Here is a 115,343-nt window from a genome sequence, read left to right on the forward strand (position 1 = left end):
TTTTTTTGTTTCTGTAGTTTTCATACTATTATTTTTTGATGATTAACAATTCCAAATTTAGAATTCAAACTCTCTTTCTTTTTACAGAATTTTACTCTTCGATTACAAAATATGCATTTGTAATTAATTGTTAATCACATAGATGTTTTTCTTTTAAAATTACAAATGGTTTTGTTGGCTGATCAATGTAACGATTTAGAACAAACTATGAACAATTCAGAACATTTATAGCCTGGAGATTAGTGAAACTCCTATATTTGAATATAAAACAATAGTTCATTTTTCTAAATTTGTTAATCGGTGAGATTTTATTACAGCATTTTTCTGAATTGTTTATGCTTTTTTTGTTTTGGACAAAATTCTTTTCAATCACTGAAAAAGGATCTTGAACACAAAATAGAGTATTCTGATTTCAAAAATGCATTAGCCATCATAAACAAGAATAGAGAATATTTTGGTGATTTAGAAAAAAATGAGCTCGATGTCATAAAAACAAAAATCCTGACAGAATTTGGCCTTTATGATGAGGCATTTAAACTTTCTCAAAATCTTTTAACTAATTCTGAAATTACAGAAGAGCAAAAACTAAAAATTCATGTCGAAAGGGCGCTCATTTATGAAATTAATGATGCTGGCAAATCCTGTTTGTCAGAATTAAAAAAAGCAGAAGAAATACTTTTAAAACACCCTGAATTTAAACTTAAAAACTACACCAATTTCCTTATCCGAAAATCTTCTTATTACAGGGTCAATGGTTTTTCGAAAAAAGCATACATACTTGCACTTCAGGCAAAAAAATATGCTGAATCTATCAACGACAAAGTAAACATGCCTGTTGTAGAACTCATCTTAGGACTTGGTAACCGAAAAAAAAATCCTGAAGCAGAATTAATGCATTACAATCGGGCACTTTATCTCTATAAAAAGCTTAATCATTATGAGGCGGTTATTTCAATGTATTCGAATTTGGGTCGTTTTTATTTTCTACGAAATGATTATAAAATAGCTACTATCTATATAGATTCTGCTATTGCAATTTCATCAAAATCAAATGTTTTAGATTATAAAGCCAATGTTTTTAAAACCAAGAGCGAAATTCTCGAAAAGCAAAACAATGCTGATTCAGCTTTGTATTATTACAAAATTGCTGCAGAATTATACAAAAAATATAATGGTGAACAACGGGACGTTAAAGTCAAAGAACTTGAAACAGCATATAATTTTGCTAAAGAGAAGTCTGAAAAGCAATTGCTTCAAAAAGACATCAGAAGTACAAGAATACTAAATACAACGCTTTTTATTTCGATTCTTTTTTTAGCTTTTTTTACCTGGAAGATCAAGAAAAATGAAAGAAAAATTGAAATCCAGAAACAAAAAATATCTGAAAACAATGTTACTTTAAAAGCTAATGTTGAAGAGAAACAATTTCTTGTCCAGGAATTGAATCACCGCGTAAAAAATAACCTTGCAGTGATTTTAAGTCTGATTGATTTCCAGAAAGATCAGTCAAAAAATAAAAATTACAAAACAATATTTGACGATCTGTACCAGCGTATTAAAACAATAACTATTGCTCACGAATTTTATTCGTATAGTGTGAATCATAAAGATAACGATCTGATTGAAGCATCAGATTACATCAATAAAATCATTGAATCCCATCAAAACAGTGCGTTAAGAGCGTTCAGTTATAGTAATGATATCCAACTGGTTTATTTTAATGTTGATAAAATTCTCTCTCTTGGATTGCTCATAAACGAATTAGTTACAAATTCTATAAAACATGCTCAATCAGGACATGAACATCTTGTTATACATCTTGAGCTTGTAAAAACAAACAATGAAATTGAATTAAACTATTCAGATAACGGAGCAGTTTTCTGTTTTGAGAACAACCACAACTCTTTAGGGCTTTTAATTATTGAAGGAATGGTGAAACAGTTAAAAGGAAATTATACAAGAGAAAATGCAAACTATAAAATAGTATTTCCCCATGTCAGAGCATAAAAACAGGATATTAATTGTAGAAGACGAAGTTTTAATAGCATTCTCATTGAAGAAAATGCTGGATAAAGATTTCATTTCTGAAATTGCCCATGACTTTGAAGAAGCCAAAATACTCCTCTCGCATAAACCTTTTGATCTTGTGCTGATTGATATTTCGCTTTCCGGAGACAAAACAGGTCTTGATTTAGCAAATTTTATTAATAACAATATTTCTCTTCCTTTCATTTTCACCACAGCACTGACTGATCCGGAGACTTTAGGAAAAATTACAAATCTGAGGCCTTCGGCTTATCTTTCTAAACCAGTAGATAGTGTGAACCTGATTACTGCGATAAAGCTTGCTTTGGCAAATGAGGATATAATTTTTAAAATTGAGATAGGAAAACAAATCTATTATTTTCAGTCTAAAGAGTTCCTTTTTGCCGAAGCAGATCATGTGTATGTTGAAATACATTTAAAATCAGGTAAAAATCAGATTTTAAGAACAACAATGACCTATCTGGAAGAGATTTTTCCGTCCAAACATTTCAAAAGAATTAACCGCAGTGTTGCTGTTAATCCATACCATATCTCAAAAATTGTGAATGATAAATTATTCATTGAAGACAGGATTTTTAAAATTTCTAAAAAATTTTGATTGTGTTTTAGAACAAAAAAAAGGTGTTTCAGAACATTTTTCTGTTATCTGGATTAAAAGTTATTAGTTTTAAACTTACAAATAAAACTAAAAATATATAACCATGAATTATTTTTCAGAAAATTGGATGAGTTATCTTGATGATAATAAAAAACTTACGGAACTTACCATTCCTGGAACACATGATACTTGTGCTTACCGCGTTAATGGTTTTGCTCAATGTCAAACGATGAATCTTGAAACTCAGTTTAAAAGCGGAGTGCGATTCTGGGATATTAGATTAAAAATAAAAAAAGGGAAAATTTATGCATATCATGGTATTAAAGGTTTGGACATTACTTTTCAAAATATACTGGAATCAAGTACAATATTGATACAACAATTTCCATCTGAATGTATTGTCATGTCTATTTCACACGAGCAAAATGAAAATAATAAGGAATTATATAACAAACTTTGGCCAATTATTAAAGACTTAGACCATTGGTACAAAGAAGACCGGATTCCAAAAATTTCTGAAGTACGTGGAAAAATTGTTCTTTTTCGTCGCTTTAGAGCAGAAGCCAAATTATCATTTCCTGTAGGAATTAATGCTTATGGTTATGATGGTGATGATGTTAGTAAATGGCCTAAAGACAGAATAAGTAATTTTGAAATTGATGGAATAAATTTTTATGTTCAGGATAGATTTGATGATTGGAAAGGAAGAGAGGATATTGAAAATAAATTTAAAGAGGCCGTAAAACCAACATTAGAAAAGGCATCTTCATCATTACCAAATACTCTTTTTATAAACTTCACAAGTGGAACTAGCGGTAACTTATTATGGGAGAATCCAAAAGATATTGCAGAAATTGTAAATCCGCTGTTTTTTGAATATTTATTCTGCAAACAAAAAACACGTTATGGAATCATTCCAATGGATTTTCCTGAAACTACATTAATTAAACGCCTTTTTTCCTGCAATCCTTTTAATTTTCCTTCCATTAAACCAGGTAATATTTATGAAATCAGATCAAGATTAGATTTAGATAAATGTCTGGATGTAAGTGGGAATATTAAAACAGATGGTACACAGGTTATTGTTCATACAGCAAATAATCAGTCTAATCAGCTTTGGAAATTAGCAGATGCAGGTGATGGATATTTCTACATTCATACGCTTACCCAAAATGCAACTGATTCTGTTCTGGATGTAGCAGGAAATACAGATGCTAACGGAACAAATATTATTATACAAAAGCAAAACAATGGTAATAATCAAAAATGGAAAATAGCTAAACTCAATAATGGCTATTTTACTTTAGAACCTAAAAACGCCCCTAATTCTTTGCTTGATTTATTTGAAGCAAAAACTGAAGATGGCTCCCCGGTGAAAATTTTCGCAAAATCCAATGATGATTGGGCAGAACAATGGGCATTAATACCAATTAAATAAATGCATTTCATGAAAAAAAATACTTATTTACTAGTCGTATTTTTCACTTTTTGTTTTATGAAAATATACGCACAACCAGTCGTTAATGCTATAAGCAATCAAACAATTTGTAATGGATCTTCAGTAAGTGCAATTAATTTTAGTAGTGCTGCTAATGTTGGCTTGCTTTGCGGAGAGGCAAATGAAGGCAGTAATCTAACCCTAACTGCTCCATTTGGTGCTATATTTACTAATTTATATTTTGCCAGTTATGGAAATCCTACAGGTAACTGTGGTAATTTTTTTCGAGGTTTCTGCCATTCAGCAAATAGTGAAAGCGTAGTAGAAGCGGCTGCCATAGGAAAAAATTCATTTAGTCTTGCTGCTTCGAATGACAATTTTGGAGACTCTTGTAATGGTGTAGCAAAAAAACTAATGGTACAGTTGCTTTATACCCCCCCTCCTGTTACCTATAACTGGACTAACGACAATACATCTATTGGTCTTGCTGCATCTGGTACAGGTAACATCCCTTCTTTTACAGGCACTAATAATAGTAATGTACCAGTTACGGCTACCATAACAGTTACACCAACTTATGGAGGCCCTTCTGGTGAAGGTACTCCTAAAACATTTACCATTACTGTAAATCCTTCACCTAAGATTGTGAATCAACCTGTCTCGAGTATAGTTTGTGGTGGCGAAAGCATCTCTTTTACTGCTAATGTAAGTAATGCAACAAATTATCAGTGGCAGGTATACATGGGTGGATCAGCTTACATTAATATATCGAACGTCGCACCATATTCAGGAGCAAATACACCAAACTTGACTATTAGCGATACTTCAACATTAAGTACTGATTATATATATAGATTAGTAGCTTCAGGAAATTGTGGCTCACAAGTGATTACTAATCTTGTATCATTTGCCAGAAGAATTAGTTTTATTATGTCTTATAGAAATGTTAGTTGCAATGGAGAATCTGACTCAGCCATAAATTTAACTCCAATGGGAGGAACCGCTCCATATACAACCATCTGGAATGACGGTATAACTACTGAAGACAGGGTGAATCTTGGCGCAGGTACTTATGAGGTAAAAATAATGGATGCTAATGGCTGCACCAGATTTGCTTCAGCCACTATTACACAACCAAATGTAGTTAACTCTCCAACAGGCGTTCCTCAACAAAGTTTTAACGTCGGAGATAATTTAGGGGCATTAGCTGTAAATGGACAAAATATTAAATGGTATGCCACAGCTCAGGATGCAGCCAATTATGCTAATCAGTTACCTTTAAATACTTTAATCATAAATAATACAACGTACTATGCAACCCAATCTATTGGTGGTTGTGAATCTCCTGCTTCTTTGGCTGTTAAAGCCTATAATCCTCTTTTGTCTGTTGATGATAATGTAAAAGCTGATATCACATTAATGCTGTATCCAAATCCTGTAAAAGATGTTTTGCATCTTAATACTGAAACTGAAGTTGATAAAATAGTTGTTTTTGCCTTAAATGGAAAGAAGCTACTTGAAAAAACATTAAACGGAGGTCGTGAAATAAATGTTCAGTCTTTGGTCAAAGGAGTTTACCTAATCCAGGTCTTTACTGAAGATGAAAAAATAAAAACACTTAAATTTATTAAAGATTAAAAGTAGATTTATTTATATACAAAAAGGCTCTGTCAATTTCTGACAGGGCTTATTTTGTTAATATCATGATCTGACAGAAGACAATTTTCAATAGTGCTAACACTTATAAATACTGTTTTTTATATCAAAAATAAATAAGTTTCTGAAAATCAATATTTTATTTAGTAATTTTGATTTGCTCCACTACTGTATAAGCCAACCTGCTTATTTTAAAAAAATAGTATCAATTTAATTCAGCTACAATGGCAACAGTACCTCCGGACAAAAAGAATAACTACGAAAAATTATTTGCTTCCTGTATCATAAGAGAAAGTAAATACCCTGAAATTGACAAAATGATAGCTAAAATGGTTTTGAACAAAGCCAGATATGAATCTGTGGGTGACCGATTAAATATCCCGTGGTTTGTCATTGCAATTATACATGGTATGGAGGCTAGTTTAAAATTTGATATCCATTTGCATAATGGTGACCCTCTTAAAGAGCGTACAGTGCAAGTTCCTATAGGGCGTCCAAAAATAGGAAACCCGCCATTTACATGGGAAGAAAGCGCTAAAGATGCTTTAATCTATGACAAACTTAATATATGGACAGACTGGAGCATTGCCGGAATTCTTTATAAACTTGAATTGTATAATGGATTAGGTTATTACCGACAAGGTATTAATTCGCCTTATTTGTGGAGCTATTCTAATCATTATACAAAAGGAAAATATGTTCAGGATGGACGATATGATCCTACTGCTATTTCTAAGCAGTGCGGTGCTGCGGTATTGTTACGTCGTATGAGCGAACAAAAGCTCATAATGTTGCCAAATGGGAACTTACTCGAACAAATCATTGCATTGGGAAATAAAACACTATACTACTCCGGTACAGTTACCAATGAAGCTAAAGAATTACAAACCCTGCTGAATAAGGCTGGCAGTATACTTAGGGTTGATGGTAAGGCAGGTGAAAGAACTTCTACAGAATATTTTAAGTTCAGTAACAATTATCTAAAAGGAGATCCAAGAGAAGTCTAAATATGAAACAGAATTAAAAGCTATCCTCTGGATAAAGTTTATTCATTATAATATTCAGGCAAAAAAAGTTACAAATCATTCTGATTTAATGAAACTATTTCAATCTGTTGTAGTTCCTGTCAATCAGTCAATTTTTTGAAAACAGATATTTAGAAATTATTTAGGAACTAAAAAATCGTACCTATCTGATTATTAATCATAAGGGGATTTTATAACTTTTCAAAATGATTATATAAGTAAACCTGTCATATTTCAGATAATTTTATGAAAATTTAAAACTTACGAGATATGAACACAAATAACCAAAATCCGAAAAAAACTAAAAACGGTAGTTCCGATCACCGTGTAGACACAAGAAAACATCAGTATAAAGATCATGATGAAGTCTTAACAAACGATAAAAATTATGATCCCGAAACTCAAAAGTTTAAAGGTGAAGAACCTGAGTTTGACGATAAACTGAATAATGAAGAAAAAAAATAAAAATTAAAACGTCTCAATAACAATATTTTGAGGCGTTTTTTAATTTCTGTGAAATCCAGTTGTAAATTATATGCGCATTATTTGCTAAATTAGATGTATGAAAACAAAACCAGATGTAATTATCATTGGCGGCGGTCTTGCCGGTTTGACAGCAGCTATACATCTTTCAAAAAAAGGATTAAAGGTAATCTTAATCGAAAAATCAGAGTATCCGCGGCATAAGGTATGCGGAGAGTATATTTCTAATGAAGTCGTCCCCTATTTTCTTTGGCTTGATATAGATATTTTACAATCGAATCCCCAACAAATTTCGTCTTTTGAATTTACAACTCAAAATGGCAAAATTGCCCAAACAAAACTTCCTCTTGGCGGATTTGGTATTAGCCGATACAGGCTGGATACTATTTTATATGAAAAAGCAGTATCAAATGGATGCATTATTGTAAAAGAAACAGTTACAGGTATTTCTTTTGAAAATGATGAATTTTCAGTTACAACTTCCAGTAAAATCTTCCATTGCAAATTAGTATTAGGTGCGTTTGGAAAACGTTCTAATGTTGATCAGTTCTTAGGGCGGGATTTTATAAGTAAAAAATCCCCTTGGCTTGCAGTGAAGGCTCATTATTCAGGCATCAGTCCTAACAATCAGGTAGCACTTCATAATTTTAATGGAGGTTACTGTGGTGTTTCAAAGGTGGAAAATGACATTATAAATATCTGCTATCTTGCAGATTATACTTCTTTTAAAAAATATAAAAACATAGAAGAGTATCAAAAAAACGTCCTTTATAAAAACAAACAGCTTAAATCTGTTTTTGAAAACAGTACACTCTTGTTTGATAAGCCTCTCACTATCAGCCAGATTTCTTTTGATAAAAAACGGCCAGTAGAAGACCATGTTTTGATGATTGGCGATGCTGCCGGGCTTATCCATCCAATGTGCGGTAATGGTATGGCGATGGCGATACACAGTGCAAAAATAGCATCAGAATTAATATTTGAATATCATACAGGAACAATAACTTCAAGAGCTATTTTAGAAAAAAAATATGCAGTACAATGGCAGAAAAATTTTGGAAGAAGATTAGCAATGGGAAGGATTTTGGCAAGTGTCTTAACCAATAAAACAATAACAAACATATTTGTGTCGGTCGTTGCCTCAATGCCAGCATTATTATCCCAAATAATCAAACAGACACATGGTAAACCAATAGCAGTTAAATGGCAATAAACACAAAGTACAGAACACAGGAAGCCGAAATAATGGACGATTTTTCACTTCAGGGAAGAGAACTCCGTGCTGCTCTTGATCAGATTGCCCGTATTAATCAATTGCTTGGAGGCAATCAGGTTACACTTCACGGAATAAAAAAAATAATAAAAAAAGTTAATGTTTCCCAGACAATCGTAATTGCTGATGTAGGCTGCGGTAACGGTGATATGCTGAGAATGCTGGCCGATTATGGATTAAAAAACAATCTTAAATTTAAGCTCATCGGGATTGATGCCAATGCTTTTACTGTAAATTATGCCCAAACATTATCTAATGATTACTCCAATATTGAGTATTTGTGTCTGGACATTTTTAGCGATGAATTTTCTACAATTAACTATGATATTGTGTTATGCACCCTCACGCTGCACCATTTTACGAATGAACAAATATTAAATATAATTACTACCTTTAATAATAACGCAGGCATTGGTATTGTTATCAATGATTTGCATCGCAGTAAACTGGCTTACAGGCTTTTTAAATTGATTTGTATCGTTTTTAGTCTGGGTAAAATGTCGCGTGAAGATGGTCTGATATCTATTTTAAGAGGATTTCGAAAAAATGAACTGGAAGAGTTTTCAAAAAAACTGAATTTAAAAAACTATACTATAAATTGGAAATGGGCTTTCCGCTACCAATGGATAATTACAAAAATATGAGTGTCAAAATAATAACTGTTGTTAAACAACTCCCGCAATATTCAAGAACAACAGAAGAAATACTTCCGCTTTTGGATGGCTGGCTGACGGGTCAGGAAGAACGTTTTATAAAAAAAGTAAAAAAAATATTTGAAGGTGCTGCGGTAAGCAAACGGTATTCAATAATGGATCCGCTGGAGGTTTTTACAGCTACCTCTTTTGAGGATAAAAATGATATTTACAGTCGGGAAATGATTGTTTTGGGCGAAAAAGTTTTAGAAAAAGCGCTCGCTAAGGCAAGCTGGGATCCGAAAAGTGTTGACTATATTATAACTGTAAGCTGCACTGGTATCATGATTCCTTCTTTAGATGCGTATCTGATCAATAAGATGAATCTCAGGCAGGACATCGTGCGTTTACCTGTTACAGAAATGGGTTGTGCTGCAGGAATTTCTGGTATTATATATGCCAAAAACTTTCTGAAGGCTAATCCGGGAAAACGTGCTGTAGTGATAGCGGCTGAGTCGCCTACTGCAACATTTCAGCTTAATGATTTTTCGATGCCCAATATTGTAAGTGCTGCTATTTTTGGGGATGGCGTGGCTTGCTGTCTTTTATCATCGTGCGAAGAAGATAATGGTCCTGAAATACTGGATGAGCAAATGTATCATTTTTATGATGCGGAACATATGATGGGGTTTAAACTTACCAATACAGGTTTGCAAATGGTATTGGATATTGAAGTCCCGGATACGATTGCGGCTCACTTTGGTGATATTATTCATCCGTTTCTGAGGAAAAATGATTTAGAAATAAAAGATATTGACCATATGATATTTCATCCCGGAGGAAAAAAAATTGTCAATACAGTTGAATCTCTTTTTGCAGACCTGGATAAAAATATTGATGACACAAAAGAAGTATTAAAACAATACGGAAACATGTCGAGCGCTACTGTTCTTTATGTTTTGGAAAGAATTATGAATAGTAATCCAAAACCCGGAGAAAAAGGACTAATGCTTAGCTTTGGTCCTGGATTTTCTGCTCAAAGAGTATTGTTGCAATGGTAAAATTATCAGATAAAATAAAATGATGAACCTGAACGAAATTATAGAAAAATTACCTTACACAGAACCTTTTCTGTTTGTAGATGAACTGCTTCATGTCGATGAAAACAGCATTTCAGGAAATTATACTTTTAAAGAAGACCTGGATTTTTATAAAGGTCATTTTAAAGGAAATCCTGTAACGCCTGGTGTAATCCTGACAGAAACCATGGCTCAGATAGGCATGGTTTGCCTTGGAATCTATCTGTTAGGTGATGCCTTTAACAAGGAAACAGTCATTGCTTTCACTTCTGCCGATATGCAGTTTTTAAAAGCTGTATATCCTAATGAAAAAATTACGGTAACGGCTCAAAAAACATTTTTCAGGTTTGGAAAATTAAAATGTGAGGCAGTAATGAAAAACGAAGCCGGACTGGAAGTCTGCAAAGGAATCTTGGCCGGAATGATAACGACAAAATTATGAGTAAACGGGTTGTAATAACAGGTCTTGGTGTAGCAGCTCCAAATGGTGTTGGAATTCCTGCGTTTACCTCTGCCATTAAAAATGGATTATCGGGTATAAGACATGATGCGCAATTGCAAGAACTACAATTTTCCTGTCAGATTGCAGGTAAGCCTGAAATAACCGAAAAACTCAAATCACAATATTTTACCGATCTGGAAATGCGTGGGTTTAATAGTACAGGTATTTTGTACGGTGTTATTGCAGGTATGGAAGCGTGGAAAAATGCAGGATTACCAATGGAAATTAATAACGAACCGGATTGGGACAGCGGAACTATTTTTGGATCCGGAACTTCGGGGATTGATAAATTTCGCGAAAGCATTTATAAAATAGACGAATTGCAGACCCGAAAATTAGGAAGTACCGTCGTCGCTCAGACTATGAACAGTGGCATAAGTGCTTATCTTGGAGGCAAACTCGGTTTAGGGAATCAGGTTACCACAAATTCATCAGCCTGCTCAACCGGAACCGAAGCGATAATTATGGCGTATGACCGAATAAAATCAGGACAGGCAAAACGCATATTAGCAGGAAGTACAGGAGACAGCGGCCCGTATATTTGGGCTGGTTTTGATGCGCTTCGGGTATGCAGCTCAAAATATAATGAGAATCCTGAACTTGGCTCCCGCCCTATGAGCGCATCCGCGGCAGGATTTGTCCCAGGAAGCGGTGCCGGAGCGTTGCTTATTGAAGATTTAGATACAGCTTTAGAACGTGGTGCTACTATTTATGCAGAAATTTTAGGTGGGAATGTAAATTCAGGTGGCCAGCGTGGAAACGGAAGTATGACGGCTCCAAACAGCACTGCAGTACAGCGATGCATTACAGATGCGATTCATAATTCTGGTATTTCACCTGCAGATGTTGATGCTATAAATGGTCATCTTACGGCCACTACAAAAGACAGTCTTGAAATAGAAAACTGGACCAAAGCACTAAACCGAAAAGGAGATAATTTTCCGTATATAAACTCCCTAAAAAGCATGACCGGCCATTGTCTAAGTGCTGCCGGGAGTATTGAAAGTGTAGCTTCAGTTATACAGCTTTATGAAGGTTTTTTATTTGGAAATACCAATTGTGAAGATCTTCATTCAGAAATAGCAGCACTTATTGATCCTTCTAAAGTACCATTTAAAACTTTTAATATCGATCTGAATATTATTGCCAAAGCCAGTTTTGGTTTTGGAGATGTAAATGCCTGTGTATTATTAAAAAAATATAAAAACTAATATGAATAAAGAAGAACTTATTGCCAAATTAAAAGTTATTATCAAGCCTTATACAGCTAATAATGAAGCTTATGATAATCTTACTGAGAATACAGATTTTATAAAAGATCTCGAAATCAATTCGGCTAATCTGGTCGATATTGTACTTGATATTGAAGAAAATTTCGACGTTGTCATTGATAATACAGACATGGAAAGAATGTTGGATGTGAAAACGGCAGTCGAAATAATTGAAACTAAATTAGCGGCAAAATGATTGGCAATGACGTGATAGACATACAACAGTCACGTCAGGAAAGCAACTGGCAGCGGAAAGGATTTTTGGAAAAACTGTTCACCGCAGAAGAACAGTTTTTTATACAACAGGATTCTAATCCGGAAATTATGGTATGGCTGTTTTGGAGTATGAAAGAAGCGGCATATAAAATCTATAACCGTAAGACAAAACTAAGAGAATATATTCCTAAAAAACTAATTTGTGAAATTGTATCCCTCGACAACAATTGTATCAGAGGTCAGGTAAGCTGTGGCGAAAATATTTATCATACAAAAACCGCAATTTCAGATGATAGTATACATACGATTGCGGTCAGCTGTTTTAGTAACTTAAATAAAGTATTTGAAATTGATAAAACTCAAATATTTAAAGATCAATATGGAATTCCTTATTTAAGTAATGGTGGTAAATCAACTAAAGATGTGTCAGTTAGCAATCATGGCAGATTTGAAAAAATAGTTACTATTATTTAAAGTTGCTGTAATTTAATTATTACTTTTAAATAAAAATGCTTTTTGTAATTGTATAGAAACTAAAAAAATGCTTGAGAATTTTCCTTTTTATCTAGGCCTGCTAATCGTCATTTTATTACTGATTATGCTGGCTAATAAAATAAAAGTAGCATATCCAATTTTATTGGTATTAGCCGGATTGGCGATCAGTTTTATTCCGGGTGTGCCTCTTATAAAGATAGATCCCGAACTCATTTTTTTTATTTTTTTGCCCCCTTTATTATATGAAGCGGCATGGACGGTTTCGTGGAAAGAAATGTGGCGCTGGAGGAGAATTATTACAAGTTTTGCTTTTGTAGTGGTGTTTCTGTCAGCACTTTCAGTAGCGTTAGTTGCCAATTATTTTATTCCTGGATTTTCAATGGCATTGGGTTTTGTTTTGGGTGGAATCGTATCTCCTCCTGACGCCGTAAGTGCAGGTGCTATATTGAAATTTGTCAAAGTACCAAAAACCTTATCCTCTATTTTAGAAGGTGAAAGTTTATTGAATGACGCTTCTTCTTTGATAATTTTCAGATTCGCAATGATTGCTGTGGCAACAGAACAATTTATATTTTCTAAAGCAGCGACAACTTTTAGCTGGATGATTATTGGCGGTGTGTCAATTGGTCTGTTTATTGGATGGCTTTTTATGAAGGCGCATAAATATTTGCCTACAGATGCTAATTCTGATATCGTTTTATCTTTACTGACACCTTACATTATATATCTGGCTGCTGAAGAAGTACACTGTTCAGGTGTTTTGGCTGTAGTAAGCGGAGGTTTGCTTTTATCTAACAACAGACACCGTTTTCTTAACAGTAAATCCCGCCTTCGTGGTGTGAATGTTTGGGAAAGTTTCTGTTTTATTCTGAACGGATTCGTTTTCATGCTTATCGGATTAGATTTGCCCCAGATTACAAATGGCCTTGAAGAAGTCAGCCTGCCTTCAGCAATTGGTTATGGTGTATTAATAACACTGGTTTTGATCGTGAGTCGTATACTTTCTTCATATGGTGCTGTTGTCGTGACTTTAATTGCCCGCAACTTTATTACCGTAGCTGACACAAGAAATCCGGGCTTAAAAGCACCTTTTATACTTGGATGGAGCGGAATGAGAGGTGTTGTTTCATTAGCAGCGGCGTTATCGATACCTGTTTATCTGAATAATGGTAATGGTTTTCCACAGCGAAACCTGATCTTGTTTATCACCTTCATTGTAATTCTTTTGACTTTATTAATTCAGGGATTGACATTGCCTTATTTTATTAAAAAAATAAAGCTTACAGATATTTACGATCCGACACCCCGCGATGAAGCTTACAATCAATTGCAACAAGAATTAGCCCAATATGCGCTGCATTATTTAAAAACGAATTACAACGATCAGTTAGACTCTAATACTCCTTTGAATTATCTTATAAAGAGATGGGAACAGCACAGTAATGGAATTGATGATGAATCTATTGGCACTGATCTCAAGGTTATTTACCTCGATTTGCTGCACAAACAGAGAGAATGGCTAGTGAATAAAAACAAAGAGGATCAGACTTTAGACGAATCAATAATTAGGCGGCAAATGCATTATCTGGATATTGAAGAAGAAAAATTAAGATACATTTGAGTTTGAATTAACTTTGTAAAGTTCAGTGTAAGATTCAAATGTATCTATATCAGCTATATTATCTTGCGTAATAACTTCCCTAACCTCACTTTTATTTCTGTTGATAATTTGCTTAGCTCCTTCATCATTCGACAATGTGAGAAGTTCTGAGAAAAATTTTGCAGGAAAAAGAACGGGAACTCCTCGGTAATCTTCTTTTCTGCTTATGATAATAGCTTCTTTTTCTTTTTTATGAAGTGCTATTATTGTATTTAAATGATGACTGCTAATAAATGGCTGATCTGCCAAAACAAATAAAACGGCATTAATATCCGGATATTTTTTATTTATTTCAGCTGTTGCCAATGCTATAGAACTCCCCAATCCTTGTTGCCAGTTTTCATTGATTAGAATATTGGCTCGCGATAAATCTATTTTTTCTCTAATTTCATTTGTATAAGCGCCCAGAACGACAAACACTTCAACTGCCTCAACTAAACATGCATTTTCGATAACACTGCCTAATAAAGTTGAATTTTTCCATGGTAGCAACTGCTTCGATTGTCCCATTCTTTTCGAATTACCCGCAGCTAATATTACGATGGCGATTTGGTCCATATTTGCACTTGGTTTAAGAATGAATAGCACTGATTTTATATTTTAAGGATATAGGTTCCTCTTTTCGTACTACAGAAAGTATTTCAGCAATAATACTAATGGCGATTTCCTGAGGTGTTTCTGCACCAATACTGATACCTGATGGGCCATACGTTACATCAAGCAGACCTTCATTATAAGAATCAGTAAATTCAAAAAAATCATTTAAGATTTGATTTCTTCTTTTAACAGGACCCAAAAGTCCTAAATAAGCCGGTTGCGCATTTTTTAATCCGATAAGGAATTTTAAATCGGTTGAATAACTGTGCGTCATTAAAATAACTGCTGTTTCACTATCAATAGAAAGGGAGCCAATTTCTTCAGGAAGCAAATGTAAAACCTGATTTGCACCCGGAAAATTAGCAATGGTTTTAGGATCTTTTACAGATGCCACAATTGTAACTTCCCAACCAGTCAATGAGGCAAAATGACATAATTGTACGGCATCGTGTTCTGATCCAATGATAATTAAATGAAAGCGCGGCTGAAGAATTTGTTTGTAAGAAGTCAATGCTTTATCTAATTGATTATTCGAAAAAGTCAGGTTCTTTCCTTCGAAATGAAACTCGGAACCTAGTCCCGGCTGAACCCCTTCCGTTTTGGTATAAAAAGATTCAATTTCCAGAGTTTGTCTTTTCTTCACAACACTCTCTAAAGCATCTAAAACAGCTGTATCAGGAGAAAAAGGTTCCAAAAGAATATATAAAATACCTTCGCATCCCAGTCGGTACCTTCCATCATAAACCAACATTTTTGCTTTGTGATCCAAAAATACTGACTGGGATTGTTTGAGGATTTCATTTTCAACACAGCCTCCGCTTACAGCTCCAGTCATTGAATTGTTTTCAAAAATCAGCATACGCACACCTGGTCTTCTGTATGAGGAACCTTCGATAGCCACTACGGTAGCCATAACGCTTTTAAGTCCGATTGCCTGTGCTAAAATGTATGATTCTTTTAATTTTAATAATTCGTGCATCATACTTTAATCCTTTTTTGAAATAATTTTTCCCTCAGCATTTGAATATTTACTAATTGATTAAACTGTTCCAAGGCTGAAAGGCAAGGTTCTGATTCGTTTTCCTGTCAAATCAAATATGGCATTAGTTAATGCCGGCGCAAAAGGCGGTAGCGCCGGTTCTCCTACTCCGCCTGCATCTTCTTCATTGTCTATGATATGCACTTCTATCAAAGGGATTTCATTAATGCGGGGCATCGGATAATCATAAAAATTATGTTGTTCTACGATATTTTCTTTAAATGTAATCTGATGTGTTGTTGCGGCACCCAGTCCCATGACAATGGAACCTTCAATCTGTGCGTGAATAATATCCGGATTTACATACCACCCGCAATCCATAACAGCCCAGACTTTGTCTATTTTTACACCGCCGGCAGGATTTTTGGAAACTTTTACAACCTGTCCAACAGTAGAATTGAAACATTCTGTAATAGCAACACCATATCCTTCATTTTTTTTACGGTTTTTCCAGCCTGAAACTTCCTCCATTTTATCAATTAATTTTTGACAGCGCTCTTCCTGTAAATGCTCCCGGCGAAAACTTAACGGATCTTTTCCCGCTTCGTGCGCCATTTCATCAATGAAACTTTCATAGGCAAATCCGTTTGTAGAAGCGTATACGGATCTCCAGAAACTTGTTGGAATACTGGTTTCAAAAAGAACATCTGAAAAGCTTATGTTTTTTACGCTTTCATAATAAGGTTTTAAAAATCCTTCACTGGTACTTCCATTAGGCTTGTTCTTTGGGGCTCCACTCCAGTGTCCATTATTCTGACCCGCCATTCGGAACTTTAAAGCTTCCATTTTTCCATTCGAAACAGTTCCTTCACAGCGGTAGGAAATTCCGGGACGAAAAGGCCCTAAAGTAGCATCGTCCTCACGTGTCCAGACAACCTGAACCGGGCCGCCAATTTCCTTTGAAACTGCAACGGCCTCATACGGATAGTCGTTCATAGCTTTACGGCCAAAACCACCGCCCAGAAAAGTCATATTTACAATTACTTTCTCTTTATCTATTGCAAACTTTTTACTTATATAATCCTGAACCCAGCCAGGAGCTTGCACTGGCCCCCAAATTTCAATTGAATCCCCTTTGTGATGTGCAATGCAATTTACTGGCTCCATCGCAACGTGTGACTGATAGGGAGTTTGATAAACAACGTCTAATTTCTTATCTGTTTTAGATAATACTTCGGTTGGATTTCCCTGACCTTTAAAAAGCATTCCTTCTTCTGTTTTGAGAAGATTATTCTGTGTTTCGAATATTTCAGGCGTACTCCAGTGTTTGAAACCGCTACTGTCCCACTCTACTTTCAATTGTTTTCTGCCTTCAAGAGCAGCCCAGGTTGAAGTAGCAACTACGGCAACACCTTCACGGATATGCTCGTAATATCCCATGTTAACTTTAAAAACGCGTTTCACACCCGGAATTTTTAATGCAGCGGTTGCATCAAAACTTTTGACTTTCCCAAGATAGCGGGGATCACGTTCTACGGAGGCAAATAACATTCCCGGAATTCTTTTGTCAAGTCCAAAAATTAATTCACCATTAGTTTTAAGAGGAGTGTCAATTCTTCGGAGAGGTTTTCTAATCAGTTTATATTCAGAAATTTTCTTCAGTTTTGGTTCTTTTGGAACTTCAAGTTTTGAAGCTGCCTCTGCAAGTTCTCCATAATGCAATTTTTTTCCTGATGGTTTGTGAATTACCTGTCCTGATTCTGCATAGCAGTCAGAACTAGGAACATTCCATTTTGTGGCTGCTGCGGTAATAAGCATTTCACGTGCACCAGCGCTTAATTTTAGCAGTTTTTTATATGCAGAACGAATGGTTGAACTTCCTCCGGTAATTTGTCCGCCATATTTTTTTTCGTTACCAATAGCAAAGATGACGTTGATATCTTTCATGTCAACTTCAAGTTCCTCAGCCACAATTTGCGGTACCGACTGATAAGAGCCCTGCCCCATTTCTGCCCTGTGATTTACAATGGTTACCTTTCCGGATGGATTGATAATAATCCAGGGGCATAATTCGATTTCTGAATCACTTAATTCAGAAGGTCTTACCAGTACCGGTGCACCATTTGCCGGGAAGTAAAACCCAAGACACAATGCAGTACCTCCTAATCCGGTAAGTTTCAGGAAATTTCGTCTTTTAGTATCTATGTTGTTATTTTGAGTCATCGGATAATCATTAAAATTAAGATAATGTTATTTTGCAGGAGCATAAGCACCCGTTTTCAGCCACGTAATCCATGCTTTTTTAAATTCGGCATGCGTTAAGGGCGGAGCGGTTCTTCCTTTTCCCATGTTCCAGCCTGCTTTTACCAAACCATCGTCGGCATGCTCAATAAGTTTCTGTAAATCCTTATTTCCATTAAGTTTTGGGTTCACAAGTTGTTTAGCTAGTTCGTGGGCTGTTTTTCCTTCAAATACCATTTTCATATCAGCTGGAGGTAAATGCCAATCGGGGTTTCCCGGCGGTGTATGCAGTCCGGGGCTGTTTGATGGCTGATGGCAGTTGGCACACTTCATCGCATACATACCTTTTCCGTCTTTGCCTCGTTTGGGCTGCATGCTATGTATAACACTATTGTCGCCCTGAAGCGGAATATCACCTTTTGGATGACAATTGACACAACGCGGGCTCATTAATACTTTATATACCTGTTTAAAAGCTGTAACGGATGCAATACTGTCTTTTTTTATCGGTACGATGGAAACATATTCTTTTTCTGCTTTCTGATTTTTTGAAACAGTAAATGCCAGTCCAATACCTGAAGCTAATAATATGGCTATTACTATAAATTTAGTTTTTGTTGACATAGTTTTTTATCTATCAGATTTTGTTTTTTTCTGCATTTCTGAAGCCAGATGAATGGCTTTACGAATTCGCGGATAAGTACCGCATCTGCAGATGTTACCTGCCATGGCATCGTCTATATCCTGATCTGTCGGGTTTGGGTTTTCCCGAAGAAGTACTGCTGCGGACATAATTTGTCCCGAATGACAATAACCACATTGAGGGACATCTATTTCCTGCCAGGCTTTTTGCGCCGGATGATCGTTGTTTTCAGATAGTCCTTCTATAGTGACTACATTTTTGCCTTTTGCACGGCTCATTTTGGTCACACAGGAACGGACTGCTTCCCCATCCAGGTGGACAACACAGGCCCCACATTGTGCGACACCACAGCCAAATTTTGTTCCGGTAAGTCCCAAAGTATCGCGGATTGCCCAAAGAAGCGGCATTTCCGGGCTAACGTCGAGATTTTCAGTTTTGCCGTTTACAGTTAGTTGTATCATAATGTAGTCAGATTTTTTAAGTGGTCTTTTTTCGTTTCCTAATTTACAAAAAAAACACAAACTATGAATGCCTTCTGCTATTTGATGTTTTTGCTAGAAACTGCTGATATATGTTGGCATAAATGATTAATTTTTCTTTTTTTATTTACATAATGATCTGATAATAATATAATTAAAAATATAAATAGTGTAACCTTTTGCTTTTTTATCGGTATAGATTTGTGTCTAAACTTAAATAGCAACTCATGAATATTTCATATCATAAAGCCAATGTAGAAGAAAGTGCCAGAACATCTTCGAAAAAAAATGACACTAAATACAATTCATCAAGAACTAATGAAAAATCAAACATTGAAACCAGAAAATCAGTATGGATTAAAAAGTAATTTTTTCAGGCTTCAGTTTTTGATTTTGTCATGATATTAAAACATTCTTATATTTGCACTTTTAAAAAAACATCCACAAATGTGAATAAATAATTTCTTTCAAATATAAAAGAAGGCAAGCCAGACTTTTGGTATTTGCCATTTTATTAATGCTTAAGAAAGAGATTATGCTTATTCTACAAAATATTTCATATACACATTCTAATAAAGAGTTGCTGTTCAGCAATATCAGTTTGACAGTAAACAACGGAAACAAAACAGCCTTAGTTGGGCATAACGGTTCCGGAAAATCCACATTGCTAAAAATTATCGCAAAGGAATTGTTTCCTTCTGGCGGAATACAGGAAATCGATACAGAACCCTATTATATTCCACAGATTTTTGGTCAGTACAATCATTTAACAATCGCAGCAGCTTTACGGATAGATGCAAAACTTACTGCCCTGCATGAAATTCTGCAAGGCAATGTAAATGAATCAAACTTAAACATACTTAACGACGACTGGGCAATTGAAGATCGCTGCAATGAAGCCTTGAAGTACTGGGGTCTAAATGATTTAGAGTTATCTCAAAAGCTGAAATTTTTAAGCGGTGGTGAAAAAACAAAAGTGTTTCTGGCCGGCATTATGATTCATCAGCCGAAGATTATACTGCTCGATGAACCAAGCAATCATTTGGATACTGAAGGGAGAACATTATTATATCAGTTTATAAAAGATTCTTCAGCCGCAATGCTTATTGTAAGCCACGACCGGAAACTATTGAATCTGCTTGATGTTACCTATGAATTAAAAGCAAGCGGAATCAAAACCTACGGAGGCAATTACGATTTTTACCAAAAACAGAAGAATATCGAAAAAGACGCATTAGCTCAGGATATACATTCGAAAGAAAAAGCACTTCAGAAAGCAAAAGAAAAGCAACGGAAAACTTTGGAAAAAGAGCTAAAGTCTGATTCAAATGGGAAAAAGAAACAGGAAAAAGCTGGTGTTGCCCGCATTATGCTGAATACTTTAAAGAATAAAGCCGAAAACAGCATTTCAAAAACCAAAAGTGTTCATGCAGAAAAAATTGGTGGCATTTCGCAGGAATTACGTGAATTGCGGGACGAAGTTTTAAGTCTCAATAAAATGAAATTCGGTCTGAACCATTCACAATTACACAAAGGAAAGATTCTTGTGACAGCCGAATCAGTTAACTACAGTTATAATGAACAGTGGATTTGGACAACAGATTTAAATTTTCAAATTATCAGTGGAGAACGGATTGCTATAAAAGGAAGTAATGGTTCAGGAAAAACAACACTGATAAAGCTGATTTTAAAAGAACTTCAGTCTAAAAAAGGGATTCTAAAAATAGCTGACTCCGAAATGATTTATATCGATCAGGATTATTCTTTAATCAATACAGATTTAACTGTTTACGAACAGGCACAGCAAAGCAATAATTCTGGTTTAGAAGAGCACGACATTAAAATGAGGCTGAATCGGTTTTTGTTTACCAAATCAGACTGGGACAAGCCCTGTTGCTATTTAAGCGGTGGCGAAAGAATGCGTTTGATGCTGTGCGGATTAACAATAAAAAATGAAGCACCCGATGTAATTATTCTGGATGAACCCACTAATAATCTGGATATACAGAATATTGAAATATTAACTGCGGCTCTGAACGAATACTAGGGAACATTAATTGTCGTTTCTCATGATAAAACTTTTTTTAACCAGATTAGTGTCAATCGCAGTATGTGTATGGGTTAAGCGATATTCTCAAGAAAGAAAAAAAATATTTTTTAAAATAAATCATAAAAAATGTAAATACATGACCGATTGGTCATATATTTGCATTGTAATTCTTCTGAAGACAGAAATAACAGATAATTATCATGGCAACAAAAGGCGAAGAAACCAGACAATTTATCATAGAGAAAGCAGCTCCGATCTTTAACACAAAAGGGATTGCAGCAACTGCTATGAGTGATATTATGGAAGCTACTAAGTTGTCTAAAGGAAGTCTGTATGTTCATTTTGAAAATAAAGAAGTTCTTGCCTGTGCAGCTGTCGACTATAATATGAAGGTGTTAGGTGATAAATTGTTGGTTAAAATCAGTAAATTTAAAACAGCAAAAGATCAATTGTTTGCGTATATAGATTTCTTTAGTAATGCTGTGAATCCACCTCTTAAAGGCGGGTGTCCATTATTGAATTTCGGAACCGAAGCTGATGACACCAATCCTGTTGTGAAAGAAAAAATAAATAAAGGAATCCAGCTTAATCAGCAATTATTAGAAAATACCATTAAAAAAGGAATTGACAAAGGTGAGTTCAAACCACAATGGAATGCAGCAGAATTTGCAATAATGGTTTTCGCCATGATGGAGGGTGCTCATTTGATGTCGAGGATGTCTGGAAATAATGATAATATGAATATCATTACCAATGTGCTAAAAAAAATGATTGAGGAAAACAGCCTCTAATTTTTTTTATCAAAAAAATGACCGAAAGGTCATTTTAAAACATAAGAAGGAATTAAATAGCAATTAAAAATAAAAAGTAAACAAATTAATAACTCATAATCAATAATTAACAATTTAAAATCATGTCAAAAACAATTTTAATTTCAGGAGCGTCAAAAGGATTCGGAAGAGCCTGGACAGAAGCATTTTTAGCAAAAGGATATAACGTAGCGGCAACAGCCAGAAATATTGAAGCGTTATCCGACTTAAAAACACAATACGGAGACGCAATTTTACCTCTTAAACTGGATGTCAATAATCGCGAAGATTCGTTTGCTGTTGTGCAGCAAGTACACCAGCATTTCGGGAAAATAGACATTTTGATCAATAATGCGGGCTATGCTTTAAACGGAGCTGTGGAAGAAGCCTCTGAAAGTGAAGCCAGAGCGCAATTCGAAACCAATTTCTTTGGAACCTTATGGCTGACTCAGGCGGTTTTGCCAATTATGAGAAATCAAAAAAGTGGTCATATTATTCAGGTTTCGTCTATTTTAGGAATTGCTGCCCTACCCAATTTAGGAATTTATAATGCATCTAAATTTGCAGTTGAAGGTCTTACTGAAACGCTGGCATCTGAAGTAAAACAATTCGGAATCAACGTTACTTTGGTTGAACCAAACGGTTATGCTACTGATATCTGGGGGCAAGGATTCAATAGTAAAAGTATTGAAGCGTATGACGGACTGAAAAAAGCTATTGTAGACGGGCATAATCCTGACTCTTTCGGAAAAACAAGTGCTACGGTTCCGGCTATCCTTAAACTGGTTGAAGCTGAAAACCCTCCCCTACGCCTGTTTTTAGGAAAAGTAGCTTTACCATTCGCTAAACAAACCTATGAACAAAAACTGGCCACGTGGGAAGAATGGGCTGATGTTTCTGTAGCGGCACACGGATAATTATATTCTGATTTTAAGTTTACTAAACGGGATTATTCTTTGTAGAATAATCCCGTTTTTATGTGGATGTATAATTTAGAGTTTACATAAAAAAAGCAATCTCTAAGATCGCTTTAAATGATATTATTAGTAAAAATCAAATTGGTAAATGTTTTAAATCTTCTAAGGTTTTCTTAGCAATTTCAATTTTTTCTGTGAATAAATTTCTGCCATTTATTTCTTCGGCAACTTTAGCAATTTTTTTCTTTGTTGCATTCGACATTGAAATAATTTTTGCTGATTTCTCCATCTTCTCTTTTCCCATAATCCTTGTATTTAATTGATTATTAGCACAAAATTATCTATTTATTTTTTATAAACCAATACAGCTATGTATTTATTTTTTGGTAGATATGGAACGAAACTTTTTTGATCTTCGTCAAATCCGAAAAAAATATATTCTGTTGAAAGTTTTTTCAGGTTCTTATTGATGAAGTATATGTATGTTCTTATTCTTCTGTTTTTATTTTTACAAAAGTCATCACATTTCTTAGAACATGATCTTCTACATTCTTCTTCAAAGGAACCTGAACTGTCACTACCCTGAACGTAAATTGGATACCCTGGATTATCCTTAAAAAATTTAGGAACTGTGTTTAGTACAGTATTAAAAACAGTTCTCATATCTCCATTATTCGTATTTTCACTATCAGAGATGCTTTTAGTTTCAAAATCATAATCACCAAAACCCAGATTGTATATGGTTTGACCGTTCTTAGTCTCAAAACCTATATACTGAACAGCTTTAATAACATTTCTTTCTCCTGTACTCTCAAAAAGATATTGAACAATAGAATTTTCTATAGACACTTTCGTTTCGTAAATATCAATGTTCCTCAAATGTTTTTTCTGCAATAATATAAATATTTTCTTATATATTAATATAATGTAATTCAAATTTGCATGCATAAATGTAAGAAACAAAGCTTGTCCTCATTTTGCGCATTCCCTACACTATTATTTTTCTATAAACAGAATGCTAAATAACCTTCAGTTATCAGCTGTTTATTAATCAATTTGTCGTTTTATATGTTAAATTTAATAAAAATGTTTATGTTTTTGTCCCACAGCTGTTAAATCTTTAATAATAATTAATTGATAATTCTGTAAGAAAACGTATATTTGAGTAAATACAAAATGAGTATGGCATACAAAAAAGCAAAATCACAGCAATTTATATTTCCTAAAACCCCTACCGGGATTGACGGATTAGACGATATTACAAACGGTGGTTTTCCAAAAGGCCGCCCAACCTTGATTTGTGGCGGTGCTGGTTGTGGAAAAACCTTATTCTCAATGCAATTCCTGATTAAAGGAATTACCGAATATAATGAACCTGGTGTCTTCATGTCTTTTGAAGAACCTTCTGACGACCTTACTTTAAATGTGAAGTCGTTAGGATTTGACATTGAGAAACTTAAAGCAGATAAAAAACTGATAGTAGATCATGTTCGGGTTGAAAGATCTGAAATTGAAGAAGCAGGCGAATACGATCTGGATGGTCTATTCATCAGACTGGGTTATGCAATTGATTCTATTAAAGCGACAAGAGTGGTTCTTGATACCATTGAATCTTTATTTGGAGGACTGGACAATCAGGCGATTCTTCGTGCCGAATTGAGACGCTTATTTCATTGGCTTAAAGCCAAAGGCGTAACCGCCATAGTTACCGGAGAACGCGGAGAAGCAACACTGACACGCCAGGGACTGGAAGAATACGTTTCAGACTGCGTAATCGTTCTGGACCATCGGGTTATTGATCAGGTTTCTACCAGAAGACTCCGAATTGTAAAATACAGAGGCTCTACGCACGGCACCAACGAATATCCGTTTTTGATAGACAGTGATGGTATTTCGGTACTTCCTATCACTTCCCTGAAACTGGATAATGATGTTAGTTCTGATATTGTTTCGACCGGTGTCCCGGGCTTAGACGAAATGTTTCATAGCGGCGGATTTTATCGTGGCAGTAATACTTTGGTATCCGGAACTGCCGGAACAGCTAAAACCACTATAGCTTCCTACTTTGCAAATGAACAATGTGAAAAGAACGAAAAAACCATTTATTTTGCATTTGAAGAATCTCCGCAACAGCTCATTCGGAACATGAAATCGATAGGCGTCGATCTTCAAAAGCATATCAAAAAAGGCACTTTGCAAATTCATTCATCGCGTCCTTCGCTTAACGGACTGGAACTCCATTTGCTTACCCTTAGAAAACTGATTAAGGAATTTAAGCCTACCACCATCATTATTGACCCTATCAGTAATCTGATTACCGTTGGAAGTCCGGATGAAGTGCGTTCGATGTTAGTAAGGCTTATCGATATGCTGAAGGCACACAATATTACGGTACTTTTTACGTCTTTAAATAAACGAACTGATAAGTTTAGACCTGATCTTGCCGAAGAATCTGTATCTTCGTTAGTGGATATCTGGATTACAGTCCGCGATATGGAAGGAATTGGGGAAAGAAACCGCGGTATTTTTATCGTTAAAGCCAGAGGAATGGGACATTCTAATAAGGTAAGGGAATTTGTAATTACAAATGAAGGAATCGAATTGCTGGATGTAGAATTAGGCCCAAAAGGAATTCTTACCGGCAGTGAAAGGCAATCGCATAAAATGAAAAAGTCACTGTCTGATCTGAAGCACCAGAATGAACTTAGCAGGAAAGACAGGGAAATTGAACGTAAACGCAAAGTACTCGAAGCCAATATTGAAGCACTTAGAAACGAATTTGAATCGGCTCAGGAGGAATTAGGTATTCTGAGAGCAACGGAAGAGTTATATGAAAAACTAACTTCGAAGAAAAAAAAGGAATAAGTATGAAAAAAGAAGTAGCCGAATGGCAGTTATTGCTTTATGTTGCGGGTCAGACGCCAAAATCGATCAAGGCATTAGAGAATATAAAAAAGTATGCCGAACAACATCTGGCAGGGAAATACAGCATCGAAATTATCGATTTGCTAAAGAATCCCCAATTGGCAGAAGGCGATCAGATTTTGGCTGTACCCACTCTGGTAAGAAAATTTCCGGAACCTATTCGCAAGATTATTGGCGATCTTTCTAATGAAGAAAGAGTACTTGTAGGGCTGAATATCAAACCCCTAAAAGTTTAAAAATGGACAATTCAACTGATGAAACCGCTTCATCCAGACATAAGTTCCTACTTTTTGTTTCGGGTATGTCTGTGAAATCAGGACATGCAATTGAAAATTTGCGCCGGATATGTGACCAATATCTTCAGGATGATTATGAACTGGAGATTGTAGATATCAGCCGGGATACAGAAAAGGCCATCGTACATCAGATTGTAGCGATACCAACTTTAATAAAAACGCATCCTGCCCCAAGACGAATTATTCTCGGTGATTTGTCAGACGAGGAAAAGGTTTTGCAAATACTTAATTTAAGGGAATAGAATTGATAACAGACGATAAAAATATAAATTCCTTATTAGCAGAAATTGAGTCATTAAAGGAAAAACTTGATGAATCAAATAGCATTATTGAAGCAATAAGAGAAGGTGGCGTTGATGCGCTCGTGGTCAACAATAATGGGGTTCCGCAGCTTTATTCGCTTGAAACAGCCGATTACACCTACAGGCTCCTGGTCGAAAAATTCAGACAAGGCGCGCTTAGTATTACCAAAAACGGACTGATCTTATATTGCAACGATTTTTTTGCCCAACTGGTCAATATTCCTTCGGAGCAGATCATCGGAAATTATATTCAGGAATATTTTGAGAACAGCGGGCTGTTTGCCACGCTTATTGAAGCTTTAAAATATGGGGTCAGTACACATGAAATTCTTTTCAAAACCAACAGCTACCCTGCTACATTTCCGTCTTACATTTCCATGACAGATCTGGAACCCTCTGTTGAAGCCATTGGTATCGTGGTAATCGATCTGACCGAAAAGAAAAATCACGAAGAAACGCTCATCAAAAATCAGGAGACGCTCGAAGGAAAAATCAAAGAACTCAACCGGATCAATAGTAATCTCGAAGAATTCATTCACGTGATATCGCACGATCTAAAAGAGCCGCTGCGCAAAATCCTCATGCACAACAGTAAAATAGACGGAAGTTACTTAACTGAAATTGATGCGAAATCAATGGATGTGATCAAATTATCCGTTTTGCGTCTTAATTCTCTGGTTGATGATTTGGTTAAATATTCGTCGCAAACCAAACACGAAGAGCATTCAAAAGTTGATTTAAAGAGCATCATTTCTGAGGTTTTAGAGGATCTGGAGGTAAGTATCACCGACAAAAATGCCCATATCGAAATCGGAAAACTGCCAGTATTAAAAGCTTCTGCAGTTCAGATGCGACAGCTTTTTGCGAATCTGATTTCGAATGCCATTAAATATTCCAAAGCCAATATACCACCTGAGATACAAATTTATCAGGTTGATGATTTAGATGACGAAATATCAAATCAAAATCCTAAATTTGTAAGGATTCAGATTAAAGACAACGGAATCGGAATGGATTCGGGTCATTTGCTTAAGATTTTTACGATTTTCCAGCGGCTGCATGCCCGAAACGAATATTCAGGAAACGGTATAGGCCTGGCGATTTGTAAAAAGATTATGGAAAACCATTCCGGGACAATCACAGTCGAAAGCAAACTGAATGAAGGGACAACATTTACCATTTATTTTCCAATTTAATATAATGCCTCAAAAAAACTTACATATCATAATTGCAGAAGATGATAATGATGATGCAGATGTAATCTTCGAAACTTTTAACAACAATCCGGACTTCGGAAAAGTAAGCCTCGTAGCCAATGGCGAAGAATTGCTGAATTTCCTGAAAGACACTACCAACGAAACACCAGATGTTATCCTGACCGATATCAACATGCCCATACGCAACGGCATCGAAGCCCTGCAGGAAATTTTAAACCATCACGAACTCAAAAACATTCCCTGCTTTGTGTATTCTACGAGTATAAACCCATCTTACAAACAAAAATGCGACGTACTTGGCGTTAAAGCGTATCTCATAAAGCCCTACTCTTTCGAGGCTTTTGAAGAAATCCCAAAGACGATTCTGAGTATTATTTCAGCTTAAAAATAATATGAAAACGAGATTTCTTCTTTAGGGAAAGTCTCGTTTTTTTAGGACCAGTTTTTATACTTTCGTTTATATGGCGAAAAATACTATGCCTATATTCAGATCAATTAATCGGTTTCATTACAACAATTTTGTTTTCTTTTTTTATTTATAATCACTCTTGTCATAAATATTTTAGGATTATTATTTTTCCGTCCTTAATTTTAAAGCTTTTCAGTATGTTTGTGCGTTCCTGAATTATTATATTTGAAAGAATACTTTACTGGAATTCCAAACAGAAAAACAGATGACATCAAAATTCTCATTTTTACAAAGTAATTACGCAGAACTATTCACTATTAGTGAATTAGCAGAAAAATTGTACTTTGTTGATCCTAGTTCGTCTTTAGGAAAATCCCGTCTTTTCTCTGAAAAGATGGCCATTTTAATCTGGCAGTTTGAAGGCTTGGGTCAGTTTGAAGGAAATCAGGTAGAACGGATCAACCAATTATTTTACAGCAATTGCATACCCGAAGTTGTAAAAGATATATTTCATTCTATTAGAAAATCAGGAAACAAGGCCACTCACGACGGAAACAGTTCCAACCCCGAAGCTTTGTTTGTTTTAAAAAAATGCTACCAGTTGGCACGTTGGTTTTACGAGACTTATGAAAATACTTTTTTAGAAAGAGACATCTATGTACTTCCTGAAAATCATCACGAAAAAACACTTGAAACACTTAATACTGAATTAAATAAACTTTCAAAAGAAGTCATTGATTATCAGACTAAAATTGAATCTTTAAATGCTTCAACAAATATAATATCGAAGCGAAAAGAAAAATCAAATCAAAATGCAGGTAACATCAATCTTGATGAAGCTGATACCCGACTGTTGTTGATCGACAAACAACTTGTGAGTGCCGGCTGGGAATGTGATTCTGTTTCGATTAACTATAAAACTAATAAAACACTTCCTGAAAAAGGCAAAAACAAAGCCATTGCTGAATGGCCTTGTAATGGAAAATGGGCGGATTATGCGCTATTTGTAGGAACAGAACTATACGGAATTGTTGAAGCTAAAAAATATGCAACTGATATTTCCACAGATTTGCGCCAATCCAAAATTTATGCGGAATGCCTCGAAATTTCTTCGCACTTTAAAACATTAGGAGAATGGAATTCTTTTAAAGTTCCCTTTTTATTTTCTACTAATGGAAGAACATATATTGAACAATTAAAAACCAAAAGCGGTATTTGGTTTCTGGATATTCGAAAAGAACGCAACAGGGCTTATCCCTTGAAAGGCTGGTTTTCTCCTCAGGGACTTACAGAACAGTTTTCCCGCGATGTTGAAAAAGCAAATACCCGGTTAGAAGAAAGTGATTATGACTATCTGCAAAATCCTAATGGTCTGGGATTGCGTTATTATCAGATTGATGCGATAAAAGCCGTTGAAGATAAAATTATAAATAATCCGGATGACAAACGTTCTCTTTTGGTTATGGCAACCGGAACCGGTAAAACGAGAACCACGATTGGTTTTGTGTACCGAATGATAAAATCCGACCGTTTTAAACGGATCTTATTTTTAACTGATCGAAGATTACTCGCCAGTCAGGCTTTGGGCAGTTTTAAAGATAATAAAGTAGAAGATATCAATACATTTGCCAACATTTACAAAATGGAGGAAATGAAAAATGTCATACCGGAAGCTGATACAAGACTTCATTTTGCAACGGTACAAAGTATGGTCAAAAGATTATTCTATTCTGAAAATGAAACTCTTCCCATTGACACTTATGATTGTATTATAATTGACGAAGCGCACAGAGGGTATAATCTGGATAAGGAAATTAACGAAGAAGATTTAAGTTTTAAGGACGAAAATGATTATGTCGGCCAATACAAAAAAGTAATCGAATATTTTAATGCCTACATTGTTGGTTTAACCGCAACCCCAGCCCTGCATACGACTGAAATTTTCGGAAAACCAGTACACAATTATTCGTATCGCGAAGCGGTTATTGACGGTTTCTTAACCGATCATGAACCGCCTTATATCATCAAAACAAGGCTTAGTGAAGAAGGAATCTTATGGGAAAAGGGAGAAAAACCCAAAATATTAAATTCTGAAACCAATGAAATTGAAGAGCTGGCCGAATTAGAAGATGAACTGCATATCGAAATTGAACAATTCAACAAACTGGTCATTACTGAATCCTTTAACCGGGCGGTTATTAAGGAACTGGTACAAAATCTGGATCCGGAAAGCGATGAAAAAACACTGATCTTTGCTGTTCGGGACAGTCATGCTGATTTGATTGTACAATTGCTTTTTGAAGAATTTGAAGCCATTGGTGTAGAAGTACCGCAAGATTCCATACAAAAACTGACCGGAAAAGTCTATGATGTAGAAAATCTGACCAAACGTTTTAAAAACGAAAAGTTTCCCAACATTGTCGTAACTGTAGATTTACTGACCACAGGAATCGATGTTCCGCAAATTTGCAATTTAGTTTTTATACGAAGAGTACGCTCCCGTATTCTTTTTGAACAAATGCTGGGTAGGGCAACACGATTATGCAAAGAAATCGACAAACAGTTTTTCAAAATTTACGATGCCGTCCGTGTGTATGAAGCTTTAGAAGATTATACACAGATGAAAACCGTTTCTAACCCTTCCATTTCTTTTCAGCAGCTGATTGAAGAATTGGAATATATTGATACACCGGAACGTGCCAAAAAACAACTGGAACAAATTGTTGCCAAATTACAGCGCAAAAAGAAACAAATAAACGAAGGCCAAATCGAACAATTCATGTATCTGGCCAAAGGAGAAACCCCTGAAGAATTTATTGAAAACCTTTTAGAAATTGAAAACGAAAACATCAAAAAAGTATTGGTTAATTATGCCAGCCTTTGGGATTTTCTGGACAAAAAAATATACCAGCCCAAGATGCAGTTAGTATCAGAACATCTGGATGAAGTTATTGGACTAGAGCGCGGTTACGGAAAAGCAGAAAAACCGGAAGATTATATCGAAGGTTTCAAAAAGTTTATCGAAGAAAACCGCAATCAGATCGTAGCTTTAAAAACCATCTGCACCAAACCGTCAGAACTGGACCGTAAATCACTAAAAGAACTCAAATTATTGTTAGATCAAAAAGGCTATAACGAAATCACGCTTGCTACAGCCTGGAAAAATGCCAAAAATCAGGATCTGGCGGCCGATATTATTTCTTTTATCAGGACATTAGCTTTGGATACGGATTTAGTAAGCCACGAAGAGCGTATTAAAAATGCCGTCAAAAAAATAAAAACAAGCCGTTCCTGGAATACCGTCCAGCTAAAATGGCTCGACCGTTTTGAAAACCAATTATTAGTGGAAACAGTACTCACAAAAGCCGATTTAGATTCCAGTCCTTTTCAGCAAGAAGGCGGATTTACACGATTGAATAAGATTTTTGAAAACGACTTAGAAAATATTCTGGCAACACTGAATGAAAATTTATATACGGCTTAAAAGAAGTTACCAATAAAAAAAAACAAAGTGAACAATCAAATTGAAATATATAAATCATTGGGTAATACAACTGAAGTAAAAGTAGTATTCCAGGATGATACTGTTTGGCTCTCTCAAGCCCAGTTAGCCGATTTATTTCAAAAAGACAGAACTGTAATTTCAAAACATATTCGTAACATATTTAACGAAAGTGAACTGGAAGAAGAAGTGGTATGTGCAAATTTTGCACATACCACTCAACACGGAGCAATTACTGGGAAAACTCAAGAAAAAATAACCAAATATTACAACCTAGATGTAATTATTTCTGTGGGTTATCGTGTAAAATCAAAACAAGGAACCCAGTTTCGTCAATGGGCAACCCAGCGATTAAAGGATTATCTGGTAAACGGCTATGCCTTAAACGAAAAACGATTAAAAGAACTCAACTACAAATATGCCGATTTAAAAAAGGCCATAAAACTGGCTGCAAATACTGCCAATATAGAAACCCTAACTTCAACCGAAGCCAAAGGAATTCTGGGCGTGATTCAGCAATATGCTTATGCGCTCGAAACCCTAGACAAGTACGATCATCAGAATTTAACCATTGATGAAGGTACATCTGAACAAAAAGAAGTGCAGCAGCTGCATTATGATTATGCCATCGAACAAATTAAAATCTGGCGTAACTATCAGAACGCGGGGGACTTATTCGGAAACGAGAAAGACCAGTCTTTTAAAAGTTCACTCGAAACTATTTATCAAACTTTTGATAGCGTAGATTTGTACCCGACAATCGAAGAAAAAGCGGCCAACCTGCTTTATTTTATTGTTAAAAACCATTCTTTTTCAGATGGAAATAAACGAATTGCGGCAGGCTTGTTTGTTTATTTTTTAGATATAAATAACATTTTGCTAAACGAGTCAGGAAACAAAAGAATTGGAGACAACGCCCTGGTAGCAATTACCATCATGATTGCCGAAAGCAAATCAGAAGAAAAAGACATTATGGTCAAACTGGTCGTCAATTTGATCAACAGCAAAAATTAAACGGTTTCAAAACTTTAACTTTTAAACCTTAAACAATAAAAACTAAGAATTAATGAGCGCACAAGAAATAGCCAATAAACTCTGGAATCTTTGTAATGTATTGCGTGATGATGGTGTAACCTATCACGAATACCTGAACGAGCTGACCTATATTCTTTTCTTAAAACTGAGCGAAGTAAAAGGTTTTGATGACAAAATTCCGGCAGAATACCAATGGCAGTATTTTGTAAATGAACACGACAATAACGAAGCTTTTGCCCGTTACCGTGAATTTCTGGCAACTGTAAGCACCAAAACCGAAAGCAACAGCATCAAAGAAATATACAGCAATGCCTCTACCAGTTTACGCAAACCGGTAAACTTTCGCTCTCTGATTACCGCTATCGACAAACTGGACTGGTACGAAGAAGACGATCGTGATGTTATGGGAGACATTTATGAAAGTTTATTAGAAAAAAATGCTGGCGAAAAGAAAAGCGGTGCCGGACAGTACTTTACCCCTCGCCCACTGATTAATATCATGGTCGATCTGATGGCGCCAAAAGTTGGCGAACGCTGGACAGATCCTGCAGCGGGTACCTTTGGTTTTATGATTTCGGCAGACCATTATTTACGCAGTAAAACAGACAGTTATTTTCATTTGTCTGAAAAAGAAAGAGAGTTTCAAACCACGCAGGCATTCTCGGGTGTTGAATTAGTTCCAGATGCGCACAGACTGGCTTTGATGAATGCCCGTTTACACGGCATGGAAAGCACCATCCATCTAAACGATACTTTGACCGAATTTGGTAAAAACCTCAAAGATTTTGACGGCGTACTGGCCAATCCTCCATTTGGAACGAAACAAGGTGGCGAACGCCCAACCCGTGACGATTTTACATTCCCGACGAGTAATAAACAATTGAACTTTTTACAGCACATTTACCGCAGCTTAAAAAAAGACGGAAAAGCCAGAGCGGCAGTAGTTTTGCCTGATAACGTACTTTTTGAAGACGGCGACGGACAAAAAATTCGCCATGACCTGATGGACAAATGCAATCTGCATACTATTTTGCGTTTGCCAACCGGAATTTTTTATGCTGCGGGAGTAAAAACCAATGTGTTATTTTTTACCAGAGAAAAAACAGAAACCAACAATACCCAAAATGTCTGGTTTTATGATATGCGTACCAATGCGCCAAGCTACGGAAAACGAACGCCTTTTACCGAAAAAGCGTTTGAAGATTTCGTTCTGGCCTATACCGGCGGCATTCCTTTTGACAGGGTAGAAAAAGAATACGACGGAAGTATTGACGAAACCAGACGAAAAACCATCAAAGACGAACGCTGGAACTGCATCTCGCGCGCCGAAATCGAAAAAAAGAACTACAGTTTAGATTTAGGTTTAATTGCAGACAGCTCTTTGACCAACTCTGACGATTTAGGCGAACCTATTGATATTGCCAAAGAAGCCCTTTTAGAATTGCAAAGTATTACGGAGCAATTGAACGCTATGATTAAAGAATTGAGTTAATGGAAATGCAATTGCCAAAGAATTGGGTTGAAACTTATTTGTATAATGCAACTGAGCCTGTGAAAACAGGGGTAAAACCTTATGGTATAGAAAAAGAATATTTCTCTACAGGTAGTATAAAAGATAATAGTTTCAAAATTGAAGGATTGTATCTCTTTAAACAAAAACCATCAAGAGCGAACCGTGAAGTTTTAGTTGGAGACGTTTTACAAGCAAGGATGTTTGAAACTGATAAGGCGATTATAATAAATGAAAAATGTAAAGATGCATTATTTTCAACAGGTTTCATTCAGTTGAGAGTTTATAGTAATACAATTAATCAAAAGTATTTATTTTACTATGTTAAATCAGATATCTTTCATAATCAAAAAAATGAATTAGCATCAGGAACAACACAAGTAGCAATAAATGATTTAAATGCTAAAAAGATTACATTTCCTCTCCCTCCACTTCCTGAACAAAACCGAATTGTAGCCAAACTAGATACGCTGTTTGCTCAGCTGGAAATAATAAAAACCAGTATGGCAACTGTTCCTGTATTGCTTAAAAATTTCAGACAGCAGGTTTTGACGCAGGCTGTTTCTGGAAAGTTGACGGAGAGCTGGAGAGTTGGGAAGGAATTGGAAGAGTGGAAAAAAATGAAACTTTCAGATTTTTCTATTTCAAAATTAGGGAAGATGCTTGATGGTGCTAAAAACACAGGTGAATTAATTAATTATTTAGGCAATATAAATATAAGATGGTTTGAAATTGACTTTACTAATTTAAAGCAATTGAAAATTGAACCTAATGAAATTCATAAATATATTTTACTAAAAGGTGATGTTTTAGTTTGTGAAGGAGGTGAACCTGGTAGATCTGCAATATGGAAATATGAAAGAAATGATGTCATTTTTCAAAAAGCTCTTCACAGAATCAGGTTAAATGAAAATGTATTACCTGATTTTTTTCTTTATAATTTAAGAGTTGACACAATCAATAATAAATTAACTCAGTTATTTACAGGAACAACAATTAAACACTTAACCGGGCGCAGTTTTTCTACCTATACTATTTCAATACCTCCGTTAAAAGAACAGCGAGAAATCGTTTCCCGAGTAGAAAGTTTATTTACCAAAGCCGATGCCATCGAAAAACAATACCAGACGCTAAAAGAAAAAATAGATAATTTGCCACAAGCCATATTGCACAAAGCATTTAAAGGAGAGCTTACGGAGCAGTTGGATAGTGATGGTGATGCGAGGGAGTTGTTGAAAGAGATTGAAGCCTTAAAAGCTACAGTGGGGAAAGTAAAAAATATAGGGAAAGTTGAAAAACGTACTAAAAAAAAGAAGGCTATTTAAAACAAACTTGCAGAGATTATAATTACAAAAAATGGAATATTTTAAAATAAACGAAAAACAAAATTTTATTGATAATATTGATACTAGATATAATTCAAATAATCCCGGTACAATTTGGTTTTTTGACACCCGACATAAATTACAATATCTTTTTAATGAAATCTCTAAAAGATTAAATATTCCATTAGTAAATAATTACAATGAAAAACCCAATGGAATGGCTGGTTATGGCAAAGGGTTTAAATTGAAATTTTATGTGCTAACAGGATTCATTGAAAAAAAGTTTCAATCAAAAATTAAAAAGAAATGTTTTTTAAAGCTTCAGTTTTATGTACATGAAGAGGAACTATATTTTAGTTCTGATATTGATGTTAATTTTTCAGATAGTAAAAATAATTTTTCTGCTGATCGAAACATATTACAACAAAATACTTCGAAATCATGGAAAGTTGATGAAACATTCCCTAAAGACTGGAATTCTTTAATCGATTTAATACTTCCATTTGTATCGGAAAACATTGAATTTTTAGGAAACTACATAACAAAACAATTATTACCAATGATTGAATCCCCATCTGAAGAAAGCGTAGAAAATACTTTAAGTAAAATCCCTTTAAATCAAATATTGTATGGTCCTCCTGGAACAGGTAAAACCTATCATACAATTAATGAGGCAATTTATATTATTGATCCAAGCTTTGATTTTAGTCAAGAGAGAAATTTTATAAAGGATGAATATGATAGATTGGTAGCTGAGAAACAAATTTTCTTTACCACTTTCCATCAAAACATGAGTTATGAAGATTTCATTGAGGGAATCAAACCTAATATTAATGAGAAACAAGATGTTATTTATAATATTAATAATGGAATATTTAAAAACATTAGCTCATTAGCAAATGATAATTGGTTAAATGCTAAAAAGAATTCAGGATTATTAGCATTCGACGAAGCTCTTGACAATTTGATAGAAGAATGGGAAGAAAATAATGACTTATTATTTCCAATGAAAACGCAGGGAAAAGATTTTACAATTCTTGGATTTACTGATTCTTCAATACAATTTAAAAAATCTAGCGGAGGTACTGGGCATACGTTGAGTAAATCAACATTACGAGATTATTATTATGAAGTTAGAGAAATAGGACAAACTGGAGTAGGTATTTACTATCCACCAATATTAGAAAAATTAAAACAATATAAGCCTGTTGAATCTTCTACAATAGTAAATAAAAAGGAAAAACCATTTGTATTGATTATTGACGAAATTAACCGTGGCAATGTATCTCAAATTTTTGGAGAATTAATTACACTACTAGAAGAGGACAAACGTCTAGGTAATGACGAAGCCTTAGAAGTTATATTACCTTATAGTAAAGAAAAATTTGGGGTACCACCTAACCTTTATATCGTTGGTACAATGAATACTGCTGATAGAAGTGTGGAAGCATTGGACACCGCTTTAAGAAGACGTTTTTCATTTACTGAAATGATGCCAGAGTATGATGATCTTGTAAAAATTCAGTTTAGAGATTTTAATTTAGGAGAATTATTAAACATCATTAATGACAGAATAGAAGTATTATTGGATAGAGACCATACAATTGGTCATTCCTATTTTATCAAACTAAAAAATAATGATATTGAAGGGCTAAAGCAAGTTTTTAAAAATTGCATTATACCATTACTTCAAGAATATTTTTATGGAGATTACGAAAAAATTGGACTAATCATAGGTAAAGATTTTTTTGAAAAATATACAAAATATAATAAAGATATATTTGCTTCATTTCCTACTCAGCAATATCCTGACAATGGAACAATATTAAGACTAAAAGAAATAGATGAAGATTTTGATATAATCAAAGCAGTTCGATCTCTTCTTAGTATTAAAATATCTGAAATTTCAGAAACAGAAAATGAATAAAATTCAGGTTTTTGAACACAGCTTTTTGCCAATTGATAGCAAATTTACACAAACTCATTTTGTTGCTTTGTCAAAATTGAACGAGCTGCATAATGACAAATATTTTGACTTACGCCATAACGGAATCAAATTCAAACAATACGTAGGCGTTATTCAGGTTGCCGGATTAACAATTGAGATTTTACCAAAAATTGATAATGATGGTAAAAGTATTAATACCTGGCAAAAGGCTTTAATAGAAATGCTTCGGGTAACTAAAAAACTTAAAGTTCAAAAAGTAGGAGAAGCCAATGTAAGCCGACAAAAAATACATCTTTTGGATCTTTATTTTGAGTGGTTTCTTGGAGAAGTTCAAACCTTGATTCATCAGGGTTTAATCAAACAATATTACAAAGAGACCAGTAATGTAAAAGCTTTAAAAGGGAAATTAGAATTCGCAGGGCACATTAGTAAAAATCTGGTTCACAAAGAACGTTTTTATACGACACACCAAATTTATGACAAAGACCATTTGGTACATCAAATCCTTTTTAAAGCTTTAGAAATTGTCGAGAAATGCTCAAAAGGAAGTTACCTGTATTCGAAATGCAAAACAGTTCAGCTTGACTTTCCTGACGTAAAAACAATCTCAGTAACTGAAGCTACTTTTTCTAAAATTCCTAAAAACAGGAAAACGGCACCCTACGAAACTGCTTTGGCAATTTCAAAATTCATTATATTAAACTTTGCCCCCAATATTTCAAGTGGTTCTGAAAACATGCTGGCTTTATTATTTGATATGAATTCTTTATGGGAAGAATATATTTTAGCCAGACTCAAACAAAACACTAAAAACATTATTGTTGAAGGACAGCGATCAACACTTTTTTGGAATGGTATTTCTATCCGGCCAGATATTGTAATGAAAAATGGGGATATAACCTATATCATTGACACCAAATGGAAAAATATCGACTGCAGTAACCCTTCAACAAATGATTTACGTCAAATGTATGTTTATAATGAGTATTGGAAATCTACAAAAGCAATGCTTTTGTATCCATCAAATACAACAGATTTTAGTCCATTTATACCATTTCAAAATCATCATGTTCATGAGTACAGAGTTGATAATAAGCAAAAATTCAAACAGCATGAATGTTGTTTAGGCAAAATTTCTATTTTCAAATCAAATAAAGAATGTTTAAATGATGAAATTGGTGATGAAATTATAGCGAAGTTTATATAAAAAGAAAACTAACTATACTTAACACTTCGTACTTTTGCCCCATGAATGATAATTTTACAAATGAATATTTTGGCATCGGCATTCACAATGGTAAAACGCCTGAAAATTTGGGTGTTTTGTGGAGGTCGGCTCAAAACCTGGGGGCAACTTTTATATTTACGATTGGCAATCGGTATGCCAAACAAGCCTGTGATACACATGATGCGGTAAAAGCGATTCCGTATTTTCACTATGAGAATTTCGAAGCTTTTTTTGAAAATTTACCCAAAGGAGCGCGATTGGTTGGTGTGGAATTACATGAAAGTGCTTCAGACTTAGAAACCTTTGAACATCCCAGACGCTGTGTGTACCTGTTAGGCGCAGAAGATCACGGTTTGCCTAAAAAAACAATGGAAAAATGCCATCATCTGGTGAAATTCAAATCTGAAAAAAGTTTAAACGTTGCTGTGGCAGGAACTATTGTGATGTATGACCGGAATTTGCCTAAGCCTCGTTCTTAATTCCGAGAAAAAAAATATCATTAAAGACGGTTCTCGATACATTTTTTGTTCCGTTTCTCTGCACAAAAAATACTCGAACTGACGAATCCCTAAAAAGTTACTAGTGCTAATTTAGTAATAAATCCATCATTTGATATAAAATAGAAACGTTTCATTGCCCTACTTTTAAGAGTATTAATAACTTAAAATTTTAAATCATGGAAAATTCGAATCGCTACACCAGCGAAGCATTAGCAAAATGCCCTTATCATGCACAGCTTGCGCAGGCACAAAACAATGATGAGCGTGAAGAAGCGAACAACGGAGACTGGGATGACCAGCGCGATGAGGATGGAACAGATCCGAACCGTTATGAGGAAGAAGGCGGCAATAATAATTCAGGTGGCGCAGGAAGTTCCGGAAGTGCTGCTACCAATAGCTAGTAAAACTAAATTTATATTGCATAGGAATTTAGAGTTACTAAAAATATAAGAAAGCGATAAGCTTATACCAATAGAAAAAACAATAAAATCTTCTTAGGGAGATTTTATTGTTTATACCAGATATTTTAGGGTTTAATCTGCCCCTTTTTTCTCTTTCGCGATAGCTATATCCTCGCTATCCGGCTGCATTTCGTCCTGTTCTAATTCGGCTGCCGCTTCATATTGCAGGCTGATGAAAATAGGAAAATGATCCGAGCCAAAATTGTGAAGCCTTTTCATTTCCCTAATTTTTAAATGCGTCGAAATAAAAGCATGATCTAAAGGAAACCTCAGGAAAGGATAATGGGCATGAAAAGAATTGTAGAACCCTCTCCCCTTTCTTGGATCGAGAAGTCCGCTCATTTTCAGGAAAAGTTCGGTGGTGTAACTCCACGCCACATCATTCAGATCACCAATCACAATTACCGGCAAGTCTGAATCTTTGGCCAGATCGGCAACTAATAAAAGTTCCTTATCCCGCTCTTTCGAGGTTGGATTTTCCATAGGAACAGGCGGCTCAGGATGCACTGCAAACATTTGAACGGCTTGTCCGCCCGGCAAAATAATTTGGGTATGGATAGAAGGAATGTCGTTTTCGACCAGATATTTTACTTCGGTATTTCGAAGTTCCAGTTTAGAATACAACAACATGCCATACGTATTTTCTAAAGGCACTTTTTTATAAAACGGAAAATGTTCTTCGAGTGAGTTCGTTTCTTTTTCCCAGACAGTGTGCGTTTCCAGCAAAAGCACCACATCCGGATTTGCTTTGTGGATTTCTTCCAGACAGCCTTTGTAATTGGTATTAAACTGATACACATTGCTAATCATGACACTGAATCTGTTTTCGGGTATTTCAGTAGTAATGCGCTGCACATGTTTTTTTCCCAGCACTGTAAAAGGCAGTATTTGTTTTAAAAGGTAGCATGCATTTACCACCATGATAAGCAAAAGCAGATCATTAAAATCATACTCCTTTCCGCTACTGTAAAATGCAAGAAATACAATGCAGATAGTAGTAAGAACCAGTTTCTGAAGTCTTGGATAATCGCAAACCCGGAAGATCCAGTATTCATTTTTAATGAGTGGAATAAAAGTAATAATTGCCAATATAATAGAAAGGACAAAGAAAAAGTACTGCATAAACCGGGATACAAGAATTTAATATTATATAACTGTAAGATAACGTATTTTTTACTAATTGGCAATAAATACGGAATAAAGCACAGCTACAATATAAATGATAATTAAGTAAGCAATTCCAAGAATCGTATAAAGAAATACGGGACGCTTGTTGTTAATTTTAGAAAGATACTAAGCCTGAAAAGCAATCATTTAAAGAATTAACCCATAAAAGATATTATTATGACAACAGATAACGAAAGAAATTACAATCAGGACGATTATACTTTCAACCCCGACAATCAAAGCTACATTGATCAATACGAACAGGAAAACAGCGACGAAGAAACTGCTGAACCTACCGAAAATGAAAATCTGGATACCGAATTCTCGAACGCACTTGATCTTGATGATTTTGAAAATGATTTTGATGAAAATGATGAACAAGAGGAAGATCCAAAAGAAAATGAAGAAGAAAATTACGATCAGGAAGAAATTACCGAACCCGATACATTTGCTGACGACGGTTATAAAATAGATTAGTTTTTATAAGTATCAAATTGAAATTTACGCCATCTTAAGTTGAAATTATGATTTAATAAAGCCTTTCAAAATACTACATTTTGAGAGGCTTACTAAAAAAAATGTTATGAAAGTTTCACTACTCACTATATTAGCTGCTTTCTTCTTTTCATGCCAGCAAAAGGAAAATAAAAAAGATACTGTTTATCCTTCGGATCCTGTTTCTACAAAGGAAATCACAGCAGAAAAAAAAGTTCAGGAGAATAAGCAAAATGGTGATACAATTTACATGCAACACAGAAATGAAAAGGGTTTCTTTGCAGCTGAAGGCGTTTTAGATTCCATTCATCAGAAAATATATGTTGTGTTTAAAAATGAAAATCCGGGTGAACTGAACGCAAAAATAATTACACCATCAGGTAAAGGAAACATTCGTTTCAACCAGATTATTTTTCCAGATCAAACTTCAGACGGCCCGTTTGGAATGGATTTAAAAATTCCGCTGACGCAAAAAGGAAACCACGTTTTAGTAATTGGGCATTCGCAAATGGCTGAAAATCCTTATTTTGGAAAATTCAGGGTGGAAGTTAATTATTAAAAAGCAGTATCAAAAAATAGAAATATCCTGATTATAAGGGAGTATAGAGATAATAAGGATTAACTTACTGCCTGGTGTGATTTACTCAGAATGCCATTTTGGATATAATTTTATAATCAGCCCTTTCAGTCGGTTTTGGTAATCCTCCATCAGCCACTCCTTATAATTTTTACTGGCGTTATCCAGACATTTTACATATTGTTTTACGCGCCATTCGATTTCAGGTGCTAATGCTTCAGCAAGCGAAATTGCCTGAGTCAGTGTTTCGGCATTCTCCAGACACATCTTAGCCTGCTGACGAACAGATTGCTGAATGACCGTTTTCGGTTTTTTATCGGTATCAATAGCTTCCTGATAATAGCTTTCGATATCAAACGTCATTTCAAGTGTTTTAGGAAACATCGCTCTTAATTCGGCCGAAAGTGCATGAGATTGTACCGAAGATCCGGAACCCGGCTGGTACCGCATTTGTTTTGCAAAAGCTTCAGGATGCTCGAAGGCAAATTTCCAGTCCACAGGATCCTGCCATTCACCAAATCGCTGGATATTATTACCCAGATCAATAATGGTAAACGCTTTTTTTGAAGCAAGCTTTCGGGATCCGCGTCCTATCATTTGATGGTAAAGGGTTATGATGTTGTTGCCCTGTTAAGAATGACATTCCGAATCCCAGGCTCATCAAAACCGGTGGTAAGTATCGAAACCGAAGTCAGTACAGCATTTTTTGTTCTTTTGAACCATTGCAAAATTTCTTTCCGCTCCTGATTCGGCGTTTTATTGTCCAGATGTTTGATGGCAATACCCGCAGCCGTAAAAGCTTCGCATACTTTTAGAGAAGTTTCAATACCATTATTAAAAATAAGTGTTTTTTTTCCTTTAGCCTTTTCTGTATAAGCCTGAAGCAATAAATCAAGCATGGCAGGCGAACTGTATAATTCGTTTGAAGAACTTACTGTATAATCGCCATGAATTCCGGTTTTTAAGGTATTCAGTTCTACCTCATAAGCAACGGATTGTGGCTTTGCCAGAAAACCATTCGCAATCAGGGATGCAATATCTTCTCCTGTTATCAGTGATTTGTACTGTTTTTTCATTGGTTTTGAAACATCAGAACTAAAAGGAGTTGCCGTTACTCCAATTATAAAGGCCTTTTTAAAACTACCCATTAATTTCCGGAAAGAATTATGATGCGCTTCGTCAATAATCACGAGACCCACATCCTGAACCTTTACTTTTTTGGATTTAATTCTGTTTCGCAATGTTTCTACCATCGCCACATAACAATTGCAGTCTGTTTTGAAATTATTGCTTGTACTGCTGATGATCCGGTTTTCGACACCTGTCTTTTTAAGCGTAGCCGAAGTTTGGGTGCATAATTCTTTTCGGTGTGTCAGGATTACAACCGTCTTATTAAACTGTTCTATAAATCTTCTGGCTATTTCTGAAAATACAACGGTTTTTCCGCCGCCAGTTGGTAATTGGTATAAAAGCCTGCTTTTTGATGTAGTGGCTATTTCCTCAAAAATAGCATCAATATCCCTTTCCTGATACCCGTAAAATGATGTTTTGGATTGTAGTGTTTTTTCCATGTCAGGTGCTGTCTTAAATCTTGTATCTGCTGTATTAAGTGAAAAAAACCTGTATCATTACATAATACAGGTTTTAAATGATTTTAATGTCAGAGATTATTATTTCTCGTCCTCTTCGGCAGCATCAAAGTTGATTGTATTGTAGGCAGCCTCAGTCAATAGTGTATCGGCTTCTTTTTCTTCTGCCAGTGTTTTTTCCAGTAAAAGTACTGCGTCGTCTTCACCTAAAGTAACACCAAAAGCAGCTAATGTTCCGTAAGTAGCAATTTCATAATGCTCTATTTTCTGGGATGCGGCAATAATTCCGGCGTCACGAACAGGGCCTTTTTCGGTTTCTTCCATGATGCTTTCGCCTTCTTTAATAAGACCTTCCATCGCATCGCATTTTTTAGCAACCGGTTTTTCCCCAACTAAAGAAAACACTTTTTCCAGTCTTTCCTTTTGTTCCTCGGTTACGGCTAAATGCTCGTTAATCGCTTTAATCAGATTTTCAGAAGTAGCATTTTTTGCCATTTTAGGCAATGCTTTGATCAACGCTTTTTCTGCCCAGTAAATATCTTTAAGCGAATCTATAAACAATTCTCTTAATCCATCTGCTGCAGATGATTTTGCTTTTACAACTCCTGCTGCATTTGTTTTAGATGCTGTTGCTGATTTACTTTTTGGAGCAGCTGTTTTGGCTTTTGTAGCCGTTGTTTTTTTTGCTGCTGTAGTTTTAGCTTTTGTAGCTGTGGTATTTTTTTCTGCGGTTTTCATAATAATTAATTTTTAAGTATATCCAAATTTACCTGTACCTACTGAATTTACTTTACAGAAATTTTTTAAATACTTACACTATTCAAATCTTTGCCTTTTTATTGTGACTAAATGAAATGTACGCTGTAGCAGAAAAGACTTCTATGCTTTCTGCTTCCCTATTTACATTATAAGTAAAATGACTTTTGTTACAATTTAGAACTACAACTGCATCAAAATTAGTCTCTTCTGACTTAATTTTGCATTCCCCGGACAGATCAGGCTTCCGGTTGTGACAGAAGATGAAAGAGACAGAATATGCCATCGTAGATATTGAAACCACAGGCGGGAATGCCAGTGGCAGCCGAATTACAGAAATTGCTATTATTATCCATAATGGCAAAAGTATTATTGATCGTTTTGAGACACTGGTCAATCCTCAAAAGGAAATCCCCGCTCCTATTTTTGCACTGACCGGAATTAATAACGAAATGGTACGGAATGCTCCCATTTTTGATGATATTTCAGAGAAAGTCTTTGAGCTCCTTACAGACCGCATTTTTGTTGCACATAATGTGAATTTTGATTATACTTTTGTTCGTCATGAACTGGAAAAATCGGGATTTAAATGGAAAGCAAGAAAATTATGTACCGTTCGTGCAGCCAGAAAAATTCGCCCGGGATATAAATCGTACAGTCTTGGAAATCTTTGCAAGTCATTGGATATTCCGTTACAAAACCAGCATCGCGCCGGCGGGGATGCAGATGCTACAGTTATACTATTCTCCCGATTATTAGAATGGGATGCCGATGGTCATCTGCAAAAAATGATTAAAAATACGGCACTGGACCAGCGTTTACCTCCTAACCTTCCTCCTGAAGATTTTGACGCTTTACCCGAAAAACCAGGTGTTTACTATTTTTATAATCAGGTAAACAAGGTAATCTATGTTGGAAAAGCAATCAATTTAAAAAAGCGTGTTGCGTCACATTTCAGCGGTCATAAAATCACGCCCCAGCGGCAGCATTTTCTTCGGGATATTCATGCGATATCTTTTGAAGTCTGTGCTACAGAACTTATGGCTTTACTGCTGGAATGTACTGAAATAAAAAAGCTCTGGCCGGTTTATAACAGGGCACTAAAGCGTTTCGAACCCAAATACGGATTGTATGAGTATGAAGCCCGAAGCGGGTATAAATATTTAGTTACTGGAAAACTCAGCAAGTTTCAAACCTGCATTGAACATTTCAATACCGTTCATGAAGGCATAAATATGCTTATGAGCCTGAAACAGGAGTTTGAAATTGATAATCGGTTTTGCAAATACGGCATCACTACTGCAGGAGAAATTTTTCCGGACAATACTACGCCTTTGCCCGAAGTGCAGACACATAATGAAAAAATAGAAAATGCAATTGATTATGTGCTAAGCAGCAGATCTAGCTTTGCTATTCTTGATAAAGGCCGTTCTGCAACCGAACGCAGCTGTATCTGGGTTGAAAACGGACATTTTTACGGCATGGGCTATGTTGCATCCGATATTGGATTTGCGGATCCGTCTGAGGTAAAGGATTATGTAACACCTTATATAAGCAATCAGTATATTATGCATCTTATTAATAGTTACGCCCAGAAATATCCTGGAAAAGTTTTTAAGGGAAGAGTTCCAAAAAAGAATCTTAAAAACATCTCCATATCGTTAGATGAAGCTGATTTTATTCACGGCTTATAACATAATCACGTTATTGTGTTGTAAATATGTGAATTACATAACACTTCATGATTTTTATATAAGTTAAAAAAGCGATTGCTGCTGTATTTTTGTACTTATCTAAAACACTCAAATCATGGAAAACTCAAACACATACAACAGCACAGCCTACAGTACAGAATCTCTACACAGCCAGATTTGTTTAGCCGATAATATCGATTTTATTTATAGAAAAGCCTACAGAGGAGACTGGGGACATTGGGATGACTTACCTGATACTACTACTACAACTGTGGATTGCCCTGGAAAAAACAGCGAAATGAATTCAATTGGACTAAGAAAGGTTCAAAATGAAAATAGCTACTTATAATGTAAATGGTGTTAACGGCCGTTTACATGTCCTCATTCGCTGGCTTGAAGAAGCTCAACCCGATATTGTTTGCCTTCAGGAGTTAAAAGCACCTCAGGATAAATTTCCGATCAAAGCAATACAGGATGCGGGTTATAATGCGATATGGCATGGACAAAAGCAATGGAACGGAGTTGCTATTCTGACCCGCAATCTTGAAATTGAAGAAATTACCCGGACACTTCCCGGAGATGAAGAAGATGTTCAAAGTCGTTACATCGAAGCACTTATTGGTGGTATCGTTATTGCGTGCCTCTATCTTCCGAATGGCAATCCGGCACCGGGACCTAAATTCGAATACAAGTTAAAATGGTTCCAAAGACTTTCTCATCGTGCTGAAATCTTGCTTGGCCTTAAAACTCCTGTAATTCTGATAGGTGATTTCAATGTTATGCCTACTGAATTAGATGTTTATAAACCCGAAAAATGGCTAAAAGATGCCCTCTTCAGACCGGAAGTCAGGAAAGCTTTTAACAATATTGTGACACAGGGATGGACAGATGCTATCCGTACTTTATATCCGAATGAAAAAATCTATACTTTTTGGGATTATTTCAGAAAAGCTTACGAAAGAGATGCCGGTCTACGAATTGATCACTTTTTATTAAGTCCGCAACTAGCTAAAAAATTAATTGCCGGTGGTGTTGACCGTCATGTCAGGGGCTGGGAAAAAACCAGTGATCATGCACCGGTTTGGATTGAACTCCATGATGTAAAGTAAAAACCTAGCCATTTAAAAAATCACATAATAGAAAAAAAACCTGCAATAATCAATACTGCAGGCTTCTGAATCAATAACTAGTGTTATAAAGTAATGAATCATAATAGATAGAATCCCTACCTATTCTTTTTAATCTCATTGCACTACTGTTTTGGAACAGCTGTGGTGTCTGTAATTACCGTAGTAGTATCCTGAGGAACATTTGTAGTATCTATAGCTGTAGAATCAACAGTTACTGCGGTTGAGTCGTAAGTTGCATCTGCAGGAACAGTATCTGCTTTTTTACAGGAAAAAGAAAGTCCGGCTACAAGAACTAACAAGGCAATTTTGGTTTTGATACGTGTTTTCATAATAACATCTTTTTTATTAATATTGAATAATTTCAAATTTAGGTGTTGAATACCTTAAATTCTTACATAATTATTATTAATTTTTATAGAATACCAGTATTAATACATTAAATATTAAGATGTTATGAATTTCTTGTTTTTTAAAAATTATCAGCCTTAACTTTATCTCATAAAAATTGGTCAGCTATAAATATTTAAAATGGTTATAGTTCCTAAAACATCAAATTACAAAACAACAGCAATATTGTTTCTCTTAGAACTGCTCCTGATAATAAGGTCTGATTCAATTATTTTGGTTATCACTTCGTCACTTTCCTTATTCTTCAAAATATGATCAAAGTAAACCATGGCTGCCTGATACCCCAGTCTTTCACTATTTTGATCTACGGAAGATATAGAAGGTGTAATGATTTCCGTAAAAGGTTCATTAGCATATCCAAAAATACCAATATCCTCAGGTATCTTAAGTCCGGATTGCGTAATGGCCAGCATAATTCCCAAAGCCTGAATATCTGATATAGCCAGGAATGCGTCAGGAGGTTCTGGTAATGCAAGAAGCTTAAGGGCAGTCTGAAAAGCATTTTCTTTACTGATATTATCCTCTACAATAAAATGATCCGGAACGTACATTCCGGCTTCATTAATCGCTCTGATGAAACCTTCTTTCCTGTTCATATATAAATCCATATGCAGCGGTCCACCAATAAATGCAAGCCGCTGGTAACCTTCATCAATCATGCTTTTTGCAGCTTTATAAGTTGCATCCTTATTGTCGTTTATAACTCTGTGACCCGGAAAATTTTCATCACAGCGGTCAAATTGAATAACATTGATTTTATGTTCTAAAACCTGCCCGAGAACATTAGCAGACTGTGTTTCTTTAGAAAGAGAGATCAAAATGCAGTCGACATTCTGGTGAATAAGAGTTTCGATAGCTGTTTTTTCAACATCTGATTTTTCATGAGACTGGCAAATAATCAGATTATGTTTGTTTTCAGTACATGCTTTCTCAATTCCGGAAATAGCATCCGAAAAGAAATTCTGATTGATATGAGGTACAATTACACCAAGGGTCATGGATGAACCACGTCTTAAGTTTGCTGCCTGTGTATTGTGTTTGAAATTAATTTCGGCGGCTTTTTTTAAAACAACCTGCCTTACTTCTTCCTTTACACCCGGCTTACCATTCAGGGCTTTGGAAACATAAGATACCGAAAGTCCAAGTTCTTTTGCTAAGTCGTATATCGTGATTCTTTTTGTGTTCATTGTTGTAAATATATTTTAATGAATCTACTTGTAACCATTGGGTAAAAATTATTAAAGTCGTTAGTTCAGGTGTTTTTGTGCGGTAAACAGCTCTATTTTACACTTACAACCAGAGGGTTATTTATTTCATGATAAAAATTTTCCAGATAGTCAAACCATTTCTTTGCATCCGTAAATTTTCCTGCTTTATCCCATGCCGCACCTGAATAGTAAATGATGGGTTCATTATTTTGAACTGTAGTTTTTGCTAAGAGCTGTATTTTGTCTGCCCACATATTGCTGACCGGCGTCGTCAATATGACTCCTGTAGCTGTTGTGCCATTTTTATCAGAAGCTGGCTCCCAATATGCCATAATTCCCTGCTGTTCATTGAGTAAAATCTTTCCGGGATTAGCTCTTTTGCTGATTCCTGCGACAACCGGCAATGTTTGTGTTTCATCAAAAGTGTAGCTATTCTCGATGCGACTGAGCTGTGAACCGGCATCGAGTGATATGGTTTTTATTACACTGGCTTTTATTCCGCCAGCATTCCATGTATCATAAATCAATTGAAAAGTGGATCGTAACGGACCATTGTCGAGCATTTTCCACCGATGATAATTAGCTGAATAGCGAATAGTATCTTTTACATATGGTGCCATATTTCCTGCACCTAATGTATGCCCAACCTGATAATAATCCAACCCATCTCCGTGATCGGTATGGTAATCTGCCAGTTTATAACGTTCATTAATGACCATTTTATTAGTTCGTTTGACCCATACATCAAAACCATAAGCATCTTCGTTTGACCCTTCAATTGCTTTGCCATACGTACGAAAAGCAATCTGATCGTTCTCCCATGCAAAATCATCTTTGCGTTCCGGAACATACCTGGCATAGGTCTTTACTGTAAATACTTCGGGCTTTCCTTTCTGAACAAAAAGAGTCAGTGTTGATTTTGCTTTTATATCTACCTGAACCAGCAAATTCTGAATAACAGAAGACATTCGGTGCTCTAACTGAAAAATCACCTGTTTCTTCGTTTTTGGATTAATTACAACAAAATTTGAAGTATCGATTTCAGGATAACGTTCTAAAATGTTTTTCCAGCTTATGGCTACAACAGCCTCTTTGCGATCTAAATCCGAATGGTTTTCGATACTAATAGCTGCCTTATTTTGTGCCCAAAAACACATCGGAATACTAAAAGCGAAATAAAAAAAGAGTTTAATTGACTTCATGAACATTGATTTTAATTATCGTGACACACCATTACAGATATTAATCATTTTTGTTTTGCATAAAATCCGGGAAACCGCTTTTTGTCCATTCTACAACTCTTGCACGTGTTGCACGATTTTTATCAGATAATTCATGACCGTGAATTTCTTTGTAATCCCTTGCATGATAAATCATTATAGTAGATTTTCCGTCTTCGCTTGTAGTAAATGAATTATGTCCGGGCCCAAATCTTTTTAGTTCTTCATTTGTATAGAATACGGGTGCCGGAGCTTTATGCCAATTCGCAGTATTCAGTAAATCAGTATTTTCATCAATCCATAACAAACCCATGCAATAGTTATGATTTGTGGCGCTGGCTGAATAGGTTACAAATATTTTTCCGTTCTTTTTAATTACGGCCGGACCTTCGTTTACATTGTATTTTTCCCTTTCCCAGCTGAATTCAGGTTCTGTTAAAATAATTTCAGGTCCTGTAAGAGTGGTTGCGTTTTTCATTTCAGACAGGACCAAAGCAGTTCCATTATCCCCACCCCTTACATTTTGTGCCCATATAAGATATCTTTTGCCTTTATGCTCAAAAGTAGTTGCATCCAAAGAGAACGATTCTTTTTGTGTTTTCAACTGACCTTCTTCTGTCCATTTACCTTCCATCGGATTTGCGGAAGGATTTGACAAGACCCACATCCTTATATTCCAGATATTTTCAGACTCCCCTGCAGCAAAATAAATATACCATTTACCGTTTATTCTATGCAGTTCAGGCGCCCAGATATGGCTGCCCATTACTCCTTTTTCATGTTTGTGCCAGATTTCTTTTTCTTTCGCTTCTTTTAATCCGTTAATACTATTGGCTTTTCGTAATACAATACGATCATATTCAGGCACTGTTGCAATTAAATAATAGTCACCATTATCTGCTTTATATACCCATGGATCAGCTCGCTGCTCTGCAATTGGATTATTGAATGCAATGGTTTGTGAATTGCCCAGATATGGATTGATTCCGGCGATTATTGCCAAAATTAAAATTCGAACTAATTTCATGTTTATTTATATATTTATTTATTTATGCTTGTAAAAATAATTTGTAAAAACTGGTCACTAAGCAGCTTTTTGACGTCTCTTGTGTAAATGCAATTGGGTTTATCATACTCACCATTTGAACACTAATTAGTATGTCTAAAAACGTAAAGTAAACTTCACTAATAATTATATATTTATAATAATTGTATAATCAACACTTACAAAAAAAGGCATTTTTTTTATAAATGCACTTAATATTTAAAAATAATTTAAGTAAAAAAATCTAAATGCATTACTATTGTAGCATAACTCATTTAAATTTCATTCTAATAATAAAAAAAACTTCTGATGGAGAAGTGCAAAATCATTATAAATAATGAAAACTTCTTATTTTAATTAGAATAATTTTGTTTTTTTGAATAATATATTAAATGATTAATATTATTAATGAATTAATGAATCAAAGAATTAAAAAAAGAAACAGGACAGGCTTGATTTCTTGATAACATTTTCTTTCAAAGATTTTCCTTTCAAAATTCAGTTACTTTAAATTAAAACAAATGGATCAAGAGTATTCGATAGCCCTGTTAACCTGCTGGTATGGAGATTACCCATGGTATTTCCCTTATTTCATCAAATCTTGTGCCCACAATCCAACAATTGACTTTATAATTGTAACAGGCAATACTCAGGAAATCCCGGATAAACCTTTAAATGTTATTATAATTAATAAATCATTAAAAGACTTCAAGGCTGTAACAGCTACAAAATTTGGTTTTGAAGTGAATTTCGACAATCCTTATAAAATATGTGACTTCAAGCCTGCTTATGGTTTACTGTTTCAGGATATTCTTGAGAAATATGATTATTGGGGACATGGTGATATTGATATGATGTATGGGGACATCAGGAGTTTTATCACACCCAATATCTGCAATCAATATGATCTTATAAGTGCACACAAGGATTTTATAACGGGAACATTTTGTTTGTTTCGCAATAATGATTTAATGCGGACTTTGTTTATGGAAAGCCCTGATTATCAAAAAGCTTTCTCTTCTAATGAATATTCAGGATTTGATGAATGTGATTTTCTATTTGATGAATTACAGACACCCGGTATAACAGTTTTCGACTTTCCAGATCATATAAGCATGACTCATGTAGTTTGTAAAGCACACAAAGAAAAAAGAATAAAGGTTCTTTTTGAGTCCTACATGCATAAAAGAATGAGTAATAAAATGAGGTGGGATAATGGACGGATTATATATTCAAATAAAAAAGAATGCTTGTTCTATGATATGATACAATACAAAAACGAATGTGAAGATAAAACCGTAATATACCCTATACCCAATATTTTTTATTTCAATAAAAAAGGCATTAATAAAAATAGTTTCTGGAGGTTAGCCGGACTAAAGATGTTACCCAAAAGGAAAATCTTTAAAAAAGTACGAATTTTTCAGCTTTAATAAACAGTTTGTGATTTTTCTTTGTAAATTTTTCTAAAGAGTTTGGTAATCAGGGTTTTTTATGAAAATGTTAAAGCTTAATTTGTATCTTTGTCTACCCTATTTCTTAAAAAACCAAAACCAATAATGCCCGAAGTTATACTGATAGATCCAAAAACCATTTTTTTGCTATATTTTTGGGGAAATTTTTTTACCTGTATTCTTATTTTTAGTTATTCATTTTCCTATGCTACAATTGAAAGCAGAAAAATACTAAAATGGTTTGGTCTAGGAAAATTATTATTGACCATCGCATGGGTACTGATTATTTTAAGAAATATTATAGACAATTTTCTATCGATCAATCTGGCTAATTCTATGGTTTTTTGTGCCTGTTGTTATGAAACAGTAGCAATGTTATCGCTTCTTAAAACTAATACCAAAAAACGTTTCAGATTACAGATTGCAATTACGTTAGCTGCGATAATAATTTTTAATGTCGGAACCTTTTTAGGATGTACAATAAATACCCGTGTTTTAATAGGGGCAATTGGGATATTTGCCATTTATTTACCACCAACGATTCATTATTTTACTGAAAAAAGGAAGAAAAATTTTTTCAGAACATTTTATGTACTCTGTTATGTTGTATTTGAGATTCTGATCATGGTACGCGCTATTTACAGGTACATCTATCCGCAAAATATTTTTTTTTCCCACAATACACTGGACAGCCTTTATAGTATTAGCTTATTTCTGGTAGCCCTTGTTGGAATTATAGGTTTTTTGCTTCTGGTTAAAGAAAAACAAGATCATAAAATACAGAAACTTTTGGATGACAAAAACCAATTCTTTTCCATTATATCGCATGATTTGAGGGGACCGGTAGGCGCAGCAGCATCCCTTTCTGAATTATTGGCTGAAGACATAGAAAAATACAGCCGTGAAGAAATCAGAGAGATTTCGGAAATTTTATGTCAATCAAATAAAAACAGTTACAAATTACTGGAAAACCTTTTAGAATGGTCGAGAGTACAAACCGGAATGATTACATTCAGCCCTAAAAAGATAATCTTAAATACACTGATTGAAGAAAATATTGAACTACATAAAAATGCCGCATTAAATAAAAATATACATCTTTTATTTGAACCAGGTGATGTTATTGAAGTTCAAGCAGATAAAAATATGATTGATACTGTTTTACGGAATTTACTGAACAATGCAATTAAATTTACAGACAAAAATGGTAAAGTTGAAATAAAACTCATAAAAAAAGATCGAAAGATTGAAGTAGCTGTCATTGATAACGGGATTGGAATTCCTGATGAAATTAAAGACAAATTATTTAAAATTAACCGAAAAGTAATTCAAAAGGGAACAGAAAATGAAACAGGCAGCGGACTTGGTTTATTGCTCTGCAGCGAATTTATAAATATACATAAAGGAAAAATCTGGGTAGAAAACAATGATAGTAAAGGTACTACTTTTAAGTTTACCTTACCATTAGTAAGTCCAAGAGTTGTTCATGTGTAGAAATATAAACTTCAATGTTTTCTTTAATTCATATCACATAATTCCCTTAAAGTAATAAGATGAGTTATTGTACAACCTGAAATTACCTAAACAAGTTATACTACTCCCTTGTTATATATTAAATCGTAACAAGGAAGTTTGATTTTATTATATGCCTTTACATGATGAATGAAACAGTTGGCTTCGTAGGATATAAAAAATTATTTTTTAAAATTAGAATTTAATTCTTTCATACCTTCAAAAACGAGCCTGGCAACTTCTACAGCACCTTTGGTTTGAAAATGAGTGTTGTCTTTTTCGCCTTCTGGATATGCTTCGTATTTTCCTGCAGGTAAATTCATGAAATAATTGTCAGAAACAAAATCTTTTCCCTTTTTTGTAAAAAAATCTCTTGAAGCTTTATTTAAATCTATTAAAGGCACCTGCATTTCAGCAGCAACATCTTTAGGAGCTTTATCGTATTCGCCATGTACATCGTTTAAAACGTTATCTTTCCATGGATAATTTCTGGCTACAGGAGTCAGGATAATTGGATAGGCCCCTTTTTCTCTTGTCTGTGATACAAACAGTCTTAAAAATTCTTTATAACCTTTTATATCTACATATCTTTCTGTTTTCTCAACTGATGCGTCATTATGACCAAACTGCATCATCACAACGTCTCCTTTTTTGAGATTTTCATATACTGCCCTCCAGCGTCCTTCCTGAAAAAATGTCCTTGTACTTCTTCCCCCCTTTGCCCTGTCATCGATACGGACACTATCTGATTGTATTAAATTTTTTATTTGTTTCAGACTGTCTTTTGCAAAAAACTGCTGAAAGACCTGACCCCAACCTGTAATTGGATATCTCGTTTTCATATAATCTTTTCCAGGTTCATAATTATTGGTATAATCAGCCATTGTAGAATCTCCGATTAAGTAGACTGTTGTCGAATTTGATTTTTTTGGTATAAAAGACATTATTACAAGGCAGGCTGCAAAGCAAAATAAGAAGGTTTTAAATTTTAATTTCATTTTATTTATATACTATATTTATTTTTAAATTAATCAAAAAGCTTAAATGAATTAATATTTATTTTTAGAGTTGAATAAATTCATTTTTGCCTTAATGACCATACAAAACTACAAATAATAAGAAAAACAATATTTTAAAAAATGTTATGTTTATCAATAGATCTATTTATTTTTTTTGTTCTTTTCTAATTTATTTGCTTACCGTTAAATTCATTTTTAAAACACATTAAAGAATAATTTTTAACAAAAAATAAAGTTATTTTATTAACATATTTCCTAACTTCAATAAACCAAAAAATATTTTCCTATTTAAAAAAAAACAAATTATGCGTGTATCAGTCATACGAAAAAATATAAAATTTACACCGGATTCAAAAAGAGTCGTAGCACGATATTTTGTCAATGGTGATGAGCGGACTAAACAAATGGTACTTCGCATAATGACATTAAACGACAAACAAGTATTAGAAACCCTGGAGCAAACACTTCGTGAATTTGCCAGACGTCACCGAAATATTTCTGCTATATTTTTAAGACACTGCGAAAAAGTGCGTGATGTTATTGAAAGCATGCAGATTGATTATGAAGCTTTGTCTCTTGACCGAAAAATGCTAATTGGTTCTTTTTGTACAATGGAGTATGCAATAGAATCTGCCGCTATTTTCAATCCGTCTATTATAGAAGATTTTGACCAGAGTGGTCTCGAAGCAGGAGAAAAAAGGGTTATTATTTCTTTTCGGGCAACAGGTGAAGGCCACATCTCATCAATTGTTTTCAGAAGAGGAATTCTGGACAGGGATAATAACCTGCAGGTTATGAAAATTGGGCATAATATTGATAAAGCTGAGATTATACACAAAAGTTTTTTCAATAAGGAGCGATTTTTATTGAAATTATCTGAAATGCATACACAAGACAAGTACATAACCCAAATTATGCAGGATTTGCCTGATGAGTTTGAATATGCAGTACTAAAAGACGTTATAAATACTGCTTTGAGTGACCCATCAATTCGTGAAGAAAGAAGAACTGCATTAAACGAAATATTCTGGCTCGCAAAATCATTTTATGATGTTGAGTTCAAGCATGATTCTGATCTTACAGAGCGGGTTATATTTCCCATATCCGATTCTGAAAGTCGCGGCATAGAAGATGCCCGCTTTGTCCGTTTTACAGATGATGACGGCTCTTCGCGTGTAATGGCTACCTATACAGCTTATAACGGCCATACCATATTACCAAAACTAATTTCTACTGAAGATTTTTATACTTTTAGGGTAATGCCTTTGCATGGTGCCGGGGCACAAAATAAAAATCTGGCCTTGTTTCCAAGAAAAATAAAAGGCAAATATGCGATGCTTGCCAGAATAGACGGTGTTAATAATTATATCATGTATTCTGACAGAGTTACCCAATGGAATACCCCTATTCTTCTTCAGGAACCTCGTTATACCTGGGAGTTTACACAAATTGGAAACTGCGGATCTCCGTTGTGGACAGAAGAAGGCTGGCTTGTTATTACACACGGCGTAGGTACTATGAGACGTTATTGCATTGGCGCTTCCCTGTTTGATCTTGATGATCCTTCTAAAGAAATTGGAAGACTTACAGAACCATTGTTATCACCACTTGAAGACGAACGCGAAGGGTATGTACCTAATGTTGTTTATTCTTGTGGAGCCATTATTCATAACAATAGTCTGATATTGCCTTATGCGGTATCAGATTATTCATCAACTTATGCTGTAGTTGATATGGTAGAATTATTAGATGCTTTGAAGAAGAGTAAATAGTAATAAGATTTAAATGTAGAATCATAAATCCCATCTTAATCAATGGGATTTTTTACTTTAACTTAGGCTTAAAAATAGCTAAAATCCAAATAAGCTGTTTTAAGGTGTTTTTTTTATAAAAATGATCAAATATATACCTTTTATAAAATAATGATTTTAATAGGAGATATTAAGGTTATTTTTAATCGATAATATTTATTAAAAAAAATATTTAATAGTTAAAATTAATAATTCGTAATTTTGTAAAAATCAATTCCCATTTGGAATTTTTTCAATTAAATGTTTCCAATAGCGTTTTGGCATATGCTGAATATGGAGTTTCATATTTTTCCGTGATTCAATCGTAACGCTGCTAAAATAACGCCGCCAAAGATTTTGAAAAAACTCTTCCTGCTCATCACAGATTTCGTTTAAATATTTAGATGATGTAACTTTCATATTAAACTGCAATTCTATAGTTGCAACATTTTCAAGATCATAATAAATACCATATTTACGTTTTGCATCATAAATTAACCAGCGCTGATCTGCATAACGATTTTTAAAATGACTTTCTATTAGAGGTAAAACATCACAGTCTGGTTCAATGATTGCATAATACAATTGCTCTTTCGTTAGTTTAAAACGAACAAATGCTTCCATTCGATGCGCCTCTTTTCTCGTCAGCCGTATTGCTTTTCTAAGATCCCACACGGCATTATTACTAAAATCTTCTTCTACATTTTTTGTATTAGCAAATACATGCTGTACAAACTGAAACATTGTTTCTTCTATGTCTGGAAGTTCAGACAAAAATGCCTTATACATATCTGAAAAACCTTCTGCCGAAAGTCGTAGCTTTAATCCGTCTAAAACACGTTTTGCTTTTGAGATATCCGTTACCACTAAATGAGAAGTTGCAAAAAGCAATGTTCCAGAAGTTTCATTTTTTGCAAATACAATATCAGAAAGTTTAAACTCATAAACTTCAAATATAGCCGTAAGCCATCCTTCATAAGTTCCGTCGTAAATTACTTCTGTCATTTTGATTAAAATAAAGCAAGTTGATTAGAAAAATCGTTTTTATATTTACTTTTTTGGAAATTTAAGATATGATCCTTGATTTGAATCGATGTTAAATCTTTCTGAAGTTGAAATGGCGTAGCAAAAGCCAGGAAATATTTGGAACGCGAATATGCAATTCCCATTTTTTGTAAATCGTGCGGAAGCAGTTTTTTAAACTTCCTTGCTGCTACAATTTTTTGCGCACTTAAATATCCAATTCCGGGAATTCGTTTTATTATTTCCAAATCGGCCGTATTAATATCAACAGGAAATTGATTCAGGTTGCGCAAAGCCCATCCAAGCTTTGGATCGATATCAAGATCAAGATTAGGCTGATTGAACCCGACAATTTCATTTACATCAAATCCGTAATAGCGAATGAGCCAGTCCGCCTGATACAAACGGTTTTCACGTATTATAGGAACAGGCGTTCCAATGGCAGGCAGGCGATTGTCATAACTAATGGGAACATAACCCGAATAATACACCCGTTTCATATTCATTTGCTGATAAAAATAATCTGCCATTCCAAGAATCTCAAGGTCATTTTCTTGTGTTGCCCCAATTACCATTTGGGTGCTTTGCCCGGCGGGAGCAAAAAGAGGTGTTTTATAATTTGATTTTTTTTCTTCTTTATACCCAATAATTTCATTTTTAAGATATTTCATAGGACTAATCACGTCAATATGATTTTTATCTGGTGCTAATAATTTAAGACTCTTTTCTGTTGGCATTTCGACATTTACACTCAAACGGTCAGCGTATAGACCTGCTTCCTTCAGCAATTCATCACTGGCTCCCGGAATCGCCTTCAAATGAATGTAGCCATTAAAGTTATGTTCATTACGCAATTTTTTAGCAATTCTCACCAAACGCTCCATAGTGAAATCAGCATTATCAAAAATACCCGAACTTAAAAAAAGTCCCTCAATATAGTTTCTCCTGTAAAAGCCAATTGTAAGGTCAACAACCTCTTGTACAGTAAAGGCTGCTCGTTTAATATCATTGCTTTTTCTGCTTACACAATAGGCACAATCAAAAATACAATGGTTTGTGAGCAAGATTTTTAGCAGCGACACACAGCGCCCATCTTCGGTGAAGGCGTGACAAATACCATAACCTTTAGCATTTCCCAAACCTTTATTTTTATTTTCACGTTTACTTAAGGCCGACGAACAGGAAACATCATATTTTGCAGCATCTGCCAATATTCCCAGCTTCTCCATCACTCTATCATTTACCATCGGAATTTCTTTTTATTGTTCGAAATATTTTACACAATAAAATTAGTTATTATACATAACAATATATTTATTTTTATTGTTCCAAATTATATCAAACTATAATAAAAATATCACAATGGTTTAAAAAAGAAAACCTCCAAAATCAAATGACTTTGGAGGTTGGTAATTTAATAGAAATTCACGGTTCTGCTACTTTAGGCTATTTATCAGAGCTCAGACAGTTTTGGAAGATTAGTTTAAACTTTCATTATCAGTGTGTTATTTAAATTTTTACAATTTATTGATTTTGGAAGACAAATTAAAATATTTGATAACCTTATATAAAAAAGAGATTTATTACAAAAGATGATTAAAATGAAAATACATCAGAATTTTCAAAATGAGGCAACACTTTTATTTTTAATTTCTAAATTCAAGTCTATTAACCCTCCCATCTAATCTGAAAAAAATTAGACACTATAAGCTATTCACAAAAAAAGATAGAACGTACAGGCTTTGCCTATTTACTAACTTCTAAAAGCATTTAAATTATTGGTAAGCTTAATTATGAGAAAATACGACTATAAGATAAATTTCTAAAATGATTTTCTAATGGATGACGAACACATTATAAGAGTGTATCTAATGGATCACACGGGAAATAAACTTTTATATTGGTACCTTCTCCTAATCTTCCTGTAGCATAAATTGTTCCACCTACTGTCTGCATAATCTTTTTGCATAAGGCGAGGCCAACACCTGAACCATCATATTCTTTCTGATTGTGTAATCTGCCAAAAACTTTAAAAATTGTTTCCGCATATTGTTGTTCAAAACCAATCCCATTATCCGAAAAACAAACCCAATGGCAATAAATATTATCAGAATGAGCAAACAATTCTACCTCCTGAGAAGCTGTTATTTTGATATGTGGAACCCTTTCAGCTGAAGCAAACTTTAAAGAATTTTGGATGATGTTAGAAAACAGCTGCTGCATCAAAAAATATATTGCGTGAACCTCAGGCAAATTTTCATATTCAATTATAGCGTTGTTTTCAGAAATAGTTTCTTCCATTTCCATAAGTGTCGATTTAAGAATATGGTTTAAATCGATTTTTTCTAAATTATCCCTTGTATATTTTATTCGGGAAAATTTGAGAATATCATCAAGCAGTGTCCTCATTCTATTGGCTGATTTCGATACCCTTTGCAAAGAACTCGAAACAGAATCTATCTGAACAACGTCAGGCTCTGCAAGCATTTTAGAAACAAACAACTGAATTTTACGCAGTGGTTCCTGAAGATCATGCGTACTAATCCAGTTCAGATTTTCCAACTCTGAATTTGTTTCCTTTAATATTTCACTTTGTTTGCGATATTTTTCTTCTTCTTCACTTAGCGTGATCATCATTAACTGGTTGTGCAATGTATGAGCAAATTGTACAGCACCGTTAATTTCATATTGCTTCCAAAGAGTGCTTTGATTTTTTATTATCTGTTTCCAAATTTCAAAAGAATTTCGCGGATGTAACCCTTTACTGTCTTTTATAATTGTTTTTTCAGGATCACCAGCCCAATTGATTTCGGATATTGTTTCAGGTCTGTACCATATAATATGATCGGAATTGCCGAGCGGGTGATAAATAATACCTGCAAAACTGGATTTTTTTTCAATATTTCTAAAGTGATCGTTTAATTTATTGGTAACAAATAATTTTTCGGATTCTTTATTGTTAATCTGTACTATTAAATCTTTAATCTGTGCATCAGTTGGTACTAAACCATTTTTGTAAATTTTACCTTTTGAAACAATAGAAACCCCTGCTGCATTACAAATTTTTAGTAATTGTGGTGCATCAGCGATCATCTGGATAGAGTCCTGTACAAACGGGAACTGCAAACTTGTGAGTTGCTCAAGGGCCAAAGCTGTTTCATTAGCATTAACATTTTCATCATTTGACTGCCTTATGTCAATCTGTGAAGTTATAAACTGTCCCTGAAGCTTAGCTGCAAGCCTGATTTCCGGTGAAATGTTTTTACTTGAATAATGGTGACATGCTATAAGACCCCATAAACGATCATTATGAATAAGAGAAATTGTAAGTGTTGCCCCAACACCTATATTTTGTAAATACTCGACATGAATTGGTGATGTGCTTCTTAAGATCGAAAGACTTAAATCAAGGTTTTTATTTTCTTTGTCATCAACAGTAAAAATTGGAACTGGTACATAATCAACATCAACAATAAGCCTCAACTGGTTTTTCATGTACAATTCCCTGGCCTGAGCCGGAATATCTGTATGCGGATAATGCAATCCCAAAAAGGGTTCTAAATCTCCTCTACAATCTTCTGCATATACTTCGCCGTTATACTGTTCATCAAAACGATAAATCATTACACGGTCGTATCCTGTTATTTTGCGTGTACCTTCAGCAACCAGCGCACAGAGATCCTTTAAAGAAGTCGTATTGTTCATTTGGGTCACAAACTGAATCGTCTGTGTATAAACATCAGCCAGTTTTTCTTTACCTGCAAATTGAAATTCGGCTTCTAAAACATAAATATCAAAACTTTTGTGTATGCTAATCTGAAAAAACTTTCCAAGCAAATCAATTTCAAGTGGAAAAACATCCCTAATTTTATCGTTATTGATGTACTCAAAAATTTGTTTTTCTGCTTTAGTCCCAAAAACATCACCAAACTTTTTTCCGAGTGCTTCTGTGTGGGCAATGCTAACATACCAGGAAATATTTGCAGTACAAAAATCTATTTTCCCTTTTGAAGTTAAACCAATCAGAAATCCATGTGGCTGGATTTTACCTGGTATATGTATAGGCTCATGCTCACAGTTAGTTAATGTGATAAGATCACGATTAACAATATCTTTAATCTTCATCATTTTTATATACTCGTAAAATGATTGTAAATACTGTCAAAACCATAAATTGCTCCTTCTATGATTGTATTTCCGCACTTATAATTCTCTTCATATTCTGATAAAAAACCAAGGAAGTTTTTCCAAAAAGTTCCTGTTTTATCTCCATAACCCTGAAAATAGTGAGTTCCTTGATTATTTTCAAGACCTGGTATTTTTGAAATATTTTTTAATATAAATCTACCTCCAAGACTGGAGCCTTCTATCACATATAAAATTCCAAGTGCAAAAGGTATCGTAATTTTACTAGTATTAAAAATATCGTTTGAACCTGTTTTATTGTATTGAAGAAAGGCTAAATCTTCCTCTATTAGATGACTTTTTCTTCTTTGATCTAAATCGGTTATAATTTCAGGCAATAATGGAAAAATAACATTTTCAGTGCTTTTGTGGACATCATACATCAGGCTCAAATAATCGATGTAGTCTGATTTTTTCATCTCTGGAGACAGGATTGATGCTGATATTGGCAGGCTTTCTAATTTTCTGTGGGAATCTGAGGTTTGATTTTTTAAATCGCTAAGAAACACTGAAGATACTAAAGGAATTGAATTTCCACTCATTAAATTGTAACTATTATTTGTTTTGGAGAGTTGGATTATTACTACCTCTCCTTACAAATGTAAAAAAAATGTTTTACTTGTAACATAATATCTAATATGTAAAAGCTTCAAAATATGTTAATTAATATACTATTTAAATGTTTTTCTTGTTTAATCAATAAATAAGTTTATTAGACAGATAAACATTAACATTTTTGTGTATTTATACTTTAAATGCTTTATTACAGTATTTTAAACAGTTAATAATTTTAACAAATGTTTAATTGTTATAATGCAAAAATAAACTTATCATTATAAGAATTATGAAACACTTTATCGTCTTAATATAACAGAATCATTTTTTTAAAGAATAACTTCGTAGAAAATTAACATATCATCATGTATTCAAACATCAGAATCTTAAAAGATATAATAGATAATACACCATTACCAATTGCTGTATATTCAGGCAGCAGCTTAAAAATAGAATTAGCCAATACTGCTATGATCAAAACTTTGGGAAAAGGCGAAGATATAGTGGGGAAAAATTATCTTGATGTTCTGCCTGAAATTCAGAAGGAAGATTTCTTTGATCAGGCAATTACTGTACTTTCAACAGGTATTGCTTTTTATGCTGAAAACAAAAAAGTAGATTTACTCATTAACGGGATCATGAAGTCCCATTATTTTAATTACAGCTTCATTCCTTTGTTTGATGCAAATGGAAAAGTTTATGGCGTGATGAACACAGGTGTTGATGTTACCGATTTACACCTTGCCAAACAAAAAATTCAAAGTGTCGAGGAAAGATTGCGAATCGCTGTTGAATCATCCGGAATAGGAACTTATGAAGTTAATTTACTGACTAAGGAGATTAAAACATCTGATAATTTCAACACTATTATGTGCAGTGAAAACACTCCAAATATGGATGAATTACTATCAAAACTTCATCCTGATGATTTGTTTGCCCATGAAAAAGCGATAAAAGAATCAAAGGATACAGGACTTATAACTTATGAAACCCGCATAATTAATGAAAACTGTTCTAAATGGATTAAAGTAACCGGAAAAATAATTTGTGACGAAAATGATATACCAATAAAGGTTATAGGAAGTATAATTGACATCCATGAACATAAACAGTTTCAGGAAGAATTAAAGAAACAAGTTGAAAAAAATACTGTTGAACTTCGTCGATCCAACGATGATCTGTTACATTTTGCTAATGTGGTCAGCCATGATCTGAGAGAACCTGTGCGTAAAATTAAAATTTTTAACGGCCTGATAAGAAATGATAAAGAAGCAAATTTTAGTGATGGTATTGTTAGGTATCAAAATAAAATAGATCAGTCTGCTGAGAGAATGCAAAACATAATTGAAGGAATTCTCACCTATTCAACCATGGATAAAAACAAACAGCCATTTGAAAAAATATATCTTAACGAGGTAATAGAAAACATAAAAACAGATCTGGAACTGATTATAAATGAAAAAGATGCTATTTTAATCATCAGTGAACTACCTGTAATAGAAGGAGCGCCAATCTTAATCAACCAGCTTTTTTATAATCTTATCCATAATTCATTAAAATTTTCAAAAGTAGAAGAACCCCCTAAGATAATAATATCCGGACAAGTAATAAAAATTGATGATACGGACTCAGTTGAAATTACTATTAAAGACAACGGGATAGGACTTGATGATGCTTATACTGAAAAAATATTCAATGCTTTTGAAAGATTACATTCAAAAGATCAGTATGAAGGAAACGGCCTTGGATTATCTCTTTGCAGAAAGATAGTAAAAAGACATCATGGCTCTATTACAGCAAAGGGTGAAATAAATAAAGGAAGTGAGTTTACGGTAATTCTTCCTCTAAGACAAGAAGAAGTTAAAAATAAAAAAACAGGGATTAGCTGATATATAATCATACAAATCCCTGTTTTTAATTTTAGTATTGTTTGCTTATTTACTTTTTAACTTCAATACGGTTACTGAATAAGCGGGTAAATTTAAAGTTGCTTTTACACCTTTTAAATTATAACTACTTTCTTTTGGGCTAATTTTTTTAGGTTCTCCAAAAGTATTTTCATCTTCTAAATTCGGACTTGAAAGCGTTATCAATGTGCCTTTAGAAGCAAATTTACCTCCTTTTAAATCAACTGTAACTTCTTGGGAAGCCGCTGCAGTATTTACCAGTTTTACAATTACTTCTTTTGCATTCACATCTTTAACGGCAGATGCATAAAGATCGTTTTGCCCGTTTAAAGGTTTTGCATCTTTAGTTATGTTTAGCAAATCGGTTCCTTTATTGGTTGAGAATAATTTTTGAACATAATAATTAGCAGAACCGTAAGATTCTAAATTATTGAACCAGATCATATCCGGTGTCCATTGCCATGCATCTTCGTGTGCCATCAGTGGCGCATAAGAAGTCATATTGACTACTTCAGCATTTCTTTCTAACCCGGTCATGAAAGCGGCTTCAGAAAAAGCACATTCCCAGTTATTTCTGTTATTTGGGTTTGCTCCTGAAACACTTTGCGCAGCATATTCACCTGCAAATATTTTTGGGCCTTTGCGGTCATAATTATCATAGCGTGAAGCATTTTCCCTAAACCACTTCGGGCTTTGGTAATAATGTTCATCTATAAGCTCAGCATTGAGTTTTTTAAGTTCGGCCATTGCAAAATCAAAATGTTCACCATCCGGTGATGGACCGCTTCCTGAAACGATAATAATATCTGGATATTTGGCTTTTATTGCTTTTTCAAAAATTTTGAAACGCTCAATATAATCCGGTCCCCATTGTTCATTTCCAACACCAATATATTTTAGATTGAACGGTTTTGGATGTCCCATATCTGAACGAAGAATTCCCCATCTGGTTTCTTCTGAACCATTGGCAAATTCAATTAAATCTAAAGCATCCTGTATGTATGGATCTAATTCTTCGATTGGAGCTAATTCTCCTGTATTATACTGACAGGCCATTCCACAACTCAAAATAGGCAATGGAGTCGCACCAATATCTTCAGAAAGCTGAAAATACTCATAAAATCCAAGTCCAAAACTTTGAAAATAATCAGGGGTCTGTTTGTGACTGAATTCTACATTCCATCGATTCATCATCGTTTTTCTGTCTTCAACATCGCCAACAGATTTCTTCCATTGATAACGGTCAGATAAAGTTCTTCCTTCGACTATGCACCCGCCAGGAAATCTTAAAAATCCAGGTTTCATATCATACAAAAGCTGAACAAGATCTTTTCTTAAACCATTTTTTCTGTTTTTCCACGTATCCTCAGGAAATAATGAAATCATATCAAGATCAATTGTCCCTGTTCCTTCAAAAGTTATTTTTAATTTGGCTTTAGCTTCAGTCTGAGTAGCTTTAAATTGTGCCGAATAGGTCTCCCATTCTTTTGATGTTGGAATGATACTGGTTTCTCCAATTACTTTTTTATCCTTATCAATAAGCTGAACAATTATTTTTTTGATCGCTCCATTGTGATTGGCTGCCTTTAAAGAAAGATTGTATTTTGCATCCTTTTTCACTCCCATCCCTCTAAAACCTTCATTAATCAAGGCATATCCCTTATCATCATTAATTAGTACACGGCAGAAATTAGGATTGGTTTCGTTTTCTACGACTTTTATAGGTGTGGCAGCACCCGAATTCATATTCATAGAAGACCTTTTGGTATTAGGCTGATCCCAACCCATCAAAGGTTTTTCAAATTCAAAAGACCGGTTTTTAATCATTTCGGCATATAATCCGCCGTCTGCTGCGAAATTAATATCCTCAAAAAACAAACCGAACATAGTAGGCTGAATCTTGGTAACAGTTTTAGCAACGTCAACTTCTAAAATTGTTTTTTGGGCATGTAAACAAATACCATTGAACAGCAAACCGCCAATGATTATTTTGGTTATGATATTATTTTTCATTTTCTATGATAGTTGATAATTTAGTCTTGCTAATTTATTTAAAGTTTCTTTTAAAACCCCGGTTTTGAAGCAATAATTTGAATTATTATTTTTTCACGGCCTCATATTTCTGAGGAAAAGCAGCTTCACCGTCTAAATTATTGACCTTTAAAATATCAACATTTTTGCTTTCGATGGCATGTTTAAAATAATCGGGTTTGTTTTTGCCCCAGTTGACAGCACAATTTTGAACTTTTATGTTTTCAGCCGTATCAAAATAAAATCCTGATGTACTGCCTTTTACGAAACCATCCATTTTTGACGGACGACGATCGTAAATTCCTCCGGGAAAATTTGACGTTTTATCAATAAAAACATTCACTCCTTCAAAAACAATGTTTTTAATTTTATCCTTTGTTTCTCCGCTTACATACACCCCGTTTTCTCCAAAACACTGGATATTGGTGAAATAAATATTGCTGATTGCCCCTACCTTTCCTTCCGTCGCACCTTTTGGAAAACGCCAATTGGCATCTTTATGGTTTCCGTTTGCGCGACTGTACGCTGTTACATAAATAGGTTCAGCTTTTCCCCACCAGGTATCAGTAGTGAGCTGGCCTTCGATAATCATATTTGAAAAAATAACATCACTCACCGTTCCTTCATCGCGATTCTGAATCCCGACTCCACGATTACTTTTTTTGATAATGCAATTATTGAAAACTACCTGCCTGATGGCATCCATGTTTTCTGAACCGATTTTAATCGCACAGCTGCTGCTGGTCATGGTACAATTGGTAACCGTTATGTTTTCGCAAGCTCCAAATTCTTCAAACTCCCTTCTGTTTTTCAAACAAATACAATCATCGCCGCTTTCGATGTAACAATCACTAATACGGACATTTTTGCAATGGTCTAAATCAATACCATCGCTATTTCTTACTTTTAAACTGTTTAACAACGTAATACCGCTAATCACCACATCATTACAGCCTACCAAATGAATGGTCCAGTAAGCAGAATTACCGATGTGAGCATCTTTAATTCTGATATTTTTTCCACCAATAATTGTCAGAACATGAGGCCTTGGATCTAAAACATTAAAAGGTTTCAGGATATAAGCATCATCTTCCTCCGCTCCCATAAAAGAGATTCCGTTTCCGTCAATTTTACCGCTTCCACTAATGCTGAAATTCTCAATATTTTTCCCGCCAATCCAGATAGTTCCCTCGCCTTTGTTTTCGCGGAAGGCACTTTCTGTATATAATTTTTCATCCGGACTTGCCAAAATTTTAGCCCCTCCTTCAATATGCAGATCCACATTTGATTTTACATTAAAAGGTCCGGCCAGGAATGTATAGGGAGCCGGAATCAAAACCTGTCCTCCGGTTTTACTGCAGGCATCAATAGCTTTTTGAATGGCAGCAGCATCATTGGTTTTGCCATCTCCTTTCGCCCCATATTTTTTAACATCATAGACCTTTTGCGCTATAGCCGTCAGGGAAATACAAAAAATGAATGCCGTGATTATAGATTTTCTTATCATATTTACTTTATTTAAAACTTTATATAAAATAATTCAACTGTTTATTTTTTAATACTTTAAATTAAAAATATTATTACATTGAACGAATAATTCCTTCTTCCAGTCCACGTAATTCAGCCAATCCTCTTAGCCTTCCAATTGCAGAATAACCCGGATTTGTTTTTTTATGTAAATCATCCAGCATCTGATGTCCGTGGTCCGGTCTCATCGGAATTGCTGTATCTTTTCTTCCTTCTGCCAGTCTTCTTTTTTGCTCAGTCAATATTTCTTTAACCACGGCAAACATATCTACATTACCTTCCAGATGATTGGCTTCATAAAAATTACCTTCATCATCTCTTTGTGTACTTCTTAAATGTATAAAGTGTACTCTGTCAGCAAATTTCCTGAACATTTGTTCCAGATTGTTTTCCGGAATGACACCAAGTGAACCGGTACAAAATGTGATTCCGTTATTTCTGCTTGGAACTTCTTTTGATAAACAATCAAAATCAGCTTCAGTACTTACCACTCTTGGCAAACCTAATATCTGATAAGGCGGATCATCCGGATGAATGCACATTAAAACCTTATTTTCTTCCGCTACAGGTATGATTTCCTTTAAGAAAGAAACCAAATGTTCTTTTAACTTTAGAGCATCAATGCCTTTGTAAGTGTCTAACGTTTCTTGAAACTGCTCCAGTGTATAACCTTCTTCTGCTCCAGGCAGACCAGCAATGATATTTTTTATGAGCTTTGTTTTGTCTTCATCAGCCAATTTGTCCAAATAGTCTTTGGCTTTATTTTTTTGTATTTCAGAATAGTCATTTTCTGCATTTGGTCTTTTCAGTAAATAAAGATCGAAAGCAGCAAAAGCAGCTGTATCAAAAAGTAATGCTTTAGAACCATCTTCTACTTCAAAAGCCAAATCAGTCCTTGTCCAGTCTAAAACCGGCATGAAATTATAACACACCACCGAAATGCCACAGCTTGCCAGATTCCGGATGCTTTGTTTGTAATTTTCGATGTAAACTTTATAATTGCCTGTCTTGGTTTTGATATTTTCATGAACCGGCACAGATTCTACAACAGACCAGATTAATCCGCTGTTTTCAATTTCACTTTTTCGTTTACTGATTTCGTCAACAGTCCAGACTTCTCCATTCGGAATATGATGAAGCGCCGTAACAATTCCAACAGCTCCTGTCTGTTTTATATCTTGCAATGTAACCGGATCATTCGGTCCGAACCATCTCCAGGTTTGTGTCATTTTCATAAATAAATCTTTTTTTTTAAACTCCGCTAAAAGCAGAAAATCCTCCATCTAAAGTTACTTTTGATCCTGTAACAAATTTTGAAGCATCACTTAACAGCCAAATCAAAGCTCCAATCAATTCGTCAGGATTTCCAAAACGGCTGAAAGGTGTATTCTGAATAATCAAATTTCCTCTTTCGGTAAGGCTTCCATCTTCATTGGTCAAAAGTCTTCTGTTTTGTTCCGTTAAGAAAAAGCCCGGAACAATAGAATTCATACGTATTTTATCTCCAAATCTATTGGCTAGTTCAACAGAAAACCATCTGGTATAAGAATCAATAGCCGATTTAGCCAGACTATAGCCCAGAACTCTTGTCAAAGCATGATCTGATGAAACAGATGAAATGTTTACTACGCTTCCGTTCCCCGTATTTTTTATTGCCTCACCAAAAACCTGAGTCGGCAAAATTGTTCCAAACAAATTCAGATTCATTACCTGCTGCAGTGCCTCAATATTCAACTGAAAAACATCTTGTCCTGGCTGCACAACTGCATCAGGCATATTTCCGCCAGCTGCATTTACCAGTCCGTCTATTTTTCCGTATTTGGCAAGCATCATTTCACGTGCCTTTATAAGATCCTGCTCATTGGTAACATCTGCGATCAGGGCGATGGCTTCACCTCCATTTTTTATAATGTCACCAACCCTTGCATGGGCCACTTTTTCATTTCGGCCTAACACACCTACAATTCCGCCTGCATCGGCTATTCCTTTAATAAAAGCTTCACCTAATATTCCGGTGGCGCCTGTTACTATAATTACTTTTCCCTGTAATGAAAAAACTGTACTCACACTTTTGTATTTTAAATTATGATAAATTTTTGGTTGCAAATTATTACCAAAATACGGTATACAATGCTACCAGAATTCCGCTAATAATAAATGACCCGATGATAAATTCAGAAGATACTTTGAACATTGCTGTATCTACTTCTATATTATGAGATTTCAGCTGCTCTTCTGATGACGGTTTCATAAGACTGATCGTTACCATTAATAGTACTATGGCAAAGAAAGAAATCGTCATTCTGTCTAAAAATGGATAAGCCGGAAAAGCACCGTTTGTCCACATTGGCAGAAATTTTAATACTGCGGCAATAGGCACTGTAAATAATGCCCCGGCAAGTCCTGCTGCTGGTGTGGTTTTCTTCCAGAACATTCCCAATAAAAAGATAGCCAAAACACCAGGCGAGAAGAAACCAACATATTCCTGTATAAACTGATATGCCTGATCTAATGATTTTAACTGAGGTGCTACAACAGCTGCAATTATCATACAAATAACTACACAGCCTCTTCCTGTAAGCACCAATTTTTTTTCTGATGCTTCACGGTTAAAATATTTTTTATAAATATCTAAAGAAAAAATGGTCGAAATACTATTGGCTTTACCAGCCAAAGATGCTACAATTGCTGCTGTTAAGGCGGCCAGTGCTACTCCTTTTAATCCGGCAGGCAATAAATTCATTAAGGTTGGGTATGCGTGATCCGGTTTTAAAACTCCGGCAGCGTCTACCATTTCGTGCTGAAACATTCCGTTTTGATGCATTACATACATGGCAATACCAGGCAAAACGGCAATAATAGGTACTAATAATTTTAAAAAAGCGGCAAATAAAATTCCTTTTCGTGCTGTTTTCAAATCAGCACCCAAAGCCCTCTGAACGATGTACTGGTTACAGCCCCAATATGCCAGATTATTGATCAGCATTCCTCCAACCAACACAGACATTCCGGGTAATTCAGTATAGTGTGGGTTTGATTTGTCCAGAATCATGTGTAAATGTCCCGGAGCTTCGTCAGCTATAATCGAAAGTCCTTTAAGTATGTCTTTGCCAAAACCAAACTGCTCTGATAATAAGGTTAATGCTAAATAAGTTGTTACCAAACCACCCAGAATCAATACTATGACCTGAAACATATCTGTATATCCAATTACTTTCATTCCGCCTAAAGTTACGATGATTGAGAATAAACTTAATGCAATCACACAAAACTGAAAACTTACAGGTGCTATAGATGAAATGGCTAAAGCGCCTAAGTAAATTATAGAAGTCAGGTTTACGAATACATATATCAACAGCCAGATTATAGCCATAATGGTACTCACTGTCCCGTTGTATCTTTTTGCCAAAAACTGCGGCATCGTAAATATTTTGTTTTTAAGATAAACCGGTAAAATAAACATGGCAACCACAATCAACGTTGCAGCCGACATCCATTCGTAAGAAGCAATCGCCAGTCCGATGGCAAAACCAGAACCACTCATTCCTATAAAATGTTCAGCCGAAATATTAGAGGCAATTAATGAAGCTCCAATAGCCCACCAGGTAAGTGAGCCTTCAGCCAGAAAATAATCATTGGAACTGGTCGTCGCATTTTTCTTGCTCCTGTAAATGTACATCCCGTAAGAAGTGACAATTACAAAATAGATAAGAAAAACAATATAGTCTGCACTTTGTAAAGTATTCATAATGAAGTTTTTTTGGTTGATAGCTAGTGGTTGTTAGTTTTTGGTAATGATTTGGTTTAAATTTTTAAAAACCATTTTTTCTTATATAAAAAGTAAAGTAAAATGAGCTGTACAAATGTTACTGACATGGTTGCAAATACGGGCTGCCATACAAGTGATCCAAATTTAATAAGTCCTCCAAATACATAATCTGCAGTATGCTTAAAATTAACCATACCTTCAGAAGCCATATAAATTAAAATAGAATTTGAACCAATTAAAAGGAGTGGAAATGCCCATTTTTTAAAACCTAATACATCTATTAGTATATAAAAAAACAGGAAAAACAAAATACTGAAGCCACCAACAAAACAAACAAACGAGCTTGTCCATAAGTGCTTGTTAATTGGGAAATCAAAATCCCAAAGAAGACCTATTATAATCAGCACAATAGCTGAACCGGTCATGATTACTATTTTGTTTTTTATGGTATAATAAGCGTGTTCTGATTTTAAAAACGTTCCTAAAAACACTCCCAACAAAGCCGTTGAAACAGCCGGTATTGTCGAGAATATCCCTTCAGGGTCATATACCTTACTATGCAGCCTTCCCGGAAGAAAAAGTCGGTCAATATATCCTTCCAGTGAACCCTCTGCTGTTAAATTGCCTGCACCGAATCCCGGAACTGGTATTAATTTCATGGCTAAATAATAACCAATCAGAATTGCTGCAAACCAGATGATTTGTTTCTTCAAATCAAAGTTTAAATAAATCAGTCCTGCAAAAAACCAGGCGATCCCGATGCGCCCTAATACACTGGCAAAACGCGTTTGCTCATATCCATCAAAACGCAATAATCCGTTGACTACAAATCCAAGGAATACCAGAATGCAAGTCCTTTTCAGCATGGACAGGTATATTTTTTTCTTTTCTTTTGATGGAAGTTCACTTGCCTCCGTCACTCCTGCCAGCTTGATTTTTTTATCGAAGGAATACGGCATTGAAACCCCTGCAACGAATAAAAAAACAGGGAAGATCATATCATAAAATGTAATACCATCCCAGTCTGTATGATGCATTTGTGAGGACATCCATACAAAAACCGGAATTGGGGCAGCTTTGGCCAAAGCGTGAATAATATGTTCGCCGCTCATAATCCAAAACATAACAAATCCTCTTAGAACGTCTAAAGAAATTAATCTGTTATTTGTAGTAATTTTGTTCATACCGGATTTATTTTTAAAGCATATTTTAACTGCCGATTCCTTCACTGAGAATCAACTTATTTTTCTGATTTATATGTAATTATTGGTTTATAACATTCTTTACAAAAGCATAGAAGTCATTTTTTTACAACAACCACGTTCATATAAAAGGAACGTGATTGAATGTAAAGTGAAATACTTAAGCATTAAACGGGGCAAAAATTTAATGGCTTAAATTATTTCGCTTATTATTTTATTGGCTTAATAACAAAACCGTAACTATATTCATCTTGTGTCAGCTGGTATTGTGGATGCGGTGGCAATCCCCAACTGTTATCACCTCCTAACCCTCTCTGTGTTAAGTCAACACAAACCACAACTTCTTCTCTTGGCGTAATATCGCTGGAGTGAATATTCTTTTTAGAAATTCCGCCATCAAAATCAGCAGGATAATTATTCAGTGTACTGATTGCCAAAGGCTGAAGCCCTTTTATTTCGAGGCCTTTTCCATTATTACCTGAAAGTGTAAACCAGCGAACATCAGTTTTATATCCGTTTTCCTGTGGTCGTGTGTAAGGCACGTATTGATCTGCAACTTTACTCGTATAAATTCCTTTTAGCGATGCCGTTTTTCTGTCAGGATAATTTTCTAAAGGTCCCCTTCCGTAATAATCCAGGTTTTCTAAAGTATTTTTCAAAGTGAAAATCATCCCGAAACGCGGCAACTCCGGAACCGGATTATTTCCTTTTTTATAAGATGCCTGAATCTCTAAAGCCCCATCAATCCCTAATGCATATCTGATCGTGTAATGCGATGCAACGTCGTTCAGTTTTAATTTCGCAACGATATAGTTTTTTCCGGCTTCTTCAATTTGCTGAATGCTTTCTAACGACATATTTTTTCCGGCAGTTCTCCAGACATTCGTTCGAATCTGCATTTTATTTCCGATATCATTATCGGTTGGTGCCCTCCAGAAATTTGGTTCAGGAAATTCTTTAAAATATTCTTCGCCTTTTAAACTGTAATATGAAATCAATCCGGTTTTCTTGCTGATTTTAACTGTAGTATCATCTGAAGTCAAAACAAACTCCTCTTTTTCATCCTGAACTTTTGCCGTATTTACTTTTTCAGATTTTGTAAAGTAGTTCCCGTCTTCGATAACAAATTGCTCTTTGGCAACTTCAAAATTCTCTGGCAATAATTCTGAACCTGTTTTAGTTGTAGCAAAAACATTCAATAAATATTCAGTTCCTTCTTTTGATTCTAATTTTGGTAAATCAATTTTAAATTGTTTTTTCGTTTTAGGATCTAAAGCTATATTGAAAGTTCCTTCTTTAATTACTTTTCCGTTTTCTAAAACTTCATATCTAAAATTGTATTTGTTCAGATTTGTGAATCCGAAGTCGTTATTAATTTCAATGATTCCGTTTTTGATATCAACGGCTTTAAATAAAATATCCTGATAGACTTTTTTCACTTCAAAAGCTCCCGGATGCGGCGTTCTGTCTGGAAATACCAATCCATTATGGCAGAAATTTTCGTCATTGAGATAATTCTGGCTGCCCATGTCTCCTCCATAAGTCCAGTATTCGCGGCCTGCTTCATCTTTCATTTTGAAACCCTGATCTACCCAGTCCCAGATAAAACCGCCCTGCATGTTTTTGCTTCCGCGGATAATATCCCAGTATTCCTGAAAATTTCCGCTGCTGTTACCCATCGCATGCGAATACTCACACATGATATACGGGCGTGTAACTTCTTTACGTGCCGCATATTCCTTCATGTATTCTATTGTTGGATACATTGGACAGACAATATCGGTATTTTCATTTTCTTTAGCCTGTTCAAACTGAACCAAACGGGTATTGTCTCTCTTTTTTATCCATTTGTATGCTTCGTGAAATACAGGTCCGTTGGCACTTTCGTTTCCTAATGACCAGATAATTACCGATGGAGCATTTTTATCTCTTTCTACAAGACTATAAATTCTGTCCAGATGAGCTTCTCTCCATTCCGGAAGATAGCCCAGATTCGTTTTTGGGTTCATCCACTTTAGAGGCTGTCCTTCAACTCCCATTCCGTGACTTTCTATATTGGCTTCATCCACCAGAAATAAGCCGTATTTGTTACAAAGTTTTACCCACAAAATATTATTTGGATAATGGCTACAGCGAACCGAATTGATATTAAGCTGCTTCATCATCTTAATATCTTTCATCATAGTCGCTTCATCCTGATAATGTCCGGTTTCAGGATTGTGTTCATGAATGTTAACTCCATGAACCATTAATCTGACTCCGTTAACCAATAATTGTCCTCCTTTTAATTCTACTTTTCTAAAGCCAATCTGGGTAGAAGTTGTCTCTACAATATTGCCTTTTGCATTTTTAAGCGTCAAAACTAAAGTGTACAAGTTAGGATTTTCGCTGCTCCATAATTTTGGAGCTGAAACTTTTTGAGAAAAATTTACTGTCTGGGTTTTATTTGCAGCAAAATTTACTGGCAATTCTTTAACGAAAACAGTTGCGCCAGATGCATCAACCAGTCTGGCAGTTAGTTTTTGATTGTTTATAGCCGAAGAAGTCAGATTTTTTAAACTTACTTCAACATTCAGGCTTCCATTTTTGTAATTGGAATCTAAATCAGGTTTTGCAAAAAAATCGGCAATTCGAATATCATTGGTACTATACAAATACACATTTCTGTCTATACCGGAAAGCCTCCAGAAATCCTGATCTTCCAGATAAGAACCATCACTCCATCTGTAAACTTCAACAGCAAGATCATTTTTGCCTGGTTTCAGGTATTTCGAAATATCAAATTCGGCCGGACTTTTAGTGTTTTCCGTATATCCTACTTTTTCACCGTTTACCCAAATATACATTGCTGACGTTCCTGCTTCAAAATGAAGATATACATGTCTTCCTTTCCAGTTATCAGGAAGTACAAAACTTCTTTTATAAGAACCTACCGGATTATCCCAATGATTGATAAATGGCGGATTTTTTTCGAAAGGATACGTAATATTGGTATAAATTGGCACACCATAACCGTGCAGTTCCCAGTTGGATGGCACCTGAAGCTCGTTCCAGTGCAGCGTGCTGAAATCTGTTTTGTAAAAGTCTTTTGGTCTTTGATCGGGTGTTGGGGACCAGGAAAATTTCCATTTACCATTCAGGGAAAAATACCATGGTGAATTTTCATATTTATCACTTATGGCAGATGGTTCGTCTGCATAAGGGAGAAAAGACGCTCGTGCCGGTTCTCTGTTAATCTGAAACACCTCTGGATTCTCCCAGTCATTTCTGTCTTTTTCCTGTCCTACAGCACCTGAAACAAAAATCACTAACAGACCAAACAAAAATATTTTCGTTTTGATTTTTTGCATTTAATTTTATTTTTAATCCTCCGATGACTTAAACTAATTTAACACATAGTAACATAGCTCTTTGCAATCTAAAAAAGGCGTTTCACTTATTTACAAAAAACATAGCTATGTGTCAGAAACTAGTTTCTTTTGATATTCTTTTTTATCAAAAAAATCTATGTCTCTATGTGTTAATTTTTATTAGACGTTACAACTATTCAATAATTCAATATATGAAAGCATATATTTAAAGAATAAACAACATTGGTTAAAAATTCAGTTTTTCCGGCAAATATTTAGCTACTAATTCTTTGTAGTATGGCAATAATGCTTTTACGTCCGGTTTAACAGGCGCTTTTGTATATAAATCGTATGGATTAAATTTTCTTACCCAGTCAAACATTTCGATATCTTTTTCATTCATCAAATGTGCATAAGCATTTTCTTTATGCTGCGAATAAAATGAATGGTAGCGAATCATATATAAAGCAGGCTCAGGTAAATAATCTTTCATGATCTGGTACAAATATTCATCATGTCCCCAGCTCATTTTTACATTATCCAGTCCGCAATTTTCGGTGTAAACACCAAATTTAGTATTGAACCTTTCATCTGTATAATCAGGATTGTCTTTGAAAAACTCAGAATAAACAATTTTATCTGAATAGGCACAGCCTACAGGAAAAGTATCTCCTACTACTGCCCATTGTGGTTCTCCGAATAAACATAATATTTTACCCAAATCATGTATAAATCCGGTAAGTACAAACCAGTCCGGATGACCATCTGCCCTGATTGCCTCAGAAGTCTGCAATAGATGCTGTGTCTGATCCAAATCAATATCCGGGTCGCTATCGTCAACAAGTGTATTCAAAAAATCTACTGCTTCCCAAATTGACATTTGTTTTTTATTGAACTGCAAAAATTCCTGCTCTTTGCTGCAAACAAAATCGTAAGTCTGATACGTATGATTTATTCTGTAAAATTCCCTAACCGTTTCTACTCTTTCAGAATCTACATAATTTCTAAACTCCTCTTTTTCTTTTACAGGTTCAGATGGATCCGGATAGCGTAATAGCAAATCATCTTCCCATTCATCTAAATTATGCAACGGATTATCTGTGTCTATATGCTTTTTCATGCGATTATAAATTAAAAGTTATAAGACAAAAATAGAATTACATATAGATTTCAAAATGGACTAATACATCAAAAATATGGATAGAATTTAATTGTGTAAGAATATTACATGTGTAATTCCTGAAAAATCAAAATTCCTTTACTGAAATTCCAAATTCTCATTTTCAGAGTATTTAAAAAATAAATTCCAAATTCCAACTTAGTATGCAGTTGGAATTTGGAATTTAAAAAATTGAAATTTATATTAATTGATAAGTTTACTTGGAGGAAAACCAAACTGCTTTTTAAAGCATCTGCTGAAATATAACGGATCATTGAATCCAATCATATTCGTGACTTCAGAAACGTTGTATTTCTTTGTTTTTAAAAGTTCGGCTGATTTTTTTAAACGAATGGTACGAATAAATTCATTTGGAGCGAGATCGGTCAGTTCTTTGATTTTTCGGTACAATTTAGACGAACTTACGCCTAGTTTGTCACACAAAAATTCTGTTGACAAATCTAATTCACTAAGATTATCATTAATTAAAGCAGTAATTTTTTCCATAAACTCTTCGTCAATTGGTGAATGTGTAAGTAAGCTTACTTTGCTTTCTACTTCTCCGGAAAATTTTGCTTTAAGGTCTAATCGTGATTTAATAACATTTTCTATAACCGATTTCAGTAATGTAGGTTCAAAAGGTTTTACCAGATAACCATCAGCCCCAATTTCGTATCCTTTAACCTTATCGACATTTTCGCCAAGTGCGGTAAGCAGTACAACCGGAATATGGCTGATAAACTCATCATTCTTTAGCTCTTTACAAAATTCGAGTCCGTCCATAACCGGCATCATTACATCGGCAACGCATAAGATTGGTTTAATTTGGCGGCAAATTTTAAGACCTTCCTCTCCATTTTCGGCATCATACACTTTGTAATAATCGGATAAAAAGTCTACCAGATACTTTCTAAGTTCAGTATTATCCTCAATAACCAGTATTTTTTGTTTCAGTTCTGTATTCTGAATTGTTTTCTTTGCTGCTTTTTCCGGAATCAGCATGCTTAGATTATCATTTTTCAAAGCATATTCAAAAACTTCCTTCGTTTCATAAGAAACACGGTCAATCGGAATTTCAACCCTGAAGGCACTTCCTTTTCCGAGCGCACTTTCTACACTAATAGATCCTTTATGAATGGCTACTAATGATTTTACCAATGATAAACCAATACCAGATCCCGTATTATGTGCCTTACTATTAGAAGCCTGATAAAATCGTTTGAAAATTTTTTCCTGGCTTTTCGGCGGGATTCCGATACCATCATCTATCACTTCAATAACCAGAATTTCATCCGTATTGTTTTTTAGCCTGATGAATAGATCTACGTTTCCGTATTTATTGGTAAACTTCAAAGCATTGGATAACAGATTGTACAGGATTTTGTCATACTTGTCATTGTCAATCCAGCCTTCAATAGCTTCTGCTTCGGCAATAAAATTCAACTTGATTTTTTTGTTGAAAGCCATTTCTTTGAAAGAATCAAAAATGTTTTTCGAATAGCTTAAAATATCCGTTTTTGTAACCTTAAGCTTTAATTCGCCAGACTGAGCTTTTCTAAAATCAAGAACCTGATTTACCAGATTTAAAAGCCTGCTGGCATTTTGATAAATAAGATTATACCTGCTTTTTTCATAATCGCTGGCATTAGTGTTTTCGTCCAGTAATTGCTTAGCCGGACCTAAAATAAGCGTTAACGGTGTTCTTAGTTCGTGCGAAATGTTAGTGAAAAATCGAAGTTTTTCGTTATTCAGTTTAATATCATGTTCCCTGTTTACTTTTTCGGTAAGCAGTTCCTGTTTCAGACGGATACGGTTTTTTATTTCCTTTCTTATAAAATAAAAAATGAAAAACAATGCTATAAAAATCAGTAAGAAAGATATTGGCGTTAACCAAAACGGCGGCAGTATCCTGATTTCATAGGAAACCTCTTTGCTCCAATGACCATCGCTGTTACTGGATTTTATTTTGAAAATATATTTTCCGGGATAGAGATTGGTATACTGAACTGTTCTTGAGTTACTGTTTGCCGTAATCCATTGCTTGTCAAAACCTTCCAGCATATACTGAAATTTATTTAGTTTTTCATTGGCAAACGAAGGTGTAGAAAACTGAAGAGAGAAGTTACGGTTTTTGTAACTCAGTTCTACTTTTTTCGCATAATTTAAATCCTGTGAAAGCGGAATGTCTCCATTAATTTCCATTTCAGGAAGAATCTCTTCATTCTGAATCTTGAATTCGCTGATAACAGGTTCTGGCGACCAGTTGTTTCTCTTCATGTTTTTTGTTGAAAATGTAATGATACCATTTTTACCACCAAGAAAAATTGTTGAATTATTAAAATTGAAAAAGCCGCTTGAACTAAAAACATCCAGCCTGTTACCACTGTTTACATGATAAATATTGATGTCTTTCAGATCAGACTTTACCCAGGCAATACTATTATTGTTGATATTGAGCCATAAATTTCCGTTTGCATCAGATAACATATCTGTAATCCATATACCGGAAGTTTCCTTAAAGTTTTTTATGGTTGTAAATGTGTTCTTTTTAGCATCATAGATACATAATCCAAAACGTGTTGAAGCCCATATTTTACCTTTCTTGTCAATCATAATATCACTAACGTTATCTTCGTTAGTCATACTATTTTCCCTTTTAGAAAGGGATTTGTAGGTTTCTAATTTATTTGAAACAGGATTGTATTTTACAACACCCGTTTCTGTAGCAAACCACACGTTATTTTGAGAATCTTTTTCAATTGAGTTGATTTGGTAACCAGGCAATAATTTTCCTTTCGAAGTCTGAACCTGAAGTGTTTTTGTATTTAATATAACTGCTCCTTCACCAAATGAACCTATCATCAAAGATTCTGTTCCAATTTTTCCAAAAGCAAATATTGGCGAAGTGTCAAAACCAAGATTCACCTCTTGTGATGCATTGACAGTGTAATTATACACCATCAATCTGCCATCCCAGAGTCCGCAATAAAAAGTTTTGCCATCTTCAGAATAAATGCTGGATATATCAATCGATTTGTTGTATAAGGGCACAAAACCTTTTGCACTTGAAATAAAAAGTCCGTTATGACTCGTTGCAACAATTACTTTTCCGTCATACGTTTTGGAAAAACCTCTTATTCGGGGCGCCTGATTACCGATGTAACGGGAAATATCTTTATTGAGTGTAAATTGGTTTTCATACGGATCAAATTTGTCAAGTCCGTCTTCAGTACCAATCCACAAAACGCCTGAGCGATCAAAATACAGGGCCGAAACCAAATTATCAACGATAGAAGTATCATCAGACAATATAGAATAATACCATTTATAATCGCCTTTCTGAATGTCTTCCAATTGTTTACAAACTAACAATCCGCCAAGTGTTCCTACCCAATATTTACCATCCGGGGCTTTGGCAACCGATAAAAAATAAGGTCCTAAGCTCCCTCTGATTTCTTTATTTTCAATATATAAATTTACAAATTCATCGTTTTTCTTATTTAATTTATATAGTCCTCTTCGTGTTCCGACAAATATGTCTGCTTTAGCATCTTCATAAATAAAATTGATGTATGGGTTTTTCTCATTCGAATGTGGTACCGAAAGTGTGTAGTTGTTCATTCTTATAATAGCTCCTTTGCTATCTAAAGTAATTTTGGCAACAGATCCTTTATCATAACTTCCAACCCAGATATTTCCCTTTTTGTCTTCAAATATTTCTTTTACGTAGTCAAAACCTTTAATTGGGATTTTTTCAAATCTGTTTTCTTTCAAAAAGAACATGTAGAGTCCCTGATTTTTAGTCCCTACCCACACTCTTTTGAACTTATCAACATACACAGACCTGATTTCGCCTTCGGGAATACTGTTTGGGTCATTTTTTTTAGGCAGGAAAGTCACAAAAGCATGAGTATCCATTTTAAAAAGCGTGAGTCCTTTTCTGGTTCCGATCCATAAATGATTCGAAGATTCATCTAATCTTAGCGCCGTTATGTCGTCATTATACAATCTGTTATTACCGGGTGATGAACTCAGGTAGTTTTTGAACTGATAACCATCGAATCGGTTTAACCCAAAAAAAGTTCCAAACCACAAAAAGCCTTTTTTATCCTGCACTATATGCCGAACAGAATTATGAGACAATCCATTGTTGTCATTATAATGTGTGAATTTTATATTCTGCGAATGTGCATAATAAAAAAAGAGGAAGCTGAGAAGTAGTATGAAAGAATTTTTTCTCATATAATGAATTATAAATACTGCTTATGTTTCGGTTAAGATAAAGTTAATAAATTTAAGGATATATGCGTTGAATCTGATTGGTTTTTAAGCTAATCTTAAAATGATTTGACGGTTTTCCATTCATAGTTTTCAGAAATATTTTTGCCCATAAAACCATTTTTTCATTATTAGATTTTTCTAATTGTGCGCAGACTATTTTGTATTGTTTCAGTCGATTGGCTCCTATCTCAGGAATTGCTAACTCATCGGCATTTTTTAATCTGTAGAAATCAAAAATCATATCAAAGCCTGTCAAGGATTCAAAATCTTTTGCTTTTAAAGAATTTGCTTTCATCGCTGCCTCAACTTCTGCATTGTTTTTATTTATATACGCCAAATCCACTCCTGAAAGTTTTAAAAGTGATGCAGAAAATTCTAAAGGGAAATCTTCAGGCAAAAATCTTAACCTGACTAATTCCTTTAAATGCCATTTTGTAAATCCCTCATAATCTTTTGTATTAAGTATTTCTTTGTTCCAAATAGCATCGTTTTTTATCTGCTCTAAATGTGCATATTCCTGTTTATAAAAAGGAAACAAACTATTAAATTTTGAAACTTTGTTGATTACCACAGTTTCGATTTCAAGAACAGTATCAGGATGTATTGTAAGTATTTTATAGCCTGGCATATAAGCCGCCAAAGAAGGAGTCTGGATATTAAATAATGTATTCCCTTTTGCTGTAGTCCGGACTCCTGTGTCATTGATGTGCATATGTCCGCCAAAATGAACCTGAACTCCTGCATCGGCAAATATTTGGGCTACCTCTTCATTTGGAACCCTTGATAATTGCATTTTTTTCGGACCAAAAAGCGATTTTAATTCGGGAGATGCATCATCATTGAAATCAATCATCGGATAATGACTGAAGGCAATTAAGGTTTTTCCTTTTTGTTTTGCCTCAGCAGCAACCTTTTTGATCCATTCAATCAAATGATTTTTATAAATGAGCACATTGTTGTAACCGATATTTGCACCGGAAAAATCATTAGGATCATTGGGTTTGCCTGATAGTTTTTCATTCGGAACATAAGCATTGGCATCAATTGCCAGAAGCCATACTCCTTTTACAGGTTCAACGAGATAACTCGCATCAGGAAGAAATAAATTAGTATTTTTTACAGGATACTTTCTTTTTTCTAAATCTGATTCAGCCAAAGCTTTTTCATAACTATAATCTTCATATTTATAATCTGAAAAAGGAGTTTCCCAATATAAATATTTTTTTTGTGGAAAAAACCCGAAAGCCTGCATTTCATTTATGGTTTCCTTGTATCCCCAGTTTTTAATATCAGCGGTAATGATTGGCTCCAGCTCATATTTAGGCAGGTTGTTTTTTGAACTGCTGATAATTTGTTCTTTACCGTCTTTTCCTAAAAAATCAGTTTTAATGGCATCCTGAGCAAAAGGTTTTACAACATCATGGTTTCCGGTGGTTACGAAAAAGGATATGCCGTATTTTTCAGAATATTGATTTAAAATTTTTCTAAGCCCTCTCACATGAACGGGCTGACCGTCATCACTGAAATCTCCGGGAAGTGCAACCTGTTTTATTCCTCTTTTTGCAATGTCATTTAAGGCTTCCAGAAAGGCAAAATAATTTTCGTTGAATATTCGGGTTGAATGTAATTGGGAATTCATCGTCCTGATATTGGCATATTCTCCCGTTTCAGGATTTTGGATTCCCTGATAATCATTGTCTTCAAATTTTGCAAAAATATCCTGTAAATGTGCATCGGCTATAAATGCAATCTGCACATCTTTTATTTTTGTCTGTTGTGATTTACAAGCCGACAATGATAGAAAAAACAGTATAAAAATGAGTATTCTTGACATATTATTTAACTTCTGTAGTTTGTTTTAATAGCTGATTTTCCAGCGTTGCTGAAGTTACATTTTTCAAAACAATCTGTTTGTGTTTGGCCTCCGGAAAATTTATTTCCTGCATATTGATATTCTGAACATCATCAAACACAAATGCAGGCCTGAAATCAGCATCGTCTAATGTCAGTTTAATATTTTTCAGCGTTATTCCGTTGGCATGTCTCACATATAATCCATAAGCCGGCAGTTCTCCAAACATAGAAAATTCAGGATAATCCTGAACTGCTTCGGGAACCTGATGCAATCGGTTTAGCGGAATATACGCCATTCCTTTAGAGGATCTTCCGGGATAATTGATTTCGATATTTTCTAAAACTACATTTTCGATATTATGTCCTTTGAGTCCCACGATAGAGGACGGGAAAGGATTATGAAAGAAATCAACTTCCGGACCTCTCAGGTCATAGTTAATGTCCGGACGATCAAAAGGTACTTGCACTTTTATGTTTTTTATGCTAACATTTTTTACACTTCCGGGTTTATCACCAGTTCGATTTCCTAAACGTATAAAAACAGCATTACCTGTATTGACAGCATTTATATTTGATACGTCAATATTTTCTATAAAAGCACCATCAACAGATTCTATTGCAATGGCAGAACGAAACGTATCATAAACTTTAATGTCTTTAATGATTACATTTTTGAATCCGCCAAAAGATGCACTTCCGAATTTTACTGCACTGGCACTTGATCTAATCGTGTTATTGGCTATGTAAACCGAGTCATTATAAAATCCGGGATAGTATGATTTTAAGCAAATTCCGTCATCTGCAGCGTCGATATCGCAATTGGTTACCCTGACATTTTTACAATCTGTAATATCAATTCCGTCATTGTTCCAGTACGAACGATTTACAATTTTAAGGTTATCCAAAACAAGATTGTGACATAACTCGAACGATAATCCCCAACAGGAAGCTTCACCCGCTTTAAGTCCTTCGATTAGAATAGATTCGCATTGTGAGAAACGAAATAATTTTGGACGCATGGTTTCACTTGGCCTGTTTCTGCGAAGGCTGTATTTTGGATCTACTGTAATACCAGCATGATGAAGACTGTCAATATTTAAAGCCAGTTGTAAACCCTGACCATCAATAGTTCCTTTTCCTTTAAGTGCAATGTTTTTGGCTTTATGGGCAATAATCAAAGCCATTTGAGAGTTGTCGTCTTTTTTAGGAGAATCTGGTCTTCCTTCAAAAGTCATATTGGGATAATCTTTCGGATTTGTACTTCCGAGCAGGATGGAACCTTCTTCAAAATACAGGGTCACATTGCTTTTTAAGATAATACTTCCGGATAAAAAATTCCCTTTTGGAAAAACTACACGTCCGCCTTTATTTTTAAAAGCGGCATCAACTGCTTTTTGGACTGCAATAGTATTAATCGTTTTTCCGTCTGATTTTGCACCGTAACTGGTGATTAAAAAATCTTTTTGAGGTTTTTGCGCATTTGATTTAAAACCAAATGAAAAAAGATTGATTATCAAGGCAATAAAAAACAGTTTTAGTTTAATTTTTGACATTATTATTCTTTTAGTATTTAAATACTTTCAAACAAAAAATTAAACTAAAACTGCCTGCAACAGATTATAAAGAAATCTTACTGGTTAATGTAAGCTTCTAATTTATCTAAAGTATTAAGTTCTGTCTCTCTTGCGCAAGAGGATATAATTTTTGTTTCTAAGTATTTTGCTGGTTTAGAAATTAACAAATATTGTGTTCCATCGTCATCAGTTTTTACATAATCTTTAGGATTGTATAGGATAGCAGCTCCAACTTCAACAATTTCTGCTGCTACATCTTCCGGATGTTTTCCCCAAACGGCGATATAATTCTTTCCTTTTTTAGTTTGAAAATCTTTAAAATAATTTATTCCGGTAACAAATTGTACTTTTTCTCCATTTAAGCTAGAAGCTTCCACTTTGGCCTCTCTTTTTCCTGAAAATACTGTTACACGAACTAAAATATCTACTTTTTTTCCTTTGTAAGGCACTCCTCTTGAAATCATTTCCATCCATGAAGTCGTATCTGTTTTTCCAACGCGGGCCAAACGGTTTGTAACAGGATTCAGGGGTACTACTTTTTCACCATCCCACAATTTTACACCACCCAAACCACTGGTTGCTGCCACTTTATAATAATCAGCTCCCCAGCCTTCTTTTTGCTGTTCAGGAGTTGGATACCAATTTGCCTTTTTTAATTCTAATCCTTTTTTTGCTTTATTATACACATCGATAGCTACTTTATCGCTAAAATAGATTCGCAATGCCATCCACTCGTTTTCAATTGCCGGTCCGTGATGCCCTATTGTTTTGTACAAATCACCTGATTCTGAGCCAATATCTGTCAAATACGTTATTTTATCAGACTTCATATACAAACTCGTGTCTGTATTATTTTGTGCAAAACCAATGCAGCAAAAAAACAAAGCAGGTAAAAAAGATAATTTCATAATTTCTATTATTTATAGGATTAATTTAATTTCCGTAAAAATAAAACAACCTTTCAATAATACAGCAACATTTTTTATAATATTAAGAAATTATCGTTTAAAAATTGAAACACAGATTTCACATATTACCACGAAAATCAATGTGTTTTTAATTGCACTAATTCTTTAAAACATAATATCCATTCTACAAATTGGGTTTTAAAAATGGATTAAAACTTGTTGAAAATCAGCGTAATTGTGTTCCTATAATTAAATTCATTTACATACTTATCAAGAAATGACCATTTTATGATGAAACGGTGTAAATCCTGTAATGTAAATATGTTCTCCTTTTGTACGCAGGCTTCCCTGATGATAAGTATATGCTTCACTATCCAGGTTTTCTACATTTAAATGTTCACATTTTCCGGGACCAAACTGTATGGCATCTGATCCCATTGAGATTTCACCATTTCCGGATTTGAGGAAATAATTTTGCTTTTCATCCAATACCGCACCTGTCACATTACTTCCTTCTTTAAAACACATTTCTATTGTTACTTCTACATTTGGAGGACCTTCGACTTTAAAATCCATATTCAGGATTCCGTTATCTTCAGTGATTTCAATTGTAGTTATTTGCTTTTTTACGTTGCTTTTAACCCGGGAATCAAAGTCCATTTTATTCCAAAAACGCCCGTCAGGTGACTCTGATAACTTATAATCGCCGTCGTTTTTACGAAATTCTTCTGCAAGCGGCTGATAGTAATCTGCTTCTTTGGTTTCTTTTAAGATGTATTTATTTCCTTCTTTTACAATTCCTTCACTACTGAAATACCCCATACGGAAAAATGATGTAGAAAGGCGCATGTATTTTAATATCGCTTCTCCTTTTCTATACATCAAAAAATTCGGATTCGAAGATCTTCCCGAAACAATCATTACCGGCTTGTCATTTCCTCCAAATAAAGTTAGAGAAACTTTGCCACGCCTTATTCTTGCCAAATTTGAAAGCGCAAAAAATTTCTCAAAATCATTTGCAATTGCCCCTTCAACTGGAATTTGTTTTTTCAGTTCTTCATTTTCCATAAAAAAAGCAAGTGAACCCGACAAAATATCAGCAGCAAAATTTGAAAGGCCTTCAATCATTTCAACCATCTGAATAAACATCGGATTTTTTGTCCGGATTGCCATATAACGATACTGCAGGTAAAAATTCGTCACTTTTAAATCCATAAACTGATCCTGCCTTTTTGAATCAACTGTCACCAGATCACCGTTAAGTTCAGTGTAATAAAAATAAGTCGTCAGGTTTTTATTTACAATATCAAGCAATTGAGACCTGTTTAGCAACCTCGCCATTGTTATGAGCGCTTTATCAATAACAGCAGAATAAATTCCGCTTCGTTCGGCATAATGCCCGTCTTCATTCATATAAATTCCTTCAGCCAGCCATTCGTCAATTCTTCGGATATATCTAGTATCAGGAAACAGCGAGTTGATGTTGGCCAAAGCAGCACAAATAACCCATCTGTGGTTTGGTGTGTGAATACCGCCTGTAATCATGGCTTCTCCTGCATTGAGAATAAACTTTTTGAGTTTGTCTTTTAATTCGTCTAATCCTTTTTGCTTACTATTTTTTAAAATAGCAGCTGCCGGACAAATATATTCCAGAACAAAAGCAGTGTCTGGCGGCGATTGTCTGTTCCCTCCGGCATCTAAAGTACCATCACTGTATTGAGCTTTCAACAAAATTTCTGTTGCTTCATTGATTTTTTCTACCAGAATTTCAGACTTATAAAATCCTGATTCTGAATTACACATTGAAGCAGCCATAACGGTTATTGAACTTGCAACATTACGAAAACTATTAAGTCGGATAGCTGGATCATACGGTTTATTCAATAGGGAGGTAACTTTTGCATCATTATTCAAAATGAGCTTTTTCATCAATTCTGTATCTTCTTTCGATTTTTTGTTTTCAGAAAGAAAATCATTTGCAAAAACAACATCGCTAACTAAAGCGCCAGCAAGCGAAAGACCTCCTAATCTTATAAATTCCCCACGGCTCATTTGGTTTTTCATGCTGTTAACTTTTACTGATACTTTTCTTTAATTTCAGCCAATTACGCAGTGGCTTTATCTAAATTATAAATACTGCTTGCAGCTCCCAACAATGCTGCATTTTCATTGTCAGTAGAAATCTGAATACTGATTTTACAACCTGCTTCTTCAATTTTTCTATTAAAGGCAGGCAGAAACAGATCGCTTGCATCTGCAATTTTTCCTCCAATAATAAAATGTTCAACTGAAAACTTTTTAAACCACGGAGTAACTATTTCAGCCAGATCTTCTCCCATTTGCTCAAAAGCCTGCAAGGCATTTTTATCACCAGCAATGGCGTGATTGTAAAGTTCTAATCCGTTTTCAAGCTGCATTTTACTTAACATAAAATATTTTGACAAAAGTCCTCTCAACGATACATAATCTTCTGCTATTCCGTTTTTAAAAGGCAAATTCCATATTTCACCATCTGCAGGTACTTCATTTCCATACGTTATTGATTTTCCTCTATCTATAAAACAAGAGCCTAAACCTGTTCCCAAGGTAACAGCCATAACTTTTTTTGAAAGATTCCCCATGTATTGATACACTTCTCCCTTACCAAAACAAGCTGCATCGTTTTCAAAAAAAATATTAAAATCATAAGCAAGATTAAGACGCTCCCTAATCAAATCGCCAATATTTAATCCGTAAAAATTTTCATATTTTGCCTGGCCTTTAATCATTGAGATCCCTTTTTCATAATCAAACGGTCCGGGTATGCAAACTGTAATTCCGCTAATATTTTTTATTGCTGAATTTTCTAAAGAAGTTTTAATCGATTTTTCCCAAAAATCCATAACCTGATTTACAGGCAAATTAGAATTAAAACTTTCTTTATGTACAGAAGAATTCAAAACTTTCATATTTGTTACATCAATAACGGCGGAGGTAATATGTGTTCCTCCGACATCCATACCGATAGCATATTTTTTTTCCATTTTATTTGTGGTTAGTGTTTTTTATTTAAGTTGTTTTCCGAATTGCAAAAGCAGATTTATCTGAACCAACAGCATAATTATTTATCCGTTACTTTCACTAATGTCCAGTTGATGCCCAACGGATTTTTGGTTAACTTACAGATTAAAGGAAATTCCGGATTTTTTACGATCCACATTTCCGTTTCATCAATCTGTGCGATTACATGTAAAGCATCTACTGATTTTCCTTCGATTTCAACAGTGTTTTTATCTGTATTCTGATCTAAAACATAAGTGGTATTATTGTAAATGAACTTGTTATTTTTCACTAAATCCTGATAAGCGGACTGCGAAATCATAAAAAAAGTTTCATTTGGCTTTAAATTCAAAACCGGTGCATATTCGCCCTGATTATAACTTAAAGCGTTCCCATTTTTAAGCCCTTCTGAAGTAGTCACAATATTGCTGTTTACATCTCTCGTATCTAAATTAAGTGTAAGTGCATCAGTTGTTATATTACAAGTAAGTGTTAAAGTCCGGGTCTGACCGTGAAGTTTGCAGATGTAATGCAACACCGTATTATTTCTGATAGTAGGAACAAAACTCTGTGCTGACATCAGTTGAAATAGCCCGCAAAAGAAGACGGTTAAAATTGTATTTTTCATGATAGCTTATTTTTTTGGTGGCAAAATAGTAGTTCCCCAGGCAGAAGGTTTTGAATCCATTTCATAAATCAATTCGCCTCCCTTAGCAATATCTTCGTGCGAAATCCAGGCTTTGTTATAAGGTTTTCCGTTTAAAGAAGCGGTTTTGATATATTTATTCTTTTCACTCATTTTTTTTGTAGCAATCTTGAAGGTTTTTCCTTCTTCCAACTGCAAAGTGATTTCTTTAATTAAAGGTGTATTCAATAAATAATAAGGCTGACCTGCATTTGGATACAATCCCATCATGTGAAAAGCCAGCCACGAAGACATAGCGCCCGAATCATCATTGCCCGGCAAACCTTCGTGAGAGGTATTGAAATTATCTTTTATAATCGTTCTGATTCGGTCACTGCTCAAATGTGGTTTTCCGATCCAGTGGTACATTGTAGGCGCTAAAAATGAAGGTTCATTTGATACATCATACAATTTTGTATCGAAAAAAGTATCCAGTCTGTTTTTGAAAGCAAGGTCACCACCTGATCTACGAATCACTTCAGGAAGGTCATGCGGAATACTCAAAGAATATTCCCAGGAAGTTCCTTCGTAAAAAAACACACACCAATGGCAAACATACCAAGGGGATTCTGTAATTACCGGTGTATATTTATAGGTTGGTTTCTGAATTTTTGATTCTCCAAAAACAACTTCGTCCAGCCAGTTTCCAGACGCGTCTTTAGGCATTATGAAACCTTTTGAACCGTTATTTTCATAATCAGACCGCCATAAATTTTGCCAGTTATCTGCCTGTTTGATATATTGGTTATAGATTTCGTTATAATTTAAACCTTTGGCAACAATAGCGATATTATAGTCATTGTATGCATAATCTATAGTACGGTTACCGGCACGATCTGTACCAAAAGGTACATAACCCAGACGTAAATAATCTAATAAACCGCCCCTTCCTTCACGTTCTTCATTCCCACCGGGCGGTATTGCAGCGTCTTTAAGCATTGCTTTCAATGCCAGTTCATAATCTATTCCTTTTAAGTTTTTTACAAAAGCATCTGCAAGTACTGTTTCAGCATTTGAACCGCCCTGAGTACGTCCATTATCATTTCCGCTTCTCCCTTCTGGCAAGTAGCCGTCATGTTTGTAAATATTAAGCATCGCATTGATAATTTCTACCTGCCGCTTTGGATCAATAAGCGTAATTAATGGACTCGAAGTTCTGAATGTGTCCCAAATACAATAAAAGTCATCATAATAGGGTTCGTTATTCGTCCATAACGGATTTTCTCCGGTGCGGTCAACAGGCATAATCATCGTGTGATACAAACCCGTATAAAACATCTTTTTATAATCTTCAGAAGTATCAGGAGAAAGCTGTATGCGATTTAATAAATGTTCCCATTTGTTTTCTAATGATGCCAAAACGGTGTTGAAATTCCAATGCGGAATTTCGGCCTCTATGTTGTTTTTTGCTTTTAACTCGCTTAAAAAAGAGATTCCGATTTTTACATTAAGTTCCTGTTTTCCGGCTGCTCCAAAAGAAACTAAAGCACCCGTTTTTTTGCCTGAATCAAACTGAGCGTTTTGGTTGTTGTAAAATTTACCGTCTTTCCAGGTAACATATTTTGCAATGGACTGGTCAAAAATCGCCCAAAAGTAAACGGTGTAAGCACGCCCATTATTCCAACCTCCTCTGATCCTGCTGTATCCTCTCACTTCAGTATCTGAAACAATCTCAATTTGAGAGCCAACAAATTGCTGCGCTTCCCTAGCATTAGGTTCAGGAGATTCCCCCAGAAAAAAACCAGGGTCAATTTTTAAATCTTTTGTTGCGTTTTTTGGATACGTTATTTTATAAAATGAAACTTTTTCAGCAGTTGTGATTTCAGTTTTAATCTGATTTTCTTTAAAAACCGTTTCATAATACCCTAGTCTTACATTTTCTTCTGTTCTGTGAGAACTTTGATCCAGTTTATCCAAATCTCCTGAAAAAGGCATGATCTGAATATTCCCGTATTTAGGGCCTCCTCCAGTTCCGCTCACATGTACCTGACTAAAACCAGTTACTTGCTTAGGCATTGGCAGCCATCCGCTATTCGGGCTTACAGTACAATCCGGACTTGGCTTTACCATTCCGTACGGACATGAAGGCCCGATAAAAACACGCCCTACTCCTTCTGAACCAATCATCGGATCGACATAATGGTGTACTTTGGTCTGGGCATAATTTACTGATGTGAAGAATAATGATATTCCTAAAAAAATGATCGCTTTAGTACCTGTCTTCATTGTTATTTTATTTCTTTCGGTTATAATTAGTATCAGTTTTTAGAAGCTTTAAAATCAGCTCAGGATGAAATTGTATCGCTTTACTGCTTTGCTTTATTAGACATTTCTAAAATCAATTTTCCTCCGTTTGTAATCGCATTGTGCGAAATTGTATAATTTTCTACCGCTGTATTGTTGTATTTTATTGCGTTGATGTAACTGTTTTCCAGACTGTTTTGAGGAGCTTCAATTATAAAATTTTTGCCTTTATAATAGTTAGGATTTAGTTGAATGGACACTTTAGAAAAAATTGGACTTCCTATCTGATATTGAGCCTCCGGATCTGTTCCTCCATTCAGCTGAAATAAGCCAATTTTAAGCAGAACATTCAAACTTCCCATCAAACCCTGATCTTCATCTCCGTTGTAACCTGTAGCCGGAGATAATCCGCTGAAAGTTTCTTTTACAACGTCTCTGGTCCAGTATTGTGTCAAATCTGGCCTTCCTAATGCATTAAAAATAAAGGATGTCTGAATGGAAGGCTGGTTGCCAAAATTGATTGGAATACGGCTGAATTCCGGATGCAATTCGGCATCATGTGAAGTTCCGGAAGTAAATTTTAACTCTTTTGCTGTTTCAAATTGCTTATTCAGTTTTTCAACCGTTTTTTGCTTTCCTCCCATTAATTCTGCTAAACCTTCAATATCATGCGGTACAAACCAGGTTGACTGTGCTCCGTTTGACTCTATAAAACCGTTTTCATATTCATATGGATCATAATTTTCACGCCACTTTCCTTCTACATTTTTAGGACGCATCCATCCGGAAGTTTTGTCAAAAACATTCTGGTAGTTTTTAGACCTTGTCATGAAATAATCATAGTCTTCCTTATGATTTAATTTCTTAGCCAATTGCGCCAGTGTCCAGTCCTGATAAGCATATTCCAATGTCTGACTGGCCCCGTCCTGATGACTTCCAAAATTGCCTTCAGGGAGTGGATACGGAACAAAACCTTTTTCGATATAATATTTCAATCCCCCACCTACATCTGTATTATGTTCGTATCCTGCTTTTCCCATGATGCCGTTTAGCATATGGTTTTTCTTCAGGGCAATGTATATGGCTTCTAAATCGTCTTTTACAATTCCTTTTTGAATGGCCGTCACTATAAAAGGTGTCGTAGAAGCGCCTGTCATTACATACGTATCATTTCCTCCCGAAGGACCACGCGGAATCATACCTCCATCTTTATAGTATTGCATTAAAGAATGTACAAATTCATCCATAATTTCAGGATAAACGAGTCCCCAAAGCGTATTGATTGTCCACTGGGCTCCCCAAAATGCATCAGAATTGTAATGGTTGAACTTTGGTTTTCCGTTTGCATCAAGCGGCAATTGCCCAATTCTGAATTTTTCTCCGGTATTATCAGGATAGGCACCGTTTGCATCGCTGATTATTTTTCGTCCCTGCAAGGCATGCCAAAGATCTGTATAAAATCGTCTTTGATCGGTTTCAGTACCGCCTTCAACCTGTATTCTGCCTAATAAACTATTCCATTCATTTTTTGAATCAGAAACTGCTTTATCAAAATCCCAATGTGGTAGTTCCTGCTGCATGTTGTTAGCAGCATTTTCTACAGAAGTATAAGAAATAGCTGCTTTCATCAGGATTTCTCCTTTGGCTTTGCCAAAATTTACCAAATAATTACCTGTCGCTGTATTTCGTTCGATTGAAGAAACAGGCTCATTAAATTTAATTTTAAAATATACCGTTAAAGGTTTTGGACGTCTGAAATTGGTACTTAAAACCAACGATCCTGAAAGTTCATAATCATTATTTTTTTCAAGTGTTCCGTTTGTATTTTCGCAAGGTCCTAAAATGGTGTTCAGATTAAAAAGAACTGCTTTTTGAGCATTTTTTGGAAATGTATATTTATGAAAACCAACTCTTTTGGTACTGGTCAGTTCTGCTTTTATTTGGTACCTGTTGAGTGTAACGGAGTGATAACCTGGAAATATTTTTTCAGACTCATGACTAAATTTAGAATAAAAATCTGAAAAGATATTTGCACTATTTCCATTACTAATCGTTACAGGCATTACTGAAAGTGCAGACATTTGCCATTCATGAACGTGGCTAAAACCTTTTATTGTGTCGGTTGTATATTTGTAACCGCCTCCCCAATCGCCTTTGATTTCGGTATCCGGGTTTAAATTTACCATGCCAAACGGACGGTTTGCCGATGAAAAGAAAAACCATCTTGAATTTTCTGTATCAAGCAACGGATAAACCATGCTTACTAGTTCTCTTTTTTTTGAAGAAGAGATTTTTTCAGCTTTGCATGAAATTAAAAAGATAAGTAGTAAACCTATTCCGAAACGTCCTAATGTATAAATCTTATTGATTATCATTTATTATAAGGTATTGGCTGATTATTATATGTTTTTTTAAATAAAAAACGTCAATAAAAAAACTGCATCTTTAACAAGTAAAAGCATTGTTTATATATTTGAGGAATGTATAAAAACAACTAAAAGAATGATATGTTATATTTAAAACAGTTCAAATAAAATTGTAATAAAAAGGAGAAGAATTAAGTCTCTTCTCCTTTTTTGAATTAAAATAGTTTTTGGTATTATCTATTAATTAGGATATCCGTCATTTTGAGTTAAAGCCGGATTTAAAACTCTTGCATTTGTTGGAATTGGGAAAACACGACGATATGTATCTGCGTTTGTTTTGTATCCCCATTGTCCTTCATATTTTCCAAAACGGATCATATCATTTCTATGCCATGCTTCCCATGTAAATTCACGAGATCTTTCTTTGTAAAGATCTTCAAGGGTTACACTGCTCCATGCAGCAGAAGTAGTACGGTTTGAACGCACCATATTAACAAGTGCTAAAGGATTTTGTCCTAAAGTTTCAGCACCCCCACGTAAAATTGCTTCGGCTTTCATTAATAACACATCTGAATAGCGTAAAAATGGCACGTCATTCTTTTGATTACGGCTGGTAGAAGTATTGTCCGGGTAAAATTTAATATTTCTATATCCCATGTTCCATGCAATTTCGTCATTTCCTAAATCAAACAAAGTAGCATTTTCGCGAGGTACAATATCAGGTGTCAGATTAACCTGATAGGTAAGAGCTGCACCACCATCATCTCCTTTATAAAACTGGTCATATCCTTTTTTAGTTGTAGTAACAGTTAAAGGAGTCCCATTATTATTATATTGCAAACCTGTTAACCACTGATCTTTACGAATATCATTAGAATCATTAAAATAAGCATAAAATTCAGGTAAGGTACTTCTTGGAGCACTAGGCGTAAAAGGAAGGCCAAATTTAGCTCTTTCAGAACGTGGAACATCATAACGGGCATGATACATCTGACCGTTAAATCCAACTGTAGTTGCTACAGGATCATAAGGTATCGCAAAAATAAACTCCTTCATTTGTGGACCATTATTTGGATAAAACATTTGAAGATAAGTTGCTCTTGGTTCCACATTATATAATCCTGATTTAATAACTTCATCACAAGCTGCAATACACTCATTATAACGTGATGTACCTGTATATACCTGAGCGTTTAGATACAATTTGGCCAACAAAGCATTAGCAGTCTGTTTGTTAGGCCTTCCATAAGTTGTTATTCCTGATGCTGCATTTAAATTAGGTATTGCTTTTTTTAATTCTTTTTCAATAAAATTAAATACCTCAGTTCTGCTCGATTTCGCGTTCGAGGTAAAACCACCATACACTGTATCCAATGGTACGTCTCCATAACTGTCCATTAACATATAATAAGAGATAGCACGCATTGTTTTTACCTCAGAAATCAAAGTATTTTTTTCTGCACCAGCCGGCATTGCCTGATTTAGAATTGAGATGGTCTGATTACTGGTCCCTATCACTTTAGCTAACCAGTCCCAAAGACTTCCTACAATACCATTGTCAGCTGTCCAGTCATGAAAATGCATGGCAATATAGTTTCTGTTATCAAACCAGTTTCCTCCTCTAGCCGGTAAAATTGCTTCATCTGTACTCAATGATTGTGACCACCACCAGGCAAATGAAAACTCACCTCGGAAAGCTGAATAAACAGGACCTGTAGTTTGTATATATTGTGATGAGTTCTGAGGAAAAGTCTCTGGCGTAAGTTGTGTTGTAATGGGCACGTCAAGATTTTCACAAGACCAGAATAATCCAACCATTAGTACCGGAAGTCCCAAATATTTTAATATCTTTTTCATAATTTTTTAGAATTTAATTTTAGAATATTACGTTTAAGCCAAACATAAATGTTCTGGTTTTTGGATAGAAGTTATTAGAATCTACACCTGGCGCTGTTCCTCCTTGTTCTACTTCCGGATCAATTCCTGAATACTTTGTAATAACAAAGAGATTATTGATGGTTTGATACACACGCACATTTTGAATAAATTTGCTCACTTTGCCAAAATTATATCCTAAAGTCATATTGTCTAATCTGATATAACTTCCGTCTTCTATAAAACGTGATGAATATTTATAAGCATTAAGGTCAGTTGGTGATTCATTTGCCGCATCTGCTAAGATGTTAGTAGTCATTGCAGTACTTGGTCTGAATAAATCAGCTTTAGTAGCGTTGAAAATTTTATTTCCAAAAACCCCTCTAAAGAAAACACTCAAATCAAATTTCTTATACTGGAAATTATTTCCCCAGCCTAGTAATACTTTTGGCTGAGCGCTTCCTGCATAGTGATAATCTACACCAATTGCCGGTGTTGTAGTTAAACTGCCATCTTTGGCAACATACTGAGATACTCCTGCTGAATTTTTACCTGCATACAGAAGAGTAAAAAATTGTCCAAGAGGTTTTCCTTCTTTAAATATCTGTAAAGTACTTCCAGTTTGTCCTCCTCCGTCAGGCTGAACTCTGCGAATTGAATCACCCCCAACAAAGAAAGGATTTGTTAATTTAACAATTTTATTCTTATTACTTGCAAGGTTTAAATTTGTTGACCATGTAAAGTTTGCTGTTTTAACAGGAGTAGCTGTTAAACTCACCTCAATACCTTTATTAGACATTGTTCCACCATTTGCTACAATTGTTCCGACAGGTGCAAGAACAGGATTTACGGCATAAGTAAAAATCATATCAGTTGTTTTCTTATCGTACAAATCAACAGAACCTGTAACTTTTCCATTGAACAATCCAAAATCAAGTCCAATGTTTGTGGTAGCCGTTTTTTCCCATTTCAAATCCGGGTTTACAAACTGATTTGGTCCGTAAGCCCCAATTTGCTGTCCATTGTAATAGAAAGTCCCTAAGCTTCCTGAGACTAACTGAGCTGTATAGGCATTAAATCCGGAAGAGTTACCTGTAACACCATAACTTGCACGAAATTTCAAGTCACTAAAAACTTTTTGTCCTTGCATGAAACTTTCTTTGTCCACTCTCCAGGCTCCTCCTACAGAAGGAAAATATCCCCAGCGATTATTGACTCCAAATACAGAACCACCGTCTCTTCTGATCGTTCCCTGTAAAAGATATTTATCACCAAAATTGTAGTTTAAACGTGCAAATTCTCCAATAAGACGCGTTTTTTGATATGCTCTGCTGTCTCCAAAATTCACCACATAACCATTTACTGATGTGTAGTTGCTTAAAGCAAGATTGTTATATCCTACATTATCTACAGGGAAATTCGTAGCTGTTGCCTGAAATCCGTCTCCCAGTGTATTTTCCTGCCATGAATATCCTAAAACAGCTTTTATTTTATGAGATCCAAGGGTTTTGTCCCAGGTTAAGAAACTTTCAATGATATTATTCGTATTCTCATAACTGTTTCTCAATGCTGAACCATTTTGACCAAAATTAACAAGCGATTTATTTTGTGGTGGATCTGGATTATTGTAAAAATTCGCACTATTATATTTTGCATAATAACTGTCGTAGAACTCACCATGAGAAGAAGTCAGTTTTTGGTGTGCAATACTTAAATTATAAGTAAATCCAAAAGGAAGTTTTACCTCTGCAGTCAGGTTACCCACAAGATTATTTGTTTGTGTTTCGTCTGTTCCGTGTTCGATTAAAGCTACAGGATTAAAATAACCGGTACTGGTAAAATTTTCAAAAAAAGTACCGTCAGGATTTCTTACAGGTGAAACCGGAAGATAACTTGCTGCTTGTAAAAGTACAGTATTACGCTGTGGTACATTTACATATTTACTATTAGAATTAGTTACATTCAATCCAAATTTAACTTTATCATCAAAAGCAAATTGTTCTACAGCTAAACGTGCTATTACACGTGAAAAATCACTTTTTAAAAGAACACCTTCTTTGTTAAGAGAAGTAATACTAGCTGTATAGCTTCCATTTTTGCTTCCTCCGCTCATCGATATGTTATGGCTGCTTGATTTTGCCATATTGGATCTTAAGATTTCTTTCTGCCAGTTTGTATTGGCACCTTTGTCGTTTTCAGGAGTAAAATTCAGGTTGTTTTTTGTAGTAAATGCTCTTAATTGATTTGCATCCATCATATCAAGCTGATTCGAAACTTCTTCCCAGCCAACATATCCGTTGTAAGCAATTTGGGTTCTGTCTTTACTTCCTTTTTTTGTGGTAACCATAATAACCCCGTTAGCGGCACGGTTACCGTAAATTGCAGTTGCAGCAGCATCTTTTAATACATCAATAGTAGCAATATCATCAGGTGAAATCATTGAAATATCTACACCTGGAACACCATCGATAACATAAAAAGGTCCCTGAGAACTATTTAATGTAGAAACTCCACGCAAAACAACAGAAGCAGTTCTTGTTGGATCTCCACTTGATGAGATATTAAGACCTGATACTTTTCCTTGTAACAATTGTCCAACATCAGTAAGAGCTCCTCTGTTTAATTCTTCTGCTTTAATAGAAGTTACAGAAGTTGTCAGGTTTTTACGGGAACCTTTTCCGTAACCTACTACTACTACCTGCTCTAAAGCATTAGTAGCTGAAGCCATTTTAATTGTTAAATTTGTTTTAGTTCCGTCTAATTTAACAGTCTGGTCTGTAAATCCAAGAAAAGATACAACCAGTATCGCATTAGGATTTGAAACTGAAATTTTGAACTTACCATCAAAATCTGTTACTACACTACGAGTAGTACCTTTTTCAAGAATGTTTGCTGCGGGCAATGGCAAATTCTTGTCATCTAAAATTACACCGGACACTTCGGTTTTTTGTGCCCATGAATTAATTGAAAGACCTAAAAAGAAGGCTAACAATAAAAGTTTAAGTTTTTCCATACTCAGTATTTAGTTAATTGGTTAAAAAAGTTTATTCGAAATTAGTATTAAAGAATTGTTAAGAAATGGACAGGTTATTCATAAACATGGATTTTTTTAATAACCCCAGTAAAATAAAGGCCTAACGAGTTTTTGTTTTTTAAAATATATAACTAAACTCTTATTAATACATCCATCTTACGAAAGCTTCCATTGCTGCATAATGGGCTAATCCGAGTTCATGGTACAGATCTGCCGTTTCTTTATTTCGGTCTTCGGCTCTTTGCCAAAATTCCCTGCTGTCAGAACCCTGAAAAACGACTCCGTCTTTTTGTGACTGATGTTTAAAAATTCCTTTTCTCTTTTCCATAACCTGATCGGGTCCCATTGGTACAGCCATTTCAATTTCATCAATTCCCCATTCCTGCCATGCGCCTCTGTACAGCCACACCCAGCAATCTTTCATAAAATCTTTGGTCTTTAAACGATTTACAGCTTCAAAAATAGCGTCAAGACAAACTTTATGGGTACCATGCGGATCTGCCAGATCTCCTGCAGCATATATTTGGTGAGGTTTTATTTTCTCAATCAAATCCATTGTAATTTGAATGTCTGCTTCTCCCAAAGGTTTTTTCTCTATGGTACCGGTTTCATAAAAAGGAAGTTCCATAAAATGAATCTGATTATCTGGCAATCCAACAAAATAACAGGTCGATTGTGCTTCACCTTTTCGAATCAATCCTTTAATATTTCGTACTTCGGGAATATCTATTTCACTGTTTTTTTTATTTTGAAGAAATTCCAGTGACTTTTTATAAATAGTATCTGCTTCAGCACTTTTAATTCCGAATCTCTCATTATAGTCACAAACAAAACTTGCAAATCGTAAGGCCTCATCATCTGCTACTGCAATATTTCCGGAAGTCTGGTATCCTACATGCACTTCGTGCCCCTGCTCTTGCAAACGTTTGAAGGTCCCTCCCATACTTATAATATCATCATCTGGATGCGGACTAAAAATAAGGACACGTTTTTTTGCGGGCTCTGCCCTTTCTGGTCTTTTGCTGTCATCTGCATTTGGTTTTCCGCCCGGCCATCCTGTAATGGTACTCTGAAGTTTGTTAAAAATCTTAATGTTAATATCATAGGCAGGACCTAAATCGGCAAGTAAATCGCTCATTCCGTTTTCAATATAATCAGCGTCTGTCAGCATCAGAATTGGTTTTTTTAGGTGTAAAGCCAAACCTAAAACAGCTTTTCTAATAAGATTATCTGTCCAGATGACATTTTCAACCAGCCATGGCGTATTGATACGTGTTAATTTTGAAGCAGCAGCTTTATCCAGTACAAATGTGGTGTTGCTATGCTCCTGTAAAAAAGAAGCCGGAACTAAATTAGTTACTGTTCCTTCTACCGAAGCTTTAATAATGTTTGATTTTCCTTCGCCCCAAGCCAATAAGATCACTCTTTTAGCTTCCATAATTTTCTTTACACCCAGAGTAATAGCCGTTCTTGGCGTATTATTTAAACCCGAAAAATCGTTACTTGCTGCTACACGCGTAATGTGATCTAAAGCTACCAAGCGGGTCTTAGAATTTTGAAGCGAACCAGATTCATTAAATCCGATATGACCATTTCCTCCAATTCCCAAAACCTGCAAATCAATACCGCCCAGCGCTTCAATTTTGCTTTCATATTCTGTACAATAATCCCCAATAGCTTCTTTTGATAAAGTCCCGTCTGGTATATGAATGTTTTCAGGTAAAATATCGACATGATTGAATAATAATTCTTTCATAAAACGAACGTAGCTGTTTATGGAATCGGGTTCCATCGGATAATATTCATCCAGGTTGAATGAAACAACATTTTGAAAACTCAATCCTTCTTCTTTATGAAGTCTCACCAGTTCCGCATACAAACTTTTAGGACTCGATCCTGTTGCTAATCCCAATACACATAACTGTTTTTGAGCCTGCTTTTCTCTAATCAAATTCGCTATTTCATTGGCTACTGATTTAGAAGCTATAACTGAATTTTCATAAACCACAGTACCAATATTTTCAAATCGCTTTTCAAAGCTTGTCGCTTTGTCTATACTGCTTTTTAACATTTGTTTTATTTTTTGGTTAGTATATAATTTTCTAATACATTTCTTTGTTTTCGCACCATTTCTCTTCCCACTGCTTTATTGATGCTCTTACTTTAGCTTCATCAAATGTTGCGTTGCTAACAGCAGATTCTCTTTGAGCCTGTAAAAACATTTTCCATCTTGGCCAGTAAAAATCTTTATACATGCCTTTCCATGCTCTTGATGCGTAGTCATTTAGGTGGCCTTCTCCTCCCCATAATGTTATCAAGGCTTTAGCATTTTTTAAATATATCTTAGATGCATCAGGAGAATTTCCATAATCCCAGGCTGATTTTAGCCAGTAATTCAGATTATTCAGCGGCTGACCTGACATCATCCTGTCAATATCAAAAGCTGTTTTTTCTATTTCTTTAAATAAATCATCTCCTTTTTTAATGTCTTTGGATTGATAAGCTGCCACACATTTCATTAGTAAATCATCAATTCGTAATGAATAATAATGTCTTGAAACATCAATTACATCATAATTGTAAAGGTTATTTTTATTGAAATTTTTAGCTTCTTTTTTTAAGAGGTCAATCGCTTGTTTTAGTTTTTCCTTGTCTCCAGGATTGCCTTTAAATTCTGTTACTTTTAATGTAGGCCTTTTAAAAAACAAATAAGCGCCAGCCCAGTCATTCCACCAGCGGGTTTCCCAATATTTTGTGCTGTACACCGATTCTGTCAGCAATTGCCATGCTTCAATAACAGTAGCTGAAGTTTTTCCGTATCTGGCATTCAAATGTTTCTTTAACCATTCCTCTACAGGTTCTTTTCCCTGTGTCCATGGAAGATCATAAATGTATTCGTAAACTATTGAATTGTTATTCAATCCTTCAGGCATTACACCATAACCTACGATATTCCCTTTATTAGGGTTTTGCAGTAAACTGGTAAGTTCCTTTTTGTAAAAATTTAAATCTCCGTAAACCGGATTCGATCCTCCATAATTATGTACATAGCCGTAAGACCATTGCTTACCATAAAAAGCTTCCTGATTCTCCCATACCTTATATCTGTCATTGGCATAATCCTGAACTATCATTCTGTCATTGGGTACTTTACTTAAAAAAGCTTTGGTAGCTTCTTTAGTCCAAAATTCTTTATTATCGCCAAAAAGCCATCCCTGCATTACCCAGGTCGCTTTTGGAGAAGCTTCATTAATGGTTTCAAAAATGGTTTTTCCGTAATCTGCCAGTTCCTCATATTTGTGTTCTTCAGAAACCGGTGGTGTTATTTCATTAAAAGAATCTGCAAGATAAAATTCAGACTGTCCGTATGTTTTAGTGTAAATTTCTATAAAACGTTTTCCAATTTCTTTAAACAAAGGATCATTTGGATCTAAAAGGTAAGTGCTTTCAAACCCTCCTCCTGACCATGATTTCAATTCCTTTATTTTTGAATTAGGATGTGACTCTGCAAAGGCCTTAGGCACATAACCGCTAAAAGCAGGTACAACCGGATGCATACCTAAAGTTCTCATCTTTTGTAAAATCTGTTTCTGAACTTCTTTCTTTTTATTAATAAATTCCTGAGGTAAAGGTCCATCAAGGCTGTTTATATTCCCCATTCGCTGCCATGGCAAAAATGCCGGCCCTGCAAAATGAGCCTGCAATTGGCCGTCTGTCAATCCGTACGCTTTCCATAATTCCTGCCATACAGCTTCCTGTCCTTCTAATGCAGTAGGCAGATTAATTCCGTGGAGTGCCATCCAGTCAATTTCCTGTTCCCAGCGTTTCCAGTCCCACCAGGGTGTTGTGTACCCAAAAGTACAGGCGTTTAAATATTTTCTGTATTTAAAAGGTGTAGCTAGTTTTTTTGAATATGCTGGCCACTTTTTAGGTAAGCTGATTCTATTGCCTTCCCAGCTAACCGAGGCAGCTCCAATATCCCTAAGAAATGTATAAGCCGCATAACAAACAGATGTATTGGATGTTCCGGTAATTTTCACTCTGTTTCCTGTTACTTCAACTTCAGACCAATCCGCATTTTGGCTTTTATTTTCGATAAGATTTAAATCAAATTCTTTGGCCCTATTACCTATCAGTCTTTCCATCACCGCTAAAGCACTTTTGGTATTATCTACACTTTGACAATACACTTTAGATCCCAACAGAAATACCATTACAAAAACCAGTATACTATTCTTTATTAAGGAATTATAGTTTTTGAATTCTAAACAATCACTTTTCATACAGATATCTATTTATAGATTAACACAATTTATTTTATTAAAAGCATACACATAAAAAATAGGGAGATTAAAATCAATTAATCTCCCCTCAAATCAACTTAAAAACTAACACAAAATTTAAGTTCAATATTTTAAAAATATTGACATGAAAACACTAATCTTCAACCACAATGATTAATTAATGATAAAATTACTCTGAAAGAATATTTAAGAAATGGACGCATTATTCAAAACTATGGACATATTATCCATTGCTTTAAATTGAAAATAATTGTTAATCTATTGATTAGAAATCACCCTTAACTATGAAGAAACTGTTAGGATAAATTTGATAATTTTGTTTGGGAGTGTTATTAAGATTTATTAATCTTTTGAACAGTATTAAAAAGGAATTATTCTTAATCTAAAAATGCTGAAGCTTTTTCAGTTATTAAAGTCTGCGTAATATCTTTCAAGAAGTAAAACAGCTCCATTTTGTGAAGCCAGTTCAGTAAGACCAGTTTCACACAATGCATTGATTCTACAAATCTGATCTTTGGATGATTTTAATTTGCCTAATTTCTTATCAAAAATGCTAATAGTTTCAATAGCATTTTTTACAATCTTTATTAATTGCCTAAAATCCTCCTGAGACAATCTGTTATCTTTTACATAGTTTTCTAATCTAGCTCCCCATCTGTATTTTGGATATTGTTCAAGCCCCATAAAATGGAACATCCAGACTTCTTCATAATATCCTAAGGTCTTAATGATTCCTATATAATCTGCAATTAATTCATCATGTAGATTATTTGAAGCATAACCGTATTTTTTTAATGTATATAAATGGGTAAACTCATGTTCTCTTCTAATCGAAACAGAATTTGAAATCCATTCATCATCAGTTAATCCAAGTTGATTTGCTGCTATGTTGCTATATGGTTTTGTACTTAGAATAATCAATTTGTCTTTGTATAACGATTTATTGAGTATCACGTTAGCAAATTCCTGATTCCAGTTTTCAGAAGGATTTTTTGCCTGCCATTCTTTTTTTATATTCCTGATTCTTTCCCAATTATTGAGACCATTTATTAATACAGCACCCATTGATTGCGGAACTTCAACAGGATTATTTTTATGTAGTAAACACTGGATTATTTTAACGAAATCTTCTTGGTTTGGAATTATCAGAACAGGTATTTTACCGGCTTGACAAATATTATTCTCAAGTTTTATATTTTTAGGGTCAGTTAATTCCAGATAACAAGGCAAACTTGTCAAATCTATTTTACCTTTAAAAACAAACTCTTTATATAATACAGATTTTTCTATTCCAGTTTCTATTGGGAAATTCAGTTGAGGATAACATCTTTTTAATAGATCAAATACATTGTTATTTGCATTGTCTTTAGAATAGTCATCCCAAAATTCATTATTTAATTCTTCTGTAAAAGATTGTTTATTCTGAAACTTATTAAAAACATATTCTTTAAGAGGATTAGACAAATTCATAAAAGACTCCTGATTTATTCTTAGGGAAACTGAATTGTCCATAATTATGCTATTTGACGTTTAGCCAGCTGTGTAAATAAACCATCCATCTGCATTAATTCGTCATAAGTACCCGATTCTGTAATTTCTCCTTTATCCAGCACAAAAATTCGGTCTGCGTTTTTTATAGTGCTCAATCTGTGTGCAATGACAATTCGGGTTGCCTGAAGTTTGTCTAAACTTTCTGCTACAATATTTTGAGTTCTGTTATCAAGTGCGCTGGTGGCCTCGTCCATATAGAGCAACCTTGGTTTATGCACTATTGCCCTAGCAATCATCAGTCTTTGTCTCTGTCCTCCGGAAAAAGTCCCTGCACCTTCACTTATAAATGTATGCAATTCCATCGGCATGGTCTTGATATCTTCTTCCATACCAGCCATTCGGGCTGCGTTCCAGGCATCATCTAATGTCAACTCAGAATTTCCGACAATATTCTGATAAATACTTCCGGACATTAGTGCTCCGTTTTGCAATACCACCCCAATTTGTCTTCTTACCAATTCTTTGTTCATCGTATCAAACGTATTTCCGTCATAAAATATAGAGCCCATTTCCGGATGTTCAAATCCTAACAGTAGTCTCATGATTGTCGATTTTCCGGAACCAGAGGCACCAACAAAAGCAACCATTTCACCTGGTTTAATTTTGAAGGTAATATTTTTTAAAATTAAAGGCTGATTTTCGTTATATCGAAATGAAACCGAATTCATTTCAATTTCGCCAGCTAATTCACCGGGATCAATACTTTGTTCTACAGATTCTGTTTCTTCTTCTAAAATAGGTTTTACCCTTTCGTAAAGCGGAATAACATTCAGAGAAGTAATAAATGCCATGCTTAACCTTAAACTATCACTTAAAAACTTATTAAAAGCTGTTATAAAAGCCATAAATGCACCTACAGTTATCATACTGCTCATTTTATCCGCGTTTAAAACTGTGTAATAGATAAACGAAAAAAAGAAAATACTCGTAAAGAGCGGATAAGAGCTATTAAAAACTTCCACAAAATTCTGATAACTGCCGGACCTGAATCCTAAGGTTTTTAGTTTTGAAAACTTATCTGCCCAGAGAGCAAAAACCCTTTTCTCGCCACCTGTAATTCTTATTTTACTGATTCCTGATAAAAATTCAAAAAGAAAACCCTGTATTTCTCCCTGATATTTAGATACTTCCCTGTCATATTTTAACTTTAAACAGCCCATAACAATCATAAATATCACGGCAACTAAGGCTAAGCCTACCCCAACCCAGGCCAAACCTGAATCGTAATAAAAAAGCAGTATTAGATTGACGAACGAAAACGCACCGCTCAGTACAGCAGTCATCAGTGTATTAGAGAGAATCTGTCGTATAGAATTAATACTAAGAACCCTATTTGTAAGGTCTCCTGCTGTGTATTTTTTGTAAAAAGTTACGGGTAGTCTTAATATATAGTCCATAACTCCCGCCTGAAGGTTAATACTGGATTTTGATTCTACACGCATTTGCAAAACACCCTGTACCAATTGAAGTCCGGCAGTAACCAGACCGATGATAATCATTATACTAAACACTTCAAAATGAATGGATCTGTCTGCTGTCGGAATAACATCGTCAAATATAATCCCGGATAAGATTGGAATTAATAAACCTATTAAGCTGCCTGCAAAAGAAGCAAGTATTAATAATCTGGCATCTTTTTTTACGCCATTCATAGCAAAACTTAATACTTTTTTCATGGAGTTCATCTTAACATTGAATCCGGAAAAAAACATATATCCTATAGGTTCCAAACTATCTGCAATTTCCTGATTGACAACGGTCTCAGTTCCTTCAGACAAATTTTTAATCAAATATGTATCTGAGTTTTTTTGTATTAAGGCCACAGGACTATTATCGGGCTTCAAAAAAGCGAGTAAATGTCCATTTTCCTCCTTCCACCATCTGTCTCTCAGAATAATTTTACGAACTCTTATTTTAGAGCTTTTTGCAATAGCATACAACATATTATTTGCACTGCTCTGAGTAGTTTCAATGTATTTTGGCTCTTCAAATTTAAATCCTGTGTGATCTCCAATTATCTGGCATGTGGAATAGAGAATACCTGACTTATGTGTGTTTTTAGATGAAATACGACCAATATTTTTTTTATTGCCTGAAACTATAGATTTTATTTTTTCGAGCGTATTTTTTAATTCATCTTCCTCATTTATGAGTTTATTACTAAAGTGCGTGTGTTCTAATAAACTGTTATTTTCTATACTATTACGAAGCTGATTATAAAAATAAGATTGCAGTTTTTCTAAAGAAATTAGAAAATTAATTTCTTCTTCTATAACTTCCCTTGTACTTAATATTTTTATTTCTGAATCATCGGATAAAGACTTTATCCATAACTTATTGGACACTGGTATTGGATAGCCTGTTTCATTCGTTGAACTAATATTCATTTCATCTGAAAAAACAGAAAGATTTCCTTTAAGTAATCTTACCCAATTTATTCCATTTGAAGGATATGCTATTGAATTCTCATGTAGTAATAATTGCTCCAAATCATTGAGCGCAATATAAACTCTTGGTGTATTATTAAAACTTAATTCGGCTGAAGTTTTTAAAATCCATTTGTTAATCATGTTTTTTAAAAAGAAACGATCAATATTCAGAAGATCACATTTTTGAATCGACAACAATCTAGCTTCGTTTGAAAAAACAATCAGTCTAATGTTTTCAGCACATCCATTAGGTAATAAACTAAACAATAATTCTCCGTGTTTAGCAGAATAGAGATATTTTAGGGCACATAAATATTCTCCCTGATCATCAACTTTAGTATAAAACACATTTACTTCACCTGAAATAATCATCCAGAAACTGTCTGTATTATTCAGAATCAATGGTTTTTCAACCCCGATATGTATTTTCTCTTTTACTGACATATTGCTAAATTTATTTTGTTTCAATCAAATGAGAATAAATACCATTTAATTTTAGTAATTCCTGATGAGAACCCCGTTCGACTATTTTTCCATACTCCATGACAATTATTTCATCACAATCCATTATAGTACTTAATCTGTGAGCTACAATCAGGCAGGTACATCCTCTCTTCTTAATATTATCCATTACTGTTTTTTCAGTTGTAGGGTCTAAGGCGCTGGTTGCTTCATCCATTATCAAAATAGTTGGATTACCGGCTAATGCCCTTGCAATTTCAATACGTTGCCGCTGTCCTCCGCTAAAATTGGTTCCGCCTTCCATGACAGAACTGTCATAACCGTCATTCCGTGCAGCAATAACATCATGAATAACTGCGTCACGAGCTGCATTTATAATATGTTTCTCAGGAATCATGGAGTCCCAGAAAGATATATTCTCTTTAATAGTACCATTAAAAACAATTACATCCTGATCTACTACCGCCAGCGAACTTGTAATAATATGTCTTGGAATATCGTTTCTGTTTTTTCCGTCAAGTAAAATTTCCCCATGCCAGGGATCATAAAGACCGGAAGCTATTTTTGCAATAGTCGATTTGCCGCTTCCAGAGCCTCCTACTAGTGCTACTCTGCTTCCGGGTCTTAGTTTTAAGTTAAAATTTTCAATTAATGCCGGCATATTAGTATTATATCCAAATGTTACATTTTTCATTTCATAATATCCCGTCAGTTTATTTTTATATTGTTCGAGAGTTGAAAGCTGTTCGTTTTTATTATGCTCTTTTTCCTTAAACTGATTGTCAATTTCATAGTTAAGTACATCATCAATCCGGTTCATATCGCTCTCTGTTTCATGAAGCATTGTTCCCACACTTACAAGCTGATTTACGGGCGAAATAAAATTTGACATTAAATAGGTAAAAGCCACCAGAGCCCCTAAAGTCATCTGCCCGTCCATTATCTGCAAAGCTCCAATTCCTAAAATTAAAGCGTTTGTCAGCGATGTAATCAAGCTGGGCAAAACATTAAGTCTGATTGTTAACCATCCTAATTCCTGTTGTGCATTCATTACTTTGGCCAGATATCCTATCCAGTTGGTAAAAAAATCATTTTCCCTCCCAGAGGCTTTTAATGTTTCGATCATGCTAATTCCGGAAGTTGTAGTACCCAAAAGTTTACCTGTTTCATTGCTCAGCCTTCTGCTTCCGTCTTTTCTGGCTGTTGAAACATATCTAAGAATAAAAATATTTAAGCCTGCCATGAAGACTCCGATTAAAGTCAGCGTTACATCATAAGAAAACATAAGCGTTGCATAAAATATAACTGCAATAACATTTAAGGCAGCATTAGCCAAATCACCACTCAATAATTTAGCTACCTTATCGTTCAGCGAAACCCTGTTTCCAACTTCTCCGCTGTATCGCTGTGTAAAAAAGGCTATAGGCAGATGAAAAACATGCCAAAGAAATTTACTGGAAGTTACCAGAGCCAGTTTGGTTTCTAATTTAAGTAAGAAATATTGCTGAAGGTAAACCAGAACAGAATTAATAATCAGTATTGCGCCCATTATCAAAAGCAGCGGCATTACAAATCCTGAAAAATTATTTATGAGATATTTATCTATAAAAACGGTGAGAAAAGACGGTATTACAAGACCAGGAATTACTAAAAATAAACTCGCTAGAATAATGTAGGTTATACTTAATTTAGAATTTGCCACCCTTGAAAGCAGAGAAGACATCAATCCTCTTTTTTCATTTCCTTTTTGGAAAGCTGCATTTGTTTCAAAAGTTAAAACAACACCTGTGTAGCAATCATCAAATTCCTGATGGGTTACAGAATATCTTCCTTGGGCCGGATCACTTAAATACACTTTATTTTTAGTAAAGCCTTCTAAAACCAAAAAATGATTGAAATTCCAAAAAATAATGGCTGGCATTCTAACCTGCATTAGTTTTTCTATAGACTTTGCATAACCTTTACCTTCAAGTCCAAATTCTTTGGCTGCTTTTAGAATATTAGTTGCTTTTAATCCATCTCTCGAAACCCCACAGGATATCCTTAGTTTTTCCAATGGAACAAACTTACCAAAATGGCCTAAGATAATACTTAGGGCCGCAGCACCGCACTCTACACTCTCCATCTGTAAAACAGTTGGAACCTTAACGGGTCTCGCTTGTTTTTCTATAACTAAGGTAGCACTATTTCCCATTTGTCTTTATTAATATAAATCGAAAAATTTCTTGAATGCAGGTACAACAATCGTTACCGGAGGTTCTTCTTTTATGGTTACTTTTCCCATACATGAAGTACCCTCTTTTATAAACACATCAGGTCCTTTTGCAGAAGTCCATTTAAATCCGCTGTAAGATTCCGGATCGCTTTCAAAATCCACATGAACTTCAAACAATGTTCCTGAGGCCAGAAGACTTTTTGCCAGCTGATCATTTTTAACTGAGGTCAGCATACCCTGCTGCGTTACAGGGAAATCAGAAACATAGGTTACTTTTCCTTTTATAAAGCCATATTCCTGAGGCTGCACGGTTGAAGGGACTACTAATGCTTCCATTCCTTTTCTAATTTTCTTTCCGTCCTGTGACGGAATATAAAGTACTCCTTTTAATTGCGAATGTTTTGTTTCATGAAGGTTTTTAAGTTTAAACAATGGTGTTCCAGCACTTACAACAACTCCTGCATCTGTTAAAACTTCTACAACTTCACCGTCATAAGGACTTATTATATTTCTTTGAATGTCATAACGCTCGGTTAAGAATTGCAAGTTCCTTTCGGCTTCAGCAATTCTCTGTTTTTGCAAAGTAACTTTCTGCTGCAAATCAAAACCCAGATCATGCTGTTGGTTGGAAGTTTCTGCTTTTTGCCCTTTCAGTCTTTCTATCGTATTTTTTGAAGCTTCAATTTGCTGTTTTGTATTTGCTACTTCAGATTTGGTTATTAAACCTTTACTAAGTAAACCGTTTTCAGATTCCAACTGATTATTTAAAAACAATAATTTCTTTTTCTCTGATTCAATTTCTCCCTGAATACTAATACGTGTTTGCTTAATTAATTCACCCTGAAGTTGAGTTCCCTGATTTCCATAAGAAGATAGTTTTCCCATTTCAAACTTTCTGTCAGAAACAACAGCTTTTGCATCTTCTATTTGCTGAAGCAGTTCTGGTTGTTTTATAGTGGCGATTATATCCCCTTTTTTTATTTTTTTGCCTATAGCTACTTTTAGTTCTACCAATTGTCCTTGCGATGTAGCTACAACTTCATGAACCTCGCCTCCCAGTACAACACCAATTACATCTAATTTTGTTTTTACTGTTCCTGCAAATGACCAGACAACCCCTGTAAATAATGCCAAAGCAACTGTCGTAAGGGCTATCCAGGCTTTTGTTCCTGTAACTTTAATTAACTGATCTAACTTTTCTGGAGTAGAAAGTTTTTCTAACGCCGATTTTCTGAAAAAACTTGCTGACATGATTTCCGGTTTTATTAATTTATATTAGGCACAGTATAAAAGGCATTCTGGATTACATTAAAATCAAGATTTTCTTTAGCAACAAGAGTTCCTGTTTCATGTCTGAGGCTAATGATTGCATTTGAAAACTGCTGTTCCGCATTCAGATATTCCAGTTCTGAATAAGTGTATCTTTCCTGAAACTGCATTAAATTAAAAAGAGTTGTTAAACCCATTTGAAATTTGACTTGTTCGTTATTAAACGCTTCCTGATAAAATGCCATTGATTCTTTTGCCTTTTCAAGAATCACAACACTATTATTTAAATTATTAGTAGCAATATTTATATTTAATTCGATGTTTCTCTGGGTATTATCTCTTATTACCTGCTGATCTTTTACCGCAATTTTACTAATCGAATAATTTCCCTTTGCTACATTATTATTTAAAGGAAACATAAACGTTAATTTTGCTCCTCCTCCTACATCCTGCCCCTGATTGTTTACAAATGAAGATAAAGTTTTATCCATTCCATTACCATTACTGGTGCTTCCGTAATAGACAAATCCGGTCAAATCCAGTTGAGGTTTCAGGTTGTTTTCGGCTAACTGATACTGAAGTTCTACAGCTTCAGAGATTTTTTTTATGGCTTTTAAATCTCCTCTATTCTCCTGAGCGGTTTTAATAAATGCGTTTTTATTACTATTTCCACTATAACCGCTTTTGGCAACTTCCGGAAAATCATTGGCAGGAACATCTAACAATTGGCTTTCTTCCTCAGATAATCCGATAGCTCTTCCCAGATTTATCTTTGCAGTGTATAAATTTTGTCTTGCAATAGCGGTTAATCTTTCCTGATTGGTCAAATCTGCATTAATCTGAGCCAGATCTCCCTGAGGTTTTTTATCAGCTTTAACCAGCTCATTTGTCATTTCTAACAGGTTGCGTACCCTCGTTTCATTTTGAATATAAACATCTAAGCTTTTAAATGCTGTATAATAACTCCAATATGCTAATCCTATTTGTAAAATTTCATATGAGCTGGTAAACTCATAGTCATAATTGTTTTTATCAATATAAAGGTTTGAAATCCTTTCTCCTGTTGTAGTAATTCTTTTTCCTCTTCCTCTTAACAACGGCTGGGTTAACGAAAAATTGAGGACTCCGGTATGGTTACCATAAAAAGGACCAACATACTCATTAAAATTATTGAAGGGAAAATTACTATCTTTATAAAGATATCTCAAACTTACTTCTGCTATTTGTGAGGTTCGGAATTTCTTTACAAGGTTAGCGGCAAATTCAACCGAATTAGATTTCAAAGGGCTGTCGATAAACTCATTTCTGGGATCAGCATCATAAAGATTATACCTGCTTTTTTGATAAATAACATTTGAATTCAGATTATAATCGAATGTCCCTGCCTGAACCTGAACGCCCGCTTCGGCATTTTGTACAGCATAATAAGTGCTTTTAATATTCGGATTTTTATTAAATGCAATATTTGAAATTTCAATTAAATCACATTTAATTTTAGATTGACTGTAGAGGTCATTAACAGTAACAATCAATACAGAAAAAAAGAAATAGTAAGCCCTCATTAAATTTTGATCTTATAATTTATAACTTCCTTAGATTATGCCTGCGAAAAACTATTTAAAATTTGTCCAAACCGGGAACCAGCCTGGGCAACACCATCCAAAATTTTGGTATCTATCAGGTCTTCTTCCTCAGGGATACCATAACCTAGCTGATCTGTAGTTTTTCTTAATCTGTTAGAAAGAAATAAGGCTAAGGCATAATAAAAATTAGCTCTGAAATCCGGGTTTTTTGAAAGCCTTAATTCTATGACCTGTCTGGAAATCTTATATACTGTTGATACCTTTTTTGCAATTACAGAAACTGAAGGTGGTCTTGTTTCCAGAAAAGACATTTCTCCTACAACCTCTCCAGATCCTAAAATTGCAATATCATCTTTATCTCCATTTTCTGAACAAACAGATAACTGACCAGATAATATGATAAAAAGACTGTCAATAAAGTTGCCTTTTTGAATCAGTTTTTCACCAATTCCTAATTCTATTTTTTGACCATTTTGAATCATCCATTCTACATCTCTGCTATTTAACTGGCCTAAGAAAAAAAGTGCTCGTTTCATAATGTATTTTTTAAGGTTAAACTAATTTATTTTAATTTGTGCTGTTGATTCAGACAAAAAATCTGACATATCTGACAGTGAAAATCATTTATGAATTCTGCGTAATGAATCATATAGGCTTTCATAATCTGTAATCACAGAGCCACCGTTTACTTTATCTAATTTTTTCTCGTCTAATTCAATATCCTTAATGTTTGGTTTTACAGGTATATTGATGTATATATAGTCCGGATTAGACTGGTCAGCTACCATGATTTTTTTTCCTGTTGGGAGACTTCTTCCAAAAAATTTTTCCAGTGTTTTTTCAGGATTTATAATCAATGACTCTTTAAAATCATCATTTTCCCAGGCTTCCGTAATTATCCTGAAAAACACATCCTGACCTTTTTTTTGTTCTTCTGTTAGTATCATTTCGTTTGCTATTAATTTTTTATACTGCTAATTATTTTATATGTTTTCATCTTAAAGAGTTTATTAACTCTTTAGGAGAAATATCATACTGACTTGAAAATAGTTTTGAAAAATAATGTACATCATTATATCCCACAGAATAGGCAACTTGAGAAATTGAATTTTGAATGTAATTATCAATCAGCTGTTTTGCTTTGTGCAATCGCAGGATGCGTATATACTTATTTGGTGTCAAATGGACCAAATTGGCTATTTTTCTATGCAATTGTCTTTCACTAACTGCCATTTTATATGATAGTTCATACAAGTTCATGTCATTTTGATTAATTGAACTATAAATTTCTTTTTCTAAATTTATGAGCCAGTCCTGGTCTAGTTTTGTGACTTTTTGCGGATTTATTTTATCCATACACAAACTCTGTACATTTTTATTAGATTCATAAATATCAAAAATATCAGGACGTCCCTGAATTGTGAGACTTACGGACTTTGATTTGATTTCTTTTAAAATTTCTTCAATCAGATCGTTTATTTGTTTACTACTTGAAAATATAATTTCATTCTTAACTTTTGTATCAACAGTATCGGGTTTACTTGCAGTGATAATCGTATCTAATGGGCTCTTGATGTTTTGAACAATCTGATTAAGTACATCCGGAGATGACCAGTCAATTGTAGTGCTTTTTGTAATTTGATTTATCATTTTAATGGAAATTAATTTGTTAGTGAACAATTTTTAACAACCCGGCTTTGAAAAGTCATTTTGAATTTGAGAAAAAAACTTTAAAACATTATGCCTGATAAATGTATTCTTGATTTTTAAATATTGGGTTCGGTATTTTATCTATATACTGATCTGCTATCAAATACCTGTTCTTACAATAAAAGTCTTTTAAGCCATCATAAGTCATTGCTATCGGGATAGTTTCAGAACCTAAATAATAAACTGAGGCACCAATAATATGTGTTTTTATCCCTAACATATTCATAATTCTCAATAACTTGCTATCGCATTCCGCCAGAGCAACACCATTCTTTTGCTCACATATTGGAGCAATAGCGCAAACCATTAATCTTCTGAATAAAGTTCTGTCCTTACTATTCTTTTTTGTTGCAAATCTGCCTATATGCCATATTGAGGACAATTTTTCTGAGTAATTTAAAACACTTAATGGATCTATATCGAAGATTTTCTGAATAGGGA

General features: G+C 34.7%; 91 protein-coding genes (2 of these 91 only partly in view). 40 read left to right on the forward strand and 51 right to left on the reverse strand.

What is annotated here, in order from left to right:
- A protein-coding gene (locus tag OZP09_RS01365; protein ID WP_269236139.1) for a YciE/YciF ferroxidase family protein crosses the window boundary here: on the reverse strand, positions 1-24 show its beginning. It extends 597 nt beyond the left edge of the window; only the first 24 of its 621 coding nucleotides appear in the window; it begins with the start codon at positions 22-24; its stop codon lies beyond the left edge, outside the window.
- A gap of 276 nt (positions 25-300) precedes the next feature.
- On the opposite strand from OZP09_RS01365, the gene OZP09_RS01370 reads away from it, so the two are divergent.
- From OZP09_RS01370 to OZP09_RS01435, 14 genes are all read left to right on the forward strand, one after another.
- Entirely contained in the window at positions 301-2,007 is a 1,707-nt protein-coding gene (locus OZP09_RS01370) for a sensor histidine kinase (RefSeq protein ID WP_281310144.1), read from the forward strand.
- Positions 1,994-2,644 (forward strand): response regulator transcription factor, encoded by a 651-nt coding sequence (locus OZP09_RS01375; protein ID WP_269236142.1) that lies wholly within the window; start codon positions 1,994-1,996, stop codon positions 2,642-2,644. Before OZP09_RS01370 ends, OZP09_RS01375 begins: the two co-directional genes overlap by 14 nt.
- A 103-nt stretch (positions 2,645-2,747) precedes the next feature.
- Positions 2,748-4,082 (forward strand): phosphatidylinositol-specific phospholipase C domain-containing protein, encoded by a 1,335-nt coding sequence (locus tag OZP09_RS01380; protein ID WP_281310145.1) that lies wholly within the window; start codon positions 2,748-2,750, stop codon positions 4,080-4,082.
- 57 nt (positions 4,083-4,139) lie between these two features.
- Entirely contained in the window at positions 4,140-5,720 is a 1,581-nt protein-coding gene (locus OZP09_RS01385; protein ID WP_281310146.1) for a T9SS type A sorting domain-containing protein, read from the forward strand.
- A 242-nt stretch (positions 5,721-5,962) separates the two neighbouring features.
- Entirely contained in the window at positions 5,963-6,745 is a 783-nt protein-coding gene (locus tag OZP09_RS01390; protein ID WP_269236146.1) for a hypothetical protein, read from the forward strand.
- A 288-nt stretch (positions 6,746-7,033) separates the two neighbouring features.
- Positions 7,034-7,228, forward strand: a complete 195-nt coding sequence (locus tag OZP09_RS01395) for a hypothetical protein (RefSeq protein WP_281310147.1) — start codon at positions 7,034-7,036, stop codon at positions 7,226-7,228.
- 97 nt (positions 7,229-7,325) lie between these two features.
- Entirely contained in the window at positions 7,326-8,459 is a 1,134-nt protein-coding gene (locus tag OZP09_RS01400) for an NAD(P)/FAD-dependent oxidoreductase (RefSeq protein WP_281310148.1), read from the forward strand.
- Positions 8,450-9,163 (forward strand): methyltransferase domain-containing protein, encoded by a 714-nt coding sequence (locus OZP09_RS01405; RefSeq protein ID WP_281310149.1) that lies wholly within the window; start codon positions 8,450-8,452, stop codon positions 9,161-9,163. Before OZP09_RS01400 ends, OZP09_RS01405 begins: the two co-directional genes overlap by 10 nt.
- Positions 9,160-10,212 carry a type III polyketide synthase gene (locus OZP09_RS01410; RefSeq protein ID WP_281310150.1) on the forward strand — a complete coding sequence of 351 codons (1,053 nt, stop codon included), beginning with the start codon at positions 9,160-9,162 and terminating at the stop codon, positions 10,210-10,212. The genes OZP09_RS01405 and OZP09_RS01410 overlap by 4 nt, the downstream gene beginning before the upstream one ends.
- 22 nt (positions 10,213-10,234) lie before the next feature.
- Entirely contained in the window at positions 10,235-10,672 is a 438-nt protein-coding gene (locus tag OZP09_RS01415; protein ID WP_269237779.1) for a 3-hydroxyacyl-ACP dehydratase FabZ family protein, read from the forward strand.
- Positions 10,669-11,943, forward strand: a complete 1,275-nt coding sequence (locus tag OZP09_RS01420; RefSeq protein WP_269236148.1) for a beta-ketoacyl-[acyl-carrier-protein] synthase family protein — start codon at positions 10,669-10,671, stop codon at positions 11,941-11,943. Before OZP09_RS01415 ends, OZP09_RS01420 begins: the two co-directional genes overlap by 4 nt.
- 1 nt (position 11,944) lies before the next feature.
- Positions 11,945-12,199, forward strand: a complete 255-nt coding sequence (locus OZP09_RS01425; RefSeq protein WP_025572717.1) for an acyl carrier protein — start codon at positions 11,945-11,947, stop codon at positions 12,197-12,199.
- Positions 12,196-12,693: a 4'-phosphopantetheinyl transferase family protein gene (locus tag OZP09_RS01430; protein ID WP_281310151.1), complete on the forward strand. Its 498-nt coding sequence runs from the start codon at positions 12,196-12,198 to the stop codon at positions 12,691-12,693. The genes OZP09_RS01425 and OZP09_RS01430 overlap by 4 nt, the downstream gene beginning before the upstream one ends.
- 67 nt (positions 12,694-12,760) lie before the next feature.
- Positions 12,761-14,335 (forward strand): Na+/H+ antiporter, encoded by a 1,575-nt coding sequence (locus OZP09_RS01435; RefSeq protein WP_281310152.1) that lies wholly within the window; start codon positions 12,761-12,763, stop codon positions 14,333-14,335.
- Here OZP09_RS01435 and OZP09_RS01440 read toward each other — a convergent pair.
- The 5 genes from OZP09_RS01440 to OZP09_RS01460 are packed head-to-tail and all read right to left on the reverse strand — an operon-like array spanning position 14,321 to position 19,295.
- Entirely contained in the window at positions 14,321-14,932 is a 612-nt protein-coding gene (locus tag OZP09_RS01440; protein WP_269236150.1) for a nucleotidyltransferase family protein, read from the reverse strand. The genes OZP09_RS01435 and OZP09_RS01440 overlap by 15 nt on opposite strands.
- A 13-nt stretch (positions 14,933-14,945) precedes the next feature.
- On the reverse strand, positions 14,946-15,953 hold the full coding sequence (locus tag OZP09_RS01445) for an XdhC family protein (RefSeq protein WP_281310153.1): 1,008 nt from the start codon (positions 15,951-15,953) through the stop codon (positions 14,946-14,948).
- A gap of 57 nt (positions 15,954-16,010) precedes the next feature.
- Complete coding sequence (locus OZP09_RS01450) at positions 16,011-18,173, reverse strand: xanthine dehydrogenase family protein molybdopterin-binding subunit (protein WP_281310154.1); 2,163 nt, start codon at positions 18,171-18,173, stop codon at positions 16,011-16,013.
- Between the two features lie 27 nt (positions 18,174-18,200).
- Complete coding sequence (locus OZP09_RS01455; RefSeq protein ID WP_269236156.1) at positions 18,201-18,815, reverse strand: hypothetical protein; 615 nt, start codon at positions 18,813-18,815, stop codon at positions 18,201-18,203.
- Positions 18,816-18,821: 6 nt separating this feature from the next.
- A complete protein-coding gene (locus tag OZP09_RS01460; protein WP_269236157.1) occupies positions 18,822-19,295 on the reverse strand; it encodes a (2Fe-2S)-binding protein in 474 nt (157 codons plus the stop codon).
- A 245-nt stretch (positions 19,296-19,540) separates the two neighbouring features.
- On the opposite strand from OZP09_RS01460, the gene OZP09_RS01465 reads away from it, so the two are divergent.
- From OZP09_RS01465 to OZP09_RS01480, 4 genes are all read left to right on the forward strand, one after another.
- A complete protein-coding gene (locus OZP09_RS01465) occupies positions 19,541-19,681 on the forward strand; it encodes a hypothetical protein (RefSeq protein WP_281310155.1) in 141 nt (46 codons plus the stop codon).
- A gap of 167 nt (positions 19,682-19,848) precedes the next feature.
- A complete protein-coding gene (locus OZP09_RS01470) occupies positions 19,849-21,360 on the forward strand; it encodes an ABC-F family ATP-binding cassette domain-containing protein (RefSeq protein ID WP_349293617.1) in 1,512 nt (503 codons plus the stop codon).
- Positions 21,361-21,563: 203 nt separating this feature from the next.
- Positions 21,564-22,154, forward strand: a complete 591-nt coding sequence (locus OZP09_RS01475; protein ID WP_269236159.1) for a TetR/AcrR family transcriptional regulator — start codon at positions 21,564-21,566, stop codon at positions 22,152-22,154.
- Positions 22,155-22,276: 122 nt separating this feature from the next.
- On the forward strand, positions 22,277-23,089 hold the full coding sequence (locus OZP09_RS01480) for an SDR family NAD(P)-dependent oxidoreductase (RefSeq protein ID WP_269236160.1): 813 nt from the start codon (positions 22,277-22,279) through the stop codon (positions 23,087-23,089).
- Positions 23,090-23,225: 136 nt separating this feature from the next.
- On the opposite strand, the gene OZP09_RS01485 is transcribed toward OZP09_RS01480, so the two are convergent.
- Both OZP09_RS01485 and OZP09_RS01490 read right to left on the reverse strand, forming a co-directional pair.
- Positions 23,226-23,393, reverse strand: a complete 168-nt coding sequence (locus tag OZP09_RS01485) for a hypothetical protein (protein WP_269236161.1) — start codon at positions 23,391-23,393, stop codon at positions 23,226-23,228.
- Between the two features lie 41 nt (positions 23,394-23,434).
- Complete coding sequence (locus tag OZP09_RS01490) at positions 23,435-23,983, reverse strand: DUF6934 family protein (protein WP_269236162.1); 549 nt, start codon at positions 23,981-23,983, stop codon at positions 23,435-23,437.
- Positions 23,984-24,271: 288 nt separating this feature from the next.
- On the opposite strand from OZP09_RS01490, the gene kaiC reads away from it, so the two are divergent.
- From kaiC to OZP09_RS01555, 13 genes are all read left to right on the forward strand, one after another.
- Complete coding sequence (gene kaiC, locus OZP09_RS01495) at positions 24,272-25,954, forward strand: circadian clock protein KaiC (RefSeq protein ID WP_281310156.1); 1,683 nt, start codon at positions 24,272-24,274, stop codon at positions 25,952-25,954.
- Positions 25,955-25,956: 2 nt separating this feature from the next.
- Positions 25,957-26,250 carry a circadian clock KaiB family protein gene (locus tag OZP09_RS01500; protein ID WP_269236164.1) on the forward strand — a complete coding sequence of 98 codons (294 nt, stop codon included), beginning with the start codon at positions 25,957-25,959 and terminating at the stop codon, positions 26,248-26,250.
- A gap of 2 nt (positions 26,251-26,252) precedes the next feature.
- Positions 26,253-26,552, forward strand: coding sequence for a circadian clock KaiB family protein (locus OZP09_RS01505; protein ID WP_281310157.1), 300 nt, complete (start codon positions 26,253-26,255; stop codon positions 26,550-26,552).
- Between the two features lie 2 nt (positions 26,553-26,554).
- Positions 26,555-27,808, forward strand: a complete 1,254-nt coding sequence (locus tag OZP09_RS01510; RefSeq protein WP_269236166.1) for a PAS domain-containing sensor histidine kinase — start codon at positions 26,555-26,557, stop codon at positions 27,806-27,808.
- Positions 27,809-27,812: 4 nt separating this feature from the next.
- The gene (locus tag OZP09_RS01515) at positions 27,813-28,214 is read left to right on the forward strand and encodes a response regulator (RefSeq protein WP_269236167.1); all 402 of its coding nucleotides are present in this window, start codon (positions 27,813-27,815) and stop codon (positions 28,212-28,214) included.
- Between the two features lie 289 nt (positions 28,215-28,503).
- Entirely contained in the window at positions 28,504-31,722 is a 3,219-nt protein-coding gene (hsdR, locus tag OZP09_RS01520) for a type I restriction-modification system endonuclease (protein WP_281310158.1), read from the forward strand.
- A gap of 27 nt (positions 31,723-31,749) precedes the next feature.
- Positions 31,750-32,754: a virulence RhuM family protein/type II toxin-antitoxin system death-on-curing family toxin gene (locus tag OZP09_RS01525; RefSeq protein WP_269236170.1), complete on the forward strand. Its 1,005-nt coding sequence runs from the start codon at positions 31,750-31,752 to the stop codon at positions 32,752-32,754.
- A 52-nt stretch (positions 32,755-32,806) separates the two neighbouring features.
- Positions 32,807-34,267, forward strand: a complete 1,461-nt coding sequence (locus OZP09_RS01530; protein ID WP_269236171.1) for a class I SAM-dependent DNA methyltransferase — start codon at positions 32,807-32,809, stop codon at positions 34,265-34,267.
- Positions 34,267-35,610: a restriction endonuclease subunit S gene (locus tag OZP09_RS01535; protein WP_281310159.1), complete on the forward strand. Its 1,344-nt coding sequence runs from the start codon at positions 34,267-34,269 to the stop codon at positions 35,608-35,610. Before OZP09_RS01530 ends, OZP09_RS01535 begins: the two co-directional genes overlap by 1 nt.
- A 31-nt stretch (positions 35,611-35,641) precedes the next feature.
- The gene (locus OZP09_RS01540; RefSeq protein WP_269236174.1) at positions 35,642-37,537 is read left to right on the forward strand and encodes an McrB family protein; all 1,896 of its coding nucleotides are present in this window, start codon (positions 35,642-35,644) and stop codon (positions 37,535-37,537) included.
- Positions 37,530-38,765, forward strand: a complete 1,236-nt coding sequence (locus OZP09_RS01545; protein ID WP_269236175.1) for an McrC family protein — start codon at positions 37,530-37,532, stop codon at positions 38,763-38,765. The genes OZP09_RS01540 and OZP09_RS01545 overlap by 8 nt, the downstream gene beginning before the upstream one ends.
- A 41-nt stretch (positions 38,766-38,806) precedes the next feature.
- Positions 38,807-39,265 carry an RNA methyltransferase gene (locus OZP09_RS01550; protein WP_163397865.1) on the forward strand — a complete coding sequence of 153 codons (459 nt, stop codon included), beginning with the start codon at positions 38,807-38,809 and terminating at the stop codon, positions 39,263-39,265.
- A gap of 197 nt (positions 39,266-39,462) precedes the next feature.
- Positions 39,463-39,687, forward strand: a complete 225-nt coding sequence (locus tag OZP09_RS01555; protein WP_269236176.1) for a hypothetical protein — start codon at positions 39,463-39,465, stop codon at positions 39,685-39,687.
- A gap of 132 nt (positions 39,688-39,819) precedes the next feature.
- Here OZP09_RS01555 and OZP09_RS01560 read toward each other — a convergent pair whose 3' ends face one another.
- A complete protein-coding gene (locus tag OZP09_RS01560; protein WP_269236177.1) occupies positions 39,820-40,869 on the reverse strand; it encodes an endonuclease/exonuclease/phosphatase family protein in 1,050 nt (349 codons plus the stop codon).
- 222 nt (positions 40,870-41,091) lie between these two features.
- On the opposite strand from OZP09_RS01560, the gene OZP09_RS01565 reads away from it, so the two are divergent.
- Positions 41,092-41,391, forward strand: coding sequence for a hypothetical protein (locus OZP09_RS01565; protein WP_269236178.1), 300 nt, complete (start codon positions 41,092-41,094; stop codon positions 41,389-41,391).
- 106 nt (positions 41,392-41,497) lie between these two features.
- Positions 41,498-41,968: a hypothetical protein gene (locus OZP09_RS01570; protein WP_281310160.1), complete on the forward strand. Its 471-nt coding sequence runs from the start codon at positions 41,498-41,500 to the stop codon at positions 41,966-41,968.
- Between the two features lie 81 nt (positions 41,969-42,049).
- Here the strand turns inward: OZP09_RS01570 and OZP09_RS22575 are convergent, their stop codons facing one another.
- The 3 genes from OZP09_RS22575 to OZP09_RS01580 form a co-directional block, all read right to left on the reverse strand.
- The gene (locus OZP09_RS22575; RefSeq protein ID WP_349293618.1) at positions 42,050-42,583 is read right to left on the reverse strand and encodes a hypothetical protein; all 534 of its coding nucleotides are present in this window, start codon (positions 42,581-42,583) and stop codon (positions 42,050-42,052) included.
- Positions 42,584-42,597: 14 nt separating this feature from the next.
- Entirely contained in the window at positions 42,598-43,557 is a 960-nt protein-coding gene (locus OZP09_RS22580) for a DEAD/DEAH box helicase (protein ID WP_349293619.1), read from the reverse strand.
- A 99-nt stretch (positions 43,558-43,656) separates the two neighbouring features.
- Complete coding sequence (locus tag OZP09_RS01580) at positions 43,657-44,313, reverse strand: YciE/YciF ferroxidase family protein (RefSeq protein WP_269236180.1); 657 nt, start codon at positions 44,311-44,313, stop codon at positions 43,657-43,659.
- A gap of 281 nt (positions 44,314-44,594) precedes the next feature.
- Here OZP09_RS01580 and OZP09_RS01585 point away from each other — a divergent pair, with 281 nt between their 5' ends.
- From OZP09_RS01585 to xth, 3 genes are all read left to right on the forward strand, one after another.
- Entirely contained in the window at positions 44,595-46,025 is a 1,431-nt protein-coding gene (locus OZP09_RS01585) for an exonuclease domain-containing protein (RefSeq protein ID WP_269236181.1), read from the forward strand.
- 115 nt (positions 46,026-46,140) lie between these two features.
- The gene (locus tag OZP09_RS01590; RefSeq protein ID WP_269236182.1) at positions 46,141-46,374 is read left to right on the forward strand and encodes a hypothetical protein; all 234 of its coding nucleotides are present in this window, start codon (positions 46,141-46,143) and stop codon (positions 46,372-46,374) included.
- A complete protein-coding gene (gene xth / locus OZP09_RS01595) occupies positions 46,355-47,134 on the forward strand; it encodes an exodeoxyribonuclease III (protein ID WP_281310161.1) in 780 nt (259 codons plus the stop codon). The genes OZP09_RS01590 and xth overlap by 20 nt, the downstream gene beginning before the upstream one ends.
- 143 nt (positions 47,135-47,277) lie before the next feature.
- Here the strand turns inward: xth and OZP09_RS01600 are convergent, their stop codons facing one another.
- The 4 genes from OZP09_RS01600 to OZP09_RS01615 all read right to left on the reverse strand — a co-directional run bounded on the left by OZP09_RS01600 (position 47,278) and on the right by OZP09_RS01615 (position 51,018).
- Positions 47,278-47,484 carry a hypothetical protein gene (locus tag OZP09_RS01600; RefSeq protein WP_269236184.1) on the reverse strand — a complete coding sequence of 69 codons (207 nt, stop codon included), beginning with the start codon at positions 47,482-47,484 and terminating at the stop codon, positions 47,278-47,280.
- A 225-nt stretch (positions 47,485-47,709) separates the two neighbouring features.
- Entirely contained in the window at positions 47,710-48,750 is a 1,041-nt protein-coding gene (locus tag OZP09_RS01605) for a LacI family DNA-binding transcriptional regulator (protein WP_269236185.1), read from the reverse strand.
- Between the two features lie 92 nt (positions 48,751-48,842).
- The gene (locus OZP09_RS01610; RefSeq protein ID WP_269236186.1) at positions 48,843-49,973 is read right to left on the reverse strand and encodes a BT3233 family polysaccharide utilization protein; all 1,131 of its coding nucleotides are present in this window, start codon (positions 49,971-49,973) and stop codon (positions 48,843-48,845) included.
- A gap of 40 nt (positions 49,974-50,013) precedes the next feature.
- Positions 50,014-51,018 (reverse strand): glycoside hydrolase family 43 protein, encoded by a 1,005-nt coding sequence (locus tag OZP09_RS01615; RefSeq protein WP_281310162.1) that lies wholly within the window; start codon positions 51,016-51,018, stop codon positions 50,014-50,016.
- A gap of 539 nt (positions 51,019-51,557) precedes the next feature.
- Between OZP09_RS01615 and OZP09_RS01620 the strand changes: the two genes are divergently transcribed.
- Positions 51,558-52,469, forward strand: a complete 912-nt coding sequence (locus OZP09_RS01620; protein ID WP_269236188.1) for a DUF6625 family protein — start codon at positions 51,558-51,560, stop codon at positions 52,467-52,469.
- Positions 52,470-52,595: 126 nt separating this feature from the next.
- On the forward strand, positions 52,596-53,984 hold the full coding sequence (locus OZP09_RS01625; protein WP_281310163.1) for a sensor histidine kinase: 1,389 nt from the start codon (positions 52,596-52,598) through the stop codon (positions 53,982-53,984).
- 200 nt (positions 53,985-54,184) lie between these two features.
- On the opposite strand, the gene OZP09_RS01630 is transcribed toward OZP09_RS01625, so the two are convergent.
- Positions 54,185-55,000 carry a rhamnogalacturonan acetylesterase gene (locus OZP09_RS01630; protein WP_281310164.1) on the reverse strand — a complete coding sequence of 272 codons (816 nt, stop codon included), beginning with the start codon at positions 54,998-55,000 and terminating at the stop codon, positions 54,185-54,187.
- 326 nt (positions 55,001-55,326) lie between these two features.
- Between OZP09_RS01630 and OZP09_RS01635 the strand changes: the two genes are divergently transcribed.
- Positions 55,327-56,793, forward strand: coding sequence for a glycoside hydrolase family 130 protein (locus OZP09_RS01635; RefSeq protein WP_223678396.1), 1,467 nt, complete (start codon positions 55,327-55,329; stop codon positions 56,791-56,793).
- Between the two features lie 249 nt (positions 56,794-57,042).
- On the opposite strand, the gene OZP09_RS01640 is transcribed toward OZP09_RS01635, so the two are convergent.
- From OZP09_RS01640 to OZP09_RS01655, 4 genes are all read right to left on the reverse strand, one after another.
- A complete protein-coding gene (locus OZP09_RS01640) occupies positions 57,043-57,816 on the reverse strand; it encodes a TIGR03915 family putative DNA repair protein (protein ID WP_269236192.1) in 774 nt (257 codons plus the stop codon).
- Between the two features lie 5 nt (positions 57,817-57,821).
- Positions 57,822-59,081, reverse strand: a complete 1,260-nt coding sequence (locus OZP09_RS01645; protein WP_281310165.1) for a putative DNA modification/repair radical SAM protein — start codon at positions 59,079-59,081, stop codon at positions 57,822-57,824.
- Between the two features lie 607 nt (positions 59,082-59,688).
- Complete coding sequence (locus OZP09_RS01650) at positions 59,689-61,962, reverse strand: ATP-binding protein (RefSeq protein ID WP_281310166.1); 2,274 nt, start codon at positions 61,960-61,962, stop codon at positions 59,689-59,691.
- A 2-nt stretch (positions 61,963-61,964) separates the two neighbouring features.
- Positions 61,965-62,561 (reverse strand): biliverdin-producing heme oxygenase, encoded by a 597-nt coding sequence (locus OZP09_RS01655; RefSeq protein ID WP_269236194.1) that lies wholly within the window; start codon positions 62,559-62,561, stop codon positions 61,965-61,967.
- Between the two features lie 378 nt (positions 62,562-62,939).
- On the opposite strand from OZP09_RS01655, the gene OZP09_RS01660 reads away from it, so the two are divergent.
- On the forward strand, positions 62,940-64,463 hold the full coding sequence (locus tag OZP09_RS01660; RefSeq protein WP_281310167.1) for a PAS domain-containing sensor histidine kinase: 1,524 nt from the start codon (positions 62,940-62,942) through the stop codon (positions 64,461-64,463).
- A 45-nt stretch (positions 64,464-64,508) separates the two neighbouring features.
- Here OZP09_RS01660 and OZP09_RS01665 read toward each other — a convergent pair whose 3' ends face one another.
- The 30 genes from OZP09_RS01665 to OZP09_RS01810 form a co-directional block, all read right to left on the reverse strand.
- Entirely contained in the window at positions 64,509-66,494 is a 1,986-nt protein-coding gene (locus OZP09_RS01665; protein WP_269236196.1) for an alpha-L-arabinofuranosidase C-terminal domain-containing protein, read from the reverse strand.
- Positions 66,495-66,579: 85 nt separating this feature from the next.
- Positions 66,580-68,019 carry a glycoside hydrolase family 28 protein gene (locus tag OZP09_RS01670; RefSeq protein WP_281310168.1) on the reverse strand — a complete coding sequence of 480 codons (1,440 nt, stop codon included), beginning with the start codon at positions 68,017-68,019 and terminating at the stop codon, positions 66,580-66,582.
- A 73-nt stretch (positions 68,020-68,092) separates the two neighbouring features.
- Positions 68,093-69,268, reverse strand: a complete 1,176-nt coding sequence (gene uxuA / locus OZP09_RS01675; RefSeq protein WP_269237783.1) for a mannonate dehydratase — start codon at positions 69,266-69,268, stop codon at positions 68,093-68,095.
- A 22-nt stretch (positions 69,269-69,290) separates the two neighbouring features.
- A complete protein-coding gene (locus OZP09_RS01680; RefSeq protein WP_269236199.1) occupies positions 69,291-70,106 on the reverse strand; it encodes an SDR family oxidoreductase in 816 nt (271 codons plus the stop codon).
- Positions 70,107-70,149: 43 nt separating this feature from the next.
- The gene (locus OZP09_RS01685; protein WP_269236200.1) at positions 70,150-71,787 is read right to left on the reverse strand and encodes a sodium/sugar symporter; all 1,638 of its coding nucleotides are present in this window, start codon (positions 71,785-71,787) and stop codon (positions 70,150-70,152) included.
- Positions 71,788-71,843: 56 nt separating this feature from the next.
- Entirely contained in the window at positions 71,844-72,992 is a 1,149-nt protein-coding gene (locus tag OZP09_RS01690) for an acyltransferase family protein (protein WP_269236201.1), read from the reverse strand.
- Positions 72,993-73,219: 227 nt separating this feature from the next.
- Complete coding sequence (gene lacZ / locus OZP09_RS01695; RefSeq protein WP_269236202.1) at positions 73,220-76,360, reverse strand: beta-galactosidase, LacZ type; 3,141 nt, start codon at positions 76,358-76,360, stop codon at positions 73,220-73,222.
- Positions 76,361-76,607: 247 nt separating this feature from the next.
- Positions 76,608-77,480 carry an inositol oxygenase gene (locus tag OZP09_RS01700; RefSeq protein ID WP_223678405.1) on the reverse strand — a complete coding sequence of 291 codons (873 nt, stop codon included), beginning with the start codon at positions 77,478-77,480 and terminating at the stop codon, positions 76,608-76,610.
- A gap of 243 nt (positions 77,481-77,723) precedes the next feature.
- Positions 77,724-81,761, reverse strand: a complete 4,038-nt coding sequence (locus OZP09_RS01705) for a hybrid sensor histidine kinase/response regulator (protein ID WP_281310169.1) — start codon at positions 81,759-81,761, stop codon at positions 77,724-77,726.
- 52 nt (positions 81,762-81,813) lie between these two features.
- Complete coding sequence (locus OZP09_RS01710; RefSeq protein WP_281310170.1) at positions 81,814-83,634, reverse strand: metallophosphoesterase family protein; 1,821 nt, start codon at positions 83,632-83,634, stop codon at positions 81,814-81,816.
- Position 83,635: 1 nt separating this feature from the next.
- Positions 83,636-85,207 carry a glycoside hydrolase family 28 protein gene (locus OZP09_RS01715; RefSeq protein ID WP_269236208.1) on the reverse strand — a complete coding sequence of 524 codons (1,572 nt, stop codon included), beginning with the start codon at positions 85,205-85,207 and terminating at the stop codon, positions 83,636-83,638.
- Between the two features lie 77 nt (positions 85,208-85,284).
- Positions 85,285-86,136, reverse strand: coding sequence for a DUF4861 family protein (locus tag OZP09_RS01720; RefSeq protein ID WP_269236209.1), 852 nt, complete (start codon positions 86,134-86,136; stop codon positions 85,285-85,287).
- Positions 86,137-86,406: 270 nt separating this feature from the next.
- Positions 86,407-88,200: a hypothetical protein gene (locus OZP09_RS01725; protein WP_281310171.1), complete on the reverse strand. Its 1,794-nt coding sequence runs from the start codon at positions 88,198-88,200 to the stop codon at positions 86,407-86,409.
- A gap of 41 nt (positions 88,201-88,241) precedes the next feature.
- Positions 88,242-89,159: an ROK family protein gene (locus OZP09_RS01730; protein ID WP_281310172.1), complete on the reverse strand. Its 918-nt coding sequence runs from the start codon at positions 89,157-89,159 to the stop codon at positions 88,242-88,244.
- Positions 89,160-89,236: 77 nt separating this feature from the next.
- The gene (locus tag OZP09_RS01735; protein WP_269236214.1) at positions 89,237-89,803 is read right to left on the reverse strand and encodes a hypothetical protein; all 567 of its coding nucleotides are present in this window, start codon (positions 89,801-89,803) and stop codon (positions 89,237-89,239) included.
- Between the two features lie 6 nt (positions 89,804-89,809).
- The gene (locus OZP09_RS01740) at positions 89,810-92,086 is read right to left on the reverse strand and encodes a GH92 family glycosyl hydrolase (protein ID WP_281310173.1); all 2,277 of its coding nucleotides are present in this window, start codon (positions 92,084-92,086) and stop codon (positions 89,810-89,812) included.
- An 80-nt stretch (positions 92,087-92,166) separates the two neighbouring features.
- Positions 92,167-94,479 (reverse strand): GH92 family glycosyl hydrolase, encoded by a 2,313-nt coding sequence (locus OZP09_RS01745; RefSeq protein WP_281310174.1) that lies wholly within the window; start codon positions 94,477-94,479, stop codon positions 92,167-92,169.
- A gap of 231 nt (positions 94,480-94,710) precedes the next feature.
- Entirely contained in the window at positions 94,711-96,327 is a 1,617-nt protein-coding gene (locus tag OZP09_RS01750) for a RagB/SusD family nutrient uptake outer membrane protein (protein ID WP_269236218.1), read from the reverse strand.
- Between the two features lie 19 nt (positions 96,328-96,346).
- Complete coding sequence (locus OZP09_RS01755) at positions 96,347-99,358, reverse strand: SusC/RagA family TonB-linked outer membrane protein (RefSeq protein WP_281310175.1); 3,012 nt, start codon at positions 99,356-99,358, stop codon at positions 96,347-96,349.
- Between the two features lie 163 nt (positions 99,359-99,521).
- Positions 99,522-101,459, reverse strand: coding sequence for a glucosamine-6-phosphate deaminase (nagB, locus tag OZP09_RS01760; protein WP_432419457.1), 1,938 nt, complete (start codon positions 101,457-101,459; stop codon positions 99,522-99,524).
- Between the two features lie 22 nt (positions 101,460-101,481).
- The gene (locus OZP09_RS01765) at positions 101,482-103,662 is read right to left on the reverse strand and encodes an alpha-N-acetylglucosaminidase (RefSeq protein WP_281310176.1); all 2,181 of its coding nucleotides are present in this window, start codon (positions 103,660-103,662) and stop codon (positions 101,482-101,484) included.
- 423 nt (positions 103,663-104,085) lie between these two features.
- On the reverse strand, positions 104,086-105,195 hold the full coding sequence (locus tag OZP09_RS01770; RefSeq protein ID WP_269236221.1) for a DUF7005 family protein: 1,110 nt from the start codon (positions 105,193-105,195) through the stop codon (positions 104,086-104,088).
- 2 nt (positions 105,196-105,197) lie between these two features.
- Positions 105,198-108,107, reverse strand: a complete 2,910-nt coding sequence (locus OZP09_RS01775; protein ID WP_281310177.1) for an NHLP bacteriocin export ABC transporter permease/ATPase subunit — start codon at positions 108,105-108,107, stop codon at positions 105,198-105,200.
- A 10-nt stretch (positions 108,108-108,117) separates the two neighbouring features.
- Positions 108,118-110,319, reverse strand: coding sequence for an NHLP family bacteriocin export ABC transporter peptidase/permease/ATPase subunit (locus tag OZP09_RS01780; protein WP_269236224.1), 2,202 nt, complete (start codon positions 110,317-110,319; stop codon positions 108,118-108,120).
- A gap of 9 nt (positions 110,320-110,328) precedes the next feature.
- Entirely contained in the window at positions 110,329-111,591 is a 1,263-nt protein-coding gene (locus tag OZP09_RS01785) for an NHLP bacteriocin system secretion protein (protein WP_281310178.1), read from the reverse strand.
- Between the two features lie 14 nt (positions 111,592-111,605).
- Positions 111,606-113,171, reverse strand: coding sequence for a TolC family protein (locus tag OZP09_RS01790; protein WP_281310179.1), 1,566 nt, complete (start codon positions 113,169-113,171; stop codon positions 111,606-111,608).
- A gap of 35 nt (positions 113,172-113,206) precedes the next feature.
- Positions 113,207-113,728, reverse strand: a complete 522-nt coding sequence (locus OZP09_RS01795) for a cyclic nucleotide-binding domain-containing protein (RefSeq protein ID WP_269236227.1) — start codon at positions 113,726-113,728, stop codon at positions 113,207-113,209.
- A gap of 84 nt (positions 113,729-113,812) precedes the next feature.
- Positions 113,813-114,139: an NHLP leader peptide family RiPP precursor gene (locus OZP09_RS01800; RefSeq protein WP_281310180.1), complete on the reverse strand. Its 327-nt coding sequence runs from the start codon at positions 114,137-114,139 to the stop codon at positions 113,813-113,815.
- Positions 114,140-114,185: 46 nt separating this feature from the next.
- Entirely contained in the window at positions 114,186-114,842 is a 657-nt protein-coding gene (locus OZP09_RS01805) for a helix-turn-helix domain-containing protein (RefSeq protein ID WP_269236230.1), read from the reverse strand.
- 88 nt (positions 114,843-114,930) lie between these two features.
- Positions 114,931-115,343, reverse strand: partial view of a hypothetical protein gene (locus OZP09_RS01810; RefSeq protein WP_269236231.1) — the 3' portion only. Its footprint extends 253 nt past the window's final position; the window shows 413 of its 666 coding nt (coding positions 254-666); its start codon lies off the right edge, out of view; its stop codon occupies positions 114,931-114,933.

The organism is Flavobacterium flavigenum, from assembly GCF_027111255.2.
Lineage (GTDB): Bacteria > Bacteroidota > Bacteroidia > Flavobacteriales > Flavobacteriaceae > Flavobacterium > Flavobacterium flavigenum.

Coding starts and splice junctions, on each gene's coding strand:
- OZP09_RS01375 (WP_269236142.1), top strand. CDS start 1,994: ATGTCAGAGCATAAAAACAGGATATTAATTGTAGAAGACGAAGTTTTA.
- OZP09_RS01380 (WP_281310145.1), top strand. CDS start 2,748: ATGAATTATTTTTCAGAAAATTGGATGAGTTATCTTGATGATAATAAA.
- OZP09_RS01385 (WP_281310146.1), top strand. CDS start 4,140: ATGAAAATATACGCACAACCAGTCGTTAATGCTATAAGCAATCAAACA.
- OZP09_RS01390 (WP_269236146.1), top strand. CDS start 5,963: ATGGCAACAGTACCTCCGGACAAAAAGAATAACTACGAAAAATTATTT.
- OZP09_RS01395 (WP_281310147.1), top strand. CDS start 7,034: ATGAACACAAATAACCAAAATCCGAAAAAAACTAAAAACGGTAGTTCC.
- OZP09_RS01400 (WP_281310148.1), top strand. CDS start 7,326: ATGAAAACAAAACCAGATGTAATTATCATTGGCGGCGGTCTTGCCGGT.
- OZP09_RS01405 (WP_281310149.1), top strand. CDS start 8,450: ATGGCAATAAACACAAAGTACAGAACACAGGAAGCCGAAATAATGGAC.
- OZP09_RS01410 (WP_281310150.1), top strand. CDS start 9,160: ATGAGTGTCAAAATAATAACTGTTGTTAAACAACTCCCGCAATATTCA.
- OZP09_RS01415 (WP_269237779.1), top strand. CDS start 10,235: ATGAACCTGAACGAAATTATAGAAAAATTACCTTACACAGAACCTTTT.
- OZP09_RS01420 (WP_269236148.1), top strand. CDS start 10,669: ATGAGTAAACGGGTTGTAATAACAGGTCTTGGTGTAGCAGCTCCAAAT.
- OZP09_RS01425 (WP_025572717.1), top strand. CDS start 11,945: ATGAATAAAGAAGAACTTATTGCCAAATTAAAAGTTATTATCAAGCCT.
- OZP09_RS01430 (WP_281310151.1), top strand. CDS start 12,196: ATGATTGGCAATGACGTGATAGACATACAACAGTCACGTCAGGAAAGC.
- OZP09_RS01435 (WP_281310152.1), top strand. CDS start 12,761: ATGCTTGAGAATTTTCCTTTTTATCTAGGCCTGCTAATCGTCATTTTA.
- OZP09_RS01440 (WP_269236150.1), bottom strand. CDS start 14,932: ATGGACCAAATCGCCATCGTAATATTAGCTGCGGGTAATTCGAAAAGA.
- OZP09_RS01445 (WP_281310153.1), bottom strand. CDS start 15,953: ATGATGCACGAATTATTAAAATTAAAAGAATCATACATTTTAGCACAG.
- OZP09_RS01450 (WP_281310154.1), bottom strand. CDS start 18,173: ATGACTCAAAATAACAACATAGATACTAAAAGACGAAATTTCCTGAAA.
- OZP09_RS01455 (WP_269236156.1), bottom strand. CDS start 18,815: ATGTCAACAAAAACTAAATTTATAGTAATAGCCATATTATTAGCTTCA.
- OZP09_RS01460 (WP_269236157.1), bottom strand. CDS start 19,295: ATGATACAACTAACTGTAAACGGCAAAACTGAAAATCTCGACGTTAGC.
- OZP09_RS01465 (WP_281310155.1), top strand. CDS start 19,541: ATGAATATTTCATATCATAAAGCCAATGTAGAAGAAAGTGCCAGAACA.
- OZP09_RS01470 (WP_349293617.1), top strand. CDS start 19,849: ATGCTTATTCTACAAAATATTTCATATACACATTCTAATAAAGAGTTG.
- OZP09_RS01475 (WP_269236159.1), top strand. CDS start 21,564: ATGGCAACAAAAGGCGAAGAAACCAGACAATTTATCATAGAGAAAGCA.
- OZP09_RS01480 (WP_269236160.1), top strand. CDS start 22,277: ATGTCAAAAACAATTTTAATTTCAGGAGCGTCAAAAGGATTCGGAAGA.
- OZP09_RS01485 (WP_269236161.1), bottom strand. CDS start 23,393: ATGGGAAAAGAGAAGATGGAGAAATCAGCAAAAATTATTTCAATGTCG.
- kaiC (WP_281310156.1), top strand. CDS start 24,272: ATGGCATACAAAAAAGCAAAATCACAGCAATTTATATTTCCTAAAACC.
- OZP09_RS01500 (WP_269236164.1), top strand. CDS start 25,957: ATGAAAAAAGAAGTAGCCGAATGGCAGTTATTGCTTTATGTTGCGGGT.
- OZP09_RS01505 (WP_281310157.1), top strand. CDS start 26,253: ATGGACAATTCAACTGATGAAACCGCTTCATCCAGACATAAGTTCCTA.
- OZP09_RS01515 (WP_269236167.1), top strand. CDS start 27,813: ATGCCTCAAAAAAACTTACATATCATAATTGCAGAAGATGATAATGAT.
- hsdR (WP_281310158.1), top strand. CDS start 28,504: ATGACATCAAAATTCTCATTTTTACAAAGTAATTACGCAGAACTATTC.
- OZP09_RS01530 (WP_269236171.1), top strand. CDS start 32,807: ATGAGCGCACAAGAAATAGCCAATAAACTCTGGAATCTTTGTAATGTA.
- OZP09_RS01535 (WP_281310159.1), top strand. CDS start 34,267: ATGGAAATGCAATTGCCAAAGAATTGGGTTGAAACTTATTTGTATAAT.
- OZP09_RS01540 (WP_269236174.1), top strand. CDS start 35,642: ATGGAATATTTTAAAATAAACGAAAAACAAAATTTTATTGATAATATT.
- OZP09_RS01545 (WP_269236175.1), top strand. CDS start 37,530: ATGAATAAAATTCAGGTTTTTGAACACAGCTTTTTGCCAATTGATAGC.
- OZP09_RS01550 (WP_163397865.1), top strand. CDS start 38,807: ATGAATGATAATTTTACAAATGAATATTTTGGCATCGGCATTCACAAT.
- OZP09_RS01555 (WP_269236176.1), top strand. CDS start 39,463: ATGGAAAATTCGAATCGCTACACCAGCGAAGCATTAGCAAAATGCCCT.
- OZP09_RS01560 (WP_269236177.1), bottom strand. CDS start 40,869: ATGCAGTACTTTTTCTTTGTCCTTTCTATTATATTGGCAATTATTACT.
- OZP09_RS01565 (WP_269236178.1), top strand. CDS start 41,092: ATGACAACAGATAACGAAAGAAATTACAATCAGGACGATTATACTTTC.
- OZP09_RS01570 (WP_281310160.1), top strand. CDS start 41,498: ATGAAAGTTTCACTACTCACTATATTAGCTGCTTTCTTCTTTTCATGC.
- OZP09_RS22575 (WP_349293618.1), bottom strand. CDS start 42,583: ATGATAGGACGCGGATCCCGAAAGCTTGCTTCAAAAAAAGCGTTTACC.
- OZP09_RS22580 (WP_349293619.1), bottom strand. CDS start 43,557: ATGGAAAAAACACTACAATCCAAAACATCATTTTACGGGTATCAGGAA.
- OZP09_RS01580 (WP_269236180.1), bottom strand. CDS start 44,313: ATGAAAACCGCAGAAAAAAATACCACAGCTACAAAAGCTAAAACTACA.
- OZP09_RS01585 (WP_269236181.1), top strand. CDS start 44,595: ATGAAAGAGACAGAATATGCCATCGTAGATATTGAAACCACAGGCGGG.
- OZP09_RS01590 (WP_269236182.1), top strand. CDS start 46,141: ATGGAAAACTCAAACACATACAACAGCACAGCCTACAGTACAGAATCT.
- xth (WP_281310161.1), top strand. CDS start 46,355: ATGAAAATAGCTACTTATAATGTAAATGGTGTTAACGGCCGTTTACAT.
- OZP09_RS01600 (WP_269236184.1), bottom strand. CDS start 47,484: ATGAAAACACGTATCAAAACCAAAATTGCCTTGTTAGTTCTTGTAGCC.
- OZP09_RS01605 (WP_269236185.1), bottom strand. CDS start 48,750: ATGAACACAAAAAGAATCACGATATACGACTTAGCAAAAGAACTTGGA.
- OZP09_RS01610 (WP_269236186.1), bottom strand. CDS start 49,973: ATGAAGTCAATTAAACTCTTTTTTTATTTCGCTTTTAGTATTCCGATG.
- OZP09_RS01615 (WP_281310162.1), bottom strand. CDS start 51,018: ATGAAATTAGTTCGAATTTTAATTTTGGCAATAATCGCCGGAATCAAT.
- OZP09_RS01620 (WP_269236188.1), top strand. CDS start 51,558: ATGGATCAAGAGTATTCGATAGCCCTGTTAACCTGCTGGTATGGAGAT.
- OZP09_RS01625 (WP_281310163.1), top strand. CDS start 52,596: ATGCCCGAAGTTATACTGATAGATCCAAAAACCATTTTTTTGCTATAT.
- OZP09_RS01630 (WP_281310164.1), bottom strand. CDS start 55,000: ATGAAATTAAAATTTAAAACCTTCTTATTTTGCTTTGCAGCCTGCCTT.
- OZP09_RS01635 (WP_223678396.1), top strand. CDS start 55,327: ATGCGTGTATCAGTCATACGAAAAAATATAAAATTTACACCGGATTCA.
- OZP09_RS01640 (WP_269236192.1), bottom strand. CDS start 57,816: ATGACAGAAGTAATTTACGACGGAACTTATGAAGGATGGCTTACGGCT.
- OZP09_RS01645 (WP_281310165.1), bottom strand. CDS start 59,081: ATGGTAAATGATAGAGTGATGGAGAAGCTGGGAATATTGGCAGATGCT.
- OZP09_RS01650 (WP_281310166.1), bottom strand. CDS start 61,962: ATGATGAAGATTAAAGATATTGTTAATCGTGATCTTATCACATTAACT.
- OZP09_RS01655 (WP_269236194.1), bottom strand. CDS start 62,561: ATGAGTGGAAATTCAATTCCTTTAGTATCTTCAGTGTTTCTTAGCGAT.
- OZP09_RS01660 (WP_281310167.1), top strand. CDS start 62,940: ATGTATTCAAACATCAGAATCTTAAAAGATATAATAGATAATACACCA.
- OZP09_RS01665 (WP_269236196.1), bottom strand. CDS start 66,494: ATGAAAAATAATATCATAACCAAAATAATCATTGGCGGTTTGCTGTTC.
- OZP09_RS01670 (WP_281310168.1), bottom strand. CDS start 68,019: ATGATAAGAAAATCTATAATCACGGCATTCATTTTTTGTATTTCCCTG.
- uxuA (WP_269237783.1), bottom strand. CDS start 69,268: ATGACACAAACCTGGAGATGGTTCGGACCGAATGATCCGGTTACATTG.
- OZP09_RS01685 (WP_269236200.1), bottom strand. CDS start 71,787: ATGAATACTTTACAAAGTGCAGACTATATTGTTTTTCTTATCTATTTT.
- OZP09_RS01690 (WP_269236201.1), bottom strand. CDS start 72,992: ATGAACAAAATTACTACAAATAACAGATTAATTTCTTTAGACGTTCTA.
- lacZ (WP_269236202.1), bottom strand. CDS start 76,360: ATGCAAAAAATCAAAACGAAAATATTTTTGTTTGGTCTGTTAGTGATT.
- OZP09_RS01700 (WP_223678405.1), bottom strand. CDS start 77,480: ATGAAAAAGCATATAGACACAGATAATCCGTTGCATAATTTAGATGAA.
- OZP09_RS01705 (WP_281310169.1), bottom strand. CDS start 81,761: ATGAGAAAAAATTCTTTCATACTACTTCTCAGCTTCCTCTTTTTTTAT.
- OZP09_RS01710 (WP_281310170.1), bottom strand. CDS start 83,634: ATGTCAAGAATACTCATTTTTATACTGTTTTTTCTATCATTGTCGGCT.
- OZP09_RS01715 (WP_269236208.1), bottom strand. CDS start 85,207: ATGTCAAAAATTAAACTAAAACTGTTTTTTATTGCCTTGATAATCAAT.
- OZP09_RS01720 (WP_269236209.1), bottom strand. CDS start 86,136: ATGAAATTATCTTTTTTACCTGCTTTGTTTTTTTGCTGCATTGGTTTT.
- OZP09_RS01725 (WP_281310171.1), bottom strand. CDS start 88,200: ATGAAAAACCAAATGAGCCGTGGGGAATTTATAAGATTAGGAGGTCTT.
- OZP09_RS01730 (WP_281310172.1), bottom strand. CDS start 89,159: ATGGAAAAAAAATATGCTATCGGTATGGATGTCGGAGGAACACATATT.
- OZP09_RS01735 (WP_269236214.1), bottom strand. CDS start 89,803: ATGAAAAATACAATTTTAACCGTCTTCTTTTGCGGGCTATTTCAACTG.
- OZP09_RS01740 (WP_281310173.1), bottom strand. CDS start 92,086: ATGAAGACAGGTACTAAAGCGATCATTTTTTTAGGAATATCATTATTC.
- OZP09_RS01745 (WP_281310174.1), bottom strand. CDS start 94,479: ATGATAATCAATAAGATTTATACATTAGGACGTTTCGGAATAGGTTTA.
- OZP09_RS01750 (WP_269236218.1), bottom strand. CDS start 96,327: ATGAAAAAGATATTAAAATATTTGGGACTTCCGGTACTAATGGTTGGA.
- OZP09_RS01755 (WP_281310175.1), bottom strand. CDS start 99,358: ATGGAAAAACTTAAACTTTTATTGTTAGCCTTCTTTTTAGGTCTTTCA.
- OZP09_RS01765 (WP_281310176.1), bottom strand. CDS start 103,662: ATGAAAAGTGATTGTTTAGAATTCAAAAACTATAATTCCTTAATAAAG.
- OZP09_RS01770 (WP_269236221.1), bottom strand. CDS start 105,195: ATGGACAATTCAGTTTCCCTAAGAATAAATCAGGAGTCTTTTATGAAT.
- OZP09_RS01775 (WP_281310177.1), bottom strand. CDS start 108,107: ATGTCAGTAAAAGAGAAAATACATATCGGGGTTGAAAAACCATTGATT.
- OZP09_RS01780 (WP_269236224.1), bottom strand. CDS start 110,319: ATGGGAAATAGTGCTACCTTAGTTATAGAAAAACAAGCGAGACCCGTT.
- OZP09_RS01785 (WP_281310178.1), bottom strand. CDS start 111,591: ATGTCAGCAAGTTTTTTCAGAAAATCGGCGTTAGAAAAACTTTCTACT.
- OZP09_RS01790 (WP_281310179.1), bottom strand. CDS start 113,171: ATGAGGGCTTACTATTTCTTTTTTTCTGTATTGATTGTTACTGTTAAT.
- OZP09_RS01795 (WP_269236227.1), bottom strand. CDS start 113,728: ATGAAACGAGCACTTTTTTTCTTAGGCCAGTTAAATAGCAGAGATGTA.
- OZP09_RS01800 (WP_281310180.1), bottom strand. CDS start 114,139: ATGATACTAACAGAAGAACAAAAAAAAGGTCAGGATGTGTTTTTCAGG.
- OZP09_RS01805 (WP_269236230.1), bottom strand. CDS start 114,842: ATGATAAATCAAATTACAAAAAGCACTACAATTGACTGGTCATCTCCG.